The sequence below is a fragment of the Leisingera sp. F5 genome (assembly GCF_001593695.1).
The window spans coordinates 54,797-165,791 of sequence record NZ_LUKH01000011.1; the positions used below are offsets into that span (position 1 = coordinate 54,797).

General features: G+C 63.4%; 109 protein-coding genes, 4 tRNA genes, 1 pseudogene and 2 riboswitches (2 of these 116 cut by a window edge). Of the genes and pseudogenes, 72 read left to right on the plus strand and 42 right to left on the minus strand.

Going from position 1 to position 110,995, the window contains the following annotated elements; translation table 11 throughout:
- The 3 genes from A2I95_RS09400 to A2I95_RS09410 all read right to left on the minus strand — a co-directional run.
- Positions 1-176: the 5' portion of a sarcosine oxidase subunit delta gene (locus A2I95_RS09400; protein WP_291729511.1), read on the minus strand. 94 nt of this gene lie to the left of the window's left edge; only the first 176 of its 270 coding nucleotides appear in the window; its start codon is at positions 174-176; its stop codon lies beyond the left edge, outside the window.
- Positions 177-266: 90 nt separating this feature from the next.
- Positions 267-1,520 (minus strand): sarcosine oxidase subunit beta family protein, encoded by a 1,254-nt coding sequence (locus tag A2I95_RS09405; RefSeq protein ID WP_291729512.1) that lies wholly within the window; start codon positions 1,518-1,520, stop codon positions 267-269.
- A 268-nt stretch (positions 1,521-1,788) separates the two neighbouring features.
- The gene (locus A2I95_RS09410) at positions 1,789-3,219 is read right to left on the minus strand and encodes a Glu/Leu/Phe/Val dehydrogenase (RefSeq protein WP_291729513.1); all 1,431 of its coding nucleotides are present in this window, start codon (positions 3,217-3,219) and stop codon (positions 1,789-1,791) included.
- Between the two features lie 385 nt (positions 3,220-3,604).
- On the opposite strand from A2I95_RS09410, the gene A2I95_RS09415 reads away from it, so the two are divergent.
- From A2I95_RS09415 to A2I95_RS09425, 3 genes are read left to right on the plus strand one after another with little or no spacing between them, the layout of a single operon-like run.
- Positions 3,605-5,182 carry a TadE/TadG family type IV pilus assembly protein gene (locus A2I95_RS09415; RefSeq protein WP_291729514.1) on the plus strand — a complete coding sequence of 526 codons (1,578 nt, stop codon included), beginning with the start codon at positions 3,605-3,607 and terminating at the stop codon, positions 5,180-5,182.
- Positions 5,179-5,715: a TadE/TadG family type IV pilus assembly protein gene (locus tag A2I95_RS09420; protein WP_291729515.1), complete on the plus strand. Its 537-nt coding sequence runs from the start codon at positions 5,179-5,181 to the stop codon at positions 5,713-5,715. The genes A2I95_RS09415 and A2I95_RS09420 overlap by 4 nt, the downstream gene beginning before the upstream one ends.
- 3 nt (positions 5,716-5,718) lie before the next feature.
- Positions 5,719-6,345 carry a pilus assembly protein gene (locus tag A2I95_RS09425; protein ID WP_291729516.1) on the plus strand — a complete coding sequence of 209 codons (627 nt, stop codon included), beginning with the start codon at positions 5,719-5,721 and terminating at the stop codon, positions 6,343-6,345.
- 16 nt (positions 6,346-6,361) lie between these two features.
- Here the strand turns inward: A2I95_RS09425 and A2I95_RS09430 are convergent, their stop codons facing one another.
- Positions 6,362-6,835: a hypothetical protein gene (locus tag A2I95_RS09430; protein ID WP_291729517.1), complete on the minus strand. Its 474-nt coding sequence runs from the start codon at positions 6,833-6,835 to the stop codon at positions 6,362-6,364.
- Between the two features lie 104 nt (positions 6,836-6,939).
- Positions 6,940-7,896, minus strand: a complete 957-nt coding sequence (locus A2I95_RS09435; RefSeq protein WP_291729655.1) for an NAD(P)-dependent oxidoreductase — start codon at positions 7,894-7,896, stop codon at positions 6,940-6,942.
- 122 nt (positions 7,897-8,018) lie between these two features.
- Between A2I95_RS09435 and A2I95_RS09440 the strand changes: the two genes are divergently transcribed.
- Both A2I95_RS09440 and A2I95_RS09445 read left to right on the plus strand, forming a co-directional pair.
- Positions 8,019-8,894, plus strand: coding sequence for a LysR family transcriptional regulator (locus A2I95_RS09440; RefSeq protein ID WP_291729518.1), 876 nt, complete (start codon positions 8,019-8,021; stop codon positions 8,892-8,894).
- 47 nt (positions 8,895-8,941) lie between these two features.
- Entirely contained in the window at positions 8,942-10,114 is a 1,173-nt protein-coding gene (locus A2I95_RS09445; RefSeq protein WP_291729519.1) for a reductive dehalogenase, read from the plus strand.
- A gap of 30 nt (positions 10,115-10,144) precedes the next feature.
- Here the strand turns inward: A2I95_RS09445 and A2I95_RS09450 are convergent, their stop codons facing one another.
- Positions 10,145-11,341 (minus strand): adenylate/guanylate cyclase domain-containing protein, encoded by a 1,197-nt coding sequence (locus tag A2I95_RS09450; protein ID WP_291729520.1) that lies wholly within the window; start codon positions 11,339-11,341, stop codon positions 10,145-10,147.
- A gap of 216 nt (positions 11,342-11,557) precedes the next feature.
- Between A2I95_RS09450 and A2I95_RS09455 the strand changes: the two genes are divergently transcribed.
- Both A2I95_RS09455 and A2I95_RS09460 read left to right on the plus strand, forming a co-directional pair.
- Positions 11,558-12,469, plus strand: coding sequence for a pirin family protein (locus A2I95_RS09455; RefSeq protein WP_291729521.1), 912 nt, complete (start codon positions 11,558-11,560; stop codon positions 12,467-12,469).
- Between the two features lie 233 nt (positions 12,470-12,702).
- Positions 12,703-13,005, plus strand: coding sequence for an antibiotic biosynthesis monooxygenase (locus A2I95_RS09460; protein WP_291729522.1), 303 nt, complete (start codon positions 12,703-12,705; stop codon positions 13,003-13,005).
- A 16-nt stretch (positions 13,006-13,021) separates the two neighbouring features.
- Here A2I95_RS09460 and A2I95_RS09465 read toward each other — a convergent pair whose 3' ends face one another.
- Together A2I95_RS09465 and A2I95_RS09470 are read right to left on the minus strand one after the other, a co-directional pair.
- Complete coding sequence (locus A2I95_RS09465) at positions 13,022-13,501, minus strand: GNAT family N-acetyltransferase (protein WP_291729523.1); 480 nt, start codon at positions 13,499-13,501, stop codon at positions 13,022-13,024.
- Positions 13,498-14,085 carry a TetR/AcrR family transcriptional regulator gene (locus A2I95_RS09470; RefSeq protein ID WP_291729524.1) on the minus strand — a complete coding sequence of 196 codons (588 nt, stop codon included), beginning with the start codon at positions 14,083-14,085 and terminating at the stop codon, positions 13,498-13,500. The genes A2I95_RS09465 and A2I95_RS09470 overlap by 4 nt, the downstream gene beginning before the upstream one ends.
- A 177-nt stretch (positions 14,086-14,262) precedes the next feature.
- On the opposite strand from A2I95_RS09470, the gene A2I95_RS09475 reads away from it, so the two are divergent.
- From A2I95_RS09475 to A2I95_RS09500, 6 genes are all read left to right on the plus strand, one after another.
- Positions 14,263-14,517: a hypothetical protein gene (locus A2I95_RS09475; protein ID WP_291729525.1), complete on the plus strand. Its 255-nt coding sequence runs from the start codon at positions 14,263-14,265 to the stop codon at positions 14,515-14,517.
- 116 nt (positions 14,518-14,633) lie between these two features.
- Positions 14,634-15,920: a homoserine dehydrogenase gene (locus tag A2I95_RS09480; protein ID WP_291729526.1), complete on the plus strand. Its 1,287-nt coding sequence runs from the start codon at positions 14,634-14,636 to the stop codon at positions 15,918-15,920.
- A 156-nt stretch (positions 15,921-16,076) separates the two neighbouring features.
- On the plus strand, positions 16,077-17,063 hold the full coding sequence (glpX, locus tag A2I95_RS09485; RefSeq protein ID WP_291729527.1) for a class II fructose-bisphosphatase: 987 nt from the start codon (positions 16,077-16,079) through the stop codon (positions 17,061-17,063).
- Positions 17,064-17,170: 107 nt separating this feature from the next.
- Positions 17,171-18,910: a single-stranded-DNA-specific exonuclease RecJ gene (gene recJ, locus A2I95_RS09490; protein ID WP_291729528.1), complete on the plus strand. Its 1,740-nt coding sequence runs from the start codon at positions 17,171-17,173 to the stop codon at positions 18,908-18,910.
- Between the two features lie 104 nt (positions 18,911-19,014).
- A tRNA-Glu gene (locus A2I95_RS09495) sits at positions 19,015-19,089 on the plus strand.
- A 171-nt stretch (positions 19,090-19,260) separates the two neighbouring features.
- A tRNA-Glu gene (locus tag A2I95_RS09500) sits at positions 19,261-19,335 on the plus strand.
- Between the two features lie 436 nt (positions 19,336-19,771).
- Here the strand turns inward: A2I95_RS09500 and A2I95_RS09505 are convergent.
- The 5 genes from A2I95_RS09505 to A2I95_RS09525 form a co-directional block, all read right to left on the minus strand.
- Positions 19,772-20,821 carry a GGDEF domain-containing protein gene (locus A2I95_RS09505; protein WP_291729529.1) on the minus strand — a complete coding sequence of 350 codons (1,050 nt, stop codon included), beginning with the start codon at positions 20,819-20,821 and terminating at the stop codon, positions 19,772-19,774.
- On the minus strand, positions 20,818-21,405 hold the full coding sequence (locus A2I95_RS09510) for a heme NO-binding domain-containing protein (protein ID WP_027259723.1): 588 nt from the start codon (positions 21,403-21,405) through the stop codon (positions 20,818-20,820). Before A2I95_RS09510 ends, A2I95_RS09505 begins: the two co-directional genes overlap by 4 nt.
- Positions 21,406-21,837: 432 nt before the next feature.
- On the minus strand, positions 21,838-23,397 hold the full coding sequence (locus A2I95_RS09515; RefSeq protein WP_291729530.1) for a trimethylamine methyltransferase family protein: 1,560 nt from the start codon (positions 23,395-23,397) through the stop codon (positions 21,838-21,840).
- A gap of 235 nt (positions 23,398-23,632) precedes the next feature.
- Positions 23,633-24,322: an HAD family hydrolase gene (locus A2I95_RS09520; protein ID WP_291729531.1), complete on the minus strand. Its 690-nt coding sequence runs from the start codon at positions 24,320-24,322 to the stop codon at positions 23,633-23,635.
- Between the two features lie 57 nt (positions 24,323-24,379).
- Positions 24,380-24,664, minus strand: a complete 285-nt coding sequence (locus tag A2I95_RS09525) for a DUF3572 domain-containing protein (protein WP_291729532.1) — start codon at positions 24,662-24,664, stop codon at positions 24,380-24,382.
- A 115-nt stretch (positions 24,665-24,779) separates the two neighbouring features.
- On the opposite strand from A2I95_RS09525, the gene A2I95_RS09530 reads away from it, so the two are divergent.
- Positions 24,780-26,174, plus strand: a complete 1,395-nt coding sequence (locus A2I95_RS09530; RefSeq protein WP_291729533.1) for a diguanylate cyclase — start codon at positions 24,780-24,782, stop codon at positions 26,172-26,174.
- A gap of 87 nt (positions 26,175-26,261) precedes the next feature.
- Here A2I95_RS09530 and A2I95_RS09535 read toward each other — a convergent pair whose 3' ends face one another.
- From A2I95_RS09535 to A2I95_RS09550, 4 genes are all read right to left on the minus strand, one after another.
- On the minus strand, positions 26,262-26,729 hold the full coding sequence (locus A2I95_RS09535) for a periplasmic heavy metal sensor (RefSeq protein WP_291729534.1): 468 nt from the start codon (positions 26,727-26,729) through the stop codon (positions 26,262-26,264).
- A 20-nt stretch (positions 26,730-26,749) separates the two neighbouring features.
- Positions 26,750-27,127, minus strand: a complete 378-nt coding sequence (locus A2I95_RS09540) for a hypothetical protein (RefSeq protein ID WP_291729535.1) — start codon at positions 27,125-27,127, stop codon at positions 26,750-26,752.
- A complete protein-coding gene (locus A2I95_RS09545; protein WP_291729536.1) occupies positions 27,117-27,698 on the minus strand; it encodes an RNA polymerase sigma factor in 582 nt (193 codons plus the stop codon). Before A2I95_RS09545 ends, A2I95_RS09540 begins: the two co-directional genes overlap by 11 nt.
- A gap of 67 nt (positions 27,699-27,765) precedes the next feature.
- Positions 27,766-28,236 (minus strand): EF-hand domain-containing protein, encoded by a 471-nt coding sequence (locus A2I95_RS09550; RefSeq protein ID WP_291729537.1) that lies wholly within the window; start codon positions 28,234-28,236, stop codon positions 27,766-27,768.
- Positions 28,237-28,435: 199 nt separating this feature from the next.
- Between A2I95_RS09550 and A2I95_RS09555 the strand changes: the two genes are divergently transcribed.
- Together A2I95_RS09555 and A2I95_RS09560 are read left to right on the plus strand one after the other, a co-directional pair.
- Positions 28,436-28,858 (plus strand): DUF983 domain-containing protein, encoded by a 423-nt coding sequence (locus A2I95_RS09555; protein WP_291729538.1) that lies wholly within the window; start codon positions 28,436-28,438, stop codon positions 28,856-28,858.
- A 4-nt stretch (positions 28,859-28,862) separates the two neighbouring features.
- Positions 28,863-29,594, plus strand: coding sequence for an NUDIX hydrolase (locus A2I95_RS09560; RefSeq protein WP_291729539.1), 732 nt, complete (start codon positions 28,863-28,865; stop codon positions 29,592-29,594).
- A gap of 93 nt (positions 29,595-29,687) precedes the next feature.
- On the opposite strand, the gene A2I95_RS09565 is transcribed toward A2I95_RS09560, so the two are convergent.
- Genes A2I95_RS09565 through A2I95_RS09575 form a run of 3 tightly spaced genes read right to left on the minus strand, consistent with a single transcriptional unit; the run spans position 29,688 to position 31,722 of the window.
- Positions 29,688-30,590 (minus strand): EamA family transporter, encoded by a 903-nt coding sequence (locus A2I95_RS09565; RefSeq protein WP_291729540.1) that lies wholly within the window; start codon positions 30,588-30,590, stop codon positions 29,688-29,690.
- A gap of 18 nt (positions 30,591-30,608) precedes the next feature.
- Positions 30,609-31,523 carry a fatty acid desaturase gene (locus tag A2I95_RS09570; RefSeq protein WP_291729541.1) on the minus strand — a complete coding sequence of 305 codons (915 nt, stop codon included), beginning with the start codon at positions 31,521-31,523 and terminating at the stop codon, positions 30,609-30,611.
- The gene (locus A2I95_RS09575) at positions 31,516-31,722 is read right to left on the minus strand and encodes a DUF2061 domain-containing protein (protein ID WP_291729542.1); all 207 of its coding nucleotides are present in this window, start codon (positions 31,720-31,722) and stop codon (positions 31,516-31,518) included. The genes A2I95_RS09570 and A2I95_RS09575 overlap by 8 nt, the downstream gene beginning before the upstream one ends.
- A gap of 114 nt (positions 31,723-31,836) precedes the next feature.
- Between A2I95_RS09575 and A2I95_RS09580 the strand changes: the two genes are divergently transcribed.
- The gene (locus tag A2I95_RS09580) at positions 31,837-32,700 is read left to right on the plus strand and encodes a helix-turn-helix transcriptional regulator (protein WP_291729543.1); all 864 of its coding nucleotides are present in this window, start codon (positions 31,837-31,839) and stop codon (positions 32,698-32,700) included.
- 193 nt (positions 32,701-32,893) lie between these two features.
- Here the strand turns inward: A2I95_RS09580 and A2I95_RS09585 are convergent, their stop codons facing one another.
- The 3 genes from A2I95_RS09585 to A2I95_RS09595 all read right to left on the minus strand — a co-directional run bounded on the left by A2I95_RS09585 (position 32,894) and on the right by A2I95_RS09595 (position 36,160).
- Entirely contained in the window at positions 32,894-33,667 is a 774-nt protein-coding gene (locus A2I95_RS09585; RefSeq protein WP_291729544.1) for an SDR family oxidoreductase, read from the minus strand.
- Positions 33,664-35,136, minus strand: a complete 1,473-nt coding sequence (locus A2I95_RS09590; RefSeq protein WP_291729545.1) for a carnitine 3-dehydrogenase — start codon at positions 35,134-35,136, stop codon at positions 33,664-33,666. Before A2I95_RS09590 ends, A2I95_RS09585 begins: the two co-directional genes overlap by 4 nt.
- 106 nt (positions 35,137-35,242) lie before the next feature.
- On the minus strand, positions 35,243-36,160 hold the full coding sequence (locus A2I95_RS09595; RefSeq protein ID WP_291729546.1) for a 3-keto-5-aminohexanoate cleavage protein: 918 nt from the start codon (positions 36,158-36,160) through the stop codon (positions 35,243-35,245).
- 133 nt (positions 36,161-36,293) lie between these two features.
- Here A2I95_RS09595 and A2I95_RS09600 point away from each other — a divergent pair, with 133 nt between their 5' ends.
- Complete coding sequence (locus A2I95_RS09600; RefSeq protein WP_291729656.1) at positions 36,294-37,277, plus strand: GlxA family transcriptional regulator; 984 nt, start codon at positions 36,294-36,296, stop codon at positions 37,275-37,277.
- A gap of 229 nt (positions 37,278-37,506) precedes the next feature.
- On the opposite strand, the gene A2I95_RS09605 is transcribed toward A2I95_RS09600, so the two are convergent.
- Positions 37,507-38,550, minus strand: coding sequence for an aldo/keto reductase (locus A2I95_RS09605; protein ID WP_291729547.1), 1,044 nt, complete (start codon positions 38,548-38,550; stop codon positions 37,507-37,509).
- A gap of 122 nt (positions 38,551-38,672) precedes the next feature.
- Between A2I95_RS09605 and A2I95_RS09610 the strand changes: the two genes are divergently transcribed.
- From A2I95_RS09610 to glpD, 17 genes are all read left to right on the plus strand, one after another.
- A complete protein-coding gene (locus A2I95_RS09610) occupies positions 38,673-39,074 on the plus strand; it encodes a rhodanese-like domain-containing protein (protein WP_291729548.1) in 402 nt (133 codons plus the stop codon).
- Between the two features lie 20 nt (positions 39,075-39,094).
- Positions 39,095-39,889: an alpha/beta hydrolase gene (locus A2I95_RS09615; protein ID WP_291729549.1), complete on the plus strand. Its 795-nt coding sequence runs from the start codon at positions 39,095-39,097 to the stop codon at positions 39,887-39,889.
- Positions 39,890-39,988: 99 nt separating this feature from the next.
- Positions 39,989-40,453 (plus strand): hypothetical protein, encoded by a 465-nt coding sequence (locus A2I95_RS09620; protein WP_291729550.1) that lies wholly within the window; start codon positions 39,989-39,991, stop codon positions 40,451-40,453.
- A 200-nt stretch (positions 40,454-40,653) separates the two neighbouring features.
- A complete protein-coding gene (locus tag A2I95_RS09625; protein WP_291729551.1) occupies positions 40,654-41,259 on the plus strand; it encodes a YceI family protein in 606 nt (201 codons plus the stop codon).
- A 108-nt stretch (positions 41,260-41,367) separates the two neighbouring features.
- Entirely contained in the window at positions 41,368-42,591 is a 1,224-nt protein-coding gene (locus A2I95_RS09630; protein ID WP_291729552.1) for an MFS transporter, read from the plus strand.
- Between the two features lie 260 nt (positions 42,592-42,851).
- Positions 42,852-44,570, plus strand: a complete 1,719-nt coding sequence (metG, locus tag A2I95_RS09635) for a methionine--tRNA ligase (protein WP_291729553.1) — start codon at positions 42,852-42,854, stop codon at positions 44,568-44,570.
- 369 nt (positions 44,571-44,939) lie between these two features.
- The gene (gene hemP, locus A2I95_RS09640) at positions 44,940-45,110 is read left to right on the plus strand and encodes a hemin uptake protein HemP (protein WP_024089159.1); all 171 of its coding nucleotides are present in this window, start codon (positions 44,940-44,942) and stop codon (positions 45,108-45,110) included.
- A 10-nt stretch (positions 45,111-45,120) separates the two neighbouring features.
- Positions 45,121-45,600, plus strand: a complete 480-nt coding sequence (locus A2I95_RS09645) for a hypothetical protein (RefSeq protein ID WP_291729554.1) — start codon at positions 45,121-45,123, stop codon at positions 45,598-45,600.
- Between the two features lie 28 nt (positions 45,601-45,628).
- Complete coding sequence (locus tag A2I95_RS09650; protein ID WP_291729555.1) at positions 45,629-46,897, plus strand: imelysin family protein; 1,269 nt, start codon at positions 45,629-45,631, stop codon at positions 46,895-46,897.
- A gap of 92 nt (positions 46,898-46,989) precedes the next feature.
- Positions 46,990-48,003, plus strand: coding sequence for a porin (locus A2I95_RS09655; RefSeq protein WP_291729556.1), 1,014 nt, complete (start codon positions 46,990-46,992; stop codon positions 48,001-48,003).
- 204 nt (positions 48,004-48,207) lie between these two features.
- Positions 48,208-48,501 (plus strand): bacterioferritin-associated ferredoxin, encoded by a 294-nt coding sequence (locus tag A2I95_RS09660; protein WP_291729557.1) that lies wholly within the window; start codon positions 48,208-48,210, stop codon positions 48,499-48,501.
- Entirely contained in the window at positions 48,449-48,937 is a 489-nt protein-coding gene (bfr, locus tag A2I95_RS09665; protein WP_027259753.1) for a bacterioferritin, read from the plus strand. Before A2I95_RS09660 ends, bfr begins: the two co-directional genes overlap by 53 nt.
- Positions 48,894-50,456 carry a di-heme oxidoredictase family protein gene (locus tag A2I95_RS09670; RefSeq protein ID WP_291729558.1) on the plus strand — a complete coding sequence of 521 codons (1,563 nt, stop codon included), beginning with the start codon at positions 48,894-48,896 and terminating at the stop codon, positions 50,454-50,456. The genes bfr and A2I95_RS09670 overlap by 44 nt, the downstream gene beginning before the upstream one ends.
- Positions 50,456-51,463: an imelysin family protein gene (locus tag A2I95_RS09675; RefSeq protein WP_291729559.1), complete on the plus strand. Its 1,008-nt coding sequence runs from the start codon at positions 50,456-50,458 to the stop codon at positions 51,461-51,463. Before A2I95_RS09670 ends, A2I95_RS09675 begins: the two co-directional genes overlap by 1 nt.
- 1 nt (position 51,464) lies before the next feature.
- Positions 51,465-52,544: a DUF1513 domain-containing protein gene (locus tag A2I95_RS09680; protein ID WP_291729560.1), complete on the plus strand. Its 1,080-nt coding sequence runs from the start codon at positions 51,465-51,467 to the stop codon at positions 52,542-52,544.
- Positions 52,545-52,682: 138 nt separating this feature from the next.
- Complete coding sequence (locus tag A2I95_RS09685; RefSeq protein ID WP_291729561.1) at positions 52,683-53,468, plus strand: DeoR/GlpR family DNA-binding transcription regulator; 786 nt, start codon at positions 52,683-52,685, stop codon at positions 53,466-53,468.
- Positions 53,461-55,038: a glycerol-3-phosphate dehydrogenase gene (gene glpD / locus A2I95_RS09690; protein ID WP_291729562.1), complete on the plus strand. Its 1,578-nt coding sequence runs from the start codon at positions 53,461-53,463 to the stop codon at positions 55,036-55,038. Before A2I95_RS09685 ends, glpD begins: the two co-directional genes overlap by 8 nt.
- A 121-nt stretch (positions 55,039-55,159) precedes the next feature.
- On the opposite strand, the gene cobO is transcribed toward glpD, so the two are convergent.
- Positions 55,160-55,795 (minus strand): cob(I)yrinic acid a,c-diamide adenosyltransferase, encoded by a 636-nt coding sequence (gene cobO, locus A2I95_RS09695; protein ID WP_291729563.1) that lies wholly within the window; start codon positions 55,793-55,795, stop codon positions 55,160-55,162.
- A 51-nt stretch (positions 55,796-55,846) separates the two neighbouring features.
- Positions 55,847-56,062: riboswitch (cobalamin riboswitch) on the plus strand.
- A gap of 96 nt (positions 56,063-56,158) precedes the next feature.
- Between cobO and A2I95_RS09700 the strand changes: the two genes are divergently transcribed.
- From A2I95_RS09700 to cobJ, 7 genes and pseudogenes are all read left to right on the plus strand, one after another.
- Positions 56,159-56,569, plus strand: coding sequence for a DUF1636 domain-containing protein (locus tag A2I95_RS09700; RefSeq protein ID WP_291729564.1), 411 nt, complete (start codon positions 56,159-56,161; stop codon positions 56,567-56,569).
- A 26-nt stretch (positions 56,570-56,595) separates the two neighbouring features.
- Positions 56,596-57,606: pseudogene (gene cobW, locus A2I95_RS09705) on the plus strand (cobalamin biosynthesis protein CobW); the annotation flags it as partial.
- 191 nt (positions 57,607-57,797) lie between these two features.
- Positions 57,798-61,043 (plus strand): cobaltochelatase subunit CobN, encoded by a 3,246-nt coding sequence (cobN, locus tag A2I95_RS09710; protein ID WP_291729566.1) that lies wholly within the window; start codon positions 57,798-57,800, stop codon positions 61,041-61,043.
- A complete protein-coding gene (gene cobG, locus A2I95_RS09715; protein WP_291729567.1) occupies positions 61,040-62,203 on the plus strand; it encodes a precorrin-3B synthase in 1,164 nt (387 codons plus the stop codon). Before cobN ends, cobG begins: the two co-directional genes overlap by 4 nt.
- 1 nt (position 62,204) lies before the next feature.
- Complete coding sequence (locus A2I95_RS09720) at positions 62,205-62,834, plus strand: precorrin-8X methylmutase (protein WP_291729568.1); 630 nt, start codon at positions 62,205-62,207, stop codon at positions 62,832-62,834.
- 2 nt (positions 62,835-62,836) lie between these two features.
- On the plus strand, positions 62,837-63,553 hold the full coding sequence (locus A2I95_RS09725; protein WP_291729569.1) for a precorrin-2 C(20)-methyltransferase: 717 nt from the start codon (positions 62,837-62,839) through the stop codon (positions 63,551-63,553).
- Positions 63,550-64,314: a precorrin-3B C(17)-methyltransferase gene (cobJ, locus tag A2I95_RS09730; RefSeq protein ID WP_291729570.1), complete on the plus strand. Its 765-nt coding sequence runs from the start codon at positions 63,550-63,552 to the stop codon at positions 64,312-64,314. Before A2I95_RS09725 ends, cobJ begins: the two co-directional genes overlap by 4 nt.
- Positions 64,315-64,317: 3 nt before the next feature.
- Here cobJ and A2I95_RS09735 read toward each other — a convergent pair whose 3' ends face one another.
- Positions 64,318-65,070: a cobalt-precorrin-6A reductase gene (locus A2I95_RS09735; protein WP_291729571.1), complete on the minus strand. Its 753-nt coding sequence runs from the start codon at positions 65,068-65,070 to the stop codon at positions 64,318-64,320.
- On the opposite strand from A2I95_RS09735, the gene cbiE reads away from it, so the two are divergent.
- The 10 genes from cbiE (at position 65,069) to cobF (ending at position 72,376) form a co-directional block, all read left to right on the plus strand.
- Complete coding sequence (cbiE, locus tag A2I95_RS09740) at positions 65,069-66,253, plus strand: precorrin-6y C5,15-methyltransferase (decarboxylating) subunit CbiE (protein WP_291729572.1); 1,185 nt, start codon at positions 65,069-65,071, stop codon at positions 66,251-66,253. The genes A2I95_RS09735 and cbiE overlap by 2 nt on opposite strands.
- Positions 66,250-66,627 (plus strand): cobalamin biosynthesis protein, encoded by a 378-nt coding sequence (locus tag A2I95_RS09745; RefSeq protein WP_291729573.1) that lies wholly within the window; start codon positions 66,250-66,252, stop codon positions 66,625-66,627. Before cbiE ends, A2I95_RS09745 begins: the two co-directional genes overlap by 4 nt.
- Complete coding sequence (gene cobM, locus A2I95_RS09750) at positions 66,624-67,418, plus strand: precorrin-4 C(11)-methyltransferase (protein ID WP_291729574.1); 795 nt, start codon at positions 66,624-66,626, stop codon at positions 67,416-67,418. The genes A2I95_RS09745 and cobM overlap by 4 nt, the downstream gene beginning before the upstream one ends.
- Entirely contained in the window at positions 67,411-68,730 is a 1,320-nt protein-coding gene (locus A2I95_RS09755; RefSeq protein ID WP_291729575.1) for a cobyrinate a,c-diamide synthase, read from the plus strand. Before cobM ends, A2I95_RS09755 begins: the two co-directional genes overlap by 8 nt.
- The gene (cobA, locus tag A2I95_RS09760) at positions 68,727-69,461 is read left to right on the plus strand and encodes a uroporphyrinogen-III C-methyltransferase (protein ID WP_291729576.1); all 735 of its coding nucleotides are present in this window, start codon (positions 68,727-68,729) and stop codon (positions 69,459-69,461) included. Before A2I95_RS09755 ends, cobA begins: the two co-directional genes overlap by 4 nt.
- Complete coding sequence (locus A2I95_RS09765; RefSeq protein ID WP_291729577.1) at positions 69,458-69,793, plus strand: DUF1636 family protein; 336 nt, start codon at positions 69,458-69,460, stop codon at positions 69,791-69,793. The genes cobA and A2I95_RS09765 overlap by 4 nt, the downstream gene beginning before the upstream one ends.
- 71 nt (positions 69,794-69,864) lie before the next feature.
- Positions 69,865-70,078, plus strand: a riboswitch (cobalamin riboswitch).
- A gap of 34 nt (positions 70,079-70,112) precedes the next feature.
- Positions 70,113-70,283, plus strand: a complete 171-nt coding sequence (locus tag A2I95_RS09770; protein ID WP_291729578.1) for a CbtB domain-containing protein — start codon at positions 70,113-70,115, stop codon at positions 70,281-70,283.
- Positions 70,284-70,287: 4 nt separating this feature from the next.
- Positions 70,288-70,980 (plus strand): CbtA family protein, encoded by a 693-nt coding sequence (locus A2I95_RS09775; RefSeq protein ID WP_291729579.1) that lies wholly within the window; start codon positions 70,288-70,290, stop codon positions 70,978-70,980.
- Between the two features lie 66 nt (positions 70,981-71,046).
- Positions 71,047-71,550: a hypothetical protein gene (locus A2I95_RS09780; RefSeq protein ID WP_291729580.1), complete on the plus strand. Its 504-nt coding sequence runs from the start codon at positions 71,047-71,049 to the stop codon at positions 71,548-71,550.
- Between the two features lie 73 nt (positions 71,551-71,623).
- On the plus strand, positions 71,624-72,376 hold the full coding sequence (gene cobF, locus A2I95_RS09785) for a precorrin-6A synthase (deacetylating) (protein ID WP_291729581.1): 753 nt from the start codon (positions 71,624-71,626) through the stop codon (positions 72,374-72,376).
- A 122-nt stretch (positions 72,377-72,498) separates the two neighbouring features.
- Here the strand turns inward: cobF and A2I95_RS09790 are convergent, their stop codons facing one another.
- Positions 72,499-72,855: a glycoside hydrolase family protein gene (locus A2I95_RS09790; protein WP_291729582.1), complete on the minus strand. Its 357-nt coding sequence runs from the start codon at positions 72,853-72,855 to the stop codon at positions 72,499-72,501.
- A 17-nt stretch (positions 72,856-72,872) separates the two neighbouring features.
- Between A2I95_RS09790 and A2I95_RS09795 the strand changes: the two genes are divergently transcribed.
- Complete coding sequence (locus tag A2I95_RS09795) at positions 72,873-73,109, plus strand: hypothetical protein (protein WP_291729583.1); 237 nt, start codon at positions 72,873-72,875, stop codon at positions 73,107-73,109.
- 509 nt (positions 73,110-73,618) lie between these two features.
- Here the strand turns inward: A2I95_RS09795 and A2I95_RS09800 are convergent.
- Positions 73,619-73,708, minus strand: a tRNA-Ser gene (locus A2I95_RS09800).
- Between the two features lie 241 nt (positions 73,709-73,949).
- On the opposite strand from A2I95_RS09800, the gene A2I95_RS09805 reads away from it, so the two are divergent.
- The 7 genes from A2I95_RS09805 (at position 73,950) to A2I95_RS09835 (ending at position 80,564) form a co-directional block, all read left to right on the plus strand.
- Positions 73,950-74,873: an SPOR domain-containing protein gene (locus A2I95_RS09805; protein WP_291729584.1), complete on the plus strand. Its 924-nt coding sequence runs from the start codon at positions 73,950-73,952 to the stop codon at positions 74,871-74,873.
- On the plus strand, positions 74,857-76,071 hold the full coding sequence (locus tag A2I95_RS09810) for a D-alanyl-D-alanine carboxypeptidase family protein (RefSeq protein ID WP_291729585.1): 1,215 nt from the start codon (positions 74,857-74,859) through the stop codon (positions 76,069-76,071). Before A2I95_RS09805 ends, A2I95_RS09810 begins: the two co-directional genes overlap by 17 nt.
- Complete coding sequence (tmk, locus tag A2I95_RS09815) at positions 76,068-76,715, plus strand: dTMP kinase (protein ID WP_291729586.1); 648 nt, start codon at positions 76,068-76,070, stop codon at positions 76,713-76,715. The genes A2I95_RS09810 and tmk overlap by 4 nt, the downstream gene beginning before the upstream one ends.
- Positions 76,712-77,830 (plus strand): DNA polymerase III subunit delta', encoded by a 1,119-nt coding sequence (locus A2I95_RS09820; RefSeq protein WP_291729587.1) that lies wholly within the window; start codon positions 76,712-76,714, stop codon positions 77,828-77,830. Before tmk ends, A2I95_RS09820 begins: the two co-directional genes overlap by 4 nt.
- Positions 77,831-77,871: 41 nt before the next feature.
- The gene (locus tag A2I95_RS09825; protein ID WP_291729588.1) at positions 77,872-78,681 is read left to right on the plus strand and encodes a TatD family hydrolase; all 810 of its coding nucleotides are present in this window, start codon (positions 77,872-77,874) and stop codon (positions 78,679-78,681) included.
- Positions 78,681-79,478 (plus strand): MBL fold metallo-hydrolase, encoded by a 798-nt coding sequence (locus A2I95_RS09830; protein ID WP_291729589.1) that lies wholly within the window; start codon positions 78,681-78,683, stop codon positions 79,476-79,478. The genes A2I95_RS09825 and A2I95_RS09830 overlap by 1 nt, the downstream gene beginning before the upstream one ends.
- A gap of 153 nt (positions 79,479-79,631) precedes the next feature.
- Positions 79,632-80,564, plus strand: coding sequence for an AEC family transporter (locus A2I95_RS09835; protein WP_291729590.1), 933 nt, complete (start codon positions 79,632-79,634; stop codon positions 80,562-80,564).
- Between the two features lie 87 nt (positions 80,565-80,651).
- On the opposite strand, the gene A2I95_RS09840 is transcribed toward A2I95_RS09835, so the two are convergent.
- The 3 genes from A2I95_RS09840 to A2I95_RS09850 form a co-directional block, all read right to left on the minus strand.
- Positions 80,652-81,386, minus strand: coding sequence for an aspartate/glutamate racemase family protein (locus tag A2I95_RS09840; protein WP_291729591.1), 735 nt, complete (start codon positions 81,384-81,386; stop codon positions 80,652-80,654).
- 9 nt (positions 81,387-81,395) lie between these two features.
- Positions 81,396-82,088 (minus strand): GntR family transcriptional regulator, encoded by a 693-nt coding sequence (locus A2I95_RS09845; protein WP_291729592.1) that lies wholly within the window; start codon positions 82,086-82,088, stop codon positions 81,396-81,398.
- A 234-nt stretch (positions 82,089-82,322) separates the two neighbouring features.
- The gene (locus A2I95_RS09850) at positions 82,323-83,216 is read right to left on the minus strand and encodes a LysR family transcriptional regulator (protein WP_291729593.1); all 894 of its coding nucleotides are present in this window, start codon (positions 83,214-83,216) and stop codon (positions 82,323-82,325) included.
- A gap of 103 nt (positions 83,217-83,319) precedes the next feature.
- On the opposite strand from A2I95_RS09850, the gene A2I95_RS09855 reads away from it, so the two are divergent.
- The 6 genes from A2I95_RS09855 (at position 83,320) to A2I95_RS09880 (ending at position 89,587) form a co-directional block, all read left to right on the plus strand.
- Positions 83,320-84,447 (plus strand): enolase C-terminal domain-like protein, encoded by a 1,128-nt coding sequence (locus A2I95_RS09855; RefSeq protein WP_291729594.1) that lies wholly within the window; start codon positions 83,320-83,322, stop codon positions 84,445-84,447.
- On the plus strand, positions 84,444-85,697 hold the full coding sequence (locus A2I95_RS09860; RefSeq protein WP_291729595.1) for an FAD-binding oxidoreductase: 1,254 nt from the start codon (positions 84,444-84,446) through the stop codon (positions 85,695-85,697). The genes A2I95_RS09855 and A2I95_RS09860 overlap by 4 nt, the downstream gene beginning before the upstream one ends.
- 49 nt (positions 85,698-85,746) lie before the next feature.
- The gene (locus tag A2I95_RS09865) at positions 85,747-86,721 is read left to right on the plus strand and encodes a TRAP transporter substrate-binding protein (protein WP_291729596.1); all 975 of its coding nucleotides are present in this window, start codon (positions 85,747-85,749) and stop codon (positions 86,719-86,721) included.
- A gap of 73 nt (positions 86,722-86,794) precedes the next feature.
- Positions 86,795-87,328, plus strand: coding sequence for a TRAP transporter small permease (locus A2I95_RS09870; protein ID WP_291729597.1), 534 nt, complete (start codon positions 86,795-86,797; stop codon positions 87,326-87,328).
- A 5-nt stretch (positions 87,329-87,333) separates the two neighbouring features.
- A complete protein-coding gene (locus tag A2I95_RS09875; protein WP_291729598.1) occupies positions 87,334-88,644 on the plus strand; it encodes a TRAP transporter large permease subunit in 1,311 nt (436 codons plus the stop codon).
- A 4-nt stretch (positions 88,645-88,648) separates the two neighbouring features.
- The gene (locus A2I95_RS09880) at positions 88,649-89,587 is read left to right on the plus strand and encodes a hypothetical protein (RefSeq protein ID WP_291729599.1); all 939 of its coding nucleotides are present in this window, start codon (positions 88,649-88,651) and stop codon (positions 89,585-89,587) included.
- Here A2I95_RS09880 and A2I95_RS09885 read toward each other — a convergent pair.
- The 7 genes from A2I95_RS09885 to A2I95_RS09915 form a co-directional block, all read right to left on the minus strand.
- Positions 89,571-90,473 (minus strand): hypothetical protein, encoded by a 903-nt coding sequence (locus tag A2I95_RS09885; protein ID WP_291729600.1) that lies wholly within the window; start codon positions 90,471-90,473, stop codon positions 89,571-89,573. The two genes, A2I95_RS09880 and A2I95_RS09885, sit on opposite strands and share 17 nt — an antisense overlap.
- A 72-nt stretch (positions 90,474-90,545) precedes the next feature.
- Positions 90,546-91,919 carry a hypothetical protein gene (locus A2I95_RS09890; RefSeq protein WP_291729601.1) on the minus strand — a complete coding sequence of 458 codons (1,374 nt, stop codon included), beginning with the start codon at positions 91,917-91,919 and terminating at the stop codon, positions 90,546-90,548.
- Positions 91,920-92,059: 140 nt separating this feature from the next.
- On the minus strand, positions 92,060-93,628 hold the full coding sequence (locus A2I95_RS09895; protein ID WP_291729602.1) for a class I SAM-dependent methyltransferase: 1,569 nt from the start codon (positions 93,626-93,628) through the stop codon (positions 92,060-92,062).
- 109 nt (positions 93,629-93,737) lie between these two features.
- Positions 93,738-96,005 (minus strand): glycosyltransferase family 2 protein, encoded by a 2,268-nt coding sequence (locus tag A2I95_RS09900; protein WP_291729603.1) that lies wholly within the window; start codon positions 96,003-96,005, stop codon positions 93,738-93,740.
- 245 nt (positions 96,006-96,250) lie between these two features.
- Positions 96,251-96,337 (minus strand) — tRNA-Leu (locus A2I95_RS09905).
- Between the two features lie 172 nt (positions 96,338-96,509).
- On the minus strand, positions 96,510-98,114 hold the full coding sequence (locus A2I95_RS09910; protein ID WP_291729604.1) for a caspase family protein: 1,605 nt from the start codon (positions 98,112-98,114) through the stop codon (positions 96,510-96,512).
- Between the two features lie 207 nt (positions 98,115-98,321).
- Complete coding sequence (locus tag A2I95_RS09915) at positions 98,322-99,932, minus strand: peptidoglycan-binding domain-containing protein (RefSeq protein WP_291729605.1); 1,611 nt, start codon at positions 99,930-99,932, stop codon at positions 98,322-98,324.
- Positions 99,933-100,059: 127 nt separating this feature from the next.
- Between A2I95_RS09915 and lipB the strand changes: the two genes are divergently transcribed.
- Positions 100,060-100,710 (plus strand): lipoyl(octanoyl) transferase LipB, encoded by a 651-nt coding sequence (gene lipB, locus A2I95_RS09920; RefSeq protein ID WP_291729606.1) that lies wholly within the window; start codon positions 100,060-100,062, stop codon positions 100,708-100,710.
- Here the strand turns inward: lipB and A2I95_RS09925 are convergent.
- Both A2I95_RS09925 and A2I95_RS09930 read right to left on the minus strand, forming a co-directional pair.
- Positions 100,707-102,401 (minus strand): alpha/beta hydrolase, encoded by a 1,695-nt coding sequence (locus A2I95_RS09925; protein WP_291729607.1) that lies wholly within the window; start codon positions 102,399-102,401, stop codon positions 100,707-100,709. The genes lipB and A2I95_RS09925 overlap by 4 nt on opposite strands.
- Positions 102,402-102,753: 352 nt before the next feature.
- The gene (locus tag A2I95_RS09930) at positions 102,754-103,179 is read right to left on the minus strand and encodes an HIT family protein (protein WP_291729608.1); all 426 of its coding nucleotides are present in this window, start codon (positions 103,177-103,179) and stop codon (positions 102,754-102,756) included.
- 234 nt (positions 103,180-103,413) lie between these two features.
- Between A2I95_RS09930 and A2I95_RS09935 the strand changes: the two genes are divergently transcribed.
- Together A2I95_RS09935 and A2I95_RS09940 are read left to right on the plus strand one after the other, a co-directional pair.
- Positions 103,414-105,087, plus strand: a complete 1,674-nt coding sequence (locus A2I95_RS09935; RefSeq protein WP_291729609.1) for a cytochrome c oxidase subunit 1 — start codon at positions 103,414-103,416, stop codon at positions 105,085-105,087.
- A gap of 155 nt (positions 105,088-105,242) precedes the next feature.
- Positions 105,243-105,725, plus strand: a complete 483-nt coding sequence (locus A2I95_RS09940; RefSeq protein WP_291729610.1) for a DUF2244 domain-containing protein — start codon at positions 105,243-105,245, stop codon at positions 105,723-105,725.
- Between the two features lie 94 nt (positions 105,726-105,819).
- On the opposite strand, the gene A2I95_RS09945 is transcribed toward A2I95_RS09940, so the two are convergent.
- On the minus strand, positions 105,820-106,293 hold the full coding sequence (locus A2I95_RS09945) for a GatB/YqeY domain-containing protein (protein ID WP_291729611.1): 474 nt from the start codon (positions 106,291-106,293) through the stop codon (positions 105,820-105,822).
- Between the two features lie 179 nt (positions 106,294-106,472).
- Between A2I95_RS09945 and carA the strand changes: the two genes are divergently transcribed.
- On the plus strand, positions 106,473-107,633 hold the full coding sequence (gene carA, locus A2I95_RS09950) for a glutamine-hydrolyzing carbamoyl-phosphate synthase small subunit (RefSeq protein WP_291729612.1): 1,161 nt from the start codon (positions 106,473-106,475) through the stop codon (positions 107,631-107,633).
- Between the two features lie 109 nt (positions 107,634-107,742).
- Positions 107,743-109,728 (plus strand): glycosyltransferase, encoded by a 1,986-nt coding sequence (locus A2I95_RS09955; RefSeq protein WP_291729613.1) that lies wholly within the window; start codon positions 107,743-107,745, stop codon positions 109,726-109,728.
- On the opposite strand, the gene A2I95_RS09960 is transcribed toward A2I95_RS09955, so the two are convergent.
- Complete coding sequence (locus tag A2I95_RS09960) at positions 109,688-110,332, minus strand: GntR family transcriptional regulator (RefSeq protein WP_027259808.1); 645 nt, start codon at positions 110,330-110,332, stop codon at positions 109,688-109,690. The genes A2I95_RS09955 and A2I95_RS09960 overlap by 41 nt on opposite strands.
- Positions 110,333-110,474: 142 nt before the next feature.
- On the opposite strand from A2I95_RS09960, the gene A2I95_RS09965 reads away from it, so the two are divergent.
- Positions 110,475-110,995, plus strand: the 5' portion of a protein-coding gene (locus A2I95_RS09965; protein WP_291729614.1) for a pyrimidine 5'-nucleotidase. Its footprint extends 124 nt past the window's final position; 521 of the gene's 645 nt are visible here — the first part of the coding sequence; its start codon is at positions 110,475-110,477; the stop codon falls past the right edge of the window.

Sequence of the window (110,995 nt, forward strand, 5' to 3'; positions counted from 1 at the left end):
CAGCCCATTTCGTGATACCACAGCTCATCCAGCGGCCCCGCCGGGTTCTCGCGCAGGTTCACATAGCCGTGCCAATCGTTCAGACCGGCGCCCTCAGACGGGCGCTCCAGCGCGGCCCCTTTATAATAGAATTCGCGGCGGTCCCTTTCACCGCAGAGCGGACAGGTAATTCTCATGACCGGCGCTCCTTCATCTTTTCAAAAATACTCCGGGGGTGAGGCCGCAAGGCCGAGGGGGCAGCGCCCCCTGCCACGGCAGAGGCAAACTCAATGCAGGTTATGCTGCGCACCGGTCCCCTCCTCATCCATCAGGCCATGACCGCTGCGGAAGCGATCCAGCTTCAGTTTCGTGGCTGCCCCGTGCGGGCGGTCCGTGGCAATCAGATGCGCATAAACATGGCCCGAACCCGGCGTCGCTTTGAAGCCGCCGTAGCACCAGCCGCAATTCAGATAGAGGCCGTCAATCGGCGAATGGTCGATGATGGGCGAGCCATCCGGCGTCATGTCCATGATGCCACCCCAGCTGCGCAAGAGCCGCGCCTTGCTGACCGCGGGCACCATCGCCACAAAGCTTTCCATCGTGTGCTCGACCATCGGCAGATTCCCCCGCGCGGCATAAGAGCTGTAGAAATCCAGATAGCTGCCAAAGACCAATCCGCCCTTGTCCGACTGGCTGATGTAGAGATGCCCCTCGGCAAAGGTGATTACATGATCCACAATGGGCTTCAGCCCTTCCGAGACAAAGGCCTGCAGCACGTGGCTTTCGATCGGCAGCGTCAGGCCCGCCATCGCCGCTACCTGGCCAGAGCGGCCTGCAGCCGCAAGCGCCACTTTCTTGGCACGGATTGGCCCGCGCGCGGTCTGCACGCCGACAACCTTGCCGCCTTCCAGGTCGATGCCGGTGACTTCGCAGTTCTGGATCAGGTCCACGCCGCGCATGTCGGCACCGCGGGCATAGCCCCAGGCCACCGCGTCATGGCGTGCAGTCCCTGCCCGGCGCTGCATCAGCCCGCCCATGATCGGGAAACGGTTATTGTCGAAATTCAGGAACGGCGCCAGCTCGCGCACCTGCGCGCGGCTCAGAAGCACCGCGTCGTCTCCCTGATTGATTATCGAGTTGCCCCGCCGCACTGCGGCATCGCGTTGGCCGTCATTGTGGTAAAGGTTGAGGATACCGCGCTGGGACATCATCGCGTTGTAGTTCAGATCCTGCTCCATCCCTTCCCACAGTTTCAGCGAGTGGGAATAGAACTCGGAATTGCCCGGCAAGTAGTAGTTGGCGCGCACGATGGTGGTGTTGCGCCCCACGTTGCCGCCGCCGAGATAGCCCTTTTCAAGCACCGCGACATTGGTGATGCCGTGTTCTTTGGCCAGGTAGTAGGCGGTAGCCAAACCGTGGCCGCCGCCGCCGATAATCACCACGTCATATTCGGACTTGGGCTCGGGGTCGCGCCAGTGCGGCGTCCAGCCCTTGTTTCCGGTGAGCCCCTCTTTGAGCACACGCCATCCCGAAAACCGCATGTCATCCCTCCCCGTCAAATCACTTCCGATGCCCGGAAAAAGGCGGCCCGGACCCTGGCGGCATTGCTACCCGCTTTCGCCTGCTGCTCCTAGCCCCAAGGATCAATTTGCGGCAGTTCAGCACGGCTTTGCCGCAAATCACACAAACTAATCACTTGTGTCTAGTGGTAATTGCGACAGGCCGTGCCGTATTCCGGATCACTTACAAAAAACGGGACGGAGAGCTTCCCCTCCGTCCCGGCCCTAGTCTTAAGCGCCTGCAGGCTGGTCAGAGGCCCTTGGCGTGATAGCTCTTGGCGACCTTGTCGATCGACACCAGATAGGCGGCGGTGCGCAGGTCGGTCACGTCATCGCGGCTGTGCCAGACCTCGCGCATCGACTGGTAGGCAACCCGCATGGTGTCATCCAGGCCCGAGCGCACCAGTTCCAGCTCGCCCGCGCCCTTCAAGTACTTGTCCTTGAAGTTCGGCGACATCGACCATGTGGTCCCCATCACATCATCCAGACGCTGCAGCTCGTCGATCACCAGCTGGTGGCGCGCTTCTTCCTGGCGGCGCTGCATCCGTCCGAAACGGATGTGGGACAGATTCTTCACCCACTCAAAGTAGGACACCGTCACACCGCCCGCGTTGGCATACATGTCGGGAATGATCACGCAGCCCTTCTTGCGCAGGATGTCGTCCGCACCGGCAGTCACCGGGCCGTTTGCAGCCTCGATGATCAGCGGCGCCTTCACGCGCTCGGCATTGGAGAGGTTGATCACCCCTTCCAGCGCCGCCGGGATCAGGATGTCGCATTCCTCTTCCAGCAGCAGTGCGCCGTCTTCCACATACTGGGCATCCGGGTAGCCGGACACGCCGCCATGCTTAACTATCCAGTTGCGCACACCCTCAACGTCCAGGCCGTCGGGGTTCGACAGCCCGCCGTCCCGCTCGATGATGCCAGTGATCCGCGACCCATCTTCCTCGGACAGGAATTTGGCCGCGTGATACCCCACATTGCCAAGCCCCTGAACAATGATCCGCTTGCCATCCAGCTTGCCGGTGAGGCCTGCCGCCGCCTTGTCTTCCTCGTAACGGAAGAATTCCTGCAGCGCATATTGCACGCCGCGGCCCGTGGCCTCGACCCGGCCCGAGATACCGCCGGCGTTCAGCGGCTTGCCGGTGACACAGGCCTTGGCATTGATGTCTGTGGTGTTCATGCGGGCGTACTGGTCAGCGATCCAGGCCATCTCGCGCTCGCCGGTGCCCATGTCGGGCGCAGGCACGTTCTGCGACGGGTGGATCAGGTCGCGCTTGGCCAGCTCATAGGCAAAGCGGCGGGTGATCAATTCCAGCTCGTGTTCTTCATATTCGCGGGGGTCAATGCAAAGCCCGCCCTTGGAGCCGCCGAACGGCGCCTCCACCAGGGCGCATTTATAGGTCATCAGCGCCGCCAGCGCCTCGACCTCGTCCTGGTTTACGCCGGTGGCATAGCGGATGCCGCCCTTGACGGGCTCCATATGTTCGGAATGGACCGAGCGGTAGCCGGTGAATGTGTGCATGGCGCCGCGCAGGCGCACCCCGAACCGCACCGTATAGGTCGCATTGCAGACCCGGATCTTTTCCTCCAGCCCCGGCGGCAGATCCATCAGGGACACGGCCCGGTTAAACATCAGGTCCACGCTCTCGCGGAAGCTCGGCTCTGTGCGGCTGCTCATCTAAAATCTTCTCCGTGCTCAAACATCGACTCGATGCCGATGATGCCTTCACTCTATGCAGAGAAGATTAAGGAGTGCGACCTTTTTGACCATTCCCTGCCAAAAAGATTCGCATTTTAGCCAAAGCTTCACGATTCGCCGTTTACCCCGGACCATTGTCGCCCAGGCCGCGACAACCCCGCAGAATGCGCGGCAATTGGAAACTTAAATCATTACAATCGCATGTTTTTCGGCGCAAACCCGCCCCAATTCCGCCACGTTCAGCGACCATTAATTATGTGTAAATTCCACGTCTAGAGCCGGGCTGATCTATCCAAGAGCCGGCGGGGGGGGTGTTCAAATGCGTAGACGTCACAAGGGTTCAACAGCGCTGAGCAGCCCGCTCATGCGACGCTGCCTGGCCAAGGCAAAAGCCTTCCTTCGGGACGAGGACGGTGTGCTGGCCGAACCAACATGTTTTACTGTTGTCTCCATGGTCGCAGTCGGCGCCATTGGAATTGATCTGATGCGGCTTGAGCGTGATCGCGCCAATCTGCAATACACGCTGGACCGGGCCGTGCTGGCAGCAGCAGATCTTGATCAAACCCTGGATGCCGATGTAGTCGTATTGGATTATCTGACTAAAGCGGGACTTGAACAATACTATTCTGCCCCCATCGAAAATTCGGGCCTCGGATACAAGAGCGTCGAAGCGACGATAAACACCAGTTTCGACACACACTGGCTGGATATGATGGCTTTCAGGATAGCCGAAAGCCCTGAAGGTATAGACATTCCAATCACCGCCACCTCCCGCGCTGAAGAGAGCATCGACGGTCTGGAAATCTCGCTGGTGCTGGACGTATCCGGTTCGATGACCCGCAACAGCCGCCTGACCAATCTGCAGGCTGCGGCCAAGGATTTCATCGACACCATGGTGGCAAACACCACCGATGGAAAAATGTCGATCTCAATCGTGCCCTACGCTACGCAGGTTTCAGTCGAGAAAAATCTGATCGAACAATACAATTTGGACAAAGTGCACGACCATTCGTACTGCGTGAACTTCGACGGCCCCGATTTCAATACGACCAGTCTGTCCACCGGTGAACCGTTGGAGCAAACGATGCATTTCTCGCCCTGGTCCAGCTATGACCGGCGCGACAACAATTCGCAGCTTGTCGATTCGCCTGTATGTGTTGAAGCCAGCGATACTTCCCGCGCAATCCTGCCGTTTCAAAAGGATGCAGCGACACTCAAGACCTTCATCGACAATCTGTGGGGCGGTGGCAATACTTCTATCGATATCGGAATGAAATGGGGCACCACGCTGCTGGATCCCTCAGCACGGCCGGCAATCAGCGCACTGACTGCAGGCTCGACCGCCTCTATCCCGAACGATTTTTCAGCCCGTCCGTCGGCCTACACCGATCCCGACACAATAAAAGTCATCGTACTGATGACTGATGGCCAGAACACTTCACAGTATTATGTTGAAAGCGATCACCGCGAGGGTGTCTCTGATGTCTGGTATCACGCCGGAGAAGACCGCTATTCAAGCTACTATCCGCCTTATAACCAGTACCGCTGGCAAGGATACAGCGGCTGGAAGAACACCCCTTACAAAGGCGACGAGTCTGTGAGGCTCGGTTATCCTGATCTTCTGGCTGATACCCCGCTGAAATACTTGTATAAAAACATCTACAACTGGATGAGTTCGGCCAAATCCACCTGGTACTACGGCGTTTACCACTCCTACGGCAACTCAGAAAAAAACACCCGCACCCGCAGTATCTGCGAGGCGGCTAAGGATCAGGGCATTATTGTCTACACCATCGGCTTCGAGGCGCCCAGCAACGGGGTGGCGGTGCTGCAGGACTGCGCCAGCTCAGACTCCCACTACTTCGACGTGCAGGGCCTGGAGATCGCCGATGCCTTCTCCTCCATCGCAACCTCAATCCGCCAACTGAGGCTGACCCAATGATCCGCTGCGTCACACAAAAACTGCGCCGGTTCAGGGCACACGACGATGGCAACGCCTCTGTTGAATTCGCTGTCGTTATCCCCGCTTTTTTACTGGTACTGATGTCGACGGTGGAACTGGGGCTGATAAACCTGCGTCATTCACAGCTGGAACGCGCCTTAGATCAAACTGTACGCGACATTCGTCTGAACACTGGCGCCAACAAGGACCACGCGCAAATTCGCGACGAAATTTGCGAGCTTTCCGGGTTCATTGACGATTGCGCGTCATCGCTGAAGCTTGAAATGGTGCGAGCCGACCCGTTCAATTGGGCAGGGATTGATCCAGATCCCGATTGCATCAACCGGATCGAAGAAGTGAACCCAGACGTAACTTTTGAACACGGTCAATCCAACGAATTGATGCTCGTCCGTGCCTGCATGAAATTCAATCCTATCCTGCCCACTTGGGGCCTGGGTGCAAGCCTGCACAAGGACGGTGACGGCCGGATCAGCCTGATCGCAACATCTGCATTTGTTCAGGAACCGAGGTGAGCCATGCTGACAGCCTTGATACAGAAAACCCCGTGCATTGCGCAGCCCAGAAATCTGCGCGCATTCCGGCGCGGAACCGAGGGCAACGTATCGGTGGAATTCGCCATTTATGCACCGTTGCTGCTCGCGATGTTTGCTTCCATCTACACCTTCTTTGACGCTTTCCGCCGCGACAGCGTCAATCTCAAAGCTGCCTACACCATCTCAGACCTGATCTCACGCGAGACAACCGCGATCAACGACGACTACCTCGACAGCATGTATGAAATGGCCAAGCTGCTTATCCGGCAGGATTCGCAGCTTGGCCTGCGGGTATCAGTGGTGCGCTGGGACGATGATGACGCGAAATACTATGTAGACTGGTCTGAAGTCCGCGGCACGTCCGATACCACATGGACTGACGCCACCATCAACACTGTCTCCGGCAAACTTCCGGACATGCCGGATCAGGAACGGGTCATTCTGGTGGAAACCTTCAACGAGATGGCGCCTGCGTTCGATGTCGGCCTGCCGACGCTGAATCTGGACAATTTCATCTTCACCCGCCCGCGTTTTGCCCCGCTTGTCGTCTTCGAAGGCAGCGCCACGGGTTCCGGCAGCCACAATGACGGCGGTGAAGGCACCGATTAAAGCGCCCGGCGCGGCCTCAGTGGCCGCGCTGCGCCAGCATTGCCGCCAGGATTTCCGACATCGCCTTGCCTTGCGACCCGGGCGTCACACCACCGATACCGATCCGGCGGCCCGACCGCCACCACAGCCCGGGCATCCAAATTCTGGAGCCGTGCGCGCCGGTCCGGATCAAAAACCCATTGGACGGCTTAAAAGCAAAAAAGCCGCGGTCAATGGCCTCGATATCTTCAACCCTGGCAATCAGCTGGCCATTTGAACAGCGCAGTTCCTCTGCCGTCAGCTCGATCCGGTGCACAGTTGCCTGCCACATCCGGGCCGCCAGCCACAGTGCCGCTGCGCCAATCGCCAGCAGGAACACCAGCCATGCAGGCGACGGCGGCGCCGCAAATGCCACATACAGCAGCAGGCAGCCGGTCAATCCCAGCATCGCCGTGCCCATGATCCGCCGTCCGCCGGAGGCTTCAATTGTGGCCAGGATCTCGTTGTTCATCCGCTGCTCCCCTTGCTGCTGCGCCGGGCATAAACCGGATCTGGCAAAGAAAACAGCCCCCGCCGAAGCGGGGGGCTGGATGCGGCCGTGCAGTTCAGGGAAACTTATTCCGCTGCAGCGCGGTGCACGACAACCTCGTAGCCCGGCTCTTCCGGTTCATCGTCCACCATTTCCGGCGGGAAGCCCGGCGCCCGGATGTCCAGACCGGTGGCATCTTCCAGACGGCGGATGATATTGGGCGACAGCTCGCGGTCGCCATAGCGGGTGATGCCATCCTCAAAGATCTTCACCATCAGCGGGCTGACCTCCAGCGGCACATTTGCCCGGTCGGCCACCTCCTGGAACAGGCCCACATCCTTTTTCACCAGATCCATGGTAAAGGAAATATCCCGGCTGCCGTTCAGGATCACCTGGCTTTCGGTGACATGCGAGAACGAATTGCCCGAGCTGATCTTGATCGCCTCATAAGCCACGTTCAGATCCATGCCCGCCGCCTTGGCGGTGACCAGCGCCTCGGCATTTGCGACCAGATGCACGGTGGCCAGATAGTTGGTCACCACTTTCAGCACTGAGGCCGAGCCCAGATCGCCGGTGTGCAGGATGCGGCGGCCCATGGTGGTCAGCAGCGGCAGGATGGTGTCAAAGGTATCGCGGTCGCAGCCCGCAAAGATCGAAATATTGCCGGTGCCGGCCCGGTGGCAGCCGCCGGAAACCGGGCAATCAACTGCGCGGCCTCCCTGTTCGATCACCATCGCGCCCAGGCGCTTTGCCTCGGCTTCATCGGTGGTGGACATTTCCATCCAGATCTTGCCTTCGGTGACTTCCGGCAGCATCTGCATCATCACCGCGTCCGACGCCGCCGGCGATGGCAGGCAGGTGATCACCGCATCGCAGTCACGCATCAGCTGTGCCGGGCTTTCCCCCTGCTTGGCCCCCTTATCCACAAAGCTCTGCACCAGATCCGCGTTCAGATCGAGCACAGTCAGGTCCACGCCGTTGCGCAGCAGGCTGCCGGACAGTTTGCCGCCAACGTTGCCAAGGCCGATAAAGCCGACTTTCAAAGTGGTTGCCATTTCGAGTTTCTCCTCCCGGGGCTAATCTTCTGCGATATGGCTAGCTTGACCTCCGCTAAAACAAAAACGAATAATAGCGCGGTCTGCCCCTAAGAATTTTTGCAACGCTAATGTCCGATCTACCCAATCTCGTCTGGCTGCGCGCGTTTGAGGCCGCCGCCCGCCTGCAAAGCTTCACCGCCGCGGCGGAAGAGCTGCGGCTGACCCAGGCCGCCGTCAGCCATCAAGTGCGCAGCCTCGAGAAAAGCTTTGGCATCACTTTGTTTATCCGCCGGTCGCGTCACCTGGAGCTGACAGAGCTGGGCCACGCCTATTACCCGTCGGTCGCGCAGGCGCTAACGGATATCGCTTACTCCACCCGCGGCCTCCTGGGGCATGCACAGACCCGCACGGTGACGATACGGGCACCGGTCTCGACTGCCGTCCTGTGGGTGGCGCCGCGGCTGGGGGCGTTCCACGCCGCCAATCCGCACATCCGCATCCGGCTGATCTCTGCCGTCTGGGCTGACAGCACCCAGGACGAGGACGTGGATATCGACCTGCGGCTCGGGCCATCCGGCTGGTTCGGCCGCCGCGCGCATCTGCTCTCGACTGAGACCGTGATCCCTGTGGCGCAGCCGCTGCTGGCCAAGCGGCTGCAGTCGGTGGATCAGCTGTTCGACCAAACGCTGATCCATATCCACGGCTATCAGGACCACTGGCTGCGGCTGTCGGAGCAGGAGGGCGTGCCGCTGAAGGACCGCAGCGCGCCGCTCTATGTGGACACGTCGCTGGCGGCGATTGAGATGGCCGCCTCCGGTGCCGGCACCGCCATGCTGATGCGCCGTTATGCAGAACTCCCGCTGTCGCAGGGCCGGCTCGCCCCGGTGCTGGGCGCGGAGATCCCGATGGGTCAGGGCCACTACCTGATGCCCGCCGCCGGAGAGGCCCCGAACAGCGCCGAAGTCACCATGACGCGGGACTGGATTGTATCCCTGTTCAGCTGATCGCCCCTCCTCTTGCCGGCGCCGGAATTGCCGGATAGCGTCTGCCCATGCCCTGGCCACAGAACACCCCGCCCCAGCGCGACGGCGATGCAGCCGCAGGGATCGAAGTCACCGATGATTTCGAGCGGTTCTCGCAGCGCAACGACATCTTCACCCGCGCGTTCTGGGACAAGCGGGTGAAATCCAAACACACGATGAAATTCTTCTCCTCTTACCGGATGGAAGCCGCCCCGCGGCGCGGGGACGGCTTCAGCCAGCGCGACTTTGCGCTGCGCAACGCCGCCTGGCTGATCTCCGACATAGTCTCGGACCGCCGCGCGCATGAAGGCATCCGCGAGGGCTTTCAGGCCGCCATCCGCCCCGACACGCCGGTGGCCAAGGACGCGCTGGAGGTTGATGATCCGGCCAAAATGTCCGCCGAAGTCAAACGCATCGCAAAATTCTTCGGCGCCGATCTCTGCGGCATCACCGACCTGGACGAGCGCTGGCTATACACCGCCCGCGTCGATGCCCGCGACATGTCGGAGGCGCCGCATGACCTGCCCGAAGGCCTGACCAGCGTAATCGTTCTGGGCCATGAGATGGACAAGGAACTGGTCGCCACCTACCCCTCGGCGCTGGCGGGGGCCGCGACGGGCCGGGAATACAGCCACGAGGCCTCCATCGTGATGCAGCTTGCCGCCTATATCCGCAACCTGGGGTATGAGGCAGTGCCGTCAATGAATGATACTGGTCTGGTGATCCCCTACGCAGTGAAAGCAGGTCTGGGTGAGTACGCCCGCAACCAGATGGTAATCACCCCGGAATTCGGGCCGCGCCTCAGGTTCTCCAAGATCCTCACCAACCTGCCACTGGCGCATGACGAGCCGCAACGGCGCGGGGTAAGAGCTTTCTGCGACATTTGCACCAAATGCGCCGACGCCTGCCCGGTCAAGGCGCTGCCCTATGGATCGCCTTCTACGGAGACTGCAAATATCTCTGCCATCAAAGGTGTGAAGAAATGGACTTCTGATGCCGAGAAGTGCTTCTCCTTCTGGGCAAAAATGGCTTCGGACTGCGCCATCTGCATGCGGGTCTGCCCGTTTAACCGCGACTTTTCCAAACGGCGCAACCGGCTGTGGCTGAAGCTGGCGCTCAGTCCGCTGCGCAAGCTGGCGCTGCGGCTGGCTGCGAAGCATGGGCAACGTCGGAAACCGGCAGAATGGTGGGGCAAGGCTTAAACCCCACCCCCGCCCCGCCCCGGACAGGCCTCAAGGACCCTCCGCCAAAGACACCGCAAATACCTCTTCCCGCGATTGCAGCCCCTTCAGGCTCTGTTCTCCCAAAGACCTGCCTTCCAGCCCCGCCTTCTGCCTGAATTCCGAGGACACCAGCAGCGGCTCATTCCTTGCACCGCACAGTCCGGCCACCCGCGCCGCCAGATTCACGTCGCGTCCGATCACTGTATAATCAAGCCGCATTCCCGACCCCACATTGCCAAACGCCACCTCGCCGAAGTGCAGCGCTGTGCCAATATCGAACTGCGGCTGCTCCGTCCTGGCCGCAACCCGCGCCAGCCCGCCGCGCGATGCCTTGAGCGCCCGTAAACAAGCCTCTGCGCCGTCTTCCCCGGCCCGGAATACCGCCAGGACGCCGTCGCCGATGAATTTCAGCACTTCGCCGCCTGCGCCCTCGATGGGCGGCACGATGCAGTCATAGTAGGCGTTCAAGAGGCCGGTGGCCTGTTCCGCACTCATGCCGGCCGTCAATTCGGTGAACCGGCGCATGTCGGCGAACAGGATGGCGGACCGGATATGCATCACTTCGCCCCGATGCACATCGCCCGACAGGATTCGCTTCTGCGGCTCGTGACCGACATAAATCCGCATCACCTCCTGCATGGCGCGGGCGGTGGCAAGAATCTCCTGACAGGCGGACAACGCCGGGAAAACCGCGCGCAAAAAGGCGATGTCATCCTGCGAGAACCCCTCCGGCGCCCGGGTGGCAAAGCTGAAGGTGCCCGCCATGCCGCTGCGCATGAAGACCGGCGCCATGATGTAGTGGGTATAGCTGTCCGCTTTCAGTTCCGGCACAATGCCGTAACGCTCATCCGGGGTGTCCGGCAGCCAGAGGATCACCCAGGCGCCGGACTTGTGAACATCCGCGGCCGGGGAGTGGGCATAACCTTTGCCGCTTTCCTCGTTGAACGGAAACAGATAGCTGCGGGCACCCTTGCCGCGCTCCCAGAAGCGGGCGCTGGCCACCGCCTCGGCATGCAGCAGCGGCACGATGGAGGTGGCCCGGTCCAGCGGCACGCCGCCTGCGCGGATCAGCTCTGACATGCGCGTCAGCACCTCATCCGCATCGGTGGCGTCCCGCGCCCCGCCCAGCATGTAGGAGATCAGACGCAACGCCCCATCCAGACGGCTTGCCGGCAAATGCTGCAGAGGATCATCGGTTTGCGTCATCTGTTCAGGCTAACCCGTCCGGCGTGCCCCCGGCAATGGGCGCGCTCCCGCCCGCCCTTGGCGCCTGCGGCGCCGCGTCCCGTTGGGCCGGGCAGCCCTGCGGGCTGCAGGGCGGTCCGTTCACACGCGCACAGAGAGCGTGTTTTCAAGCCCGTTTCCCAGCAGCATCGCACAGACTATCTTGTCGTCAGCCCGTGAAACACAGGAGACAGGCATATGTCCCTCAGACCCATACTCGAAACCCGTCCGGCGCAGCCCCACACCGAGGGCGCCGGCGTGAAACTGCACCGCGCCTTCGGTTTTCAGGATCCGTCGGAGCTGGACCCGTTCCTGCTGTTCGACGATTTCCGCAACGAAAACCCCGAAGACTATCTGCGCGGCTTCCCCTGGCACCCGCACCGGGGCATCGAGACCATAACTTACGTGCTGTCCGGCTCGGTTGAACATGGCGATTCACTGGGCAATGCGGGCACCCTGGGTGCAGGTGACGTGCAATGGATGACCGCCGGGTCCGGCATTCTGCATCAGGAGATGCCGTCGGGCAATGCGCAAGGCCAGATGCATGGTTTCCAGCTTTGGGGCAACCTGCCTGCCAGCGAGAAGATGACCGCGCCGCGTTATCAGGATGTGAGCGGCACCGAGATCCCTGAAATCATCGACGACGACGGCACACGGGTGAAAGTGATTGTCGGAGATTTCTGGGGCAAGCGCGGCCCGGTGGACGGGATTGCCGCCGATCCGCAGTATCTGGATGTGTTCATCCCGGCGGGCGTCAGAAAGACCCTGCCGGTCGACACCTACCGCCGCGCCTTCGCCTATGTTTTCGAAGGCCAGGCGGCCTTTGCCGATGCGTCCGCGCCGCAAGGGGTATTGCTGGAAAAAGAAGTGGCGGGCGAAGAGGTCAACATCCGCGACCTGTCCGGCGACCGTACGCTGATCCGCTTTGGCTCCGGTGATGAGATCACCGTGCAGGCGGGGTCGGAGGGCGTGCGTTTCCTGCTGATCTCCGGCGCGCCGATCCAGGAGCCGGTGGCCTGGCACGGACCCATTGTGATGAATACCCAGGCAGAACTGCACCAGGCCTTCCGCGACCTGCGCAACGGGACATTTATTAAGCCCGCGCACTGACCGGGAAAACCGGTGCCCGCTTTTCCCTATGCACGGCGCTGGCCCGCGCACTGACCGGGAAAACCGGTGCCCACTTTTCCCTGTGCACGGCGCTGGCCCGCGCACTGACCGGGAAAACCGGTGCCCGCTTTTCCCGGTGCACGGCGTTGGTTCTCGCGCGCTGACAAACCGCGTCCGCCAAAACGGGCGCGGTATGTTATACTTGCCCCGCCAATAAGCGTTGGGGGGGAGTGATGATTATCCGGGTGTTCCGTGCCACCGTCCGCGAGGACAGAATCCAGGACTTCAAGGTCTTTCTGACTGACAGCGCCATTCCGCATGTGCGCCGTCAGCCGGGGCTGGTTTCGGTCACCGCCGGGCTGCCGCGGCCGGACTCGCCTGCCACCTTCTGCGTCGTCATGGTTTGGGAGAGCGTGGCCGCGTTGCAGGCCTTTGCCGGCCAGGATTGGGAACAGCCGCATGTGCTGCCGGAGGAAGACCCGATGGTGCTGAGCCGTCAGATCGATCATTATGACATGATCGGGCTGATCAGCTGAACCGCATACGCAAGCGTCAGCCGTCTGCGCGCCAGCTGTAAACGGTTTCGCCCTGCGCAGCCTCCAGCGTGAAGCCCGCCTTTTCCAGCACCCGGGCCGAGGCCGCGTTTTCCTGCATGACGCCTCCGCTCAGCGTTACCCCGCTGCCGCTGAAATGCACCTGCAAACCGGCAATCAACTCGCTTGCCAGACCCTGGCCCCAGGCTCTTTCGGCCAGGAGATATCCCAGATTGCGGGTGCGGCTGCCCTCCTCCGGATATGATAGGATCAACAGCCCGATGCCCTTTCCTTCGGCAAGCCGCAAGGCAACGACGTCCGCCTGCTGCGACACAACCGCCAGGAAATCCCGGCGCGCCTGATCGCTGCCTTGCGTCTGAAACCCGGCAGGCAGCCATTGCACCACCTTTGGCGCAAACAGATCCGCCAGTTCCGGCTCCGCCAGATCCTGCCAGTGCCCGGCGCTCAGCCGCTTGGTTTGCAAGGTCAAAAGACTCATGCGCTGACCGCTTTTTGCACCATGCCCCAATGGACCTTCTCCACCTCATCCAGCGTCAGGCGCCCTTCGGAACGGTACCATGTGTTAACCCCGTTCAGCATCGCAATCACGGCAAGCGTGGCGATCTTTGTGTCCGGAATGCAGAAGGCGCCCTGTGCGACACCGTCCTTGAGAATAGCTTCCAGCCCGTTCTCATAGTTGCGGCGCAGCGATTCGATGACGGTGAAATTCTCCTCGGTCAGATTGCGCAGCTCCATATAGGCGATGAACACCGCATCCGGGCGTTCCAGGTGAAAGCGGATGTGAAAGCCGGTAAAGGCCCGCAGCCGCTCCAGCGCCGCTGCGGCGGGCGGCGCCGCTTCCCAGGCCGCCTGAAGCTCAACCATATGGCCTTCCATCAGGTTGAACAGCAGGCTCTGCTTGTCCGGCGTGTAGTTGTACAATGCCCCGGCCTGCACCCCGACCTCCTTGGCAATCTGGCGCATGGAGACTGCGGCATAGCCCTGCTGCGCAAACAGCCGCAGGGCGGCTTCGCGGATCCTGGGGCCGGTGATATCGGAATGAGAACCTTGGGTACGTGCCATGCGGCCGACAATAACTGAACGTACGTTCAGAAAAAAGAGCGAATGCCGCTCCCTTTTTCTGTATCTGCACTGCATCCGCCCAGCACCGCAAGACCAGCGGGCGATTGTACGGGAAATCAATTGTACCGGCCCGCTGAACGCCGTAAAACCCGCGCAGCGGAACATGAGGTTTCTAGAATGCAGACTTGGGTGCGGATCACTTTCCTTCTGGCATTGGCGGCGGCCGCCGCCTGCACCCGCGTGCCCGAGCTTGAGGACCGGCTGACCCCGGACCTGCGCGGCGCGGGTTACCCGAAACTGTTGCCGCTGGATGACGCGCTGGAGCCGCTCGACCCGCCGCAGCAGGCCAGCTCAGACCTGCAGGATGAGCTTGACGCCCGCAGCGCCCGGCTGAAACGCCGCGCCGAGGCCGTGAAAAACGCCGAATTTTAGGCCGTTCCCGGCTTTCCCTTCCGCATGTGCCGCACACAGGCGGCAGCAGCGTTGCACGCCCGCGCCGAACCCGCTAAGGCGGGGCCTGAGCATTTCGGAACAAAGGACCTCCAGCTATGACAGAACCGCTTCGTCTTGGGATTGCAGGTTTGGGCACGGTTGGCATCGGCGTGGTGAAGATCATCCGCCGCCATGCTGCGCTGCTGGAGGCACGGACCGGACGCCCCGTTGTGATCACGGCGGTGTCTGCCCGCGACGCCAATAAGGACCGTGGTGTCTCGCTGAAAGACTACGCCTGGGAAACCGACCCGGTGGCGCTGGCCGTGCGCGACGACGTGGATGTATTTGTCGAGCTGATGGGCGGCCATGAAGGTGCCGCCAAAGCGGCAACCGAGGCCGCACTTGCCGCGGGCAAGGATGTGGTCACCGCCAACAAGGCGCTGCTCGCGATCCATGGCCAGGCGCTGGCCGAACAGGCCGAGACCGCAGGCCGCGTAATCCGGTTTGAAGCCGCTGTTGCCGGTGGCATCCCGGTGATCAAATCGCTGACCGAAGGTCTGGCCGGCAATGAAATCACCCGCGTCATGGGCGTGATGAACGGCACCTGCAACTTTATCCTTACCCAGATGCAGGCCACCGGCCAGGGCTACAATGCCCTGTTTGAGGAATGCGGCCGCCTCGGCTATCTGGAGGCCGACCCGAACCTGGACGTGGGCGGCATCGACGCGGGCCACAAGCTGGCGCTGCTGTCCTCGATCGCATTTGGCACCAAACCGGCGTTTGACGACGTGCAATTGGAAGGCATCCAGCGCATCCAGCTGGAAGACATCAATGCTGCCGCTGATATGGGTTACCGCATCAAACTGCTGGGTGTGGCGCAACGCACTGCCCGCGGGCTGGAGCAGCGCATGTCGCCCTGCCTGGTGCCCGCGAATTCCCCGCTCGGCCAGCTGGAAGGCGGCACCAATATGGTGGTGATTGAGGGCGACTCGATCGAACAAGTGGTGCTGCGCGGCCCCGGTGCCGGCGAAGGCCCGACTGCCAGCGCGGTAATGGGCGATGTGCTGGACCTGGCCCGCGGCCTGCGGATTGCAACTTTCGGCCAGCCCGCCGGCACCCTGCAAGAGGTGCCCGCAGCGCAAACCGGCCTGCCCGCGCCCTTCTACCTGCGTATGGGACTGCTGGACAAACCCGGCGCATTGGCCAAAGTTGCCGCCGTGCTGGGCGATGCCGGCGTCTCCATCGACCGGATGCGCCAGTACGGCCATTCCGAACCGACCGCACCGGTGCTGATCGTCACCCACAAATGCACCCGTGCCACTTTGGATGCCGCGCTGGAAGGCCTCGCCGCCACCGATGTGGTTGACGGCACTCCGGTTGCGCTGCGCATTGAAGAGGTTTGAGCCTCGCGATACGCCGAAAATCGGCGGTTTTGGTCACTGCGGCTGGATTTTCCTGCCGCGGTGAACGCTATCGCCCCTTGCGAGCCTGCCCTGCCCCGCGCTATTCGGCTTTAAACGCCCAATTCACATCTGACCCGTTGAGACAGGATTTCCGGTATGACATCGAACACTACTGACGCGCCTTTTCATGACCGCATGCTGTCGCTGGGCCTGGCCCGCGTTGCCGAGCAGGCCGCACTGGCCTCTGCCTCGCTGATCGGCCGCGGTGACGAGAAAGCCGCCGACCAGGCAGCCGTGAACGCGATGCGCGAGCAGCTGAACCTGCTGGACATTGCCGGCGTCGTGGTAATCGGCGAAGGCGAACGCGACGAGGCACCGATGCTGTACATCGGCGAAGAAGTGGGCTCCGGCAACGGCCCCGGCGTCGACATCGCGCTGGACCCGCTGGAAGGCACCACGCTGACCGCCAAGGACATGCCGAACGCGCTGACCGTGATCGCTATGGGCCCGCGCGGATCGATGCTGCACGCGCCGGACACCTATATGGACAAACTGGCAATCGGCCCGGGTTATGAAGACGGCGTTGTGTCGCTGGACATGGCCCCGCGCGAACGTGTCGAAGCCCTGGCCGCGGCCAAAGGCTGCGCGCCCTCCGACATCACCGTCTGCATCCTGGAACGCCCGCGCCATGAGGCGATGATCGCCGAAGTGCGCGAAACCGGCGCTTCGATCCGCCTGATCACCGACGGCGACGTGGCCGGCGTCATGCATTGCGCTGAATCTGAGATTACCGGCATCGACATGTATATGGGCCAGGGCGGCGCGCCTGAAGGTGTGCTGGCAGCCGCTGCATTGAAATGCATGGGCGGACAGATTTTCGGCCGCCTCCTGTTCCGCAACGACGACGAAAAAGGCCGTGCCGCCAAGGCGGGCATCACCGACCTGGACCGCGTCTATACCCGCGATGAGATGGTCACCCAGGACGTGATCTTTGCCGCCACCGGTGTCACCGGCGGCTCGCTGCTGCCCAGCATCAAGCGCACACCGGGCTGGGTTGAGACCACCACCCTGCTGATGCGCTCGAAAACCGGTTCGGTGCGGCGCATGTCCTACCGCACGCCGCTGGCGCCGCATCAGGGCTGAGCGTTCTGCCGGAAAGCGGCTTGCGCCGTTGCCTCCGGCGGGGATATTTGAAGCCAGAAGAAGGGCCGGGTCCGTTTGGGTCCGGCCTTTGCACATGGGGGAAACGCATGAGCTTTTTGGGTGTTGAGCAGTCCTTGACCGGGCGGCGCTGGGTCGGACCCGGTGTGGAGATCGACCGCGCCTCCGAGATGATGGCACAGCAGACCGGCCTGCCCCGTTCTGTCTGCCAGGTGCTGGCCCGGCGCGATGTGCCTGCAATGGAGGCCAAGGGTTTCCTGGAGCCGAAGCTGAAAGAGCTGCTGCCGGACCCGCGCGAGATGAAGGACATGGAAACCGCCGCCGTGCGGTTCCTGGAAGCGGTGCGGCGCAGGCAGCGGATTGCCGTTTTTGCCGACTACGACGTCGATGGCGGCAGCTCGGCAGCGCTGCTCCTGGTCTGGCTGCGGCAGATGGGGCTGCAGGCCACGCTTTATATCCCGGACCGCATTGACGAGGGCTATGGCCCCAATGTGCCCGCGATGCAGGCGCTGGCCGCCGCCCATGACCTGATCATCTGCGTGGATTGCGGCACCCTCAGCCACGAGCCGATTGCCGCTGCCAAGGGCGCCGATGTGATTGTGCTGGACCACCACCTGGGTGGTGAGACACTGCCGGACTGCGTTGCGGTGGTGAATCCCAACCGGCAGGACGAAAGCGGCGACCTGGGGTATTTCTGCGCTGCCGGGGTGGTGTTCCTGATGCTGGTCGAGGCCGGGCGGCAGCTGCGCGAAGCAGGTGCCAAGGGGCCGGACCTGATGGCCATGCTGGATCTGGTGGCATTGGCCACCGTTGCCGATGTGGCGCCGCTGATCGGCGCCAACCGGGCGCTGGTGCGCCAGGGGCTGAAGGTGATGGGCGCGCGCAAACGCCCCGGTCTGGTGGCGCTGTCGGATGTCAGCCGCATGGATTCGGCGCCCTCCGCCTATCACCTCGGCTTTTTGCTGGGACCGCGGGTCAATGCCGGCGGCCGGATCGGCAAGGCGGACCTCGGCGCGCGGCTGCTGTCGACCGACAATCCGCATGAGGCCGCCGCCCTGGCCGAACGGCTGGATGAGCTGAACACCGAGCGGCGCGACATTGAAAATGCCGTGCGCGCCGCTGCCTTGGAACAGGCTGAGCAACGCGGGTTTGAGGCACCGCTGGTCTGGGCCGCTGGCGAGGGCTGGCATCCGGGGGTGGTTGGGATCGTCGCCTCGCGCCTGAAAGAAGCCGCCAACCGCCCCGCCGTTGTGATCGGTTTTGACGGGGAGGAAGGCAAGGGGTCTGGCCGGTCCGTGTCCGGCGTCGACCTGGGCGCCTCGATCCAGCGGCTGGCAGCAGAGGGGCTGCTGGTCAAGGGCGGCGGCCACAAGATGGCGGCCGGCCTCACCGTCATGCGGGACAAGCTGGAGCCAGCGATGGCGCGGCTGTCGGAGCTGTTGGAAAGACAAGGCGCAGGACAAGGCGGCCCGGCCGATCTGAAGCTGGACGGCGCCCTGATGCCCGGCGCCGCGACGGTAGACCTGATCGAACAGATCGAACAGGCAGGCCCCTTTGGCGCAGGCGCCCCTGCCCCGCGCTATGCGCTGCCGGATCTGCAGGTGCGTTTTGCCAAGAAGGTGGGGGAAAGCCATCTGAAGATTTCTCTCAGTGACGGTATGGGCGGCGGTGTGGACGGGATCTGCTTTGGCGCCTTTGACACTGCGCTTGGTCCCCGCCTGCTGGAACACGGCGGCGCCCGCTTCCACTTTGCCGGACGGCTGGAGGTCAACAGTTGGGGCGGTCGTCAAAGCCCGCAACTGCGCCTGGAAGACGCCGCCGAAGCCTGACTTTTCAAAGACTTACCCCCTGTGGATAAGAAACTTTACTGTGGTCCGTTTTTTCCCTTGCGGGATTCGGCTGTTGCGACTAAACACCCGCTCACGCATAGAGTGGCCCGTTCGTCTATCGGTTAGGACGCCAGGTTTTCAACCTGGAAAGAGGGGTTCGATTCCCCTACGGGCTGCCACTTTCTCCACATATGAGTGACGCATCTCCCCAGCCGCCGCGGCGTGGTTTTGTCGTTTTTTTTCATCCGCTTAACTACTGAACACGGGATATGGAAAAACTTCGCACCTCCGCAATAAAACCTCTTGCGCCCGGCCATGGCAATCAGTAAACACCGCTTCACAGACAGCGTGGCCCGTTCGTCTATCGGTTAGGACGCCAGGTTTTCAACCTGGAAAGAGGGGTTCGATTCCCCTACGGGCTGCCACTTCTTCCTGACATATCGTGCCGATCTGAACACGCGCCGCATCCAAGAGATCAATGCAGGAATGCTTAGCTGTTTTATGGTTCAAGCAGCAGTCCTGGGCCCGGAAAACACTATGTGCATCACCCTTGCAGCTGATCACGCCATGGGTTTCGCAGTCTTGCGCATCCGGGGCACTTTCGGCACCAGCGCTTGATCTTATGCGGGTGTTCTCATGCTGGAATCCAGCACGGCTCGAAACCTTTCACAGGGAAAATGGCATTGCAGTTCTCAGCGTAGCGCTTGCCATCGCACATCCCGAAGCGCACAAGACGCGGTCGCTAAGCGCACCCGCCCAGCTGAAATCCAGGACAATTGCTCTCCTCCCAGGCCCTGAGATCAAAAGCCGGTGCGGACAGCCGCTGCGCCGCCTGCTCACAGTCTCACAAACCGGAAGCCTTCAGGCTGCCGGGCCCCGTGCCGCTGTTTGCGGCTGAGCAGCCTCGCCGGTGCTGCATGCATCTTCTTTCTCCATGCCTTCGCGATAAAAGAAGTGCTGCGCCCGTCCGGCGCGCTTGGCCGCATACAGCGCCAAATCCGCTTGGTTCAGCAGTTGATGAGCATCCGGAACTTTTTGCCAGGTGGACAGCGTTGTGCCTGCACTGGCGGAAATCCGGCACGTCAAGGCGCCAAACGGAACCGGCTCTTCCAGCCGCTGGATCAGCCGTTTGGCAATGGCAGCCAGCCTGGCGGTGTCCAGAACACCCTCGAGGATCATAACAAATTCATCGCCGCCGACGCGGGCGACGGTATCGGACTGGCGGGTGCATTCCACCATGATCCGTGCCGCCTGCTGCAACACGGCATCACCAGCCGCGTGGCCCATCGTGTCATTGACCTGCTTGAAATAGTCCAGGTCCAAATGCATCAGCGCAAACTCGCGGCCGCTGTTGATCAGCCGGCCCAGCACATGATCCATCGCCCGGCGGTTCTTTAACCCGGTCAGCGTGTCGGTAAAGGCTTGTTCCTCGGCTGCGATCTTGGCCCCCTGCAGCCGCGTGTTCAACTGGCGCGACGCCTCCATCGCGGCCGATTTTGCCTCCACCAGATAGAGCATTTCGATGGTCAGATCAGTTGGCGAAAAATCAGCGCTGGTCAGATCATAGTCGCGTACTGCCTCCAGCACGGAGATCCCGAAGGACAGATTGATGAAGGCGCCCTGACCATCCGGCAGCGGCGTGCAAACGCCTTTCAGGCCGGTTTGCGGCCCGTCCCGGAACTGCAGATGCAGCTTGCTCCCAGAGGTCCTCACCAGATCCTCAATCGACCGCACAGAACGCGGCCGCGACAGATCGAACACCCGGAAGAAGCGCCGCCCTTCCCAGTTCAGGTGCGGGCGCAGTTTTTTCAGGGTCGGCCCGGCAGAAACGATCCGCCCCTTGGCATCAGCAATCACGTACATAGGGCAGACCACGCCGGCCATCTGTGTCAGCTGCTCGAGAGTCATCATAACGAATGCGCCCCCAGATCAAATTCACGCCCGGCGGCGAACTTGGTTTCAACAAGAGTTATCGCAATCACCTCCGCCCCGTCCTGAGTGCCGCTGTGGTCCAGGAAGACAAGATCACCGTAATCATCTGCCATCGCCCGCAGAACCCCCATCAGAACATAGGCATAGCCAGGCAGCCCAGGCTGGCAAACCAGCTCGAACTGTTCCGGCGCCTGTTCCAGCAGCTCCAGCCCCGGCAGGTGCAAATCCGACACTGCCAGCCGGGCCCGGTCCGGCAAGTCGTCCAGCGAATGCAAAAATTCAACGTAATTCACCCCACCGAAACGCAGCAGCCGCCGCAGCGCCTCCACTTGCGGATTGGACACCAGAAACGTGCCCATATCCTCCAGCATTTCCGGCAGCGGGCGCGCCAGAACCTTTTCCATCGCCGTCAGCATCTGGCTCGATTGCTCTTCAGAATAGAACAGCATCGCTTCGAACTCGGTAAACCCAAGCCCGGCCTCTTCCATAACCTCTTCCCAGCGGTCCGCCCCGTAGGTACTGGTCACAAAAGCCTGAATCGCCCTATTGATCAGACCGTGCATACAATGGCCCCTCTTTGCCTTTGCCACAGTCTTGACGCCTGCAGGTTAAGAAAGGACCAACAAAGCGGATTTGCGTGATTAGGCGCGCGCGTTTCTTGTGTAATTTTCAGCTCTTGCACGAACCTTGCACCCTCAGCAGCAGAAACCGGCTATGTGCGCAGCGCGGCCATGGTCTGGCAGCCGGCCCTGCAGCCAGCCGCATCTGATACCTACTTCAAATTGCACGCACCGGCACTCCCGCATTGGACCGTTCAGGCGCCCCTCCCTACTGGACCGGCTGACGCCAGGAGGCAAGCCTGCTGCGCGGCATCCGCGCCAAACCGGCGGCTTCCAACCTGCCGCCGGCACGCTGTGTGTGAAACCTGCAACCCGCGCGCAAAAAAAAGCGGAGGGGCTGCCTCCGCTTTTCCTGCTGGTGATAGGCCCTGTGCCTCAGAAATCTGTCGGCGCACCGCCCTCGGCCTTGCGGCGGGCGACGAAATCCGCCAGTTCGTCGCGAACCGCTGCATCCATTGGCGGCTCCTCGAAATCGGCGATGATCTCCTTGAACAGCTTATGGGCGCGCTCGGCTGTCCAAGTCGCACCCGCTGCCTCCCAGGCCTCGTAATTGCGCCAGTCGCTCAGGAACGGCTGATAGAAGGCCTCGGAATAGCGGTCCTGGGTGTGCTGAATGCCGAAGAAATGCCCGTCGTTCCCCACTTCCTTGATCGCATCGAGGGCAATCTCTTCCGGGCCGGTGGCCGAGATCTGCGGCTGCATATAGCGTTCGATCTGCTGCAGGATCTCGCAGTCCATAATGAATTTTTCCGGGCTGGCGATCAGCCCCCCCTCCAGCCAGCCGGCCGCGTGATACACCATATTGGTGCCCGACTGCACCGCCGCCCACAGCGAATTGGACGTCTCCCAGATTGCCTGCCCGTCCGGCACGTTGGCGGCGCAAACGCCCGAGGAGCGCATCGGCAAACCATAAAAACGCGCCATTTGCCCGGTCATCTGGGTCGAGCGCATGTATTCCGGCGTGCCGAATGCCGGCGCGCCCGATTTCATGTCCACATTCGACGTAAAGGTGCCGATCACGCAGGGCGTGCCCGGGCGCACATATTGGAACAGCGCAATGGCACACAGGCTCTCGGCAATCGACTGCGCCACAGCGCCCGCCATGGTCACCGGCGCCATCGCGCCCGCCAGGGTAAACGGCGAGACGACGATGGCTTGCCCCCGCCGCGCCAGCCGCAGGCAGCCGTCGATCATCGGAAAGTCATGCTTCAGCGGCGAGGTGGAGTTGATGTTGGTGTACATATGCGGCTTGGCGTCGAACTCCTCGTGGCTAAGCCCGCCTGCAATCCGCACCATCTCCATCACATCCTCGACACGCTCCTTGCCAAGGGAGTAGGCGTGCATCGCCTTGTCGGTCAGGGTCAGCTTGTCATAGACCACATCCAGGTGCCGGACTGAGGCATGGATGTCCACCGGCTCCACCGGATAGCCGCCGGCAAAATGGATGCAGTTGAAATACTGCGTCAGTTTCAAGAGGTTCCGGCATTGCTCGCGGTTGCCGGCGACCTTTTTGTTCAGCTCCATATCCCAGTAATTCGGCGGCGATGACACATTGCCGAACAGGATGTGGTTGCCGCCCAGCGGAATGGTCCGGTCCTTGTTGCGCGGAGTGATCGAAAACTCGCGGGGCGCCTTGCCCACCATCTCCATCACAAAATCCCGGTCCATCTTGACCAGTTCACCCTCGACCTTGACGCCGGCCTGTTTGAAGATCTCCAGCGCTTCCGGGTTCAGGAACACCACGCCGATCTCCTCCAAGATGCGCATGGCGCCCTCGTGGATCGCCTGCACGCCCTCCTCGCTCAGCGGCTCGGTCGGCCGGTCGATGTTGACCGGGATCTGCCAGGGCATCTGCTCCAGCGCAGCACTGCCGCGCCGGGCTGCTGCGCCTGCCCTGCCTCCGCCCCGCCTCTTGCGCGCGCCTGTGTCTGCCATACCGGTCTCCCCTGGATCCGAATTTCAAAAATGCCGATAGCCACCCACTGTGCCAATCCCGGCCGCCGGAAACAGTCCAAACCCGACTATCGCTGTCGTTTTTGCTGTCCGATCCGGCGGTTCAGGATATTTCTGTACACTTGTGCCCAGTTTGCTGCAGCAAAAGCCGGCGCACAAGGCTGCGCGCCGGCAAAAACAGGCGCCCCCGTTTCAAAACGCGGGAATCAGTGGTTGCTCAGCGGTCCATCCAAGCCGGGATATGGCCGATATCGGGCAGCACTATATCGGCGTGCGGCGCCAGCTCATCGCGCAGGGCCATGCCGGTCAGGACGCCGATCCGCTGCATACCCGCAGCCGCACCCGCTTCCAGGTCATGGCGGCTGTCGCCCACCATTGCCGTCCGGCCGGGAGAGACGCCCGCAGCCTTGCAAAAGGCCAAGAGCGGATCCGGCGCCGGTTTGGCCCCATGGCCGCTGTCGCATCCCGCGACAAAGGCAAAACGGTCCAGCACGCCTGCCCGCTTCAACTGGCTCTTGGCAGAGCTCTCAGCATCGTTGGTCATCACCCCCAGCACCTTGCCGCGCGCCAGCAGACTGTCGAGAAACGCCGCCAGCGGCACTGCCGGCGTCAGCTCTGCCCCGGCAGCGCTTTCCGCCAGGTAATCCGTCAGCTCGGCAAGGTCCATATGCGCAACATAAGGCGCAAGGGCTTCTGCCACTTCATCATTGGAGCAGGCAATCACCAGACTGTCCGGATTGAAGGCCTCACGCTCCAAGTCATAGCTGATCGCTTTGGCCATTGCCTGTTTGGCGCTCTGATCGCCCTTGGACAGGGCTTCCAGCAGGTCTGCAGCCCAGCCGTCCCAGGTCGCAGCAAAGTCAAACAAGGTCCCGTCTTTATCAAACAGTAGAGCATCAACAGGCATGGCGGGTCCTTTTTCCGCTGGATTCTGGCCGGACCCTAGGCACAGGACCCGTCATTCTCAAGTCCAGTTCACCTGTTCACCGCCCGGAAGCGACATCCGTGCCTGCAGCGGCGCCTCATAGGCCAGCCCCTCGCCATCGCAGAACTGCATCACCCAATTGTCGTCCATCGTTAAGAAATCGAGCACCGAGCCAAGGAACTCCGGCTCCGCCGCCCGTGCGCGCACATCCGCTTCGCTGGCGCCGGTTGCACCCAGAAACACCGGCAGCAACTCATCATTTCCGGCCAGCCAGGCCAAAGCCTTCAGCGCCAGGGTCTCTGCTTGATCGGCGGAAATCCGCATGTTCTCCACACTCCTGCCGCATTGCGGCCAATTTAGTAAAAATCCGAAAGGGTTTCTTAACCAGTCTCAGCAAAACTTCCAGTCATAGGATTTGCAAGGGGCGAAAGGATACCGCGTGCAAGGCACTATCCTGGTCATCGACGGCGTCTCCACCAACCGCATCATGCTGAAGGTGCAGCTGGCGGCTGCCTATTACGATGTGGTTCAGGCCGGCAGCGTCGCTGAAGTGCTGCAGGCCGCCCGCCGCCACCGTCCCGATCTGGTGCTTTGCGCGATGTCGCTGCCCGATGGCACCGCTGCGGATGTGAAACGCGAATTGGCCGGGGATGAAACACTGGGCGATCTGCCAGTGATCGCGGTCTCCGACTGGGAAGGCTCCAAAGCCCGGCTGCAGGCACTGGCCGCCGGCATCGACGATGTGCTGCAGCAGCCGGTCGACGACGTGATCCTGCAGGCCCGCATCCGCAGCCTGCTGCGCGCCCGCAGCAGCACCGAGGAGCTGAACCTGCAGCGCGATGCCTCGCACGGGTTCATCCTGCCGCTCAGCGACCGTACATGCGCCGAGGATCTGCGCAATGCCTCCGTTGCTCTGGTGGCGCAGGATCCCCGCACCGCAATGGCCTGGCGCGACCGGCTTGCCACCCGCCTGCCCTATGACCTGCGCACCCATTCCATCAGCGACATCCAAGGATTGATGCAGGCGCCGGTGGCCGATGCCATCATCATCGAACTGACAGAGGCCTCGGCCGGTCCCGGCCTGCGCCTGCTGGCGGACCTGCGCGCCCGCTCTGCCACCCGCAAATCGGTGGTGATTGCGGTGCCCAACCCGGCGGATCCGCATATCGCCGCCGAGGCCCTGGACCGCGGCGCCCATGACGTGCTGCAATCCGGCTTTGATGTTGAGGAGCTGCAGCTGCGCCTCACCGCCCAGCTGCAGCAGAAGGCCCGCAAGGACCGGCTGCGCGACAGCGTCCGCAACGGGTTGCGCGCGGCTGTGCTGGACCCGATGACAGGTCTTTACAACCGCCGCTATGCCAAGCCGTTCCTGGACCGGGTCGCCCATTCTGCCACCGCAACTGGCGAAAAGTTTGCCGTCATGCTGGCCGATCTCGATCACTTCAAGCGGATCAACGACCTTTATGGCCACCCGGCCGGCGACGCCGTGCTGATCGAGGCCGCCCGCCGGATGCAGGCGGTGCTGCGCCCGGCGGACCTGCTGGCCCGCGTCGGCGGCGAAGAATTCATGGCGGTGCTGCCCGGCGCCACCGAGGCCGAGGCCGGCCTGGCCGCCATCGCCCTGTGCAATGCCATCAACAGCACCCCGTTCCAAGTGCCCGGCGCCGCCGATCCGGTCAGGATCACCATCAGCATCGGCGCCGTCATGGGCGGCGGCGGCAATGAAGACAGCACCGCCGCGCTGGTCGAGAAAGCCGATCAGGCGCTCTACAACGCCAAGGATGCGGGCCGCAATCAGGTGACCTTGTCGCCGGATTGCATCCAGGCCGCTTAAGCCCGGCCCTCAACGCACATAGAAAAGATCAGCCGCAACCGGCTGCCTGCAGGTGAATGGACGTCCGGAAACCAGTGTCAGGGCTGCCTAACCGCGCCCGTCCCGCCGCTCATGCCAGCGTTCGCGGCGCCGTTCCATACGCTCTTCCAGACGATCGGCGAATTCCGCGCGCTCTTGCGGAGACATTTCTGCCACCTTGTTCACCCATGTCTCCTGCACCTTGGTGTGGAATGCATGACGTGCTTCCGCCTGCCCTTTCAGCACGGTCAGCAAGGCCCCCGCGTCAAAATCATCGCTGCGCAGCGCTTCGATCACCGTTTTGCCCTCCGCATGACGGCGCTTGGCATAGCTGCCGTGGCCGCCGCCGGCTTCCTGCCGCAGCGCCTTGCGCGTCTCCCGGTCCAAATCGCGGAAGATGATCGCGCCGATCTCCGGCGGCCGCTTCCAATGTTTCTCCTTGCCGGAGTACCGCCAGGCCACTCCCGTCGCGATGCCGATCACTGCCAGGTTCAGCGCCAGCGATCCCGCCAGCAGCAGTTTCAGCCAAAGCTTCATTCCAGGCTTACCCTCCGCAGTCATTGCAGGTCCTCGCTCAGCACCACCGCCATGTCATAGCTGTCATAGGGGACCGCGGTGCTGCTGTCCTCATATCCTGCAAGCGCCACCGGATCCGGCACAAAGGAGGGCGGCGCAATGCCGATCCACAGCCCCGCCGCGCTGGCCGCGGCCAGCCCGCCCAGCGCGGGCCAGCCGCCCAGCGCCTCGATCAGCTGCCGCCACAGGGGTTGCCGGGGGGCCTGCGCTGGCGCCGCAGCCTGAAAGCCCGCCTGCGCCCGCGCCGCATCTGCCAGGATAGCCGCGTTCAGACGGTCCGGCAGCGCCGGCGGCTCACTGCGTGCCGCGGCAAACAGATCGTCCAGCTCCTGCAGTGCTTTATCCGTGTCAGCCATCATTATACCCCAACTCTTCGCGCCGCCCGGCCAATGCCGCGGCCAGCGCCCGTTTGCCCCGGGCGGTCAGACTTTCCACCGCCTCGACGCTGATGTCCATGATCCCGGCGATTTCCGGGTTGGACAGTTCTTCCAGATGCCGCAGCACCACTGCCTGCCGCTGCCGTTCCGGCAATTGCATCAGGGCCGCCTGCAGCGCATCCTGCCGCGCGCCCTCTTGCAGCGCCTCGGCGGCCGTGCGGGCCGGGTCCGGCGGCTCGGGCACCGCATCCAGATCTACATAGCCGCCGCGGGCACGCCGTTTGCGGTCAATGCACAGGTTCATTGCCACCCGGTACAGCCAGGTCGAGACCTGCGCCTCCCCCGGCCGCCACTCCGGCGCCATCTTCCATAAGCGAAGCATTGCCTCCTGGGTCACATCTTCAGCCTCGGCGCGGATCCCCATCACCCGCATCGCTACGCCAAAGACCCGCGGCCCCAGCCGTGCAGTCAGCTCCGCCGCGGCCCGGCTGTCACCATTGGCAAACAGCACAAGCAGCGCATCGTCGGAGACATCCTCCGCCGGTGCGTTCATGGCAGCCGGACCCGCAACAGGGGTCCGGCGCCGCGATATTTCCGCGTTTTGCAGCACGCTTCAGCGATCAGTTCTGCTCCGTTTCATCCCCCTGGCCATGCCAACGCTTGCCGCCGTGCCGAGACCGGGCCTCTTCGAATTCCTCTTTCGAAATCCCGCCGCTGCCATCGGCATCCATCCGGTCGAACATTCTGCCAGCCCGGCGCGGTTGCGGCATCTCATCCTTACTCAACGCGCCATCGCCATCCTTGTCAAAGCGTTCCAGCATCCGGGCGGCGCGCTCATTGGCCCGGGCCTGCGCATGCGCCTGCATTTCCTCCAGCGTCAGCTTGCCGTCGCCATCGGCATCCGCCTTGCTGAAACGGGCTTCTTTCAGGGCCTGGATTTCCGCCTTGGTGACTTCGCCATTGCCGTCAGCGTCGATTTCCTCAAAGGACATCTTCGGCCCGTGGTGGCCATAGCCCTTGGCCAGGGCCGCGCCGCCTGCTGCCATACCGGCCACAGCAACAATCGCGGCGATGAACGTGACGTGTTTCATATCGTCTTTCCTTTGTTCTGCGGCAGCCTCTTGCTGCCCGATGCACAGGAAAAACGCCCCGGACCCGCGCTTCCGTCGCAGAAACGCAAAAAAGTTTTTACCGCCGTCCCGTTGCGGCAAACCGGCGCAGAAATCGGGCTTTCCCCTTTCGCCCTCTCCCGATGCGCGCAAAGATATGCCCAGCACACAGGATTTTGCCATGACCGAGTCCCCGGCCGCGACGGCCTCCGGCACCGAACCAGACCGCCCGACCATGCCCGCCCTGGCCAAGGGCTGGCGCTGCAAATGCCCGCAGTGCGGCGAGGGCAAGCTGCTGCATTCCTATCTCAAGGTGAATAACAGCTGCAGCCATTGCGGTCTGGACCTGACCCACGCGCGCGCCGATGACGGGCCGGCCTATCTCACCATCCTGATCGTCGGCCACATCATGGCGCCCTTGATGCATGTGGTCTATTTCTCCTGGCGCCCCGAACCCTTGGTGATGTTCACGGTTTTCACGATTGGCTGCGTTGCCTCTTCCCTCTATCTTCTGCCGCGGATGAAGGGGATCGTCATTGCCTATCAATGGGCCAGGCGGATGCACGGCTTCGACAAGGATTCCCCAGCAGGACAAGGGCAGTAAAACGATGAGCGACACATTCCTCTGCGGTGAGACCACCACCGACAAGACCGCAATCCGCAATGCGGCCACGGTGATTGCCATGCGCGGCCGGATGTCCGATGACCCGCAGGTGCTGATGGGCCAGCGCGGCGCCAAGGCGGCCTTCATGCCGAACAAATTCGTCTTCCCCGGCGGTGCCGTGGACGTGGAGGACGCGCAAATCCCTCTGGCCTCGCCAATCCCGCCCGTCTGTCAGGAACGCCTCGCAGACAAGGCGCCCGCAGGGGTGCATCATGCTCTCAGCGTCGCCGCGGTGCGCGAGCTGTGGGAGGAAACCGGCCTGATCCTGGGGGAACCAGGTAAGTGGCAGGGAGACATTCCCGAAGACTGGCAGGAGTTCGCCGCCACTGGCCATGTGCCTTCAGCCAGGGCGATGCAATTCGTGTTCCGCGCCCTGACCCCGCCGGGCCGCCCGCGCCGGTTTGATGCGCGTTTCTTTCTGATTGATGCCGATCAGATCACCGGCGATCTTGATGACTTCTCCCGCGCCGCGGATGAGCTGTCGCATCTGCAGTGGATCCCGCTCAGCCAGGTGCGCAGCTTTGATCTGCCCTTCATCACCGAGGTGGTCCTGGCCGAAGTCACCGCCCGCGTCCGGGACGCCGAGCCGCCGCAGAGCGTGCCCTATTTCCACAACAACGACGAAGCCAGCCTGTTCCTGCGCCTTAAGGGCTACCCGATGCCCGCCGACGGCTAACGTTTCCCGGCGCGGGAAACGTCCCGGAAAACGCGTGTTTTCCGAGCCGGAATTATTGCATAATTCCGGCTTCCCTGCCGCAGGCCCAGCCGTTCAGATCGCCAGTACCAAAACCAGGATCGACACCACCAGCAGCGCCATGCCCGCCAATTCTCGGGCGGTAACCTTCTCCTTGAAGAACAGCACCGAGGCCAGCAGCGACAGCAGCAGTTCCACCTGCCCCACCGCCTTTACATAGGCAGCGTTCTGCAGCGTGAAGGCCCAGAACCAGCAGAACGACCCGCCCATGCTGGTCAGCCCCACCCAGACCGCCACCCGGCGGGCGGCCCAGACCCGGGCAATCTCGCCCCTGTCCCGCAGGCCCAGCCAGACAGCCATAAACAGCGTCTGCAAGCTGACCACCGCCGCCAGTGTCACCCCAGCGCGGAACATGGGCTCCAGATCCCCCAGCTGCAGCGACGCGCCCCGGTAGCTGACTGCGGAAAAGGCAAACAGCACCCCCGACCCCAGCCCCAGCTTCGAGGCGCGGTTGGTCAGATGCCGCCACCAGGGGCCGGCTGCGTCCGGTGTCCTGGACAAGACCAGCACCGCCGTCAGCCCGATCAGGATCGCCGCCCAGCCGCCAAGGCTGACCGGATCGCCCAGCACCGCCAGCCCGACGATGGCGGTCTGGATAACCTCTGTCTTCTTGAAGGTGATCCCCACCGCGAAATTGCGCTGCTTGAACAGCGCCACCACGCAAACCGTTGCCAGGATCTGCGCGGTGCCGCCGATGGCGGCAAACATCCAGAACTTCGGTCCCAGCTCAGGCAGTGCTCTCCCGGTGACTGCCAGATACACCGCCAGTCCAGCCAGAATGAACGGTGCGGAATAGACAAACCGGGCGAAGGTGGCTCCGCCCGGCGACAGCGTCACGCTGCTCAGAACTTTCTGCAGCATGAACCGCACGGTCTGAAATGCGGCGGCGGCAATCGATACGGGAATCCAGGCTAACATGCTCCCGCTTATGCGCCTTTACTCTCCCTGCTGCCAGAGCGGATGCGGCACCGGGTCCTTGGCCCGCAGCAGATAGTTGCGGAAAACCTGCATATAGTTGCGATAGAAGTAGCCATCGTTGGCCGCCAGGAAGGCCTGCTTACGGGCCTGATACAGCTGCGGCAGCGCATACCAGGGCACGCCTGGATGCATATGGTGCACCGCATGCAGGTTGTTGTTCAGGAACAGCAACGCCAAAGGCCCCTTGTCCTCGATGACCACAGTACGGCCTTTGGCGGCGTCGTGCGCCCGGTGCTCCAGAAAGGTGCGGATCTTCAAGAGCCCCAGTCCCAGATAGGCACCCAGCACCGCCGCCCACAGCGGCGCCGGCGACTGCAGCACCACCCAGATCACCGGTACCAGGCCCAGAACATGCAAAGCCCAGTCCCGCGCGATGCCCGACGCGCCCTTGCGCGCCCGTTTCCAATCGCCCGCCATGAAGCAGACCTGCCCCATCAGCGGCCCCAGCACCACCCGGCCCAACAGTGTGTTGTTGATCCGCAGCAGCCCCTTGCGCCAGCCCGGCAGCTTGGCCCAGACCGCCGGGTCCTGGAAATTACTCTCCGGATCATCATAGGGATCGGTCAGCCGCTCATCTTCGTGATGCGCCAGATGGGTATCGCGGAACCGGCCATAGGGGATCGCCAGGCTCAGCGGAAAAAACATCAGCGCCTCGTTCAGCCAGCGGCTGCGGAAGGGGTGGCCATGCAGCGCCTCATGGGTCAGCGAGGAATGCAGCGCCGCCATCACACCCAGCGCCAGCACGGTCAGCAGCAGACTGGCCGATGGCAGCAGCCACAGCGCCGCCAGCCAGCCGCCATGGCAGGCCAGGATCAGCCCCAGCGTGCCCCATTCCACACCCCGCGGCATGTATTCCCTGCACCCTTCAGACATGGCTGCGCCCCCATTGGACTTTCGACCAGACGCGCTCGTAGACCAGATAGACCGTGAAGCCGATGCCAGTATTGACCAGCGCCATCATTCCGCCCGCCTTGACCGAGCCGGTGGCGATCAGCCCAACCAGCGTCATCGAGGCCAGCCCAAGGATGTTCCAGATCACCGCCTTCACAATTGAACGCCTGCGCGTTTCCATCTTGCCTCCTGATTGTTTTTGCTAAGTGCTTGTTTCCAAACTACCGCAGCCGCGCCCTGTTCAGAATTCCGAATGCAGTTAACAAAACCCAGCAGATGTGATAATTTTTAACACATGATGGAAAATATTGACAAGCGGGTCCGGGCTGAGCAGTTCCGGCAAAGACTGAACCGGGCGCTGCGCGACAGCGGCCTCAGCCAAAGCGCCCTGGCCCGCGCCGTCAGCGTCGACCGCTCCACCATCTCGCAGCTCTTGACGGACGAGGGCGCGCGCCTGCCCAACGCCCATGTGGTCGGCGCCTGCGCCGGCGCCTTGGGCGTCTCCGCCGACTGGCTCCTCAGCCTCTCCGACCGCCCCGAAAGCGCGGCAGAACTGCTGGCCTCCAGCCTCACCCTCTCTGAGGCGCCCCGCGCCCTGGTGGATAAGCGGATCTTTGACTGGCACCAGGAGGCTGAAGGCTACAAGATCCGTCACGTCCCAGCCGCGCTGCCCGACATGCTGAAAACCCGCGCGCTGCTGGAGTGGGAGTATTCACCGCATCTGGGCCGCACCGCCGACCAGGCCATCGGCGCCTCCGAGGACCGCCTCACCTGGATGCGCCAGTCGCCCTCGGACTATGAAATCGCCATGCCGCTCTATGAACTCGACAGCTTCGCCCATGGCGTGGGATACTACGAAGGCCTGCCGTTGCAGATCCGGCTGGAACAACTCACCCAGTTCGAGCGCCTTTGCGAGCAGCTCTACCCCCGTCTGCGCATCTACCTGTTTGATGCCAAACGGCTTTATTCTTCACCGATCACCATCTTTGGTCCGCTGCTCTGCGTGTTCTATGCCGGCACGCATTATCTGGCCTTCCGCGACAAAGAGCGGATCGCCACATTTACCAGCCATTTCGACAATCTGGTGCGCGAGGCCGACATCACCGCCCGGCAGCTGCCTGGACGGCTCAGGGCGCTCAGGGCAGCGATCAGCAGCTAAGCCTGTTTCGCCCGGCCGATAGGCCGGGCTGCGCCTGCCTGCCCCCGGCAGGCGCATTCGCGCCAGCCCAGGCAGGTTCCGCCCTCTGCGATCCATCACGTGGGCTGGGCAATTCCGCCCCCCCATAATTCCTGCATAGGGCTTCGCCCGTTCGGCACTGAAACCGTCCCCCGGACGGTTTCCAAGACATGCCTCACACCTTCGGGTCCGGGTTCTCCGTATGCCCGTCCACGGCAATCACCTGACCGGACACCAGCCGCGCTGCGTCTGATCCCAAAAACACCGCCATATTGGCAATATCGCCGGCCTCGACAAACCGCCCCATAGAGGTGCCCGCGGCATAACCTGCATAGACCTCATCCCGCGTCATGCCCTTGGCCGCCGCCTCACGCTCCAAGACGCCCTCCATCCGCGGCCCTTCCACCGCGCCGGGGCAGATGACATTGGCACGGATGCCAAAGGGACCAAGCTCCATCGCCAGCGTTTTCATCAGCCCGATCACCGCCCATTTCGCCGAAGCATAAGGCGCCCGGTTCGGATAACCGTACTGCCCCGCGGTCGAGGACGTCACGATGATCGACCCGGCCATTGCCGCCTTCATCATAGGTGCCGCGTATTTCGCGGCCAGAAAGCAGCCCTCCAGGTTGACGCTCACGCATTTGCGCCAGTCCTCCAGCGCGATGTCCTCAATCAGCGCGGTCGGCCCGGCGACGCCTGCATTGGCACAGAGCACATCCACACCGCCCCAGACTTCAGCGATCTCGGCAAACAGCGCCTTGACCCCGGCCTCATCGGTGGCATCCACCGCCGTGGTGCGCCAACCCTCCGGCACGTCTGCCAGCGCCACCGCGCTGACATCCGTCACCCAGACCTGATACCCGGCGGCGGCAAAGCCCTCCGCCATGGCGCGGCCAATGCCGGAACCGCCGGCAGTGACCAGAACCCGGCTCTCTTGGAAGGCACTCATCGCGGCGCTCCGATCGCACGGCCCAGCCCCTCAGGTGCAGCCAGCCCCGCATGCGCTTCGGCCAGCTTCACCAGATTGGCCTCGATATGCGGCGCAGGCGGGGCGGAGCGGCGGGTCGCAAGATCCACATGCAGAAGCATGTGCTCCCCTGTCGCCAGCAGCCGCTCGCCACAGAACATCTCGTGCCACAGATGCATCTTCTTGCCCGCGCCCATGATCACCCGGGTCCGCACCTGGATCGGGTCGCCTGCATGCACTTCGTCGATGTGGCGGATGTGGGTTTCGGCGGTGAAGTAGCTGCCACCGTTGGCAATGTATTCCGCATCGCAGCCGATGATTATCATCAGCCGGTCGGTGGACTGGGCAAAGGCATCCAGATACCGGCTTTCGGTCATATGGCCGTTGTAATCGGTCCAATCCAGCGGCACCACGCGGCTCTGGGTCAGCACCGGCTGGCTCAGGTCCGCCAGATCGTCAACCGAGCTTACCAGCCCGGCTTCGCCCTCACGCCCCTTGTCATGGGCATTCTGCAGCGCACCCGCACCCCAGTCATTGTTGCCCAGCGCCCGCATCATGCCAACCAGATTGTCGTCGCGGATCTGCTCCATCTTGCGGATCGGCAGATGGCCGGACTGCGCATCCGACTGGCCTGCAATCAGATCGACCAGCTCGTCGTTGAACTCCGGCACATCCATCAGCTTGGTCCAGGGCCACGACAGGCAAGGGCCGAACTGCGCCATGAAATGCTTCATGCCCGCTTCGCCGCCCGCGACCCGATAGGTGTCAAACAGCCCCATCTGCGCCCAGCGGATGCCAAAGCCATAGCGGATCGCGTTGTCGATCTCCTCGGTGGTGGCTATGCCGTCCTTGACCAGCCACAAGGCCTCGCGCCAGACCGCCTCCAGAAAGCGGTCGGCCACATGGGCGTCAATCTCCTTTTTCAGGTGCAAGGGATACATGCCCAGCCCCGAGATGATTTCCTTGGCCCGGTCGATGACGCCTGCCGGGTTGGCCGCCGTTGTGACCAGCTCCACCAGCGGCAGCAGGTAGACCGGGTTGAAGGGATGCGTGACCACAATCTGACCGGGGTTCTCCCGCCCGTCCTGCAATTGCGACGGCTTGAAGCCCGAGGTCGAAGACCCGATCACCGCATCCGGCGCGCAATGGGCCTGCAACTCCGCATAGACCTTCTGCTTCAGATCCAGCCGCTCCGGCACGCTCTCCTGAACCCACTCCGCGCCGTCCACGGCGCCGGCAATGGTCTCGTGGAACGTCAGGCTGCCTTCCGCTGGCAGCGCCACATTGCCCAGACCGGGCAAGGAGCGCCGCGCATTGCCCAGCACTTCGCTGATCTTGCGCTCTGCTTCCGGGTCCGGGTCAAAGACCCGCACATCCCAGCCGTTCAGAAGGAACCGCGCGGCCCAGCCGCCGCCAATAACCCCGCCGCCAATGATTGCTGCTGTTTTCATCTGCTTCCCTTTGAGAACCGCCCGGCTCTTCTTCTGGCCCAAAATATCCTGGGGCTTGGGGGCTAACCCCCAATTCCTTCAATTCAACGAAACCGCTGATCGCCGCTTACTGCGCCGCCGGCGCGCGCTTGGTCAGCCCCAGCTTTTCGCGCACCTCCGCCGGTCCCATCAGCTTGCCGCCCATGTTCTCGATGATGGTGCCAGCCCGCTCCACCAGCTGCCAGTTCTCCGCCAGCTGACCCTTGCCGAGCCACAGATTGTCCTCCAGCCCGACCCGCACATTGCCGCCGGCCAGCACAGACGCCGCCACATAGGCCATCTGATCCCGGCCCAGCGAGAACGCCGACCAGTTCCAATCGCTGGGCACATTGTTGACCATCGCCATAAAGGTATTAAGGTCGTTCGGCGCGCCCCAGGGTACCCCCATGCACAGCTGCACCAGGGCGGGGCTGTCGAGAATGCCCTCTTTCACCAGTTGCTTGGCAAACCACAGATGGCCGGTGTCGAACGCCTCGATCTCCGGCTTCACACCCAGATCGGTCATCATCTGCCCCATCGCCCGCAGCGCGCCGGGGGTGTTGGTCATCACGTAATCGGCCTCGGCAAAGTTCATGGTGCCGCAATCCAGCGTGCAGATCTCCGGCAGGCACTCGGCAATGTGCGCCACCCGCTCAGAGGCACCGATCATGTCGGTCGCTGCCTCATTCACCGGAAACGGGCTCTCGACCCCGCCAAAGACGATATCGCCGCCCATGCCCGCGGTCAGGTTCAGAACCACGTCGACCTCTGCGTCGCGGATCCGGTCGGTCACCTCTCGGTAATAGTCCAGTCGGCGCGACGGCACCCCGGTCTCCGGATCACGCACATGGCAGTGCACCACGGCGGCGCCGGCCTTGGCCGCCGCAATGGCGCTGTCGGCAATTTCCTTGGGCGAACGCGGCACATGCGGGCTGCGGTCCTGGGTGCCGCCAGAGCCGGTCACGGCACAGGTGATAAAGACGTCCCGGTTCATTTCCAGAGGCATTTTGATTTTCCCTTCGATGTACAGGGTTTTGCCTTGGGTTATCCCCAGGCTCTTCCCCAGATTCTGATTTGCGCTAAGGCCGACTCTGCCGCAGCCTTTTACGGCACAGTTTACACCAGGCGAATCGAAGTTGATAAAATCCGCAAAAAACATCCTGCAGCCCGAGCATCAGCCGCTGAAAACCGCGGTTCTGGTGCTGGATGAATGCAACACGCTGTCCTTTGCGGCTGCCGTTGACCCGATGCGCGCCGCCAACCGGCTGGCCGGACGGGCAGCGTTTGACTGGGACTATGTCAGCGCCACAAACGAGCCGCCGATGCTGACCAGCGGCCTCACCGTGCCCAGCTTTCCGCTGGCCCGGCTGCAGGGCTGCGAGCTGCTGATTGTCTTGGCCGGCTTCCAGCTGGCGCGGCATGCCACTCCCAGCCTGCTAGCGGGCCTGCGCCGCATCGCCGCCACCGGCGCCACCATTGCAGGCATCGACGGCGGCCCCTGGCTGATGGCCGAGGCCGGGCTGCTGGACGGCCATCCGGCGACCAACCACTGGGAGGATCTGGAAAACTTCGCCAGCCGCTTCCCCGAGGTTGACGTCCGCAACGACCGCTTCACCGTCTCCGATGGCCGCCTGACCTCCGGCGGTGCCACCCCGGCGATCGAGATGATGCTGCATATCATCAGCGCCCGCCACGGCGCCGGCTTTGCCGCCCGCGTGGCCGGGCTGTTCCTGTATGACGGCCCCGCCGCAGAACCGCGACCGCAAAGCCGCCTGGGCGGTCACAAGCACAATGCGCTCACTGCCAAGGCCAATGCCCTGATGGAGGCCGCTCTGGACGAGCCGCTGCCGCTCAGCGCGCTGGCCGAAACCCTCGGCACCAGCCCGCGCAGCCTGCAGCAGCAGTTCCGCCTGCGGCTCAACACCACGCCGCAGGATCATTATCTGCAACTGCGCCTGGCCGAGGCCCGCCGCCTGGTCACCGACACCGACCTGCCGCTGATGGAGGTGGCCATCGCCACCGGCTTCACCTCGCAATCCAGCTTTGCCCGCGCCTTCCGCACCGCGCATGGCACCTCTGCCCGCGACCTGCGCCAGGAGCAGGCCCGCCCGACGGCACACTGACCGGCAGCCCGGCCTCGTGGGTCAAGGGCTGCGCAGCGGCGGTGCGCAGCACCGTTGCCCCTTGACGCGCAACCCGGAATACAATTGCCAAGGCGTTTCAGGGCAAACCTGCCCCTGAAGCGCCTCTCAGAAAAACCTTCACGCTGCGCAGCAGCGCCCGGCCCAACCGGCCAAGGGCATTTCAATGCCCGCAGACCGGGCGGGAGTTCCCCGCCTGCCAGGTCTCCCTTCAATACGGCATCGGATGCGCCCGGTGCGCGGCATTGATTTCGTCCAGCACCTCCCGGCTCAGCTCCAGCTCCACTGATTTCAGCACATGCTCCAGCTGCGGCATATGGGTGGCACCAAAGATCGCCGAGGTCATGAACGGCCGGGTCCGGCACCAGGCCAGAGCCATATGCACCGGATCCAGCCCGTGCCGCTTGGCAATCTCCAGATAGGCCGCCACCGCATCGTATACCCGCGGCGAATGGCGCCCGCCCAGCTCCGGGTTGATGGCCTTGCGCGAACCCTCCGGCACCGCCCCGTCCTGATACTTGCCGGTCAAAAGCCCGGTGCCCAGCGGCGAAAACGCCAGCAAGCCCACATCCTCATTCACGCTCAGCTCGGCCAGATCGGTGTCGTACATCCGGCAGACCAGAGAATATTCGTTCTGGATCGATGCCACCCGCGGCCCGCCGCGCGCCTCAGCAATCCGCAGCCATTGCGCGGTGCCCCAGGCGCTCTCATTGGACAGGCCAAAGGCGCGGATGGTGCCGCGCGCCACCTCGCGCTGCAGCGCCTCCAGGCAGTCCTCCATATTGGCCAGCGTCTCTTCCCGGTTCTGGCTCGAGGGGTCATAGCTCCAGTTCTGCCGGAACATGTAACTGCCCCGGTTCGGCCAATGGAACTGGTAAAGGTCGATGTAATCCGTCTTGAGCCGCTTCAGCGAGGCCTCGATCGTGGGCGCGATGGTCCTGGAGGAAATCGGCGCCCCGTCGCGCACATGCTGCATCCCCGCGCCGGAATGCTTGGTCGCCAGGATGTACTCGCCCCGCCGCCCTGTCTGCGCATTCCAATTGCCGATGATCCGCTCGCTGTTGCCCAGGGTCTCCGCACTCACCGGATTGACCGGATACATCTCGGCGGTATCAACAAAGTTCACGCCGCCCTCCAGCGCCCGGCCGATCTGCGCATGAGCCTCGGTCTCAGGCGTCTGGGTGCCGAATGTCATCGTGCCCAGGCACAGTTCAGACACCATCATGCCGGTGCGTCCCAATGGGTTCAGTTTCATGCCGCGCGCTCCCCTGTTCCGGATTTGCCTGCGACCCTAAGGCCCCGCCCGGGAAGTGCAAGCCGCTTGCACATGCGCGGCAAACCCGCCAGCCTCTGCACAATTCAAGGAAAGGAGATCCGATGCCGCAAACCATCACCAAAGGTGTCAAGGCGCTGCTGGCCGAGGCGGGCAGCTTGGTGGAAACCATGCCGGTCGCGGAGGCAAAACAGAAGGTTCTGGATGAGGACTACGTCTTCATCGACCTGCGCGATATCCGCGAGCTGCAGCGCACCGGTATAATCCCCGGCGCGTTTTCCTGCCCGCGCGGCATGCTGGAATTCTGGATCGACCCCGAAAGCCCCTATCACAAGCCGGTGTTCAACCAGGACAAAACCTATGTGTTTTACTGCGCCAGCGCCTGGCGCTCAGCCCTCAGCGCCAAGGCCGCGATTGAGATGGGCCTGAAACCGGTTGTGCATCTGGAGGGCGGCTTTAGCGAATGGGCCAAACAGGGCGGCCCGGTTGTGCCGCGCGAAGGCTGAACCCGCCGGAGTTTCACAGGATGCAACCGGTCTCCCGCACCACCCGGCGGCACGGCGCCCCGCCCTTCACGGCTGCCGTGCTGCATGGCGGCCCCGGTGCAGCCGGGGAAATGGCGCCTGTGGCGCAGGAACTGGCGGCCCGCGGGCACGGCGTGCTGGAACTGCTGCAAACGGAAGCATCCATTGCCGGACAGATTTCCGAATTGCGGCAGCAGCTGGAGACAGCCTGTGCCGGTCCGGCGGTTCTGATCGGCTTTTCCTGGGGTGCCTGGCTGGCCTGCCTGCTGGCGGCCCGGCATCCGGCGCGGGTCTCGAAACTGGTGCTGGCGGGCTGCCCGCCGTTTACCGCCGGGCATACCGCAGGAATCGAAACCGCGCGTCAGGCCCGTTTGCAGCCTGCAGAATGGCAGGAATTGAACGCATTGCTGCACGGTTCCGGCATGGAGACGGCGGCGGGACTGGCGCAGGCTTTGCGCCTTCTGGAGAAATCGGAAGCTTGCAAACCGCTGCCGGATCTTCCCCGCCCTGCCATTTCCTTTGACCGGGAGATTTTCAACCGCGTCTGGCCAGAGGCTGCCGGCTTGCGCCGGTCCGGCGCTTTGCTGCGCGAGGCGGCCAGGATCCGCTGCCCGGTAACGGCGCTTCATGGTGATCACGATCCCCACCCGGCAAATGGCGTGGAGCTGCCGTTGCGCAAGATCCTACCGGATTTCAGCTTCCACCTGCTGCAGCGCTGCGGCCACAAGCCCTGGATTGAGGACCATGCGAGAGCTGTTTTCTTCCAGACGCTTGAGGACAAGCTTGCCCGGGTCTGACGGAATTTGCCAGCCCCACCCGGGTCCTGTTCGTGCAGGCCCCCCGGACGGAGGATCAGCTTTGGGCCATGGAGGAAGCCTTGCGCAGCGGCGCTGGTGGTGACCGAACCGGCTGAGCCGCCCGCCATCACCCCGGTGCGGCGGCTGCATCTGGCGGCAGAGCGTGGCGGGCGTTTCGGCCCGGCGCCGCTGGGCCTGCTGCTGCCCCCCGGCACAGGCGGCGCCCAGGGCATCGAAAACCGCTGGCACCTGGCGCGTGCCCATACCTCTTTCCCTCATGATCTTGTGCCCCATGACCTGCCTGAACATAGCCCCCCGCCCGGCCCGGCCGGGGATGGCGCTGCAAAGACCCGGAAGTGCTGGACCTTGCAGCGCCTGCGCGCCCGTACCCTGCCGCCTTGCAGCTGGCAAATCGCCCAGGCCGCTGGCAGCAGCCTGCTCCGGCCTGCTTCGTGCCGTCCTGCCATCCGCACAGCAGCCCCGCACGCCCAAGACGGGCCCCAGCACCAAGACGATGCCCTCCCGCGCCCGCAGGCGGTGCTGGCTGCGCCAGCACATCCTTAGCGGCCTTGGGCCCGGCACCGGGCATAGCCCGGTGCCGGGCCCAACAGGCAGAAGCTTTTGCCAGAAAGCTGAAGCCTGGCGGGAGCACACCGGCGCTTCACAGGCGCACCCGCGAAAGTGAACAGCCTGCAGCGGAAAACCCGGATAAGCTCAGAGCGCAGCATGGATAGCTGCGTGGAAAGCAGAGTAGAAAACCCCGCATGAGCCAACCCTGGATGCACCGGCGGACCCTGATCGCCTGCCTGACCGCAGGCCTGCTGGCCCCATACAGGCTGCAGGCCGCGGCACTGCCTTACCGGTTGATGCCAGATGCCACCGAGGTGCGCTTCACCTTCCGGCTCAGCGGCCAGCCGCAGCATGGAAGGATCCCGGTGCGTACCGCCCGCATCCGGATTGATCCGCAGAATCTGGCCCGCAGCCAGGCCGATATCACGCTTGACGCAAGCCGGGCCCGGACCGGGCTGATCTTTGCCACCGAAGCACTGAAAAGCCCCAGCGTGCTCAACACTGCGCGCTTTCCGGAGATCCGCTTCCGCTCGACCCGCGTCCGCCTCGGGCCTGATGGGCGGCTTTCCGGCGGCGCGCAGATCGGCGGCGAACTGACCCTGCGCGGAACCACCCGGCCGCTGACCTTGCAATCCGCGCTCTACCGCCGGCCCGGCACCGCAGCGAATGACTTGCGGGAACTGGACGTGCATCTCAGCGGCAGCCTCAGCCGTGCGGCCTTTGGCGCCAGCGGCTATCCTGATCTTGTCGCTGATCAGGTAACACTCGCCATCAAGGCCCGCATCCGCCAGGCAGGCTAAACCCTGGTCCGCGCCCGGTGCCGAAAAACACCGGCTCGCAAGAATACGACACCGCAATGACGGAAACCGGCTGGCAATGCCGCCGCAGCCTGTCATGGTCGGGCCGTTATGCGCCTGATCATCTCCTTTGCCGCCCTGTTCCTTTCCGTCATCCTGCTGCAGCTCTCAACCGGAGGCGTCGGCCCGCTTGATGCCATCTCGGGCCTGACGCTGAACTTCACCAAAGAGCAGATCGGCCTCCTCGGCTCGGCGCATTTCTTAGGCTTCTTCATCGGCTGCTGGTGGGCACCGCGGCTGATGGGCAATGTCGGCCATTCCCGCGCCTTTGCGGTCTGCACAGCCCTTGGGGCGATGGGGCTGCTGGGCCATACGCTCACCGAAAACCCCTATGCCTGGGCGGCGATGCGGATTGCCTCGGGCCTCTGCGTGGCCGGCGCCTATACGGTGATCGAGGCCTGGCTCAACGCCAAGGTCACCAATGAAAACCGCGGCCGCGCCATGGGCACCTACCGGATTGCCGATATGAGCGCCTCCCTGGCGGCGCAGCTGATCATCGCGGTGCTGCCGCCTGCAGTCTATATCTCCTACAACCTGCTGGCCGTGATTTGCTGCGCCGCACTGCTGCCCCTGACCCTGACCAAGGCCAGCCAGCCGGAAACCCCCGATGCGCCGCGGCTGCGCCCCAAACTGGCCTGGCGCTGTTCGCCGCTGGCGGTGGCGGGCGTGATTGTGGCCGCGCTCAGCTCCGCCTCGTTCCGGATGGTCGGCCCGGTCTATGGCCAGGAAGTCGGGCTGGAGATCGGCCAGATCGCCTTTTTCCTGGCCTCCTTCGTGCTGGGCGGCGCGCTGGCGCAATACCCGATGGGCTGGCTGGCCGACAAATACGACCGCCGATGGGTGCTGATCTGGCTTTCCGTGGCTGCCATCTTCAGCTGCGCTGTCACCATGGCTGCCAGCGGCACCGGCACCCTAGGGGTGATGCTGGCGGCGGGGTTCTTCGGGTTCACCACCTTCCCGATCTTCTCGGTCTCTGCAGCCCATGCCAACGATTTTGCGACATCGGAAGAGCGGGTGGAGCTGGCCGCAGCGCTGATGTTCTTCTTTGCTTTGGGCGCCATCGCCAGCCCCTATGTCTCCTCAACGCTGATCAGCCTGTACGGACCGCCTGCCCTGTTTGCCTATGTGGCCTGCGGCCATGTGCTGCTGATCGCCTTCGGTCTCAGCCGGATGAAAGTCCGCGCCACCCCGGAAGAGCGCACCAGCTATGTCTATGCGCCGCGCACCTCCTTCACCATCGGCCGCCTGCTGAAGCGCACGCGCGAACGGCGGTAAAACAGGTCAGCATCTCTGTCCGATTGTTTCGCGCGCGAAACAATCGGACAGCAGCTCTTACCCTTTAAGGATATGTTTACAAACAGCATTCCTTCCCGAAAATCTCAACGCCGGGGGCAGTGGGCAAAATGCCACCCTGCGCAGGGCGAGCAATTTGCCTGCCTCTCCGCCAGCTGTGTCCCGCCCGGCGCACACCAGGGGTTTCCGCCGCCTGCGCCATGCGGTAGACGGGCCTTTGACGCATTACCTGGATGGATAGCATGGCACGCATTCTGATCACTTCCGCGATCCCCTACATCAACGGGATCAAGCATCTGGGCAACCTGGTGGGCTCGCAGCTGCCGGCCGACCTGTACGCCCGGTTCCAGCGTGGACGCGGCAACGAGGTGATGTTCCTCTGCGCCACCGACGAGCACGGAACCCCGGCTGAGCTGGCCGCCGCCAAGGCGGATAAGCCGGTGGCGGAATACTGCGCCGAAATGCACGCCGTCCAGTCGGAGATCGCCAAGGGGTTTGCGCTGTCATTCGACCATTTCGGCCGTTCTTCCAGCCTGCAGAACCACGCGCTGACCCAGCATTTCGCCGGCAAGCTGGCCGAAGCGGGCCTGATCCGCGAAGTGACCGAAAAGCAGGTCTATTCCAATACTGACGGCCGCTTCCTGCCCGACCGCTATATCGAGGGCACCTGTCCCAACTGCGGCTATGAACGCGCCCGCGGCGACCAGTGCGAGGAATGCACCAAGCAGCTGGATCCGACCGACCTGATCAACCCGCGCTCTGCCGTTTCCGGCTCCACCGATCTGGAAGTGCGCGAGACCAAGCACCTGTACCTGTGCCAGTCGCAGCTGAAGGACCAGCTGGACGCCTGGATCGACAGCAAGAACGACTGGCCCATCCTGACCACCTCGATCGCCAAGAAATGGCTGCATGACGGCGACGGCCTGCAGGACCGCGGCATCACCCGTGATCTGGACTGGGGCGTGCCGGTCAAGAAGGGCGGCGCGGACTGGCCCGGCATGGAGGGCAAGGTCTTCTACGTCTGGTTCGACGCGCCGATCGAATACATTGCCTGCGCCGCCGAATGGGCCGAGGCCAATGGCAAATCAGACGCCGACTGGCAGCGCTGGTGGCGCACCGACAAAGGCGCCGGGGATGTGAAATACGTTCAGTTCATGGGCAAGGACAACGTGCCCTTCCACACCCTGTCGTTCCCGGCCACCATTCTGGGCTCCGGCGAGCCGTGGAAGATGGTCGACCACCTGAAGTCCTTCAACTACCTGAACTATGACGGCGGCCAGTTCTCGACCAGCCAGGGGCGCGGTGTGTTCATGGATCAGGCGCTGGAGATCCTGCCGGCGGATTACTGGCGCTGGTGGCTGCTGTCCCACGCGCCGGAAAGCAGCGATTCCGAGTTCACCTGGGAGAACTTCCAGCAATCCGTGAACAAGGATCTGGCCGACGTGCTGGGCAACTTCGTTTCCCGCATCACCAAATTCTGCCGCTCCAAGTTCGGCGAGGAAGTTCCGGCAGCCGGGGAATACGGCGAACAGGAACAGGCGCTGATTGCAGAACTCACCACCCGCATCCGCGCCTATGAAGGCCACATGGAAGCGATGGAAGTCCGCAAATCGGCGCAGGAGCTGCGGGCGATCTGGGTCGCGGGCAACGAATACCTGCAGTCCGCCGCGCCCTGGTCGGTGTTCAAAACCGACCCCGGCCGCGCCGCCGCACAGGTGCGTCTGGGGCTGAACCTGATCCGCCTTTACGCGGTGCTGTCGGCCCCCTTCATCCCGCAGGCTTCGGACACGTTGATGACGGCGATGAATTCAGACGACCGCAACTGGCCCGAAGATGCGGCAGCTGCCCTGTCAACCCTGCCCGCAGGCCACAGCTTCACCGTGCCCGAGGTGCTTTTTGCCAAGATCACCGACGAGCAGCGCGAGGAGTGGCAGGCACGTTTTTCCGGCACCCGCGCCTAATTCTTTGCCTATAGAATTCTGAAAGGCCGCCCATTGGGCGGCCTTTTCTGTTTCCCCTATCCCCTTCTGGCATCGCAGAAATTATTCCCTACTAAAAAACTCAGATTGACATACCTGAGTGAATAATTCAGGTATACAGCATTCCAGCCAGCCTGACTCGGATCAGGCGAGCCCGAGCGACGTGTAATCAACCGAGATCGCCCCCATGCCGACCAGAGACAGCCGCCACCGCGGCCCGCAGACAACTGAGCTGGAGCCCGAAGACATGCGCCAATTGTGGCCGCAGGTCTTTGCGCCGTCCGGCGCTCTGTCCGGTTTTTGTCTGGAATGGCTTCTGGACAGGGCGGAATTCAGCAATGGGCGGAAGATATGAACCAGATTGCCTCCAAGCCGGTGCCGACCACCGCAACCACCGAAGTGTTCCCCACCTACCACGCCGAAGACCTGACCCGCGGCGGCGCGCAGGCCCGTATTCTGCTGAACGGGCAGATCTATTCGCTGCGCATCACCCGCGCAGGCAAACTGATCCTGACCAAGTGAGCGGGCGGCCATGAGCACTGCGCACTCCTCTCCCCGCGGCGGCGTGACCGTCGGCACCCTGTCCGAGCTGCCGCCGCTGGAAGCCGGCGCGGTGATCTACCTGCGCCACTGGTTTTCCGGCGCCGAGACCCGCGACCAGATGCGCCGCGACTTCGAGGTGAACTTCGGCCCGGAAATGGCCACGGCCGCGTTTGAGGCCTTTGGCTATCTTTGCAACTTCTGCGCCGCCCATGGCCGCCGCCCGCTGGTGCGCCACGGCATGACCTGCAAATGCCTGGGCGCGGATGAGAACTGTTTTGCCAACCTCCTGGCCTGTGCTGCCGAGGGCCAGCAGGACGACGCGCATATCCTTGCCTCGCTGATCGTCACCCCGCGCAAAGCGTCTGAGCTGACGCAGCTGGCGTCTGACTGCGGCTTGCTGATGCAACAGATCATGGCGCCGCGCCCGCCGCTGCAACCGGCCCGGCCCGCCACGGCCACTCTCCACTGAATTTGACACAGACTTAAGGACTTAGCTGATGAAATCTCTGTTTCTCACGGGCACTGCCCTTGCCGGTCTCGCCTTTGGCGCCACCACAGCCGTTGCGGCAGACAAGGCAGCAGTGCTGACCAACTACGCCAACATCGCCGAGGCCAAATACCAGGACAGCCTGGCCACCGCCAAAGGGCTGAAAGCCGCCGTTGACGCGCTGGTCGCACATCCGTCAGCTGAGAACCTGGAGGCTGCCCGCACCGCCTGGATCGCCGCCCGCGTGCCGTATCAGCAGTCCGAAGTCTTCCGCTTCGGCAACGCCATTGTCGACGACTGGGAAGGCAAGGTGAACGCCTGGCCGCTGGACGAAGGCCTGATCGACTATGTGGACGCCTCTTATGGCGGCCCGACCGACGAGAACACCCTGGCGGCACTGAACATCATCGCCAATCCCAGCTTTGAGCTGTCGGGCAAGGCCATCGACGCCGCCAAGATAACGCCGGAGCTGCTGGAAGGCGCCCTGCATGAGGCAGACGGCGTCGAGGCCAACGTCGCCACCGGCTACCACGCCATCGAATTCCTGCTGTGGGGGCAGGATCTGAAAGGCACCGGACATGGCGCCGGCGACCGCCCCTGGACCGACTATGCCCAAGGCGACGCCTGCACCAACGGCAACTGCGACCGCCGCGGCGAATACTTGCAAGCGGCGACCGAGCTGCTGATCACCGACCTGGAGTGGATCGCCGCACAGTGGGGCGCCAAGGGTGAAGCCCGCACCACGCTGCTGGCGGATGAAAACGCCGGCATCACCGCGATGCTGACCGGCATGGGCTCGCTGTCTTACGGCGAACAGGCGGGCGAACGGATGCGCCTTGGCCTGATGCTGAACGACCCCGAGGAAGAGCACGATTGCTTCTCCGACAACACCCACAACAGCCACTATTACGATGGTTTGGGCGTGCAGAACGTCTATCTGGGCGAATATGTGCGCGTGAACGGCGCGCTGGTCTCCGGCGCATCGCTGGCGGATCTGGTTGCCGCCAAGGACGCGGACCTGGACGCCGAAATGCGCAGCAAGCTGGCAGGCACAATGCAGGCGCTTGGCCGCATCAAAACCGCAGCCGAAGCAGGCCTCTCCTATGACCAGATGCTGGCGCAGGGCAACAAAGCCGGCGAAGCGCTGGTGATGGGCGGCGTTAACGGGCTGATCGACCAGACCCGCTCGATCGAGCGCGTTGTGACCACCCTGGATCTGAGCGGCGTTGCCATCGAAGGCTCCGACAGCCTTGACAATCCCTCGGCAGTCTTCGAATAAGGCTCGGCACGTAATAACATAACAAAATCTAAAGTTAGAGGAGCCCGGCCGGCGCCAGCAGCCTGGCTCCTCACCAGAAAGAAATATTCCCAATGAAAATCAAAACATCCGCGGCGCTGGCCCTCAGCGCCCCTGTCTTCCTGTGCGCAAACGCCGCCCTGGCCCAGGGCTTCAGCTGGGAAGGCGAGATCGAGATCGCCAATGAAAGCGTCGTCTCCTCCGATGACGCCGCAAGCGAGATCCGCGACACCTTTGCCGTGATCACCGCTTCCGGCGCCTATACATTCAGCAACGGTGTGGAGCTTTTCGCCACCGTCACCGCCGAGTCGCTGACCGATGCAACCGATGACCGCACCTTTGACGACATGGGCGTCTACATTGAGGAACTCGGCGTCTCCTTCGGCATTGGCGATGCCACCACCGTTTCAGTTGGTAAACTGCACCCGGTGTTCGGCACCGCCTGGGACGACGCCGCAGGCTATTTCGGCAGCTCCATCGCCGAAGATTATGAGCTGGTCGAGCAGATCGGCATCCTGGCGGACGTAGAGCTGAACGGCGCGGGCACCCTGTCCTTTGGTGTGTTCTACGCCGATGATTCCGGCCTCAGCCGCTCCATCGGCTATGATCGCGGCCGCACTGCCACCGCAGACGGCGGCGCAGGCAACACCGGCGAGCTGGACAACTTTGCCGTTCAGTGGACGCAAGAGGCAGGCAGCACCCGTTACCACATCGGCGCCCGCCACTTGAGCGCCGGCGCCGGCGACACGGATGACGAACAGGGCTTTGTCGCAGGCCTCGCCCATTCCTTCGACGGCGGTTTCGACCTCTACGGCGAGGTCGCCTCCTTCTCGAACGCAGGCGGCTCGGCGGATGACGCGCTCTATGCCACCCTGACCGGCGCCTACACCATCGGCAGCGTGACCCTGTCCGGCGGTCTTGTGCACCGGGATCTGGACAGCGCGGGCGAAACCGATCTGATCACCATCGGTGCCGACTATGAGTTCGAAAACGGCGCCACCATCGGCGGCGGCCTGGCCCGTGTGGATGAGGCCGGCAGCAAAAGCACCGTCTTCGGCGTGAACCTGATCATCCCGCTGGGTGCCTGAGACTTCCCTCGGTGACGTTTGGCATCCCCTGAACAGAACCTGACTTGGGGCCGCTTATTGCGGCCCCATTTTTTTGAGCCTTCCCCAAAACATATTCCCAAGCCTTTTACTCTGGATACCCCTTGAATCCCCAGTAATTCTGTCGGATATATTTCCCAACGGAATCACTTGGCCTTTGCGCCACCGGGCAAGGACGCGAGCAGCATGATCGTTTGCCACTGCACACAGATCTCGGACCACGACATCCGCGCAGCCATCGACTGGATGCGAAATGCCGATCCCGAAACGATAATCACCCCTGGCAAGATCTATCACGCCCTGGGGAAAACCGCTGATTGCGGCGGATGCATGCCGCTTTTCCTCGACACCATGCGCGCGAATGCTAATCTGGAAGTCCCTGCGCAGCTTCAGAATTTAGGCGCAGGCCGAATTCAGGAGAGTGAATATGCAGGGCGACGCCAAGGTCATCGACTATCTCAACAAAGCGCTGCGCCATGAGCTGACAGCGGTCAGCCAGTACTGGCTGCATTACCGGCTGCAGGACGATTGGGGCCTGGGCAGCATGGCCAAGAAAAGCCGCGAAGAATCCATCGAAGAGATGGAGCATGCGGACAAATTGATTGAAAGGATTCTGTTTCTGGGCGGCCACCCGAACCTGCAGAAGCTTGACCCGCTGCGGATCGGCCAGACCCCGAAAGAAACCCTCGAATGCGACCTTGCCGCCGAAGTGGACGCCCGCGCGCTCTACAAGGAAGCCCGCGATGCCTGCAACAAGGCGGGCGACTACGTCACGCAAAAGCTGTTTGAAGACTTGATGGCGGATGAAGAAGGCCACATTGATTTCCTCGAAACGCAGCTTGAACTGCATGACCGGATCGGCGCCGAAAACTATGCCCAGCTCAACGCCACCAAGATGGCAGAGATCGAAGACTAACCTGTTTCTGGCTGCCGCTTTTGCGGCGGCCGGCCCCGTTGCGGCGCTGGACCTGGCCAGCCAATACCATACAGAGCCGCATCTCTCCCCCCTCCCCCGTACCGACGCCGAACGCGCCCGGATTGACGCCGTGGCAGCGCCTGCAACCGATTTCTCTGCACCCGAACAATTCGAGGATCTGCCCGCCGGTGCGGCCACCGTGCGGGCACGCACGGATGACGAGGCGTTTTCCCAGCACTCTGCCAATCTCAGCTTCGAGCAGGAATTGGAGTTCAAGCTTGGCAACGGGCTATTCAAGAAGATCTGGGTGTTTTCGCCTGCGTCCACCTTGGCCTCCGACGGGCTTGGCCCGCTCTACAACGCCCGCTCCTGCCAGCGCTGCCACCTGAAGGACGGCCGCGGCCATGTGCCGGATCAGCCGGATTACGCCTCCGCCACCATGTTCCTGCGGGTTTCCACCCCCGGCCCGGTGCCGCCCGAACTGCAGGAGATTCATGACTACATCGGCACCGCGCCCGATCCGAACTATGGCACCCAGTTGCAGGACTTCTCAGCCCCCGGCATCGCCCCGGAATACAAGCTGCAGGTGGCCTATGAGGAGTTCGAGATCGCCCTGAACGGCGATGAGACCGCCACCCTGCGCCGCCCCAGCTACAGTGCTGCAAATCTCGGCTATGGCCCGCTGGCCGAGGGCGCCATGCTGTCGCCCCGCGTCGCGCCCCCAATGATCGGCCTTGGCCTCTTGGAGGCGATCCCCGCCGCCGACATCTTCGCCCACGCCGATGAGGAAGATGCGGATGGCGACGGCATCTCCGGCCGCGCCAATCTGGTCTGGTCGCATGAATTCAACCGGATCATGCTGGGCCGCTTTGGCCTGAAGGCCGGCGCCCCCACGGTGCATCAGCAGTCCGCAGGGGCATTTTCCGGCGACATCGGCATCTCCACTCCGCTGTTCCCGGCCCACGCGGGCGAATGCACCGATCTGCAAACCGCCTGCCAATCCGCCCCGCATGGCGGCGGTGATTCCCGTGAAACCGAAATCGACCAGCCGAACATGGATCTGGTCACCTTCTACAGCCGCAACCTCGGCGTTCCCGCACGGCGCAACACCGGCGACGCCCAGGTGCTGCACGGCAAACAGGTGTTTTATGACACCGGCTGCGCATCCTGCCACGTGCCGAAATACGTGACCCACCGGCTGCAGGACCGGCCCGAGCAAAGCTTCCAGCTGATCTGGCCCTACAGCGACCTGTTGCTGCACGACATGGGCGAAGGCCTGGCCGACAACCGCCCCGAAGCCCGCGCGACGGGCCGCGAATGGCGCACGCCGCCGCTGTGGGGGATTGGCCTGACGCAGCAGGTCTCCCCCCGCGCCACCTTCCTGCACGACGGCCGCGCCCGCACCCTGCTGGAGGCCGTTCTATGGCACGGCGGCGAGGCAGAGGCAGCCAAATCCCGCGTGATGGAGCTGCCGCCAGAGGACCGCGCCGCCCTGATCTCATTCCTGGAGAGCCTCTGATGCGCGCCCTTGCTCAGCCCCTCGCCCTGACCCTAGCCTTGGCCGCAGCCCCTGCCGCGGCGTCGGAGCTGTCCAGCACGATCACCGATCAACTGATCCTCCCGGCGTTCCAAGAGCTGGCAGCAGACAGCCAGGCATTGAACACCGCAGCACAGGAGGATTGCCATCCGCAATCAGAAACCCTGCGCGCGGCTTATGCCGATGCGTTCGACGCCTGGATCGCCGCCAGCTCCTACCGTTTCGGGCCGACGGAAACTGACAGCCGCGCCTTTGCGCTGGCTTTCTGGCCCGACAGCCGCAGTAAAACGCCCAAGGCGCTGGCCAACCTGATCCGCAGCGAAGACCCAGGCATCTCTGATCCGATGCAATTCGCCAGCTACTCGATCGCGGCCCGCGGCTTTTATGCGCTGGAGTACCTGCTCTTTGATCCTCAGCTCTCCACCGAAGGCAGCGACAAATACCGCTGCGCCCTGACCCGCGCCATCAGCACCGACATCGCGGCCACATCCCAATCCATCAAAACGGACTGGGAACAGAACTACGCCGCCGAAATGCGCAGCCCCGCCAATCGCTACCAAAGCGACGAGGAGATCACCCAGGAGCTGCTCAAGGCGCTCACCACCGGGCTGCAAGTGCTGGACGACATGCGCCTGGGCCGGCCGCTTGGCACCTTTGACCGCCCGCGTCCCAACCGCGCCGAGGCCCGCCGTTCGGGCCGCAGCCTGCGCCATGTGCTGGTGTCGCTGAACGCGCTGGAACCGCTGGCCGTGGCGCTGGCAGACAACCGCACGGACCTGCAAGCCAAGATCACTGCCGGTTTTGCCAAGGCCCGCGAAAAGGCAGAGACTCTGAACGACCCGGTCTTTGCAGGCGTGGCGGTTCCCGCCAGCCGGTTCCGCATCGAATCCCTGCAGCAGGAGATCAAGGACCTGCGCAGGCTGGTGGCCGGGGAACTGGGCCCGGCCCTGGGGGTTGAGGCAGGTTTCAACGCTTTGGACGGCGATTAATATGGCCTCCCGCCGCGGCTTTTTGGCCGGCCTTCTGGCCGCAGGCCTCGCCCCGCAGGCCAGTTGGGCCAGCGCCGGCAGCCCCGCTTTCCTGTCTGCCGGCAAGGACGCCGGCGGCGCCTTCCTGCTTGCGGGCCTCACAGAAGACGGCGAGGTTCTGTTCCGCCACCCGTTGCCCGCCCGCGGCCACGCGGCGGCAGCGCACCCCTCCCGCCCCGAAGCGGTTGCCTTTGCTCGCCGTCCCGGCCGCTTTGCCGATGTGATCGACTGCCGCAGCGGCGCGGCCATCGCCCGGCTGGAGCCACCCGCAGGCCAGCACTTCTATGGCCACGGCGTCTTTTCTCCCGATGGCAGCCGCCTGTTCACCACCGAAAACGATTATGAAAACGCCCGCGGTGTGATCGGCGTCTGGGACGCATCCGGCGGCTACAAACGCATTGCCGCCTTTGCCTCCGGCGGCATTGGTCCGCACGATATGCTTCTGCGCCGGGACGCGCCGGGGCTGGCGGTGGCCAATGGCGGCATTGAAACCCACCCGGACAGCGGCCGCACCAAGCTGAACCTTCCTGATATGCGCCCGAACCTCAGCTACCTGAGCTTGGACGGGACACTGGAAGAACAGATGGAACTGCCGCAAGAGCTGCATCTGAACTCAATCCGCCATCTGGCCGTGCGGGCAGACGGCACCGTCGGCTTTGCCATGCAATGGCAGGGCGATCCGGGCGAGCAGGTCCCCACCGCCGGCCTGCACCATCCCGGCAGAGCTGCGCGTCTGCTGGCCGAAGATGACCCCCGGGTTCCGAACATGAACGGCTACGGCGGCTCCATCGCCTTTTCTGCTGATGGCAGCCAGATCGGCGTCACCTCCCCGCGCGGCGGGGTGCTGCAGGTGCTGGGCACTGTCTCCGGTGCACTGCTGAACGAGCACAGGATGCGCGACGTCTGCGGCCTTGCCGCCTTTCCCGGAGGCTTCATCGCCAGCACCGGAACCGGCCGGTTTTTCGCGATTTCGGACACCGGCCAGCACCGGCTGCACCGCGCGGACCTCGCTTGGGACAACCACCTGATCCCGCTCAGCTGAGCCAGCCGGAACAGAGTTCAGTCCAGGTGCGCCGCACGCGGCGCGCCTTTTCGTTTTGCCGTTCACGAAATCAAAACGAAAACACCGGGTGACTTTTCTCACGTCTTCCACTAAAGAATCGCAGCGAAAGGAAAGCAAATGGATGCCACAGGCCGTCAGAACGAAATCATCGCCCTGCTGAACCAGCGGGACCGGGTAGACGTCGACGACCTGTCCCAGCGCTTTGGCGTGTCCTTGCAAACGGTCCGTGCGGACCTGCGCGACCTCTCTGCGCGCGGCGCCTTGTCACGTGTGCATGGCGGCGCCGTTCGGGTCAGCTCTGCCGCCAGCCAGGGGTATGAAGACCGCCGCAAGCTGAACGCCGGCAACAAGCTGGCCATGGCCGCCCTCGCCGCCGAGCTGATCCCTGACAATTGCTCCCTCACGCTCAACATCGGCACCTCCACCGAACAGGTGGCAAGGGCGCTGTCGGGCCACAGCGGCCTGACGGTGATTTCCAACAATATCAACATTATCAACCTGATGATGGGCGGCCAGGCCAAGGAGTTGATCCTGGCCGGCGGCACTGTGCGGCAAAGCGACGGTGCCATTGTCGGCGAGGACGCGGTGGAGTTCCTGTCCCGCTACAAGGTGGATTTCGCTGTCATCGGCGCCTCGGCGCTGGATGCGGACGGTGCGGTGATGGATCACGACGCCCGCGAGGTGTCCGTCGCCCGCGCAATCCTGAAAAACGCCCGCCAGCGCGTTCTGGTCTGCGACGGCAGCAAGTTCACCCGCTCTGCCCCGGTGCGGATCTGCGACGTGGCAGAGCTGGACGTGGTGATCACCGACCGCCCTGTCCCCCCTGAATTTGCCGAGGCGGCGCAGGCCGCTGGCACCCGGATCCTGACCGCAGGACAAAACGAAAGCAGCGAAAATGACTGACACGCCCGTAACGGACCTTTTCATCATCGGCGGCGGCATCAACGGCTGCGGCATCGCCCGCGACGCCGCCGGGCGCGGCCTCTCCGTCACCCTGGCCGAGATGAATGACCTCGCCTCCGCCACATCCTCCGCCTCGACCAAACTGTTTCACGGCGGTTTGCGCTACCTGGAATACTTTGAGTTCCGCCTCGTCCGTGAGGCGCTGATCGAGCGTGAAGTGCTGCTGAAAGCGATGCCGCATATCTCCTGGCCGATGCGGTTCGTGCTGCCATTTCACAAGGACATGCGGTTCGACAGCGAGACACCAACCTCCAAGCTGCTGACCACTTTCATACCCTGGATGAAGGGCCGCCGCCCGGCCTGGCTGATCCGCCTGGGCCTGTTCCTGTACGACTCCTTGGGAAAACGCGGCATCCTGCCCGGCACCGCCAAGCTGGACCTGGCCGCCGATCCGGCGGGTCGGCCGCTGAAGGACAAATTCAAAACCGCTTTTGAGTATTCCGACTGCTGGATCGAAGACGCCCGGCTGGTGGTGCTGAACGCGCGCGACGCACAGTCCCGCGGCGCAGAAATCCTGACCCGGACCGAGGTTCTCTCCGCCCAGCGCCATGCAGACCACTGGGTGATCCGCACCAAGAACCACACCACCGGCGCCGAACACGAGCACCGCGCCAGGATGCTGGTCAACGCAGGCGGGCCGTGGGTGGCCGATGTGCTGCACCAGAAGCTGGGCCAGAACAGCCGCGAAAACGTGCGTCTGGTGCGCGGCAGCCATATTGTGGTGCCGAAACTGTTCGATCACGGCCGCTGCTATTTCTTTCAAGGATCAGACGGGCGAATCATCTTTGCCATCCCCTATGAGCAGGATTTCACCCTGATCGGCACCACCGACGCCGACCATCCGGACCCGGACACAAAACCGCAGTGCACCGAGGCGGAGCAGGACTATCTTGTTGATTTCGCCTCGCAATACTTCGAGCAGCCGCTGAGCCGCGAAGATGTTGTCTGGACCTATTCCGGCGTCCGCCCGCTCTATGATGACGGCGCCAGTTCCGCCACCGCGGCCACTCGCGAATACGTGCTGACACTGGACCAGGCGCAGGCGCCGCTCTTGAATGTCTTTGGCGGCAAGATCACCACCTACCGCAAACTGGCGGAGGCTGCGCTGACCAAGATCGGCGAAGCCTTTCCGCAGTTGCCCCCCGACTGGACCGCAGGCGTGGCCTTGCCCGGCGGCGATTTCCCGGTGGAGGATGTGAAAAAACTGCAAGACAAACTGGCCGCGGACTACCCGTTCCTCACGCCCTATTGGGCGGGCCGGATGATCCGCGCCTATGGAACCGAGGCCTGGGAGGTGCTTGGAGATACCAAAACAGCCGGTGATCTGGGACAGGACTTTGGTGCGACAATCACGGCACAGGAGCTTGACTGGGCGATCGCCCGTGAATGGGTGCGGTCAGGCGACGACTACCTGTGGCGGCGCACCAAGCTGGGCCTGCGGCTGGATGAGGCTCAGCGCGCGGCGGTGGGTGCCTACATTCAAGGAAAAGCGGGACAGCTCGCGGCTTAGCTCTTAGAGACGCGCCCGAGCCTGGGTGGGTGCGAAAGTGCCCTCCCGTTTTGCCGGAGGCAAACCTTCGGTTTGACGGGAGGGTCGAGCGCAGCCCGGCCGGTCGGCCGGGCCAAACATCTCAGAATTCCACGCCCTTCTGCGCCTTCACCCCGGCGCGGAACGGGTGCTTGATCTGGCCCATTTCGGTCACCAGGTCAGCGATCTCGATCAGCTCTTCCTTGGCGTTACGGCCGGTCAGAACCACATGGGTCATCGGCGGCTTCTGCTCCACCAGGAACTCCAGCACCTCTTCCAGGTCCAGATATTCATAGCGCAGCGCGATGTTGATCTCATCGAGCAGCACCATGGTGTTGCGCTCATCCAGGATCATCTCCTTGGCCTTCTCCCAGCCTTTTTGCGCGGCGGCGATATCGCGGGCTTTGTCCTGGGTCTCCCAGGTAAAGCCTTCGCCCATCGCGTAGAACTGGCACAGACCGCTGAAATTTTCTTCGATCAGCGTGCGCTCGCCGGTCTGCCAGGCGCCCTTGATGAACTGCACCACCGCCGACGGCATCCCATGCGCAATGCAGCGCATGATCATCCCGAACCCTGACGAGGATTTACCCTTGCCCGGCCCGGTGTGGACGATGATCAGGCCCTTCTCGCCCTCCTTGGTCTTCATCATCCGGTCGCGCGCGGCCTTCTTCTTGGCCATCTTGGACGCGTGACGGGCGGCTTCTTCCTCTGAGATGCCGGTTTCAGACTTTTCACTCATGGGGGGCTCTCCAGCTGTTTGACCCATGTCTTGACAAAGAAGGGCACGATAGCGCAAGGGGGTTCAGCTGGTTCCTGTGAAAACAGGCGAAGAGGGAATGTGAAGGCCTCCATATCCGATGGGAGCTCAAGCACAGCCGCCCCCGCGACCGTGACCGGATGAGGCCGCCATGCCACTGGGACAATCCCCGGGAAGGCAGGATGGCCGGCAAGGCGCGCGCCTTGGCATCCGCAAGCCGGGAGACCTGCCAGCGTGAGAGAGTTCAACGGGCAGACGGGGTGTTCTGCGACCGGTTGAGGGGCAGGCACAGAAATGCCCCTTTTTCGGCCATCCCGCATGCCTGCCGCGACAGGAGACGCGCTGATGGCTGACGATCAGGCGGGCACCCCCGCCAGCACCCCGGAACCGGTCACGCTGACCGTGTGCCTCACCTGCCGCCGCGACGGCGCCGACCCGGAGGCCGCCCGCCCCGGCGCCATCCTGCACGCCGCGCTGGAAGAGGCCGGGATGCCCGAGGGCGTCCGTCTGCGCGGTGTCGAATGCCTGTCGTCGTGCAAGCGCGGCTGCGCCGTTGCCCTGATCGGCGGCGCGGAACGCTGGACCTATGTTTATGGCGACCTCGACCCGGACCAGCATGTCCCCGAAATCCTGGAAGGCGCTGCGGCTTACGCCGGCACCGCCGATGGCGTTGTGCCCTGGCGCCAGCGTCCGCAGACCTTCCGCAAGCAATCCGTTGCCCGCATCCCGCCGGCCAAGTTCTTCTCCGAGGAGTAATCATGAGCGATCTCAACAAGATCCCCGTCACCGTTATCACCGGCTTTCTGGGCGCTGGCAAAACCACGCTGATCCGCCACCTGATGCAGAACCCGCAGGGCAAGCGTCTGGCCGTGGTGGTGAACGAATTCGGCACCGCCGGTGTGGACGGCGACATCCTGAAATCCTGCGCCGATGACAATTGCCCGGCCGAGAACATCATGGAGCTGGCCAACGGCTGCATCTGCTGCACCGTGGCGGATGACTTCATCCCCACCATCGAACAGCTGATGGCCCTGCCCGAAAAACCCGACCATATCGTGATTGAGACCTCCGGCCTGGCCCTGCCCAAGCCGCTGCTGAAGGCGTTTGACTGGCCCGCAATCCGCTCCCGCATCACCGTCGACGGGGTGATTGCCCTGGCGGACGCCGAAGCCGTGGCCAAAGGCCAGTTCGCCCCCGATCTGGACGCCGTGCAGGCCCAACGCGAGGCGGACGACAGCATCGACCATGAAACGCCCCTGTCCGAAGTGTTCGAAGACCAGATCTCCTGCGCTGACATCGTTCTGCTGTCCAAGGCCGATCTGGCCGGCGACGAAGGCGTCGAAAAAGCCCGCGCGGTGATCGAGGCCGAAGCGCCCCGCAAGCTGCCGATCCTGCCGATGAGCGAAGGCGTCATCGACCCGCGCATCATCCTGGGCCTGGGCGCCGCTGCCGAAGACGATCTGGACGCCCGCCCCAGCCACCACGACGGCCACCACGACCACGAGCATGACGATTTTGAAAGCATCGTTGTCGAAATGGGCGAAGTAACCGACCCCGAAGCGCTGCAGAATGCCATCGTGAAACTCGCCCGCGAGCGCAACATCCTGCGCGTCAAGGGCTATGTCGCGGTGGAAGGAAAACCGATGCGGATGCTGGTTCAGGCCGTGGGCGAGCGTCTGCGCGCCCAGTACGACCAACCCTGGGGGACGCAGCCGCGCAAGACCGCCCTGGTGGTCATCGCCGAGCATGACGACATCGACGAACAGGCCATCCGCGCCGAACTGGGGGCGTAAGCAAGTGAAAACGAAGCGTCAGAATTTGAACGGTCCAGCCCGGCGGCACGCCGGGCAGCGCCCGTCCCGCCCCCGTCAAACCAAAGGTTTGCCTTCGGCAAAACGGGGCGGGCGCTTCGCTTCCTGCCCCGCCGTGCCGGGCGCTGCCCTCTCCGCTATCAAACGACCTTCCAGGCAGGGAGCCTGAGCCCATGCACGTCGTCTTCCGCGAAAGCCACGGCCTTGACGAGACCGATACCCCGCAGGACCTGGGACAAACCCCTGCGGACCTTGTGGTGCTGTCCTTCTCCGACAGCGACCTCGGTGCCTTTGCGGCAGGCTGGCACCGGGCGGAGGGCAAGCTGCCCAGCCTCCGGGTCGCCAATCTGGTGGCGCTCAAGCACCCGCTCTCGGTCGACGTTTACGCGGAACAGACACTGGAGGGTGCCAAGGGCGTCCTCGTCCGCCTCATAGGCGGCGAAAGCTACTGGTCCTACGGCCTTGCCACCCTGCAGGACCTCGCCCGCCGCAAGGGCATTGCCCTGGCCATCCTGCCCGCAGACGGCCGCGAAGATGCGCGCTTGGATGAGCTGTCCACCCTGCCCGTCTCCACCTTGCGCCGCCTCCAAGCCTTGTGCGACGCCGGCGGCGCCGTCGCAGCCCAGGCCGCCCTCGCCCAGCTCTCGCTCGCCGCCGGCCTTTATGCAGGCCCGGTGCTTGGCCTCAAGACCATGCCGCAGCATGGCTTCTACGACCCCGCCAAGGGCGTGCTCGCCGATCTGCCCCAGCAGGACAAACCGCTGGTGCTGGTCAGCTTCTACCGCTCCTACCTTACTGCCGCCGATACCGCGCCGGTGGATGCGCTGATCACAGACCTCCGCGCCCGCGGCTACGCCGCCTACGGCATCTTTGCCGCCAGCCTCAAGGCCGCCGCCGCCGCAGAATGGCTGCGCAGAAAACTCCCTGAACTGAACCCGGCTGCGATCATCAATGCCACCGCGTTTTCGGCGCAGGGCACCGACGGCAGCGCCTCGCCGCTTTCCGCCACCGGCTGCCCGGTGTTCCAGGTCGCCCTCTCCACCGCCCGCCGCAAAGACTGGGCCGAGGCCGACCGCGGCCTCTCGCCTGCCGACCTCGCCATGCATGTGGTGCTGCCGGAGGTCGACGGCCGTATCTTCGCAGGCGTCGTCAGCTTCAAGTCGCCGGGCAAAAAAGACCCGGACCTGCAATATTCCCGCTTTGCCCACCGCGCCGATACGGACCGCATCAAGGCGGCCGTCGACCGTGTCGAGGGCTGGCTGCGCCTCGCCAAGCTGCCGAATGCGGACAAGCGCCTCGCCCTGATCCTCTCCACCTACCCCGGCCGCGACCACAACCTCGCCCATGCCGTCGGCCTCGACGCGCTGGCGTCCTGCGACGAGATCCTGCGCACGCTCTGGGACCAGGGCTATACAGTTGAGCCGCAGGAAAACACCGGCCTGCGGCTGATGGAAGAGACGCTGTGCGTCCCCCTCTCTGATTACAAATCCGCCCTCGCCACCCTGCCGCAAGACCTGCAGAACACCTTGACCGCCGCCTGGGGCGTCCCGGAAGATGACCAAGATTGCCGCGATGGCGCCTTTCATTTCAAGGCCTTGCGCGCAGGCAAAGCCCTGATCGCGCTGCAGCCCGAACGCGGTGAGGTGAAAAACCGCGTCGATGATTACCACGACCTCGACCGCACGCCGCGCCATGCCTATGTGGCCTTTTACCTGTGGCTGCGCGCCCAAACCGACGCGCTCATCCACATCGGCGCCCACGGCACCCTGGAATGGCTTCCGGGCAAGGCGGTGGCGCTGTCCGGCGCCTGCTGGCCAGAGGTGCTGACCGGCCCGCTGCCCGTCGCCTACCCGTTCATCGTCAACGACCCGGGCGAGGCCGCCCAGGCCAAGCGCCGCATCGGCGCCGTCACCCTCGGCCACCTGCCGCCCCCCTTGGCCCAGACCAACCTGCCCGAGGGCATGGCGCGGCTCGAAAGCCTGCTGGATGAATACTCCACCGCCGACGGCCTCGACCCCGCCCGCCGCGACCGGCTGATCGGTGACATCCGCGCCGAAGCCCAAGGCACCGGCGTCGAGGCTGACCTGGGCCTGACGCCCAACACTTCGCCCGCTGAAGCGATCACCCGGATTGACGCCTTTGTCTGCGACATCAAGGAAAGCCAGTACGGCGAGGGGCTGCACATCTTCGGCACCGGCCAATGCGGGCCTGAGGAACGCGCCGGGCTGATTGCCGCGCTGGACGGCAAAATCGTCCCCCCCGGCCCCTCCGGCTCGCCCTTCCGCGGCCGCGCCGATGTGATCCCGACGGGCCGCAACCTCTTTACCACCGACCCGCGGGCGGTGCCGTCGCGGGCGGCGCATGCCCAAGGGGTCAAGCTGGCGGAAGAGCTGCTGCGCCGCCACCTTCAGGACCACGGCGACTGGCCCAAGGGGCTGGTGATCGACCTCTGGGGCTCCGCCACCATGCGCACCGCCGGTGAAGAATTCGCGATGGCCTTGCATCTCGCAGGCCTGGCACCGCAATGGGACGAAGGCTCCGAGCGCGTCTCCGGCTTCGAAGTCCTCCCCCTTTCGATGCTGAACCGCCCCCGCATCGACGTGACCCTGCGGGTCTCCGGTCTGTTCCGCGATGTCTTCCCGGGCCTTGCCCAGATGTTCGAAAGTGCCGCTGCTGCCCTCGCCCAGCGCGAAGAAACTCAAACGGACAACCCCTACCTCACCGAAACCCCACGCGTCTTCGGCCCCAAGCCCGGCCAGTACGGGTTGTCGATGAACCCGCATCTGGACGATTACACCGACGACGTCCGCCAGGCCGCAGGCGAAGCCTGGCTCAACGCCTCTTCGCACGCCATCGACGCCAAGGGCGCGATCACCGACGCCCGCGAGGCGCTGGAGACCCGCCTGCAGGGTGCCGACAGCTTTGTGCACCTGCAGGACCTGCCGGAAACCGACCTTCTGGTCGCCTCGGACTATGCCGCGCATGAAGCGGGCTTTGCCGCCGCCATGGCCCGCATAGGCCAGGCCGCACCGGCGCTCTACCACATGGACGCCACCCGCCCGGACAAGCCGCAGGCACGCAGCTTGGGCGAGGAAATCGCCCGCGTCACCCGCGCCCGCGCCGCCAACCCGGACTGGGCCACCTCGATGATGAACCACGGTTTCCGCGGCGCCGCCGAGATCGCCGCCACCCTCGACCACATGGCCGCCTTTGCGCATCTGGCGCAGGTGGTGCAGCCGCATCTGTTCGATCTCTATTTCGAGGCCACCCTGGGCCGCGACGATCTGGTGGCATTCATGGAACGCGACAACCCCGCCGCCCTGCAAGCCATGCGCGACCGCTTCCGCGCCCTGTTCGATGCAGGCCTCTGGAGCACGCGGCGCAACTCGATCATGGCCGATCTGGAGGGGGCCGCATGAGTGCCGCCGCTGAACCCAAGGTCTACGGCTGGTGCCCCGGCGCCCTGCGTCCCATGATGTCCGGCGACGGTCTGGTGGTGCGGGTGCGCGCACCGCTTGGTAAACTTTCCGTAACCCAGGCGCGCGGTGTGGCAAGACTTTCTGAAGAGTTCGGCAACGGCCTCCTCGACATCTCCGCCCGCGCCAACCTGCAGATGCGCGGCATCCGCGAAGACGCGCATAAACAGCTGATCGCGGGTCTGCGCGGCCTTGGCCTGATCGACCCGGATGCGCAGGCCGAAGCCCGCCGCAATGTCCTCCTCGCCCCCTTCTGGGCAGAGGGCGATGACACCCACGCCATCGCCACAGAGCTCAGCGCCGCGCTGACGGCGGCAACGGACCTCACCCTGCCCGGGAAGTTCGGTTTTGCCGTCGACTGCGGCGAGACGCCGGTTCTGCAGGACACCGCCGCCGACATCCGCATCGAACGCGCAGGCGGAACCCTGATCCTGCGCGCCGACGGGTCGGAAACCGGCAAACCCGTCACACGTGAATCCGCGGTTCCCGAGGCCCTCGCACTGGCGCGCTGGTTCCTTGCCCAAGGCGGCGCGCCCGAAGGCCGTGGCAGGATGCACCGTCTCATCGCGCGCCGCGGGCCGCCGGCGGCACATGCCGCACCCCGGGCAAAGGCAAGCTTCCGTGCAAAACCGGGCGCTGTCCCCGCAGGGACACTTGCCGCTTTGGAGTTCGGGCAGATGCCTGCCGCAACGCTTGCGCAACTGGCGGACTACGGAGACATCCGCCTCACCCCCTGGCGCGCGCTGCTGGTGGAAGGCGCCGAAACCCTCCCGCCCTTGCCCGGCCTGATCCTCGATGCCACGGATCCGCGCCTGCATGTGGTCGCCTGCACCGGCGCACCCGGCTGCCTGCAGGCGCTTTCCTCCACCCGCGATCTGGCACGGGACTTATCCCCGCATGTCCCCGCGGGGACAAAGCTGCATATCTCCGGCTGCGCCAAGGGCTGCGCCTGCCCCGGAACCGCGCCGCTCACCCTGACCGCAACGGGTGAAAACGAATTCTCCTTGATCCGCAATGGCACCGCCGCGGATCAGCCGCTAAAGACCCGCCTGAGCGCCGCTGATTTGCGCGCCGCTCCCGAACTTCTGAAAGAGGGCAGCTGACATGCTCCACACCTATGAGACCAACGGCGCCGCGATCTATGCCGAGAGCTTTGCCACCATCCGCCGCGAAGCCGATCTGGCCCGCTTCAACAAGGACGAGGAAAGCGTCGTCGTGCGCATGATCCACGCCGCCGGCATGGTTGGGCTGGAAGAGCATGTGCGCTTCTCCGACGGGATGGCGGAATCCGCCCGCGCCGCCCTTGCCAAAGGCGCGCCGATCCTGTGTGACGCCTATATGGTTTCCGAAGGCATCACCCGCCCGCGCCTGCCCGCGGACAACGAGGTGATCTGCACCCTGCGCGACCCCAAGGTGCCGGAGATGGCCAAGGAAATGTCCAACACCCGCTCAGCCGCTGCCCTCGAACTGTGGCGCCCGAAACTGGACGGCGCCGTGGTCGCCATCGGCAACGCCCCGACCGCGCTGTTCCACCTTTTGAACATGCTGCAGGACCCGTCCTGCCCCCGCCCTGCTGCCATCATCGGCTGCCCGGTGGGCTTTGTCGGCGCGATGGAATCAAAAGAGGCTCTGATGGAAGACCTGCCGGTGCCCTCGATGATCGTCAAAGGCCGCCTGGGCGGTTCCGCCATTACCGTCGCCGCCGTCAACGCGCTGGCGAGCTGGAAAGAGTAATCATGGGCAAAGTCATCTGCGCCGGGCTTGGCCCCGGGGATCCCGATCTGATGAGCGTCCGCTCGCACCGGATGATCTCCGGCGCGCGCCATATCGCCTATTTCCGCAAGGCCGGCCGTCAAGGCCAGGCCCGCGCCATCGTCGAAGGCATGCTGGCAGAGGGCGTCACCGAGCACGCGATGGAATATCCGGTCACCACCGAAATCCATTTCTCGGACCCCGAGTACAACCGGGTGCTGGCGGAGTTCTATGACCAATGGGCCAATACCCTGGCCGAGATTGCGCAGGACGAAGACGTGGTTGTGCTGTGCGAGGGCGACCCGTTCCTCTATGGCTCCTACATGCATCTCTACACCCGGCTGCAGGGCCGCGCCGAGCAGGAGATCGTGCCCGGCATCACCGGCATGTCCGGCTGCTGGACCGCCTCCGGCCAGCCGATTACCTGGGGGGACGATGTGCTGACCGTGGCGATGGCCACCCTCAGCGAGGATGAACTGGCCAAACGCGCCGCCGAGACGGACGCGCTGGTGGTGATGAAGATCGGCCGCAATCTGCCCAAGCTGCGCCGCGCGCTGGAGCGTGCGGGCCGTGCGGGTGACGCCTGGCTGGTCGAACGCGGCACCATGCCGGGGCAGACCGTGCAGAAGCTCTCGGAGATCCGCGGCGAGGTGCCCTATTTCTCCATCGTACTGGTTCACGGACAGGGGCGCCGGCCATGAAACTATCGCAAAACGGCTGGGTGGTGATTGCGGGCCTTGGCCCCGGCAACGAGGCGCTGGTGACGCAGGAAGTGCGCGACGTTATCAGTGAGGCAACTGATATTGTTGGCTATATTCCTTATGTGAAACGCGTTGAGCCGCGCGAGGGGCTGACCCTGCATGCCACCGACAACCGCGTTGAGGTCGACCGCGCCACCCATGCGCTGGAGATGGCCGCAGAGGGTAAGCGCGTTGTTGTGGTTTCCTCCGGCGATCCGGGCGTCTTTGCCATGGCCTCTGCCGTGTTCGAAGCGCTGGAAAACTGTGCCGAAGCCAACCCCGCTTGGCTGGATCTGGAAATCAAGGTGCTGCCCGGCATCACCGCGATGCTGGCAGCGGCAGCGGCCATTGGCGCGCCTTTGGGGCATGATTTCGCGGCCATCAACCTTTCCGACAACCTGAAACCCTGGAGCCTCATTGAAAAGCGCCTGCAGCTGGTGGGTGAGGCCGGTCTGGCAATGGCGTTCTACAACCCGCGCTCCAAGTCGCGGCCGCATCAGTTTGCCCGCGCGCTGGAGATCCTGCGCGAAGCCTGCGGACAGGATACGCTGATTAGCTTTGCGCGCGACGTGACCAAGCCGGGACAGGAGCTGCTGACCGTGCCGCTGAAGGACGCAACACCTGAGATGGCCGACATGCGCACCGTGGTGATCGTCGGCAACCGCGACACGCGGCGCATTGGCAATTACGTCTATACCCCCCGCTATGCGGCCGAGACCTAGGGGTTAGCCAGCGGGATGCGACAGCCAGGCCATAACCTCTGCCACGCTGCCCAGGATGGGGCGCTGCCCTGCTTTGGCGGGCACCTCGGGTCTGCCGATCATGATGACCGGCAGGCCAAGGCCGCGAGCGGCAGTGAGTTTGGCTGCGGCGCCCGCGCCGCCCGCGTTTTTGGCAACCACATGGGTGATGCCATGGCGCTGCATCAGCGCGGTGTCGCCCGCCGCATCAAACGGGCCGCGGGCGATCTCGACCGTGGTGTGCGGCAGCGGCAAAGGCGCCTCCGGTTCATCGACCAGCCGCAGCAGGTAGTGATGCTGGGGTTTGGCTGCGAATTGGGTGAGGTTCTGTTTACCGATCGCCAGAAACACCCGCGCCGCGGCCTCGGGCAGAGCATTGACGGCTTCATCAATAGTCCCGACGTGAACCCAAGTGTCGCCCTTGCCCGCCTGCCAGGCCGGGCGTTCAAAGGCGCAGAGGTTCACGCCCGCCGTTTTGCAGGCTTGTACCGCATTGGTGCTCATTTGCGCTGCGAACGGGTGGGTTGCATCGACGGCATGGGTGATGGCTTCGGCTTTCAGATAGGCTGCAAGCCCGTCCACGCCGCCAAAGCCGCCAACACGGGTGGGCAGCGGTTGGCTGACCGGCTTGGCCGTGCGGCCGGCGTAGGAGAACACCGCATCCGCGCCTGCCTCAGCCAGGGTTTTGGCGAGCGCCGAGGCCTCGGTGGTGCCGCCCAGAAGAAGGATGCGTGTCATGTCTGATCCATGGCTTACGATAATCGGTCTGGGCGAAAATGGACTGGAAGGCTTGGGCGATGCAAGCCGGAAGGCGCTGGCGGAAGCCGAAGTGATTATCGGCGGCCCACGGCATCTGGAGCTGGCTGGCGCGGGAAGCAAAGGGCAGCCCTGGCCGGTGCCCTTTTCCACTGAACCCGTGCTGGCTGCACGCGGACGGCGCGTTGCCGTGCTGGCCTCGGGCGATCCGTTCTGGCATGGCGCTGGTGGCTCGCTGATGCGGGATCTGGAGGCGGGTGAATGGGTGTCGCACCCGGCGCCATCGTGTTTTGCGCTGGCGGCAAACCGGCTGGGCTGGAAGCTGGAAGAGGTGCTGTGCCTTGGACTGCACGCGGCGCCTTACGCGCGGCTGCTGCCGCTCTTGGGCCGGGGGGGGCGGGTGATCTGCACCCTGCGGGACGGGGCGGCGCCTGGGGAACTGGCGGAGTGGCTGGTTGCGCATGGTCAGCCCGATGCCCGGCTCTGCGTGATGGAGCGGCTTGGCGGCCCCAAGGAACGGATGTTCCGTACCACTGCCGGGGAGTGGGATGTGCCGCCGGGGGGGGCTCCGGTCCTTATGGCCATCGAGGCCATGCGGCCCGGGCTGCCGCAGGCGGCGGGGCTGGCGGATGACCTCTTTGCCAGCGATGGGCAAATCACCAAACGCCCCGTCCGGGCGCTGACGCTGTCAGCGCTGGCGCCGCGCGCGGGTGAACTGCTGTGGGACATCGGCGGCGGTTCCGGATCGGTCTCGGTGGAGTGGTGTTTGGCGGCGCCTGGCGCGCGGGCGATTACTTTTGAGCCGCGCGACAACCGTCTGGCGAACATCCGCGCCAATACGGCGGCGTTTGGGCTGGACCACCGGATGACGGCGGTTCTGGGCAAGGCACCGGATGTGCTGGACGGCCAGCCCCTGCCCGACTGCGTGTTCATTGGCGGCGGCGGGTCGCAGGCTTTGCTGGACCACCTGTGGGAAATTCTGCCGGAAGGCACCCGGCTGGTGGCCAATGGTGTCACACTGGAAACGGAAACGCTGCTGATGCAGGCCCATGCCGCGCGCGGCGGGCAGTTGTTGAAAGCTGAAATCGCCGAGGCGGGCCCGCTGGGGTCGATGCGCGACTGGCGGCGGGCGCGGCCTGTCATTCAGTGGAGCGTCACGCGATGAAAGTGGCGGGGATCGGGTTTCGCAGTGCTGCCACAGCGGCGGATTTGCAGGCAGCGCTGGCGCTGACCGGGGAACGTGTGGATGCGCTGGCCTCAGTCGCGGAGAAGGCCGCGGCGTCTGCCATGCAAGAGTTTGCGCAAAGCATCGGCCTGCCGGTGATTGCGCTGCAGGCGAGGGATATTAGCGGGGAGCAGACCTTGACCTGCTCACCCCGGATCAAGGCGCGGTTCGGCACCGGGTCGCTGGCGGAAGCCGCGGCGCTGGCGGGCGCGCGCCATGGGGCACCGGAGGCGCGGGCGCGCCTCCTGGCCCCCAGAGTTGTCACCGCGGATGGGCTTGCCACCGCGGCCATAGCAGAAAGACTTGAGCCATGACCGTTCACTTCATTGGCGCCGGACCGGGCGCTGCCGACCTTTTGACCCTGCGCGGGCGCGACATCCTCGCCGCCTGCCCGGTGTGCCTTTATGCGGGCTCGCTAGTGCCGGAGGAAATCCTGAGCCACTGCCCCGCGGACGCGAAGATCGTGAACACCGCGGCGATGGACCTGGAGGCCATCGTGGCAGAGATCAAGGCCGCGCATGAGGCCGGTCAGGATGTGGCGCGTCTGCACTCTGGCGATCTGTCGGTTTGGTCCGCGATGGGTGAGCAGATCCGCCGCCTGAAAGCCGAGGGCATTCCCGTGTCAGTCACCCCTGGTGTGCCGTCCTTTGCCGCAGCGGCTGCGGCACTGGGAACCGAACTCACCCTGCCCGGCCTTGGCCAGTCGGTAGTGCTGACGCGCACGCCAGGGCGCGCGTCCTCGATGCCTGCGGGCGAGTCGCTGGAGAACTTTGCCAAGACCGGCACCACGCTGGCGATCCACCTTTCGATCGGCAATCTGGATCATGTGGTGGAGAGCCTCACGCCCCATTACGGTGCCGGTTGCCCGGTGGCCGTGGTCTACCGCGCCAGCTGGCCGGATCAGCAGATCATCCGGGCGACGCTGGAGACACTGAAAGGGTCCTTGGACGAAAAGATCTCCCGTACTGCGCTGATCCTGGTGGGGCCGGTGCTGAAGGGCGAAGGGTTTGACGAGAGCTGCCTCTATTCCACCGAATACGACCGCCGCTACCGACCGCAAAGCGCGGACAGCCCGTGGTCAAGCTGGAGCCATGGCGATGACTGATATGAACCCTCCCGGACTGATGATCTCGGCGCCCTCCTCGGGCACCGGCAAGACCACGGTGATGCTGGGCCTGCTGCGCGCGCTGGCCGAAGACGGCCTCGTGGTGCAGCCCTACAAGAGCGGGCCGGACTATATTGACCCGGCGTTCCATCTGGCGGCTGCCAAACGGCCAAGCTTCAACCTCGACACCTGGGCGATGGACGCGGGCCTGCTGGATGCGGTCACCAGCCAGGCCGCAGGTGCAGAAATCTGTATCGGCGAGGGCTCGATGGGGCTGTATGACGGGGTGGCGACGCGGGGCCAGTCGGGTTTTGGCTCCTCAGCCGAGACCGCCAAGCGCATGGGCTGGCCGGTGGTGCTGGTGGTAGATGTCGGCGGCCAGGCGCAATCCGCTGCCGCCACGGCGCTGGGGTTCAAGAACTATGACACCGATGTGCCCTTTGCCGGAGTGATCCTTAACCGGGTGGCAAGCCCGCGGCATGAACGGCTGACCCGTCTGGGGATGGAAAAGGCCGGTATCACGGTGCTTGGCTCCCTGCCCCGGCGCGGTGATCTGGCGCTGCCGGAACGGCATCTGGGACTGATCCAAGCGGTGGAGCATCCCGATCTGGAAGCGGCCATTGCAGGCTATGCGGCGTTCCTGCGTGAGAATGTCGATCTGGAGGCGATCAAATCGGCGGCACTGGCGGGGGCGGCCCCGGCGGCGGCGGCACTGCCCCTGCCCCCAGCCCAGCGGATTGCGCTGGCGCGGGATGCGGCGTTTTCCTTTACCTATCCGCATCTGCTGACCGGATGGCGTGCAGCCGGGGCAGAGATCCTGCCATTCTCGCCACTGGCGGATGAGGCGCCCGCGGCGGACGCCGATCTGATCTGGCTTCCCGGCGGCTATCCTGAGCTGCACGGCGGCACGCTGGCGGCGGCAGAAAACTTCCGCACCGGGCTGCGCAAACATGCCGAAACCAAGCCGGTGCATGGTGAATGCGGCGGCTACATGGCCCTGGGCGAGGCGCTGATCGACAAGGAAGGCAACCGGCATCAGATGGCCGGGCTTCTGGGTCTTGTGACCTCATACGAGAAGCGCAAATTCCACCTTGGCTATCGCCGGGCCGTGCTTCAGGCCGGCATGCCGGGTTTTGCTGCTGGCACTGCGCTGCGCGGCCATGAATTCCACTATTCCACCATTCTGGATGAACCCGATGCGCCGCTGGCCAATGTCATGGACGCGGACGGCAACCCGGTGCCGGAAACCGGATCGGTCAAGGGCCATGTCACCGGCACCTTCTTCCACCTGATCACCGGAGAACAGGCATGAGCGGGTTTGTCAGCTTTGTCTCTTCCGGCCCCGGCGATCCGGAGCTGCTGACCGTCAAAGCGGTCAAACGGCTGGAAGCCGCGGATGCGGTGCTGTTTGACGATCTGTCCTCGGGGCCGATCCTGAGCCATGCCCGGAGTGACGCCGATCTGGTCGGCGTCGGTAAACGCGCAGGCCGCCCCTCGCCGAAGCAGGATCATGTCAGCCGGCTTTTGGTGGATTATGCCTCTTCCGGCCTCAATGTGGTGCGGCTTAAGTCCGGGGATTCCGGCGTTTTCGGACGGCTGGAAGAAGAGATCGCCGCGCTGCGCGAAGCAGGCATCGCGTTTGAGATCGTGCCCGGTGTGACCGCAGCCTCGGCTGCGGCAGCGGCGGCAAACATCCCGCTCACCCGGCGCAAGACCGCGCGGCGGCTGCAATTCATCACCGGCCACGATGTGACCGGCGGCCTGCCGGACGATCTGAACATGGCGGCGCTGGCCGACGCCGAGGCCACCACCGTGGTCTATATGGGCAAACGCACCTTTGCAGCGCTTGCGGAAAAGCTGATGGAAGCGGGCCTGCCGGCAGAAACCGATGCGCTGGTTGCGCTTGGTGTCTCCACGCCCGAACAATCGCTGCACCGCCACAAGGTGGGCGAGCTGCCTGACATGCTGCGGGCGATGGAAACCACTGCGCCGGTGCTGATCCTCTATGGCCCGCTGGCCGACCAGGACCTGGCCGAGGGATGAACGCGCCGATCCTCACTCTGTGCCGTACCTGCCGCGACGCGGACCCTGCCCTGCCCGGGCAGGCCGCCGCAGTGCTGGAGGCGGCGGGGGTGAAGGTCAAGCTGCAGCAGGTGGACTGCATGTCCGGCTGCAAACGCCCGCAGACGCTGGCTGTGCGGCAGAGCGGCAAGACCGCCTATCTGTTCGGAGAGATCACTGCAAAAGACCTGCCGGACATCCTGACCTTCCTGCGGATGTATGGTGAAAGCGCCGACGGCAATTTTGCCGACGCCCGTCCGCTGGGCAATTTGCGTTTCAAGGCGATTGCCCGCATCCCGGCCGAAACCGCCTGAATAGCTGTGCTGCGTGACGCTGAAAGGCTGCAAACTGGCGGAATCATTCTTGACCCGGCGGCGCCCCGCGGGGCAGAACAATCCGACACGGTGTCTGATAGTGCCTAAGCACTGGGACTGAAACGGGAATGAGGACGGTGGACCAAATCGCGGCACCGAAGCCTCAACCGCCCCCGCGACTGTGAGCGGCGAGCGGCCTTCCAATATCCACTGGCGCAAGCCGGGAAGGAGGAAGGCAGCTGCGACCCGCGAGTCAGGAGACCGGCCGTGTAAGGACGCAACAATCTGCCGTCGGGTGTGACGGCGAGGAGGACTAGAAATGACGACCAAAACGCTCAAGGCATCTGCCGCCGGCACGACCTTCATCCCGGCACTGTTTGCCGTGGTTCTGGGCCTGGGGATCATCACCCTGACCGGCCATGTTCAGGCATCCGCTTTGCATGACGCCGCTCACGATGTGCGCCACGCAACCGGCTTCCCCTGCCACTGAGACCATGTTCAGTCGTATTCTGATCAGCGGCTTGTTCGCTGGTGCTGCAGCAGGGTTGATTACCGCCCTGCTGCAGCTTTATTTCGTGCAGCCTGTGCTGCTGCACGCCGAGCTCTATGAATCCGGTGAGCTGGTGCATTTCGGCGCTGACGCTGTTTCAGCGCATCCCGAACTGCCCGGCTTTGATGCTGTGCGCGATGGTCTCAGCATTGTCTTCACCATGCTGACCTACACCGGCTATGCGCTGGTGCTGGTGGCGCTGATGTCGATGGCCGAGCGCCAGGGGCATGAGGTGACCGCACGCAACGGCCTGATGTGGGGCCTGGCTGGCTTCATCGCCTTCCACTTTGCGCCCGGCATGTCGCTGGCGCCGGAAGTGCCCGGGGTGGCAGCTGCCGACGTCGGCGTGCGCCAGATCTGGTGGACCATCACCGTGGCGGCAGCTGGTGTCGCGATGTGGCTGATCGCCTTTGGCGGCAATCTGGTGAGCTATCTGGTTGCAGCCCTGCTGCTGATGGCGCCGCATGTTGTCGGCGCACCTGAGCCGGAGACGTTCTCAGGTCCGGTTCCGACCGAGATCGGCGCCCTGTTTGCCGCTCGTGCCTTTGGCATCGGCATGGCCGCCTGGGCATTGCTGGGCAGCTTTGCCGGCTACTTCTGGCAGGCTGAAGGCAAGCGCGCGGACGCCGCTGCCTGATCCCGCCCCTCTTGCTCCCCGCCGGCCCGGAACCGGCGGGGCATTCTTTTTTTCGAGGATGACAAAATGTCCCGCTCTCTCGCTCTTTTTGCTATCGGCCTGGTGTTCGGCGGCGGCGCCGGTTTTGTGACGGCTGCCGGCAATGGCATCACCTTTGACGGTCATGATCATGGCGATCCTGCGCATCATGGCGGCAGCAATGCCGAAATGGCAGCCCATGACCATTCCCAGGCCGTCAGCCTGGCGGCGGGCCCGGATGCGCCCGGTGTTGCGGTCCAGCTGCATAAGGACCCGATGGCCGGCTGGAACCTGCAGGTCACACCGCAGAACTTCCGCTTTGCGCCCCAGAACGCCTCTGCCGCGGATGCAGACGGCGAAGGCCATGCGCATGTCTATATCAATGGCGAAAAACTCGCCCGCCTGTACGCCGGCTGGATGCATATTGCATCTCTGCCCGCAGGCGCCGAGGTGAAAGTTTCGCTGAACACCAACAGCCACAGCCCGCTGATGATCGACGGCGTGCCGGTCGAAGCCAAGGTGACCGCCCCGGCCGACAGCGAAGGCTCCTGACCGCAACTGCAGGCTTGCAGACAACAGCGCGCGGCCCCATAGGGGGTCATGTTTTCATGCTAGAGGCCCCGTGATGATTGAGCTTTCCCTGATCGGCATCGGCACCGGCAACCCGCAGCACATGACGCTGCAGGCGATCGACGCATTGAATGCGCAAGACCTGATCCTGATCCCCAACAAGGGCGCGGGCAAGGATGATCTGGCGGGGCTCAGGCGGGAGATCTGCACCCGGGCCATCGAGGGCGGCGGGCCGAAGATCGTCGAATTCGCCCTGCCGATGCGCGACGAGGCCACCAAAAGCTACCACCGGCGGGTGGATGACTGGCATGACGCCATCGCGGAAATCTGGTGGCAAAACATCACCGCGAACCTGCGCGAAGGCGGCAAGGCGGGCTTTCTGGTCTGGGGCGATCCATCGCTTTATGACAGCACCATGCGGATTGCTGAGCGGCTGAAGACGCTGGCGGACATCAAACTGACAGTGATCCCCGGCATCACCTCGATCCAGGCACTGACCGCGGCGCACGCGATTCCCGTGAACGAGATCGGCGCCCCCTTCACCATCACCACCGGGCGGCAATTGCGCGAAAACGGCTGGCCGGACAGCGCTGATACGTTGGTGATCATGCTGGACGGGGAATGTTCGTTCCAGTCCATTGATGCGCAAGAGGCAGAGATCTTCTGGACCGCTTACGCGGGCATGGAAAACCAGATTTCCGTGGCAGGCCCGCTGGCGGAGGTTGCCGGCCAGATCATTGAAACCCGCGCCAAGGCACGGGCCGAACATGGCTGGATCATGGATATCTACCTGCTGCGACGGCGGTAACTGCCGCTGTCAGAGGCGAAACAGCGCTTTGAACCCCGCCTGTATTTCCGCAGCGCAGCAGGTCTGGAGTTGTTCCGTTGCCAGGGTGCGCTGGCTCAGTTGTTGCTGATGATGCAGTGCAATCAACCCGCCGGTGCATGGAATAGACTTGCGGGGTCTCCCCCGGCCATGACCCATCGCAGCAGTTCATTGCAGGCCGACACATAGTCGCCCGCATTGGCCTTTCGCATCATCTTTGACCGGCACACCGAACCGGATCCGACATTGAAGGCCAGCTCGAGCATGGATGCCTGCACGCCGACAGGAATGCGCTTGTTCGTCATGCAGCCTGAGATTTCCGCATAGAGCGTTTGAACGTCCTCTTCGAGACGATCCACGCATTCCGCCATGGTCGCCTTATCGCCAATCTGCACACCATGGGTATCGCCAAAACAGATGGTCGCCACGTCCACAATGTCGCGGTACGCTTCCAGCCGCACCTGGGGGCGTCACCGCCTTGATCGGCGCACTTCAGCTGACGTTTGATTTCAGTGGGCGGGCACGCACTCACCAAATGCTTCAGCACGACTACTACCAAGCGCTGGCCAATTTTCAGAGAATTACCGATCCGACCGAGAGCGACGTCGCAGAGGCGAATTCGCAGCTCACCACAATCATGGCTCATGAGCCGCCCGTGATGCGGGCCGTCGATGCCAAAGCACACAATGACGCTATAGATGCCACGGGCTTTTAAGAGCAAGACCAGAGGCTCAAGGTGCCGTTGTGGCACCACTTGCTCCGGAACTTCATTGGCTTTGAAGGCAAGAACTACCCAACCTTCAATGAAGTCGAAATCCTCAAACACAAGGCTCTCGAAGCCAAGAAAGGAAAAACACCTAATGCAACGACGCAATAACAGTTCATTCGGCGGCAAGCTGATAAATAATGGCTGGGGAGCCAGACAGCCACAGAAGCCAACGAAAGACGGCGGAAGCTCCAAGGAGAAATAGCAATCAACCCTCCTCACGCCGCCTGCTCCATCGCCTGCACCGATCAGCAGATCGCGGCGATCACCGGCCACAAGAGCCTGTCCATGGTCCAGAAATATTCGAAAGGCGCGTGTCAAAAGCGCCTGGCAAAAGAGGCTCAAGACCTTCGGGAACGGAACAAAAACAGATCATGAACGTGGGGAATTTTTTGGGGAAACCCAAAATCACCCCTTCGGGGCGGTCGATCAAGGTGGCAGCTAACTAGTTGATTTTGTGGCGGGGAGACAGGGATTCGAACCCTGGGAACGCTCTCACGTTCAACGGTTTTCAAGACCGCCGCATTCGACCACTCTGCCACCTCCCCGGTCCGATCAGCGGTTTAGGACGCAAAACCGGGTGAGGCAAGGGGAAATCTGCAGTGCAAGGGAAAAGCCCGGACCTCCGCCCGCCGCGCGGATTCATGCCGCCCTTGCGGGTTTCCTTTGTGCCGCGGCCCGTCAGGGTTTTCATGGCCGTATGCGCAGGCTATCATGCCGCCAAATCAAGAAGACCGGGCATTCCGGCGAGGGCGCAAAAGCGCCGCGGGCACAGGCAAGGATGAGAGCATGAAAGACACCATGTCGACAGCAAAGACGGCCCCGCGGATTGCCGCGGCGGTCTTGGGCCTGCTGCTGATGGCAGGCTGTGAAGACGGGCCGAAACTGGCCTTTTTGCAACCCAAAGCCAAAGCCGAAGGGGAGGTTCAGGCCTCCAGCAGCACCAGGCTGGTCGAGCGCGACGTGGAAGCCCCCGAAGTGTTCCAAGTGACCGAAGCGGGGCTTTGGGACGGGCGCCCGTCGATCGGCGGAGTCTGGGTGGCGCATCCCGACACCAAGGACCCGGAGCGGGTGATCATCCGTAACAATGCCAATGGCCAGTTTGTGATCGGCGCCCTGTTCCGGCGCGAGCGGGAAATCCCGGGTCCGCGGCTGCAGGTGTCCTCCGACGCCGCGGCAGCGCTGGGAATGCTGGCAGGCGCCCCGGCTGAGCTGAACGTCACCGCCCTGCGGCGTGAAGAAGTCAGCAATGAAAGCCCGGCTGAGGATCAGACAGCTGAGCTGCCCGGGGCAGATGCTGCCGAAGTGCTGGCCTCAGCGGCCGGGCAGGAAATCTCGGAAACGCCACTGGATCCGATTGCCGGCGCCGCCGCTGCGATTGAAGCTTCCGCCCCGGCTGCTCCGCCCGTGCCGGCGCAAACAGCGCCTGCACAGGCAGAGCCTGCTGCCGCACCGGCGGCCAAAGCGCAGAAATCCGCCCTGGGCAAACCCTACATCCAGATCGGAATCTTCAGTGTTGAAGCCAATGCCAAACGGACGGCCAACATGATGCGCAGCGCCGGCATGGTGCCGGTGGTGCGCGAGCAAGCCTCTAGCGGCAAAGCGTTCTGGCGGGTGCTGGTTGGCCCGGCGCAGAACAAGTCTGAACGCAGCCAGCTGTTGAAAAGCGTAAAGGAAACCGGATTTGCGGATGCCTATGCAGTCACCAATTAATCCCGGCGCCACGCGCCTGGGGCGCACTCTGATCTCTTCGCTGCAGCTGGCTTTGGCGGCGGGCCTGGCGGTCAGCCTGCAGGCGCTGCCGGCCGCCGCCTTTGATACCAAGGCAAAGGCGGCCTATGTACTGGACGCAGGCACCGATACGGTGCTGCTTTCAAAGAACGCCGATGTGCCGCTGCCGCCTGCCTCGATGTCCAAGCTGATGACGCTTTATGTGGCGTTTGAAGCTTTGCGCGACGGGCGGCTGACGCTGGACGAGACGCTGCCGGTCAGCGAGCACGCGATGAGCTACAAAGGCTCCACCATGTTCCTGGACACCCAGGACCGGGTGCGGGTTGAGGACTTGTTGCGCGGCATCATCGTACTGTCCGGCAATGACGCCTGCGTGGTGATCGCCGAGGCGCTGAGCCCGGACGGAACCGAGGCCGGTTTTGCCCGCTACATGACCAAGCGCGGCCAGGATCTGGGCATGACCGCCTCGACCTTTGCCAATTCCAACGGCTGGCCTGCTGCCGGGCACCGGATGTCGGTGCATGATTTGGCAATTCTGGCCGAGCGGATGATTGAAGACTTCCCGGAATATTATCCGCTGTTTGCCGAAACCAAGTTCGAATTCGATGGACGTGCGCCGTCCAACATCCGCAACCGCAATCCGCTGCTGAAGCTGGGCATCGGCGCGGATGGTTTGAAGACAGGCCATACCGAAGAAGCGGGCTATGGCCTGGTCGGCTCTGCCCAGCAGGGCGACCGGCGGGTGATCTTTGTGGTCTCTGGTCTCGACAGCGAGCGCGGGCGCGCAGAGGAGGCGGAAGCCCTCGTTAACTGGTCGTTTCGCCAATTTACCAAGAAAACCGTCGCCCAGGAGGGCGTCGCCATCGCCGAAGCCGAAATTTGGCGCGGGGCCGAGCAATCGGTAGGGTTGGTGCCGGCCAAGGATCTGGAGATCCTGCTGCCGTCGCTGTCAGCCAAGACCATTCAAGGCGAAGTTGTCTATAACGGCCCGATCGAGGCCCCGGTCGCGAAGGGCCAGCGCCTGGCGGAACTGGTGCTGCAGCCCGAGGAGCTGCCGGAGGTCCGGCTCCCATTGGTGGCCGAGGCTGACGTGCCCGCCGGCGGTTTTGTGGTCCGTGTGAAGACCGCGGCGCTGGTGCTGATCAAGCAGTTTCTGACCGGTCCCGAGGGGGCGCTGTGACGGCTGGCGCAGGGCGCGGCCTGTTCATTACCTTCGAAGGCATCGACGGGTCCGGGAAATCAACACAATGCCGCCTGCTGGCGGAGGCCCTGCAGGACGCAGGCCGTGATGTGGTGCTGACGCGCGAGCCGGGCGGCTCCCCCGGAGCTGAGGAAATCCGCCGTCTGGTGCTGGAAGGCGACCCCGACCGCTGGTCGGCAGAGACCGAGCTGCTGCTGTTCATGGCCGCCCGGCGCGACCATCTGGAACGCACCATTGAGCCTGCCCTGACGGCGGGCAAGGTAGTGATCTGCGACCGTTTTGCCGACAGCACCCGGATGTATCAGGGGGTGTCCCGCGGCGATCTGCGCCCCGCAGTGGACCAGATGCACAAACTGATGATCGGGCGCGAGCCGGACCTGACCCTGCTGATCGACATGGACCCGGCCACAGGGCTTGCACGTGCCAAGGGGCGGCAGGGCAAGGAAGAACGCTTCGAGGACTTCGGCATCGGGCTGCAGGAAAAGATGCGCGCAGGCTTCCTGGCGCTGGCGCAGGAGTTTGCGGACCGCTTCCGGGTGGTCGATGGCGCCCGCCCGCTGGAAGAGGTCGCCGCGGATGTGCGCCGGCTGGCGGATGAGGCCCTGGAAGGACCCGGCTCATGAGAACGGACGACGATCTGCCGCGCGCAGACCAGGCCGAGGGCGTCCCGCATCCGCGTGAAACCCAGCGGCTGATCGGCCAGGATGCGGCAGAACAGGATTTCCTGACCGCCTATAACTCCGACAGGTTGCACCACGGCTGGCTGCTGACCGGCCCGCAAGGCGTGGGCAAGGCCACGCTGGCCTGGCGGATAACCCGTTTCCTGCTGGCCACCCCCCCGGCGGAGGAAGGCCTGTTCGGTGCCCCGCCCCCACCCCGGAACCTGGACATTGATCCCGAACACCCGGTCTCGCACCGCATTCAGGCGCTGGCGGAGCCGGGGCTGGCGCCGATCACCCGCTCTTACGACGACAAGGGCAAGCTGCGCAGCCAGATCGTGGTGGATGACATCCGAAAGCTCAATCGCTTCTTCGGCCTGTCGGCCACTGACGGCGGGCGAAGGGTGGTGATTGTGGATGCTGCCGACGACATGAACGTGAGTGCGGCCAACGCGCTGCTGAAAATGCTGGAAGAACCGCCGGCCCGCACCACGATTCTGCTGATTTCGCACCAGCCTTCGCGTCTGTTGCCGACGATCCGGTCGCGCTGCCGCACCCTGCGGCTGGGTCCGCTGTCTGCACCGGACATGGAGGCGGCATTGGCGCAATCCGGGGTGGAACTGCCTGGGAACATGGAACACCTCGCCGCTTTGGCGGGAGGCTCCGTGGGCGCGGCACTGCGGCTGATCAATCTCGGCGGGCTCAGGATCTATGCCGAACTGGTGCAGATCCTTGCAACGATGCCGCGGCTGGACCGCCAGCGCGCCATGGCCCTGGCCGAGGCCGCCGCCCAGCGCGGTGCATCCGAGCGTTTTGAACTGCTGTTGTCGCTGACCGAGATGGCGCTGGCCCGGCTCGCACGCACGGGCGCAACCGGCGCGCCGCCAGCGCCAGAAGCGGCACCGCAGGAGGCGGCGATGCTGTCGCGGCTGTCGCCTGACCCGCGCAAGGCGCGCGCCTGGGCTGACCTCGCAGCAGAAGTGACTGCCCGCGCCCGCCACGGGCAGGCGGTGAACCTTGACCCTGCCGCGCTTGTCCTAGATACGGTTTTCAAGATGCAGGAAACCGCGTCGCGCTGAGGCCGGGAAGGCCCCGCGGCACTTACGGCGGCAGAGGATAGATGACCCAGACGACTCCCCAGATTACGGACAGCCATTGCCACCTGGACTTCCCCGATTTCGAGGGGCGGCTGGATGAGGTGATTGCCAGCGCGGCTGAGGCCGGCGTCACCCGGATGGTGACGATCTGCACCAAGATGAAAAATGAGCCGTCTGTGCGCGCGATTGCCGAGGCGCATGCGCCGGTGTTTTATGCCGCGGGCACCCACCCGATGAGTGCGGCGGATGAGCCGATGGTCCCGGTTGAGGAGCTGGTGGCCCTGGCGAAACATCCGAAATTTGTCGGCATCGGTGAAACGGGCCTTGATTACCACTACACCGCCGACAGCAAGGACGTGCAGCAGGAAAGTTTGCGCATTCATATTGCCGCCGCCCGCGAAACCGGCCTGCCGCTGATCATCCATGCCCGCGCCGCCGATGACGACATGGCGCGTATCCTGGGCGAGGAGATGAAGAACGGCACCTATACTTGCGTGATGCACTGCTTCTCCTCCTCGGCAGAGCTGGCGCGTGCCGCGCTGGATCTGGGGTTTTACCTGTCGATGTCCGGCATCGCCGCCTTTCCCAAAAGCCAGGAGCTGCGCGATATCTTTGCCGCCGCCCCGGTGGAACGCATTCTGGTCGAGACCGACGCCCCCTATCTGGCACCGCCGCCCTACCGCGGCAAACGCAACCAGCCTGCTTATACCGCCTTTACTGCCAAGGCCGGCGCGGAGGTGTTCGGCATGGACTACGCGGATTTTGCGGCGCAAACCCAGGCGAATTTCGACCGGCTGTTCTGGAAGGCTGCCCAGTATGAGGCCGCCGCCTGATGGCTGAGATGCGGTTCACCATCCTCGGCTCGGGATCCTCGGGCGGGGTGCCGCGGATTGGCGGCCATTGGGGCGACTGCGACCCCAAGAACCCCAAGAACCGGCGCCAGCGATGTTCGATGCTGGTGGAGCGTGTTGATGAGGGCGGCACGACATCCGTGCTGATCGACACCACCCCGGACATGCGCAACCAGCTGCTGGATGCTGAGGTCAGCCGCTTGGACGCCGTTGTCTATACCCATTCTCACGCCGACCACCTGCACGGCATAGACGACCTGCGCATGGTCTATTTCAACATGCGCCAGCGCATCCCTGTCTATGCCGATGGCGCCACTCAGAACGACCTTCTGAACCGGTTCGGTTATGCGTTTGCGCAGCCGGACGGATCGCCCTATCCGCCGATCCTGGACCTGAAGACCATTGGCGGGCCGTTCACAATAGAGGGCTCCGGAGGCGGGATCACATTCCGCCCTTTCGAGGTCAGCCATGGCTCGATCGACGCGCTGGGGTTCCGGATCGGCGGACTGGCCTATCTGCCGGATGTGTCCAGAATTCCGGACGCCGCCCTGCCGGAGCTGGAGGGGCTGGATATTTGGATCCTGGACGGGCTTCGGCGCACCCCGCACCCGACCCATTTCAGCTACACCGAAGCGCTGGAATGGTTTGAAAAGATGGCGCCCAAACGCGGCATTATCACCAACATGCATATCGACATGGATTACGCCAAGGTCGAGGGTGAAACCCCGGACCATATCACGCCAGCCTATGACGGCATGGTGATCCGGGTTGAGCTATAGCGCAATGCCGAGGTCTGTCGCCGCGCGCCCAGGCCCGTTGGGCAGACCGCAGACTTCATCTTTGCACAAATACTCCCGCCGGAGGCATCTGCGGTCAGAAGCCAGACGCTGCCCCCTGAACGGCAGCATCCCTTGCCTGCAAGGGGCAGGCTGATGTTTCAAAGCCTGATTGACGTCATCCTGCCGGTCTTCCTGGTTGTCGGCGCAGGCTACGCGGCGACCGCCAGGGACGTGCTGACCCAGGCGCATATCGAAGGCGTGATGAAATTTGCTCAAGGCTTTGCCATTCCCTGCCTGTTGTTCAAGGCGATGGCGGAGCTGGATCTATCCTCCAGCTTTGACCCGCGGCTGCTGGCGAGCTTTTACACCGGCGCTTTCACCTGTTTTCTGATCGGCGTGTTCGGCGCGCGTGTGCTGTTCAAGCGGGAGTGGGAGGACTGCATCGCCATTGGCTTTTGCTGCCTGTTTTCCAACTCGGTGCTGTTGGGCCTGCCGATCACCGAACGCGCCTTTGGACCGGAGAACCTGACCGGAAACTACGCAATTATCGCCTTCCATTCGCCGTTCTGTTACGGCGTCGGCATCACCGTGATGGAGATCGTGCGCAACCGCGGCGCGGGCGGGGTTAAAACCGTCTCGGCGGTGCTGAATGCAATGTTCCGCAATGTGCTGATCCTGGGAATTGCCCTGGGGTTTGCGGTGAATCTTTCCGGGCTCAACATTCCGCTGGTGGTGGATGAGGCACTGTCGCTGATCATCCGGGCCGCCCTGCCCTGCGCGCTGTTTGCGCTTGGCGGTGTGCTGGTGAAGTACCGCCCGGAGGGTGATCTGCGCGCAATCCTGTTTGTCTGCTTCACATCGCTGATGATCCATCCGGCGATTGTCTGGGTGCTGGGCTCAGCGCTGGCGTTGCCGCAGGATCTGTTCCGTTCGGGCGTTTTGAACGCGGCGATGGCGACCGGGTTCAACGGTTACATCTTTGCCAATATGTACGGGCGGGCAAGACGGGTGGCGGCCTCCTCGGTGCTGATCGCCACGGGGGCGAGCATCCTGACCGTATGGTTCTGGCTTCTGGTGCTGAGCTGACCGGTGCAGTGCAGCAGCGTCCCGCCCGGCATCAGCCGGGCAGCGCCCGCCGTCACAGTGTCGGCGGGCGCTCGCGCCGGTGACAGGTCACCAGCGCGGGTCGTCCAATTCCAGCGGGAAGCGCTTGGGCAGCAGGCCGGCCTGGAACCAGTTCACAAAGGAGTGGATAGAGAACACCGGCAACCCGGTGGCTTTGCGCACGTCGCGGGCATAAGGCACCATATTGGTGCATTCCAGCACAATGGCGCCGAGGTCCGGGATATCGGCCACCATTGCCCGGGCCGCGTCGATCATGTCCAGGCGGCAGGCAGCAAAGTCGATTTCCGGCGCGTCGCTCAGGATGTCGCGGGTAAAGGCCCGGCCGCCGTCGGTTCCGGCAATGGGCGTGTCCAGCGGCACGCCTGCGGCAACAAGGTGCGCCGGGGTCAACGTCGCCTTGGAAATCGTCAGGATACCGCAGCGCTTGCCTGCCGGCAGAAGGGTCTGCACCATCGGAACCTGCATCAACGAGGACGTCGCCACCGGCACCCCCAGCGCCTGTTTCACCTCGTCCTGGATCAGCGCCAGAAAGCCGCAGTTGGTGGTGATGCCGTCGGCGCCCATGGCGACCAGATCGCGGCCTGCATCCACAAAAAGCTCCACCAGTTCCCTGGGATTGCCACGCACCACGTTTTCGGGATTGGCGCCGCGCACTACCTTGTAATGCACCGGAAAGTCCCAGGTCATTGCATTGCCCATATCGCCATGGATACGGGGAAAGCGCGTTTCCAGCATCAGGATGCCAACCGCGGCCCCAAAAACCGTCTTGCCGCCGTGTTCCATGAGGATCCCCTATTCGTCCGGCACGTAGAGCTGGGAGAATGCGATGCGGACAGCTTCCGTCGCCTCTTCCCGGCGTTTTTCGATATGGCTGCGCATGGCCGATACGGCGGCCTCCGTGTTGCGGGCGGCGATGCCCTCTACAATCTGGCGGTGGGCCGAGATATCGCCCGGCGCCTTGCCCCCGGCCCGGTCGCGCATCCGCTTGAGGTCAATGAGGCGGATATAACGGATCCGGCCATTAAGGTTGTTGAGGATCCGCCGCAGTTCGCTGTTGCCGGAAAGCTGCGCCAACCGGGCGTGGAAGCTTTCGTCCATCGCCAGAAGTTCTCCCGGATCGGTGGCGCTTTCATACTCCGGTTCCATCCGGTTGAGGTAATCCGCCAGCGCCGCGATGTCCGCGTCCGGGGCACGGCTGCAGGCCAGCCGGGTGGCCTCGCATTCCACGCCCACCCGGGCCTCATAGAGGTCCATGATGTAGTTGGGGGTCAGCGGACGGCAGAAAAAGCCGCGGTTGTTCTGGAAGGTGAGGAACCCTTCGGCCACCAGCCGGTTCAGCGCCTCGCGCAGCGGCGTGCGGCTGGCGCCCAGCACCTCGGACAGCGCGCTTTCGTTGATCCGCTGGTCGGGCTTAAAGGCAAAATCCGCCGCCATCCGGCGCAATGCCTCGTAAACCCTGTCCACATTGCTTTCGCGCTTGGCCATTGTTCCGCCATTCCTTCACTCTGCGGTGCAGACTAGGCGGGACTTCAGATTTGCGCAACATTGAATTCTTAATTGCATACAATTTCTCGGCACAAAAGGACAGCTCTTCAGCCCCCTCTCCTTTGACTAGGTTGCTCCCAAGATACAGTGGGCTGCGCCTGGACCTGGGTGGGCGCACAAGCGCCCTCCCGTGGCGAGGGCCGGGCAAAGGTTTTCAGAAAAGAGCCAGTCTTCTTATGCTGTATACGGCGCCAGTTCCCGTTTCAGCAGCGCCAGAAACTCTTGCCCCACCGCCGACAACGGCCGGGACTTGGAGGTGATCACCGCCATTTCCATCATGATCCGCGGCCGGAACGGGCGGGAGACAAAGCCGCCGCCGGCCTCGAAGTCCAGCACAAAGGGATCAAGAACCGAGACGCCCATCCCCTCCTGCACAAAGCTGAGAAGGTTCTTGAACAGATGCGAATGCACCCGGGTCTTCAGAGGGATACCAGCCTGCTGGAACACCTCGCGGGTGCGGCGGTGGGTCATGTGCTCCGGCCCCATCACGATGAAGGGCACGCCGTCCAGCAGTTCGGGAGTCAGCACCTCATGTTCCGCCAGCGGGCTGTCCGCCGGAATTGCCAGCCGGGTTTCGACAGTGATCGGATGCACCTCCAGCCCGTCGTGGATCAGCGGCATCTCGCAGACGCCGATTTCGAACAGGCCTGCGATGACCCATTCCTGGATCTTCAAAGAATACTGCGCCTGAAAGGAGATCGACAGGTCCGGCCGGTCGCGGGCAAAGCGAGCGATCAGCGCAGGCATGAAACCGAAGGACATGGAGTGTTGCGACGCGACCTGCAATTGACCTGCTTGCTTGTTCTGCAGGTCCGTGACCGCCTGCGCCACGTGGTCGAGACCGCGCACCACGGTGTCGACCTCCTGAAACAGAACGCCTGCTTCGGGTGTTGGGATCAGGCGGCCTTTGCTGCGTTCGAACAGTTTCAAGCGGGTCTGGCGCTCCAGCTGGTAGAGCAGGTTTGAAATGCCGGGCTGGGAAATGCCCAGCTGCTCGGCGGCGCCGGTGACAGTGCCGGTTTCAACAATCGCGTGGAACGCCTGCAGCTGGCGGAAGCGGAGGGACATCTAAAGAAACATCATTTTTCATGATACCTTGGCCAATTCTTTGTATTGGTAATGATGATTTAGTCAAGGCAGACTTTGCCAAGCTTCTGGGAGGAAGAGCAAAGTGCTGGAACAAAAGATTGCCGGGATGGATTTGTGGCATCTCGCGCTGCCTGTGATGTCGCGCCGCGACCATGGGATCGGGTCTGTTGAGGGCTCCTGTGAGGTTATTATCCTGCGCCTGCGCAGTGAAAGCGGGGCTGAGGGCTATGGCGAGGCCTCGACCTGGTCGGTGTTCACCGGTACGCCGGAGGCCAGCCTGGCCGCATTGGACCGCTATATCCGCCCGCTGGTGGTTGGCCGCCGGGTGGCGGACCGCGCCGCGATCATGGAGGATGCCGCCAAGGCAGTCGCTCATTGCACCGAGGCCAAGGCGGCGCTGGATAGCGCCCTGCTGGACCTGACCGGACGGATCACCGGGTCGCCGGCCTGGGCGCTGCTGGGAGGCAAGTGCCGGGATACCATCCCGCTCAGCTGTTCGATTGCTGATCCGGACTTTGACAAGGACATCGACCTGCTGCACCGGCTGCGCGCCGATCAGGTCGGGCTGATCAAGCTGAAGACCGGCTTCAAGGATCATGCCTTTGATATCATGCGTCTGGAGCGGATCGCCAAGGACTTCCCGGAATTCCGGGTGCGGGTGGATTACAATCAGGGCCTGAGCATCGAGGACGCGCCAGATCAGGTCCGCGATGTGGCAGAGTTCAAGCCGGATTTCATCGAACAGCCGGTGCGGTTCCATCATTTTGGCATGATGGCCAAATTGCGCGGGATGATTGACGTGCCGCTTTTGGCGGATGAAAGCGTCTTTGGCCCCGAGGATATGGTGCGGGCCGCGCGGGACGGCATCTGCGACGGGGTGTCGGTCAAGATCATGAAATCGGGCGGCCTCACCCGCGGCCAGACGGTGGCCCGGATTGCGGCAGCGAACGGGCTGTCGGCCTATGGCGGCGACATGTTTGAGGCCGGGCTGGCGCATCTGGCGGGCACCCACATGATTGCGGCGACGCCCGAGATCAAGCTGGGCTGCGAGTTTTATCAGGCGAGTTACTTCCTGAAGGAAGATATTCTGGAGACGCCTTTCCAGATTGCGGATGGCCAGGTGGTGGTGCCGGACGGCCCAGGCCTGGGCATCAAGCCTGATGTCGGGAAGCTGGACCGTTACGCGGTCTCCAAGAAGGTTGCGGCATGAGCAAGGCCAAGAAAACCGTTGCCATTGTCGGCGCCGGTATTGTCGGCGTCTCGGCGGCAATCGAGCTGCAGCGCGACGGGCATCAGGTGATCCTGATCGACGGCAAGGGGCCAGGTGAAGGCACCAGCCATGGCAATGGCGGCATCCTGGCGTCCTGTTCGATTGTGCCGGTGACGGGTCCCGGGCTCTGGAAGAAGGCGCCGAAGATGCTGCTGGACCCGGGCCAGCCCCTGTTCATGCGCTGGGGCTATCTGCCCAAGCTGGCGCCCTGGCTGATGAAATACATGGGCCATGCCAATGCCGAGGATACCGCCCGCATTGCTGCGGCGCTCGCGCCGGTGGTGGGAGATTCGCTGGCGGATCACCAGGCGCTGGCGGCGGGCACTGCAGCGGAGCGGCATCTAAAGCCCTCGGACTATCTGTTTATCTACAACGACCGGGCGCATTTCGGCGAGGATGCCTTTGGCTGGGGCCTGCGCAGGAAACACGGCTTTGAATGGGATGAGCTGGAGGACGCGGATTTCCGGACCTATGACGATATCTATGCGCAGGAATTCGGCTTTGCCGCGCGGCTGAAGAATCACGGGATCATTTCCGATCCGGGCCTGTATGTGAAGGATCTGGCCGCGCATGTAGTGGCCAATGGCGGCCAGTTGATCCAGGCCTTTATCGAGGATGTGGCCCGCGAGAGTGGGCAAGTGACCGGCGTGCAGGCGAGCGGCGAGACTATTCCTTGCGACGCCGTTGTCGTGGCCACCGGTGTGTGGTCCAAGCCGCTGGCAGAGAAACTGGGAATTTCCGTACCACTGGAAGCAGAACGCGGCTATCATCTTGAATTGTGGGAGCCTTCGGCGATGCCAAAGGCGCCTGTCATGGTGGCAGCGGCCAAATGCGTGGTGACCCCGATGCAGGGACGGATCCGGATTGCGGGCATTGTGGAATTCGGCGGGCTGGAGGCCGGGCCGTCGAAAGGCCCGCTGGAACTGCTGCGCAAAAACGCGCGGCGCATCCTGCCCGGTGTCACCTGGAAGCATGAAGAGGAATGGCTGGGCTACCGGCCGGCGCCTGCGGACTCGATCCCGGTGATTGGCGAAGTTCCCGGCCTGTCCGGCGCCTATGTCGGCTTTGGCCACCATCACATCGGCCTGACTGGCGGGCCGAAGACAGGCCGCCTGCTGGCGCAGATGATTTCGGGCCGCACCCCGAACATGGACATGAGCGCCTATGACCCGGCGCGCTATGCGATTTGAAACCAACCAGCGCCCCATAAGGGGCCAAGACTGAAACAGGGAGAAGACCATGAAGAAACTGACCAGACTGCTGGCCGCCACCGCGCTGACTGCGACTGCCGCTCTGCCCGCCGCCGCCGAGACCTGGGACATGCCGATGGCCTATTCGGCCTCCAACTTCCACTCGGCCACCGGCGCGGAGTTCGCTCAATGCGTGACCACCGGCACCGGCGGCGAAGTTGAGATCAAAACCCACCCGTCGGGTTCGCTGTTCAAGGGCGCCGACATCAAGCGCGCGGTGCAGACAGGCCAGGCACCGATCGGCGAGCGGCTGCTGTCCGGCCACCAGAATGAAAACGCGCTGTTCGGTTTTGACTCGATCCCGTTCCTGGCAACCTCCTTTGATGACAGCGACAAACTGTGGAAGGCCGCCAAGCCGGCGATTGAAAACCTGCTGGCCGAGCAGAACCTGACCTTGCTTTATGCCGTTCCGTGGCCGCCGCAGGGGCTGTATTTCAAGAACGAAGTGAATTCAGTCGCCGAGATGAAGGGCATCAAGTTCCGCTCCTACAACAACGCCACGTCGCGGCTGGCGGAGCTGACCGGCATGCTGCCGGTGACGATTGAGGCGGCTGAAATCAGCCAGGCGTTTGCCACCGGCGTTGCGGACTCGATGGTGTCGTCGGGCTCCACCGGCTATGACCGCAAGGTCTGGGAAAGCCTGAGCTATTTCTACGAAGTGGATGCCTGGCTGCCGCGCAACTATGTGTTTGTGAACACCGAAATCTGGAACGGCACCTCGGAGGCCAGCCAGAACGTGATCAAGGGCTGCGCCAAGCTGGCGGAATACGCGGGCAACTGGCGCGCCAAGGAATACACCGGTTTCACCCTGCAGGGCCTGCGTGACGGCGGCATGAATGTGGGTCCGGCGTCCGAGCAAATGACCGGCGAGCTGAAGGAAATCGGCGTCACCATGACCAACGAATGGCTGGAAGCCGCGGGTGACGAGGGCAAGGCCATCGTCGACGCCTTCAACGCCGAATAATCAGACTGATTGATACGGGCGGCGCGGCAGGTGCCGCCCGTATTCTCATAATAATAGTGCCGATGGGGATGATATGACTGTGCTCAGGGGGCTGCGCTCCGGACTGGATTTTCTCTACCTTGCGGCAGGGGTGCTGGCCGCCCTCTGCCTGATTGCCATTCTGGGACTGATCGTTGTTCAGATGCTGGCCCGCTGGACCGGCGAGGTCTTCCCCGGCGCGCCGGATTATGCCGGCTACGCGATGGCGGCGGCCTCGTTCCTGGCTTTTGCCAACGCGCTGAACCGCGGCAGCCATATCCGGGTGTCGATCCTGCTGAATGCCGTGCCTGACCGCTTTCGCCGGGTTCTGGAGATCTGGTGCTTCGGCATCGGCACCGCGGTGATGTGGTATTTCACCTATTACGCCTACCGCTTTGTCTATTGGAGCTGGAAGTTCAACGACGTGAGCCAGGGCCAGGACCGCACGCCCTTGTGGATGCCACAAAGCGTAATGCTGTTTGGCGGGGTCGTTCTGGCCATCGCCCTTACCGATCACCTGATCCATGTGATTTTCCGCGGTGACCACCGCATCACTCGGGATCTGGAAGACCAGAGCCACGCGGAGTAAGCCCCATGGAAAATATCTCAGTCATCATTCTGTTTCTCTTCGTGCTGTTCACCCTTCTGGGCAGCGGCGTCTGGGTGGGCCTGGCGCTGATGGGCGTGGCCTGGGTCGGCATGGAGCTGTTCACCACCCGTCCCGTCGGCGACGTGATGCTGACCACGATCTGGTCGGCCTCCTCCAGCTGGACGCTGACCGCGCTGCCGATGTTCATCTGGATGGGTGAAATCCTCTATCGGACCCGACTGTCCGAGGACATGTTCAAGGGGCTTAGCCCTTGGATGGCCCCCCTGCCCGGCGGGCTGGTGCATACCAATATCGTCGGCTGCACAGTGTTTGCCGCGGTCTCCGGCTCCTCTGCCGCAACGCTGACCACCGTGGGCAAGATGTCGATCCCGGAACTGCGCAAGCGCAACTACCCGGAGAAGATGATTATCGGCACGCTCACAGGCGCGGCAACGCTGGGGCTGATGATCCCGCCGTCGCTGACGCTGATCGTCTATGGTGTCACCATCAATGAATCCATCACCAAGCTGTTCTTTGCCGGCATCCTGCCCGGTCTGGTGCTGGCGGCAATGTTCATGGGCTATGTGGCGATCTATTCCAAGGTGGGCAAAGACTGGCAGCCGAATACCGAAGCCAAGCTGACCTTTGCCGAAAAAATCCGCAACTCCCGCTTCCTGGCGCCGGTGATCGCGCTGATCGTCGTGGTGATCGGCTCCATGTACCTAGGGTTTGCCACCGCGACCGAGGCCGCGGCATTCGGGGTCATCGGTTCGCTGCTGCTGGCGCTAGGCCAGGGTTCGCTGAACTGGAAAACCTTCACCGAGAGCCTGATGGGCGCCACCCGCACCAGCGCGATGATTGCGCTGATCCTGGCGGGGGCGGCGTTCCTGTCGCTGTCGATGGGCTTTACCGGACTTCCGCGCGGGCTGGCGGACCTGATCGCGGGATGGGAGCTGTCGCGTATCGAACTCCTGATGGTGCTCCTGGTGTTCTACGTCGTGCTGGGCTGTTTCCTCGACGGTATCTCCTCGGTGGTGCTGACGATGGCGGTGGTGGAGCCGATGATCCGCCAGGCGGGCATTGATCTGATCTGGTTCGGCATTTTCATCGTTGTGGTTGTCGAGATGGCGCAGATCACCCCACCGATCGGCTTCAACCTGTTTGTGATGCAAGGCATGACCCACCACGAGATGAGCTATATCGCCCGCGCCGCGATCCCGATGTTCCTGATCATGGTGCTGATGGTGTTTGTGCTGATCGCCTTCCCGGAGCTGGCGACCTATCTGCCGAACAACCTCAGACCAGGACCAGTCTAGCCCCATGCTCGGCGCGCTCGCCTTTGCCGCCCGGCATGGGCGGGCCGCTTTGGTCCTGGGACTGTTGGCCGGGCTGCTGCTGCCCGGCCTCGCCGCAACGCTTCAGCCCTGGCTGCCGGAAATGGTGGCCGGGCTTTTGTTTTTGAACGCCTACCGGATCGGCTTGCGCAAGGCTGCCGGCGGGTTGGCGGACGGGATTGGCACCGTCAAAGCCATTGTACTGCTGCAAGTGGGGCTGCCACTGCTGGCGCTGGGAATTGCCTCTCTGATCGGCCTCGCGGAAACCCCTGCCGCAATAGCGCTGATCCTGATGCTGAGCGCGCCGTCCGTGACCGGCAGCCCCAATTTCACCGCGCTGATGGGGCACGCGCCGGAACCCGCCTTCCGCCTGCTGATCCTTGGCACCGCGCTGATGCCGCTGACAGTCATTCCTGTGTTTCTGCTGGCCCCCAGCCTGGGAGACCTTGGCGATGTGCTGCGCGCCGCAGGGCGGCTTATTGGCGCGATTGGCATCACCGTGGCCTTCGCCTTCCTGCTGCGCCGGCTGACCCTGCCGCAACTGCGTGAGGATCAGGCCAAGGCTATCGACGGGCTGACGGTGATTGCGCTGGCGGTCATCGTGGTCGGGCTTATGGCGGCGCTGGGACCGGCGCTGCGCGCAACACCTGTGCTGGTTGTGCAATGGCTGGGCTTTGCGCTGGCCGCCAACCTGGGCCTGCAGATGATGGCCTTTGCAATTTTGCGCCGCCGCGCGGGCAGTGGCGCCGTGCCTGTATCCGTGGTCGCCGGCAACCGGAACTTCGCTCTGTTCCTGATCGCCCTGCCCGCAGCCACCACCGATCCGCTGCTGATCTTTCTGGGCTGCTATCAGATTCCGATGTATTTGACCGCGATCCTGATGAAGCCGCTGTACGGGCGCCGCAGCCTCAGGACAGAAACGTGACGCCAGGCATCCGGCGGATCAGCTCTGCATCGGCCTGGTAGGTTTCGCTCATCTCATCCACCAGCGCCTGCGACCAGCCCGGCAGATCAATTTCCTCTTCGATCGCCTCTTCCGAATGGAAGTAGCTGAGGAACAGGGCGCGCACCCGCTCGCGCTGCGCTTCCGACAGGCCGGGGCGGTTTGCCAGATAGGCTTCCAGCCGCTCGTATCCCGCCTCCGAGATGATGCCGCGGGTAATGTCCAGTTCGCCGTCAAAACGAAAGCCGCCGCCCAGCCCCGTCACCTGCCCCAGGATATTGGGCCAGATCACCGGTGTTTCCTCGTTGCACCAGACTGTGATGCGGCAGCCGGGGTTGCTGTCCTGAATATCCGCAACCACATCCGACCAGCGCAGATTCAGGAAGTCCGTGCCTGCAGCAAACTGCTCCCAGCTCCGGTTGGACTGGGATTTGAACACCGGCCCGATCAGCGTGGCCGGATTGCGCAGGCCGAGGAAAAACTCGCACGGATTGCCCGGGAAGACTGTTCTCAGCGCCGCGGTATTGCTGCCCGCATTGCGGTAGAGCCGCCCGCCGCTGAGCATCCAGCCCGGCACTCCGAGAAATCCGGAGCTGGTCAGGATGATCCGCGAAACACTCTGGTCCTTGACCATGCCGGCCAGCAGCGCCGCGCGTTCCTGATCGGTGACGGAATCCTGGTTCTGCTTGCGCAGCATTTGATTGACAGCCGCCATATAGGTGCCCGGACGGCGGATCATCACGCGGTGTTCCAGCAGCCGCTGCGCATCCTTGCGCAGCGACCAGGTCAGCTGGCCGTTGTCGGTATTCGGCGCCCCGATGTGGAAAGCGAGGGTAATATCCCGCATGTCAGCGTTTGCCTGGTTCATCGTCCCGTCCGGCCGTTGCCCCTTTCCTGTTCCGTATCCGGTCCCGGCGCGCGGTCCGGCGGATTGCACAGATCATAACCGCGCCTTCATCTGGCGGAAGAACCGGTCATCCCGCTGGCGCAAAATATAGTCGCAGGCTTGTTTGGCAAGGCGTGGATGGCCGCGGTCCAGGGCCAGATTGGCCAGCTCCCGCTGAAACCGGGGGAATTCGTGGCGTTTGCGCAGCAGGCGGTGAAACTGGTGCGATGTCAGGTCGCCGGAGATGGCGCCGCAGGCAATCTCCTGCAGGACGCCCATCTGCTGCAGCGAGGAACCCAGCCGGTGGCCCAGCAGCGGACAGCGCCAGAAGGTGACATTTGCCCCGGAAAACCGCGCTGCATGGGCCGCATCCGGTGCCACGTATGGGTCGAACATGATATGCACGCCGCCTGCCGCCTGGCTGGCCAGGGAGGCATCCCCGAACGGCCCGGAAAAATCCCTGTCCCAGACTTTTTTGTAGCGCATCTCCCAAGGCACCAGCGTCTTGTCGAGGGTGGATTGCGGGCTGATTGCAAACACTGTCGATCCGGGCGCCGCCGCCGCAAAAGCCGCCGCTGCATAGCCGCCCATTGAGGCGCCATAGAACACCACCCGGGAAAACTGTTCAAAGAAACCGCTGTCGCGCAGCGCCTCGAACTTGGCGGTGACCTCCTGGTGGCGGAACCAGGTCCAGCCGTCGGCCATCACCCCCAGCATCGACCAGCCCTGCGCCTCGATGAAGCTGAACCCCCATGGCCGCCGGTCATCGCGCTTGGTCATGGCAATGTCGAGGTTGTCGAACGTCACGACCAGCGTGCCGCCACGCGGCATGAACAGGAAGGAATGCTCTTCCAGCTCGTCAAAGAACCCTTCCTTGCCGGCCAGCCGGCGGGCCACCTTGGACCATTCCCCCGAAGGCGGCAGCGCTTCCTGCGGCTCGGCGGAGAGAATTGCCAAGCCGTTCCTGCCTGCCTCCGGCTGCACCAGCGTGTTACAGCTGCCATAGGCCTTGAGGAACGGGTAACTGCCCGACCCTTTGCGGATTTCAATCACCAGCCGGCTGAGCGGATGCAGCGCGCGGTCCAGCATGGGTTTGGCGTTCTGGATTTTGTGCCGCGCACCAAAGCTGTTCAGAGCAAGGATCACGTCATAGCTGGCCAAATCACGCGACCGGCTTACAACCCGGATCGCGTTCCGGTCGACGCCGCCCTGTTCCAGCCGGGCCTGCCAGGATTGCAGCTGGGCCGGATCGGGGGGATTGGCCTGCCCCTTGCGGTCGCAGGAGACAAAATCAATGCTGCAGCCGTAGCGCTGATACAGAAGAATGCAAAGCTCCGGCGCCTGGCCGTTGATATCAGCCACCGTGAGAACGTCGTCGGCATCCAGTGCCGGCAGCACGCTTTTGAAATCAAACCCTTCACTCATCATGCGTCGTCAACTGCCCTTCAGGGAAACACCGGCACCGGGCTGCACCGGGCCGGTCATCATCTGTCCGCGGTACACACCGTAATACCGCAGCCCTCTTTTGCGTTGTGTTATCCGAAAAGGATTAAGGATCCGGTTACCGGTCACCGCTCCTGTCCGGCACGGGTCAGGACTGTGGAATATTTACCGTGCTTGGCCAGCACCGTGACGGTGCCAAAGCTTTTCATGGCGCCGATGCCGCCGGACCCCTTGCGAATATCCAGGACGATACCGCCGCCGGGTCTGATCTGGCTGCTGAATAAATCCTGATACGTGCCGACCGGATAGTGGAACCCGCAAGACGCCAGGCTGATCACCAGATCAAAGGCACCAAGCGCTGCGGTGTCTTCGGTCTTGGGGTTGATGGTGGTGATTTTTCCGGCCGGCACGCCGTTCTTTTCCAAAAACGCGCGGGCAGTTTCCAGGCTTGTAAAGCCCGCGCCCTCGCCCTGGAAACCAAAGTGACGGCCGTTGCCTTCTTCGATGTCGATCAGCGTGATATCGCAGCTGTAACGGCGGTGCAGAAGCAGGCTGGCAAAAGCATACCCGCAGCCGATATCCGCGGCCCGTTCCGGCGCAATGGGATCGGTGGCTTGCAGGAAAAAATCGCACTCCCGTTCCGCGATCCGGATCGATTCATGCAGGATGTGATCCCGCTGCGACCGAGCTTCTGCCAGCAGCAGCTCTTCGTCACCTGCCATCCAGTCCTTGATGGTTTGTCCTGAGCTTGCCAGTTCCGAGCGCTGCAACAGGATATTGGCGACGTCCTGGTCGCTGAACATCGAGAAGTCCAGCGCCGCCGGGTCGATTTTCTCCACGGGTATCTCTTCCGGTTCAGGGGCCGGTTGCAGCAGGTGGCGGGTTTTTTCCGCATCAATCCCATGCTGGGCCAGCAAGTCATGGACATAGCAGCCTTCGGCAGGCACGCCGCCGTATTTGGCCGCGATGTTGCGGAAGCGGCGGCCCCAGAAGTGGATCGACAGCGTGTCGCTGCGGATGTGGCTGCGTGCCTGGTTCGGCCGGTTCGGGTTCAGCACCACCCCGGCCCGCTTGAACGGTACAGGATAAATCACATGGCCGGGACGGGAATTCTTGACCTCGCCGGTTTCCTGCAGGAACCAGGTGAGCGCGTCCGGCCCCCAGACACCCCAGGGCAGCAGGGAGACATGCACCCCCTGCCCGCTGTCCTTCAGCGCCTGCAGTTCGGCCTGTTTTTCAGCGCTGTACCAGGGCGGGATGGGATACTCATCACTGGTAAAGCGCAGCATCGCTGCCAGGGTCTTGGACGTCTTGGGCAGCCGCAGAACCCCGTTGTTGACCATCGGCTTGTCGTCGGAAATCCAGCCATGGAAATGCTTGCCTTTGATATCCCAAGGCTGGCAGCAATAGGCATCGGTATCGGCCCAGATGTAGTTGGTCTTGCGCAGCAAATGCAGACGGAAGGCATCGGCATGATAGGCCGGGCTGCCGGTGCGGGCGTGGCGGATGATGCGGTCAGCGGGCAGGATCTCATTGGCGTCCGCCACCTGCACCCCGTCGGGCACGCCTTTGACCTCGTCATAGGTGAACAGCACCACCTCGTGGCCATGATCCACAAAGGATTGAAGGCAAAGCTGCTCCAGCCAGCTGAGTTCTGGGCCCACCCATAGTGACGCAATGGCCGGAAGTGCCATGATGACTGCCCCTCAAAAAACCAACTGATGCAGCTGTTTAACAGCGCTTTTTTGTTAACGGATTTTAACCTGCGCCCTCACGCCCTGTCAATGTACAGGGCGGCGGGGTTCAATGGTTGGTCTCGCCGCGCTCCACTGTGAACCAGAAATCGCTGCCGGGCTCATGTCCGGCGATCTTGTCCGGGATCACGCCGGGACCGCTAAGGAACACATTGGCGCCGAAATGCGCGTGCATCCGCGACAGTTTGCACAGTTTATCGCCCGTCAGCTCCTGGAACAGCGCCAGCATGTCATCCCGGGTCTTCAACTCCTCAATCTTCTCGCGGTGCTTGCGGCTGGCGTAGTCATGCGCAGCCGCGATATCCGGATCCGCCAGCAGCCGCGCCATCTCGGCTTCCAGTGCAGGGATCATGCGCTGGATCGAGCGTTCCTCCTCGGCGTTGTTGTTCATCCGGAACCAGTAGGACAGCCCCTGGTCGCGGTCCACATGGTTCACCCGGCCGCGGTCGCGCTTGACCAGAAAGCTCTCGGCGCTGCGCACGGCGTAATGATTGAGTTGCACCAGATCGTAGCCATAGGTATCCATCGACGAGCGCCAGCCGTTGCGGAACATCTCGCGCGGCATGTCCTGGCCGGAGCCGTTGACCCAGCGGATGTTCTCCCACAGCTGCGGCTTCAGCCCCTTGGGCCGGTGCACCCCCAGCTTCTTGAAGATACCAGTGTTGCGGAACAGGGTCTTGAAGCCCCAGGCCTGGTGCGGCTTGCGGGTCACTTCAAAGGCGCAGCGGGTGAATTCGCGCAGGATCAGATCGCCGGTGAAATCGCGCACGTCATTGTTGCCGAACAACCGCCAGGTCATTGCGATCATATTGGCGTCGCCCACGGCCTGAAACAGATCGGGCAGCCGGCCCTTGCCGCATTTGATGTTGATGAACTCATCCACATCCATGCAGACCAGCCAGTCGGCGTCCCGGATCACCGGCTCCTCCTCCGCCGCCTGCAAGGCCGCGTGCTGCGGTTTCAGATCGGTGCCCCGGAACGGGTTTTCGCGGTGCTGCACGATGCCTTTGTCCTGCAGCATCTGCAGCATCGTGTCGGTGCCATCGGTGCAGTCGTTGGTGTAGACCAGAAAGTCATCCACCCCGATTGCCCGGTGGTAGGCCAGCCATTCCAGAATGAACGGCCCTTCGTTTTTCATCGTGGTGACGATGGTGGTCTTGGGCTTGCCACGGCGCCGCTTGATCGCATCCTCCGGAGGGATACGCACGGGCTTGGCGTTGAAATAGCCCGTGGCCAGCGCCAGCAGCTCCGGTGTTTCAACCAGGCTGGTCTTCGGCACGATCTTGGACACCGTGTCGGTCGGATGCCGCAGGGCCATGCAGCGGTAGAACCGCAGATCCTCCGCCGGATCCGGCTCCGCTCCGACCACCCGGATCAGCCGCCAAATGCAGTTCCCGCCGGCTGTGGCCGGTGCCAGACACCAGCGCGGCCGCAGCCCGGTGGCATCAAACTGCGTGCAGATGTGGTCCGCAAAAGACGCTTGGTCGCCCTTGCGTACCCGCCATGGATAGGCCTGCACCCCGCCCAAACGCAAACAGCCCGTCGGCGCGGCGACGGCCCGGTCAAACACATTCGCCCCCTCGCCTGGGCCATCGTTTGCACCACCGTTCGGGGCCAGCAGATCAAACAGATCGATATTGGCCACCGCGCGGGCCCGCGCCAGAAAACGGGCACGCAGGATCTCATAGACCAGAAATTCGCCCAGCGGCGCCCGCCAGGGGTCGGCAGGCGGGATCTCCATCCGGTCCTTGCCAGGGGCGCCCGGCACGTTGAAAGGATGCGCCTCCTCCGGCAGGCCATCCTTGCCCAGGGGCAGTTTGGAATGCACCACCACAACCCGTTCAAGCCCCTGAATGGAGCCAGCAAGCGTTTGCAATTCCTCTATAAAACGGCGGCTGTCTTGCGGTTTCGCCCGGTCGAGAATGACAGCCCCCTGCAGACCATGCTGCGCCGCATGGAACCGCAGCCATTCGGCCGCCGTTCGGGCTGTTTCATCATTGCGGACAGCGGCCAATACATTGAGCCCCGCAAACAGGTCTGTTTCCTCCGGGTGGAGCGGAACATTGTAAAGCGCCCCCTCGGCAGAGACTGTGACAGCGCTGGTGCCGTCCGGAATCCCGGCCTCCAGAACCGGTGCGCCGCCATAATTGTGCAGAACTGTCTTGTCCGCCGGAGACGCAAGGCCAAGCCCCTCCCGCGAGGTTCCGGATTTGAAGAACAGGCGGGCAATTCGCCCGTTGGACGCACGCAGCGCCACGGCGTCCAGCAGGGTGTTTCCCGCCAGGGACAACGCGCTGAGTTCGCGTTCAAGGATCATGCCGTCGCAATTTCCGGGGTCTGAACTGGACATACTGCTGCATCACGTTTTGGCGTTGTTGGCTCCAAATGCGAGGCACAAGGAACGCGGCCGGTTATAGCCGACCCGCAGACCTGCCGGAACCGGGAAACGCCGCGAGCACCCGCCAAAGGATCCGGCAGCTGATATTCCCGCAACAGCCCAAAACACGCCAATACGGCCACTGCATGCGCATGTGCACCATCTGCCGAATTTTTCAGGAAAGTTGGTGCGGTCGAGAAGACTCGAACTTCCACTCCGGTTAAGGAACAGCGACCTCAACGCTGCGCGTCTACCAATTCCGCCACGACCGCACTGTCTTAGGCTTGGTGTCGAGGCATATAGACCAGCCCGGATGCGATGTGAAGCTGAAAATTATCTTTTTTAGGGCAGAATGAGCGCCCCGGCAGGTCACGCCGCATAAGCGTTGGAAAACAGCCGGGTACCCGGCTGCCTCCGGTCTCTCAATACGCCTTGGGAGCCGCCTCAGTTGCCCTGGGCTGCCAACTGGCGGCGCAGCACCATCTCGCCCGACATCTGGTCATAATAAGCCGGGAATTGATCGTGGTTCACAGTGGCAGCCAGATCCTGCACATCCCGGCGCACCTGTTTGGCCAGCTGGTGCAGCGTCATGCCCGGCTGGTTCAGGCGCGACAGCAGCGCGCGGGTGAACACCGAGTTCGGATTGGCGTCCTTGTCCGACAGCCGGTCCAGCGCGGTTTGCCCTGCCCCGGCCGAGTAGAGGATAAAGGCGCCCTCCGGCGGTTCCATCCGCACCAGACCGCGGGTGCCGCCGACCGAACGCTGGCCGTCCTTCGGGAAGGGATTGTTGCGGCAAGCGTCCAGGATCATGATGGTTGAACGCGCGCCTTTGCGCTGGAAAGTGCCAAGCACCCGATCAGCGGCAATGCTTTCCCCGGTCAGGAAGCTTTCATCGCCGAAATTCACCATCGGCACATCCGAGGGCAGCAAGTAATTGCGCCCGTCGACCTCAACCCCGTGACCGGCAAAGTAGAACAGGACTTCATCCCCCGGCTTGATCTGGTTGGCAAAGGTCGAGACCGCGCTGTTGATGTCACGGCGCCCCGCGTCATACAGCGTGGTCACCTCAAAACCGAGCGCGCCGAGCGTATTGCTGACCGCCAGGGCATCATTACGCGCCTTTTGCAAGGCGGTAAGGTTCTGGTAGCCGTCGACACCGATCACCAGTGCCCGGCGGCTGATCAGCGGGGCTGCCAAATCGTTCTGCTGCAACAGGACCGGGGTTGCCGCGGCGCCGCTGCCCTGGACAACCGCGCCGTTTTGAATCAGCGCCTGGCTCTGCGCGGCGGCCATCACCTGCCCCTGCTGCATGAACTGACCCTGTTGCGGCATCTGGCCTTGGGGCACAAATTGGCTCTGCACCTGAGATTGCGGCACGAACTGCCCTTGCTGGCCCTGAAAGCGGGGCTGCTGCGGGATGCCATAAGTCTGCGTAGTGGCTGCAAATCCCATCTGCTGCTGGCCGTATTGCTGCTGCGCACTCTGCCCGTACTGCTGAGGCACGCCATAGGTGCCGGTGCTGTTCCCGGCCATCGTGGCCTGGGGCAAGCCATAGGGCTGCGGCGGCTGAGGCTGCGGCGCCATCCGCTCGGCCAAGTAGATCTTTAGCAGCCCGCGCGGCCCGTCGGGATGTGCCATCGCCTGCTGGCTGGCGAGATAGCCGCTGGTTTGCGCCCGCTGAAAGGAATGGATCAGCAGATCCTTCTCGAAATCATTCAGCTGCCCGGTAACCGGATAGCCCAGGTAAGCCTGATAGGTGGAAACAGCCTCGCGCGTTTTACGGCCCAGCTGCCCGTCGACCGCACCCGCGGGGAACCCGAAGTAGTTCAGCGATTCCTGAATCTGGCGGCCTTCCTGAGTGGACGGCAGCCGGGAACGCCGGGGCGCTTTGACGCCCGAACGCCGCTGATTCTTGGACAGGGCGCCGCCGATGATGCCGCCAAGGATGGCACCGGCAGCAAAGTCGCCCGCATCAGCGGAAACACGGGCAGCCGGCGTCATTGCCAGCGCAGAACAGATAATGAATGTGGAAAGCAGCTTGAACCGCATAAACAACCCCTAAGACAATGCACTTTTTGATTGCATAAATTGCATTCAAGACTGCGAAGTGTCAAAGCCTGAAAACCGGCATTTTAAGAAAAAACCGTCCACAGCCTGCAGAACGCAGCAGGGTTCCGGCAGCAGAGGAATTCAGCGCAAAGAAAATGGCCGGCAGTTCTGCCGGCCACGTGTTTTAGCGGTGTAACAGTAAGGCGATCAATCAGAGGAGAAGGACGGCAGGGCCGTACTGCCGGAGGCCTGCACCGGCTGCACCCGGCCGCCTGCCAGCTTTGCCGAGGCCGTCTTGATCAGCTCTGCCCGCTCAGGCTGTCCAGGGGCAAAGACAGGTGCTGCGCCGCCTTCCAGCGAGATCACGGCCATGCCGTACCAGTCCTGCGCCCTTTCTGCCGTGACCGGCGCGCCAAAGCCGAGCGCCAGATGGTGGCCGATCAGCTCTGCATAGGGACGCTGGCCAGTGCCGGTCAGGATCAGCGCGGCACCCAGCGCCACGTCCATGTCATCGCGGCGGTAACCGGAGAACAGGCAAATCCCGGCAGTATTGGCCAGCTGCTCCAGCGACATGCCGGATTGCAGCACGAACTTCTGCACATCGCCCATCACCTCGCCGCTGCCCGCGGTTCCCAGCTTGGCCAGGAACGGCTGCACAGCCGGGCCGAAGGCATCGCACTGGCTGTCGATCTGTGCTTGCGAAACGCCCTGGACCTTGCCCGCCCGGGTCTCGCCCGCGTTGATGGCATAGGTACGGGCCAGACAGAATTGCTCGCCCAGCGCCAGTTCCGGATCGGTCATGCTTGCCGCCGTCATGAAGCCGCCGTTGGAGCTGGTCAGAAGGCTGACCTTGCTGCAATAGCTGGTGAGGGAGGCGCTTTGCGCCGGCGGGTCAAACAGGGTGATGCCGCCCAGAGAGGCGCTTTCCTGCCCGGCAAAGGCTGTCACTGTGCTGCGGTTCTGCTGCGCCGCTTGGACTGGAGCGGTTTCACCCGTGTCCGCCATACGGCAGGTGCCCTGGTGGCAGGCGAAACTGGCAGGGGTCACGCCGCGCGCCAGGAAGTCATTGCGCTGATATCCCTGCGGGGTAGAAGCAAACACCATAACCGAGCAGTTAGAGGCGCCGCACCAGAAGGAGCTGCCGGAGACCGAAGTGTCGAGCACATAATCGTTCCGGCCATCGCCGTTCAGGTCCGCCAGCTGCATGAAGCCGGTGCGCTGCAGCAGCTGCTCCCCGGTCGGCTCGGAGCTGGCGGCGATTTCATCCACCGCCTGGCTGACTTCGGACGGCAACCCGCCGTAGCCGCCGCCGCTGTAGCCGCTTCCTGCGGTCCTGACGCCCGCGGCCTCATCCCGCCAGCTATGCAGCAAACCCCGCACTCCGTTAGGGCCTTGCATGGCCTTGATCACCTGCGGGCCGCCGATTTGCGCCCGGCTGTAGGAACTGACCAGGAAATTACGTTCATACGGGGCCAGATAGCCGGTGGCCGGATAGCCCATGTGAACCTGATACTGGGAAACGGCCGCGCGGGACCGTCGCCCCAGCACCCCGTCCGGCGTGCCAGCATGAAAACCGAAATAGTTCAAGGCAACCTGGGTTTCACGGTTCTGCGCCCTGGTTGCGGAACTTGCCGGTGCGCGGCGGTAGGTTGTGGCACGGCGCTGGCGTTGCTTATTCCTGTGAACTTCATTAACGATAACCCCGCCAATCACCCCTCCGACAATTGCGGCGCCCAAATCACTCGCTGTCGCAGGGCTGGTGAATGACGTTGCCAGAAAAGCGGCCGTCAATGCCGGCTTAAGCGGCTTGGAAAGCATGATACTCGCCCCCTATGGATACTAACAATGGAATCAGGATACTCCACAGTCGGGGCTGGCACCTAGGGATTTTACGCCCCTTTACCGGCGGGCGCCCAAAGGATCACGGAAGGGGATAGCAAGAGCCATGGTTGAATGGATCGCATCTGACGGCCTTGTTGAGTATGATCAAGCGGTTGCCTTCATGGAACAGCGCGCGGCGGCGATCGCGGCGGGCACTGCGCAAGAATGCATCTGGCTGGTCGAACATCCGCCGCTTTACACTGCCGGCACCTCAGCCAAGCGCGAAGATCTGACCGACCCGGACCGTTTCCCGGTCCATGACAGCAAACGCGGCGGCCAGTATACCTATCACGGGCCGGGCCAGCGGGTGGTCTATGTGATGCTGAACGTGGGCCAGCGCGGCCACGACGTGCGCCGGTTCGTGCAGCAGCTGGAAAGCTGGGTGATCGCTGCACTGGATGAGTTCAACATCAAGGGACATATCCGCGACGGCCGGGTCGGCGTCTGGGTCGAACGCCCGGACAAGCCGCAAACCGTTGCGGGCGGCATGGCCGAGGACAAGATCGCCGCGATCGGTATCCGCCTGCGCAAATGGGTCAGCTTCCACGGCATCTCGATCAACGTGGAGCCGGAGCTGGAGCATTTCACCGGCATCGTACCCTGCGGTATCACCGAATACGGGGTGACCAGCCTAGTTGATCTAGGATTGCCGGTTACGATGGCGGATGTGGACGTCGCCCTCAGGCGCAGCTTTGAACATGTGTTTGGCGGCTAACCTTTGCCCTGCGCCGCCGAAACACAGTCCTGCAGCGCTGTCAGCACCAGTTCCGGAAGGCTGTAAAACAGCAGCGCGCCCGCCTCCTGGCTGACGCAGAGCTGAGCGTTTTTCTGACCGCCGAAAGTATCGCGGATATCGGACAGCGGCGCGACGTGATCCTCGCCGCCATGCACAAAAACCGCCTGCGTATGCCGTGTCAGCGCCATCTTCTGCGTCCCCTGCCGGATCATCTGCACATCTGCCAGAAAGCCGGCGCCGCCCTGCTGCCGGAACAGCAGCTGGCTTTGCTTAAGCAGCGGCAGCAGGTCCAGCTGATCCAGCAAGGCCCTTTCCCGGCTGTTGCGCGCAGTCTGGACTTTCAGCAGCGCCTTGTGCCCGTACCAGTGCAAGGCCCCTGACCAGGCCTTCATCAGCACGGGCAGCATCCAGCGGGCACGGGCAGCGGAAAAGGCAATCAGCCAGGCATAACCGCTGAGGCCGGAAAACTGCCGCGGCGAGGTGATTGAACAATTCGAGGCGACGGCCACCAGCCCGGAGATCCGGCTGTGCAGCCGGTTGGCCGCCGCGCAGCCGTACAACGCGCCGCCCCGGTGGCTGAGCAATACCGGTCTTTGCAGGTTTTCGCGGGCGATCAGCGCATCCAATTGCTGCACAAAGGCATCCGCCGGGTCCTGCCCGCGCGGCAGCGGCACCGAGCCTCCGTAGCCCGCGCGCATCGGCGCATAGACCCGGAAGCCCAGTGTCCTAAGCTGCGGCTGCAGGCGCTGCAGCGGCACGATCCCGTCCAGAATCCCGTGCACAAATATCACCGGCTGTCCGGTATCCGCGCCAAACCGGAAGAACTGGCTGCGCCGCCCGGTTCTGTCTTCAATTTCCTCAGCTGGCGGCAGCAGCTCGCCCCGGGCAATTTTCAAATCCCGCACATGCTCGTTGATCAGGAATGCGGCGAGCCGGATCAGCTCTGCCATTCCCGGCGCCCCGGCCCTGGCCGCAATCTGCTCCAGCTCCGCTGCCACCCGGCCGCCGGCGCCGCTCATCACCGCCTTCAACGGGTCAAGATCGGATTTCTGCAGTCCGAAGGCAGCAGCAACGGGGCCTGCTGCCTCTGCGCTCCATTCACAATCCAGCCGCTCTGCCATGACGGCTGCGACAGGTCCGCCTGGCCCTTCCAGCCGGACAGGGCGGCATAAAAACCGCTCGCCCGGGCGGCCAGTGCCAAGAAACAGAACATCCTGCCAGGCAAATTCCCCCTCGCGCACCTGTTCCAGAAAGATGCTCCACCGGTCTGTTGCGGCCCGCGTCAGCCCCATGGCTGCGGGAAGATCTCCGCCGCTGACAAGCTGGCGGGCAGCGCGCCGCGACGCATTCAGCAGGCGCCCCTCGGATCCGGCACCCGCCAACAGCCAGAACCGGCTGCAATCGCCTGAATATTCACCGGGATGCGGCCGCCCTGCCCGCTCCCACTGCTGTTCCTGGATCTGTGCGGCTCGTGAGAAATGCGCCTTGAGCGCCGGCACGGCCCTGGGCCGCGCGAACGCACCCCAGCGGCCAAGGCCCTCTCCGGCGTCCCGCCTGTCCGGCGGACCAGCAGAAAACCGGTCGAATTGCTCCGGCCGGATCATCGTTTCATAAATTGCGGCAACAACCTGGTCCTGCGACAAGGCCTGCGCACGGCACAAGAGCGTCACTCCGCTCCCTCCAATACTGCTTTCCGCGTCAATTAGACGGCGCGCCCTGCAAGCATACGTTCAGGCACGGGCGTTCACCCGCTTGTTTCAGGCTGTCAGCCTGGCAACTGAAAATTCCCGGCTGATGCCGCCCTAATCCGGGCTGGCATACCGTGCCGGACCACCCAATTCTTGGGTCCCCATACGCTTGGGCGCGGGCGCCCTCTTTGACCTACAACTAATTTGCGAAACAGCTATGATCAAATTCAACTAAAATTCAACATTTATTTCGAATGCACAAATTCGCATTGAAATCACCGCCTAATTCCAGCGGTGATTTCAGTTTCTCAAAAGTCCTGCCGCCAGGTCTGCATCAATGACCGGCGAGTGCTGCGCGGATCTGTTCCGCCTGCGCCTGAATCAGCGCCTGATCCCCCATCGTTCCCGGCGGGCGCAGCCGGTCGCCCTCCTTGCGCGGCAGCACATGCATATGCAGGTGAAAAACCTCCTGCCCGCCCGCAGCCTCGTTGAACTGCTGCACGGTCACCCCGTCCGCACCAAAGGCCCTGATCACCGCATGCGACAGTTTTTGCACCGTCTGCATCACCGCTGCCATTTGCGCGGGGCTGGCGTCCAGCAGGTTGCGGCACGGGGTCTTCGGGATCACCAGAAGATGCCCGTCGCTGCGCGGCATGATATCCATGAACGCCAGTGTATCGTCATCCTCATAGACACGGGCCGAGGGAATCTCGCCGCGCAAAAGCTTAGCGAAGATATTGTCGGGATCATAAACGGGCATGCGTCTGGCCTCCTGATTTTGGCATTGCAGCGGTTGTGCGCGTGCCTTGCATCCAGGTCAAGCACCCTGCGGCGCCGCAGCCTGCATGGCATTCAAGCCCCTGCGGCAATAAATCTTGATCCAGATCAAACTCCGCCATTGAAGGCCCCGGCACGCCATTCTAATACTCCAAGGAATCCAGGCCGCCCGGAGTCCGTCTCCGGGGGCCTTTCGTTATGCAGCAGGAGGCACATAATGGCAGACGCAGCCATTCATGGTCACGGCCACGAGGACGAGCGGGGCTTTTTTACCCGCTGGTTCATGAGCACGAACCATAAAGACATCGGCATTCTCTACCTCATCGTTTCGGCGTTTGCAGGTCTCATCTCTGTTATCTTCACCGTTTACATGCGGCTTGAGCTGATGGATCCCGGCGTTCAGTACATGTGCCTCGAGGGTGCGCGCATGTTCGCAGACACCTCGGCAGAATGTACCCCGAACGGCCATCTCTGGAACGTGATGATCACGGCCCACGGCATCCTGATGATGTTCTTCGTGGTGATTCCGGCGCTGTTCGGCGGTTTCGGCAACTATTTCATGCCGCTGCAGATCGGCGCGCCGGACATGGCGTTCCCGCGGATGAATAACCTCAGCTTCTGGATGTATGTCGCAGGCACCTCGCTGGCGGTCCTCTCGGTTGTCTCCCCGGGCGGCAATGACCAGCTGGGCTCCGGTGTCGGCTGGGTTCTCTACCCGCCGCTGTCGGTGAATGAGGGCGGCTACTCGATGGACCTGGCGATCTTTGCCGTGCACGTCTCGGGTGCCTCCTCGATCCTGGGTGCGATCAACATGATCACCACCTTCCTGAACATGCGCGCACCGGGTATGACCCTGTTCAAGGTGCCGCTGTTCTCTTGGTCGATCTTCGTCACCTCCTGGCTGATCCTGCTGTCCCTGCCGGTTCTGGCAGGCGCCATCACCATGCTGCTGATGGACCGCAACTTCGGCTTCACCTTCTTTGATGCGGCCGGCGGCGGCGACCCGATCCTGTACCAGCACATCCTGTGGTTCTTCGGCCACCCGGAAGTGTACATCGTGATCCTGCCGGGCTTTGGCATCATTTCGCACGTCATTGCGACCTTCGCGCGCAAACCGGTCTTCGGTTACCTGCCGATGGTCTGGGCGATCATCGCGATCGGCGTGCTGGGCTTTGTTGTCTGGGCGCACCACATGTACACTGTCGGCATGTCGCTGAACCAGCAGGCCTACTTCATGCTGGCCACCATGGTGATCGCGGTGCCGACCGGGGTAAAAGTGTTCTCTTGGATTGCCACCATGTGGGGCGGCTCGATCGAGTTCAAAGCACCAATGATGTTCGCTTTCGGCTTCCTGTTCCTGTTCACCGTCGGCGGTGTGACCGGCGTGGTGCTGTCGCAGGCGTCGGTAGACCGGGCCTATCACGACACCTACTATGTGGTTGCACACTTCCACTATGTGATGAGCTTGGGTGCCGTGTTCGCGATCTTCTCGGGCATCTACTTCTACTTCGGCAAGATGACCGGCCGTCAGTACAATGAGCTGGGCGCACAGATCCACTTCTGGATGTTCTTCATCGGCGCCAACCTGACCTTCTTCCCGCAGCACTTCCTGGGCCGTCAGGGCATGCCGCGCCGCTACATCGACTATCCGGAAGGCTTTGCTTACTGGAACAAGATCTCGTCCTACGGCGCGTTCCTGTCCTTTGCGTCCTTCCTGCTGTTCTTCGGCGTGGTGATCTATTCGCTGCTGCGCGGCGCGCGTATCACCCAGAACAACTACTGGAACGAATACGCGGATACGCTGGAGTGGACCCTGCCCTCTCCGCCGCCCGAGCATACCTTTGAAATCCTGCCCAAGCAGGAAGACTGGGACCGCTCGCATTCGCACTAAGCAGCTGAGACCCTGACATTAAAAAAAGGCCCCGGCGCAGAAGCACCGGGGCCTTTTTCATGCGCGCGCTCCGCGATAAAAACCCGCAGTGGAAATCCCGCATTTCCGGCACATCATTTAATAAGAACCCATTTTGATCAGCAGGCGTTGAACAGATGCCCTACAACTGGACCCGTCCGCAGCAAGACGCCGAGCGCGAGCTGCACCTCTGGCCGCATCAATCGCTGCCGCCGCAGGGCTATGTGCGGTTTTTGGGCCTTACCGCCGCACTGATCTGCGTGCCGCTGATACCCGTTCTGGGGTCTTTTCTGCTGTGGGGGCTGCTGCCCTTCCTGCTGCTGGCGCTATTCGGAATGAAATGGGCGCTGGACCGCAACCGCCGCGACCATCAGATCATTGAGGTGCTGACCATCGGGAAAGAAGAGGCCCATCTGGAGCGCATCAATCCTGATGGCGGCCGTCAAAACTGGCGCTGCAACCGCTACTGGACCCGTGTCGAGATGCACGACCATGACGGCCCGGTGCCGCACTATGTCACCCTGCAGGGCGGCGGCCGCGAAGTGGAGATCGGGGCCTTCCTGTCCGAAGACGAACGGGTCGCGCTTTACGGAGACCTCAAGTCCGCCTTTGCGCATTGACCGGAAAAAGAAAAGGCCCGCAATGCGGACCTGTCCATTTCATCTTTGCAAAAATACTCCCGCCGGAGGCAGCGCGCGCCAGCGCGCCTTGCTATCAGCAGCCGCCTTTGCTGCACAGCTGGTCCTTGACCAATGGCCCGGCTTTGCCGAAATCCATCTGGCCGGTGTATTTCGCCTTCAGCGCACCCATCACCTTGCCCATGTCGCGAATCGATTCGGCGCCGGTTTCCGCCACCGCCGCAGTGATCGCCTCTCCGACCTCCTCGTCGCTCAGCTGCTGCGGCAGGAACTCCTCGATGATGGAGATTTCGCCCAGTTCCCGCTCCGCCAGGTCCAGCCGCCCGCCTTCCTCATAGGCACGGGCGCTTTCGTTGCGCTGCTTGGTCATCTTACCCAGGATGGCAAGGATTTCCCCCTCGTCAATGCCGCCCTCTTCGCCATCGGCGCGGGCGGCGATTTCCCGGTCCTTGATCGCCGCGTTGATCAGCCGCAGCGTACACAGCCGCTCGGCCGCCTTGTCTTTCATCGCTTGCTTCAAGGCCTGATTGACCTGTGTGCGCGTATCCATCGTAATAAGCATCCCATGGTTGCCGGACACCGATGGTTATCCATTCTGGTGCTTCTGTGCAAGTTTACAGTAAAACTTCAATTTCGAACCCCGCGTCAGCCTGCCCGCTGCTGCAGGCTTGACCCGCTTGGGCGCTCCCCTTACAAGCCCATGAATTTCACCGCATGGAGACTCGCGCAATGGCCGCTTCCGCCCCGTCCAAGCCCACCGCATGCCTGGCGCTCGCAGATGGCACCGTCTTTTACGGCACCGGTTTCGGCGCCACCGGCGACACTGTGGCCGAGCTCTGCTTCAACACCGCAATGACCGGTTACCAGGAGATCATGACCGATCCATCCTACGCCGGCCAAATCGTCACCTTCACCTTCCCGCATATCGGCAACACCGGTGTGACACCCGAGGATGACGAGACCGGCGATCCCGTCGCGGCCGGCATGGTGGTGAAATGGGACCCGACCCTGGCCTCCAACTGGCGTGCCACGGAAGAGCTGAAATCCTGGCTGACCCGCACTGGCCGCATCGCCATCGGCGGCATCGACACCCGCCGCCTGACCCGCGCGATCCGCCAGCAGGGCGCGCCGCATGTGGCCCTGGCACATGACCCCGACGGCAACTTTGACGTTGAGGCGCTGGTTGCCAAGGCGCGCGACTGGTCCGGCCTGGTCGGCCTCGATCTGGCCAAGGATGTGTCCTGCGCCCAAAGCTACCGCTGGGACGAAATGCGTTGGGCCTGGCCGGACGGCTATGCCCGCCAGGAAGCGCCTGCGCACAAGGTTGTGGCCATAGACTATGGCGCCAAGCGCAACATCCTGCGCTGCCTCGCCTCGGCTGGCTGCGACGTTACTGTGCTGCCAGCGACAGCAACTGCCGAAGACGTTCTGGCCCATAATCCCGACGGGGTGTTCCTGTCCAACGGCCCTGGCGATCCGGCGGCCACCGGCGAATACGCGGTGCCGATGATCCAGGACGTCCTGAAAACCGAATTGCCCGTCTTCGGCATCTGCCTGGGCCATCAGATGCTGGCGCTGGCGCTTGGCGCCAAGACCGTCAAAATGAACCACGGCCACCACGGCGCCAACCACCCGGTCAAGGAGCATTCCACCGGCAAGGTTGAGATCACCTCGATGAACCACGGCTTTGCGGTGGACGCGCAGACCCTGCCGGAAGGCGTCGAGGAAACCCATGTCTCGCTGTTCGACGGCTCCAACTGCGGCATCCGGATTTCCGGCCGCCCGGTCTATTCGGTGCAGCACCACCCCGAGGCCAGCCCCGGCCCGCAGGACAGCTTCTACCTGTTCGAACGCTTTGCCGAGGCCATGGCTGCGCGCAAATCTGCGTAAAAAAGATATTAACCATGCCGCCCGCCGGCATGGTTAACGCTGCATTTACCAATTCTTAAACCCCCGCCGCCAGCCTGAAGCCCTCAGGTGTTTTTGGTATGGGGTGGCGATGGGTTTTGTGTCTCAGCCGCTGCGGCAGTTCCGGCCGCCGCAGCCCGCCGGGGAGCGATCTCCGGGGCTGCTGCCGCCGGTGAATGGCCGCAGCATGATGAAGGCGCTGGTGCTGCGCCAGCACCAGAAGGCCGCCCTTGGGCGGGTGCTGGTGGCCGAGGGGCTGGCCAATGAAGACCAGGTTCAGGACACCCTGGCCCGGCAATACCGGATGCAGCGGGCCGATCTCAGCGGCCAGGTCGCCAATCCCCGGCTGCTGGCCCGCAAGCCAGCCCAGTTCTGGCTCCGCCATTGCGCCATGCCTTGGATGCAGCTGGGCCAGACTGTGACCATTGCCATTGCCTGCCCCGACAGGTTCGAAGCCCTGAAGAAAGAATTGCAGGACAGTTTCAGCACCGTAACACCGGTTGTGGCCTGCGAGGCGCAGATCACTGCATTGCTGACCGCGCATTTCAGTCCTGTTCTGGTCCGCCAGGCCAGCTGCAGTGTAATCCCGCGGCAAAGCTGCCGCACGCTGCAGCCGCATAGGGGACGGGCCGTGCTGACAGCCTGCGCTCTGCCAGCACTCTATCTGGCCTTGACCGCCCCTGCAGCAGTGTTCACTGCCCTCAGCATGATGGCGCTGGTGTCAGTTCTATTGTTCACCGCCCTGAAACTGTGCGGCCTCGCATCATACTGGTCTGCCAGAACCCGCCGGAACCCGTCTGTGCCACGGCTGGCTCCCCATTCGCCCGGTCAGGTCGCGCAACCGGTGATTTCTGTCATGGTCCCGCTCTACCAAGAGGCCGAGATCAGCCGGGCACTGCTCACCCGTATCCGTAAGCTCAGCTATCCGCCGGCCCTGACCGATGTGATCCTGGTGCTGGAGGAACATGACACTGTCACCCGGGCCGCCCTTGCAGGCACCCGGCTGCCGCCTTGGATCCGGGTGGTGGAGGTTCCAGCCTTTGGCAGGCTGACCACCAAGCCGCGGGCGATGAACTATGCGCTGAACTTCTGCCGTGGCGACATCATCGGTGTCTGGGACGCCGAGGACGCGCCGCAGGCGGATCAGCTGGACCGGGTGGCGCAGGCCTTTGCCTGCGCGGACAGGAAGACGGCTTGTTTTCAGGGTGTTCTTGACTACTACAACCCCGCCACCAACTGGATCTCCCGCTGCTTCACGCTGGAATACGCCAGCTGGTTCCGCATCGTTCTGCACGGAATTTCCCGGCTTGGCCTGGTGGTGCCGCTGGGCGGCACGACAATGTTCATCCGCCGCAAGGTGCTGGAGGAACTGGGCGGCTGGGATGCCCATAACGTGACCGAGGATGCGGACTTGGGTGTCCGGCTCTACCGCGCCGGGTACCGCACCGGAATGCTGCCCAGCACCACATTTGAAGAGGCCAACTGCCGCCCCTGGCCCTGGGTCAAGCAGCGCTCGCGCTGGCTGAAAGGGTTCATGGTGACTTACCTGGTGCATATGCGCCAGCCGATGCGCTTGCTGACCGAGCTTGGCTGGAAACGGTTCCTAGGGTTTCAGGCGTTCTTTCTGGGCACCATCGGGCAGTTCCTGTTTGCGCCGGTTTTGTGGTCGTTCTGGCTGATTGCGCTTGGCCTGCCGCACCCCAGCGCCGGCACGGCTTCGCCGTTGCTGCTGTCGCTGGCGGCCGCGGCGCTGGTGTTCTTTGAACTGCTCGGCCTGGTCATCAGCGTCACCGCCGCCTTTGCCATGGGGCGGCCCTGGCTGGCCGCCTGGGCGCCGGCGATGATCCTATACTTTCCAATGGGGGCCGTTGCTGTCACCAAGGCCGCGCATGAGTTGCTCGTCCGTCCCTTTTTCTGGGACAAGACGGCACATGGCATCAAACCCGCTGCCAAACCCCGCTGCGGGCACCGGCCTGGTTTCTGGCCTGGTTTCTGGCCTGGTTTCTGGCCTGGTTTCTGGCCTGGGCTTTGGCGGATTATCCCCGCCCGCTGGCGTCCTGCTTCAGACGGGTCATGAAAGCGATAGAGATATGCTCCTTCAACGCCTCACCCGCCGCTGCCTCGTCACGGCGGCCGATCGCGTCAACAATACCCTTATGTTCGGACTGGGCAATCTCGCTGCGCCCTTCGGCGGCCAGCGAGGTCGTTGCCATCAGCGCCATGGTCCGGTGCACAAGGTCCAGCTGCTGCACCAGATATCGGTTGTGCGACGCCAAATGGATCTGTTCATGGAACCGGCGGTTGGCCTTGGACAGCGCCGACGGATCGCCGATCAGCTGGTCATCGGCCTCGACCATTTCCTTCAGCACCTTGATCTCTTCTTCGGTGGCATGGCGCGCCGCCAGCTGTGCCGCCAGCCCCTCCAGCTCGCGCCGGACCACATACAGCTCGGCCATCTGGTTGTGATCCAGCGAGGCGACAATCAGCGACCGCCCGTCGCGCTCCAGCAGCGATTGCGTCTCCAGCCGCTGCAGCGCTTCGCGGATCGGCGTGCGCGACACACCAAAGCGTTCGGCCAGATCACTCTCCACCAGCCGGTCGCCGGGCTTGTAAACACCGACGTCGATCGCTTCGAGGATCAGCGCATAGGCATCTTTCTGGTTGCTGCGGCTCTGGCTCATGGGTCTTCCTGTCTTTTCCGGTTTGCCAATCTCTACAGCGCAAAGGGCAGCAATCAACCCTGATGGCGCTAAAGCGCTGAAAACCCGTAGTCAAAATGCGCTTTTGATTGCAAAAGCGGCATCCGCCCCCTAATCCGGCACCATGCCCAAGCAATCCTTTTCCCATGTCACCCAATGGGTGTTCGATCTCGACAACACCCTGTATCCGCCGTCGGCACGCCTGTTTGACCAGATCGAGGTCAAGATGACGGCCTATGTGATGGAGGCCCTTGGCGTGGACAAGGCCAAGGCCGACCACCTGCGCAGCCATTACTGGCGCGAACACGGCACCACATTGGCCGGGCTGATGCGCGAGCATGATCTGGATCCGGAACCCTATCTGGTTGCGGTGCATGACATCTCGATGGAGCCTCTTGAAAAGGACGCTGCCCTGGCTGCGAACATCCGTAACCTGACAGGCGAGAAGATCGTCTATACCAACGGCTCGGCCCCCTATGCCGAGCGGGTGCTGGCGGCGCGCGGGCTGTCGGGATTGTTCGACGGCGTCTATGGTGTCGAACACGCCGATTACCACCCCAAGCCGGAACGGCGCGCCTTTGACCGGGTCTTTGCCCGCGCCGGCGTAATCCCGCAACAGGCGGCAATGTTCGAGGATGACGCACG

What these genes read in the sequence shown, in the direction of transcription:
- A2I95_RS09405 (WP_291729512.1), bottom strand. Translation starts at nt 1,520, where the DNA reads ATGCGGTTTTCGGGATGGCGTGTGCTCAAAGAGGGGCTCACCGGAAAC.
- A2I95_RS09410 (WP_291729513.1), bottom strand. Translation starts at nt 3,219, where the DNA reads ATGAGCAGCCGCACAGAGCCGAGCTTCCGCGAGAGCGTGGACCTGATG.
- A2I95_RS09415 (WP_291729514.1), top strand. Translation starts at nt 3,605, where the DNA reads ATGCGACGCTGCCTGGCCAAGGCAAAAGCCTTCCTTCGGGACGAGGAC.
- A2I95_RS09420 (WP_291729515.1), top strand. Translation starts at nt 5,179, where the DNA reads ATGATCCGCTGCGTCACACAAAAACTGCGCCGGTTCAGGGCACACGAC.
- A2I95_RS09425 (WP_291729516.1), top strand. Translation starts at nt 5,719, where the DNA reads ATGCTGACAGCCTTGATACAGAAAACCCCGTGCATTGCGCAGCCCAGA.
- A2I95_RS09430 (WP_291729517.1), bottom strand. Translation starts at nt 6,835, where the DNA reads ATGAACAACGAGATCCTGGCCACAATTGAAGCCTCCGGCGGACGGCGG.
- A2I95_RS09440 (WP_291729518.1), top strand. Translation starts at nt 8,019, where the DNA reads ATGTCCGATCTACCCAATCTCGTCTGGCTGCGCGCGTTTGAGGCCGCC.
- A2I95_RS09445 (WP_291729519.1), top strand. Translation starts at nt 8,942, where the DNA reads ATGCCCTGGCCACAGAACACCCCGCCCCAGCGCGACGGCGATGCAGCC.
- A2I95_RS09450 (WP_291729520.1), bottom strand. Translation starts at nt 11,341, where the DNA reads ATGACGCAAACCGATGATCCTCTGCAGCATTTGCCGGCAAGCCGTCTG.
- A2I95_RS09455 (WP_291729521.1), top strand. Translation starts at nt 11,558, where the DNA reads ATGTCCCTCAGACCCATACTCGAAACCCGTCCGGCGCAGCCCCACACC.
- A2I95_RS09460 (WP_291729522.1), top strand. Translation starts at nt 12,703, where the DNA reads ATGATTATCCGGGTGTTCCGTGCCACCGTCCGCGAGGACAGAATCCAG.
- A2I95_RS09465 (WP_291729523.1), bottom strand. Translation starts at nt 13,501, where the DNA reads ATGAGTCTTTTGACCTTGCAAACCAAGCGGCTGAGCGCCGGGCACTGG.
- A2I95_RS09470 (WP_291729524.1), bottom strand. Translation starts at nt 14,085, where the DNA reads ATGGCACGTACCCAAGGTTCTCATTCCGATATCACCGGCCCCAGGATC.
- A2I95_RS09475 (WP_291729525.1), top strand. Translation starts at nt 14,263, where the DNA reads ATGCAGACTTGGGTGCGGATCACTTTCCTTCTGGCATTGGCGGCGGCC.
- A2I95_RS09480 (WP_291729526.1), top strand. Translation starts at nt 14,634, where the DNA reads ATGACAGAACCGCTTCGTCTTGGGATTGCAGGTTTGGGCACGGTTGGC.
- glpX (WP_291729527.1), top strand. Translation starts at nt 16,077, where the DNA reads ATGACATCGAACACTACTGACGCGCCTTTTCATGACCGCATGCTGTCG.
- recJ (WP_291729528.1), top strand. Translation starts at nt 17,171, where the DNA reads ATGAGCTTTTTGGGTGTTGAGCAGTCCTTGACCGGGCGGCGCTGGGTC.
- A2I95_RS09505 (WP_291729529.1), bottom strand. Translation starts at nt 20,821, where the DNA reads ATGATGACTCTCGAGCAGCTGACACAGATGGCCGGCGTGGTCTGCCCT.
- A2I95_RS09510 (WP_027259723.1), bottom strand. Translation starts at nt 21,405, where the DNA reads ATGCACGGTCTGATCAATAGGGCGATTCAGGCTTTTGTGACCAGTACC.
- A2I95_RS09515 (WP_291729530.1), bottom strand. Translation starts at nt 23,397, where the DNA reads ATGGCAGACACAGGCGCGCGCAAGAGGCGGGGCGGAGGCAGGGCAGGC.
- A2I95_RS09520 (WP_291729531.1), bottom strand. Translation starts at nt 24,322, where the DNA reads ATGCCTGTTGATGCTCTACTGTTTGATAAAGACGGGACCTTGTTTGAC.
- A2I95_RS09525 (WP_291729532.1), bottom strand. Translation starts at nt 24,664, where the DNA reads ATGCGGATTTCCGCCGATCAAGCAGAGACCCTGGCGCTGAAGGCTTTG.
- A2I95_RS09535 (WP_291729534.1), bottom strand. Translation starts at nt 26,729, where the DNA reads ATGAAGCTTTGGCTGAAACTGCTGCTGGCGGGATCGCTGGCGCTGAAC.
- A2I95_RS09540 (WP_291729535.1), bottom strand. Translation starts at nt 27,127, where the DNA reads ATGATGGCTGACACGGATAAAGCACTGCAGGAGCTGGACGATCTGTTT.
- A2I95_RS09545 (WP_291729536.1), bottom strand. Translation starts at nt 27,698, where the DNA reads ATGAACGCACCGGCGGAGGATGTCTCCGACGATGCGCTGCTTGTGCTG.
- A2I95_RS09550 (WP_291729537.1), bottom strand. Translation starts at nt 28,236, where the DNA reads ATGAAACACGTCACGTTCATCGCCGCGATTGTTGCTGTGGCCGGTATG.
- A2I95_RS09555 (WP_291729538.1), top strand. Translation starts at nt 28,436, where the DNA reads ATGACCGAGTCCCCGGCCGCGACGGCCTCCGGCACCGAACCAGACCGC.
- A2I95_RS09560 (WP_291729539.1), top strand. Translation starts at nt 28,863, where the DNA reads ATGAGCGACACATTCCTCTGCGGTGAGACCACCACCGACAAGACCGCA.
- A2I95_RS09565 (WP_291729540.1), bottom strand. Translation starts at nt 30,590, where the DNA reads ATGTTAGCCTGGATTCCCGTATCGATTGCCGCCGCCGCATTTCAGACC.
- A2I95_RS09570 (WP_291729541.1), bottom strand. Translation starts at nt 31,523, where the DNA reads ATGTCTGAAGGGTGCAGGGAATACATGCCGCGGGGTGTGGAATGGGGC.
- A2I95_RS09575 (WP_291729542.1), bottom strand. Translation starts at nt 31,722, where the DNA reads ATGGAAACGCGCAGGCGTTCAATTGTGAAGGCGGTGATCTGGAACATC.
- A2I95_RS09580 (WP_291729543.1), top strand. Translation starts at nt 31,837, where the DNA reads ATGATGGAAAATATTGACAAGCGGGTCCGGGCTGAGCAGTTCCGGCAA.
- A2I95_RS09585 (WP_291729544.1), bottom strand. Translation starts at nt 33,667, where the DNA reads ATGAGTGCCTTCCAAGAGAGCCGGGTTCTGGTCACTGCCGGCGGTTCC.
- A2I95_RS09590 (WP_291729545.1), bottom strand. Translation starts at nt 35,136, where the DNA reads ATGAAAACAGCAGCAATCATTGGCGGCGGGGTTATTGGCGGCGGCTGG.
- A2I95_RS09595 (WP_291729546.1), bottom strand. Translation starts at nt 36,160, where the DNA reads ATGCCTCTGGAAATGAACCGGGACGTCTTTATCACCTGTGCCGTGACC.
- A2I95_RS09605 (WP_291729547.1), bottom strand. Translation starts at nt 38,550, where the DNA reads ATGAAACTGAACCCATTGGGACGCACCGGCATGATGGTGTCTGAACTG.
- A2I95_RS09610 (WP_291729548.1), top strand. Translation starts at nt 38,673, where the DNA reads ATGCCGCAAACCATCACCAAAGGTGTCAAGGCGCTGCTGGCCGAGGCG.
- A2I95_RS09615 (WP_291729549.1), top strand. Translation starts at nt 39,095, where the DNA reads ATGCAACCGGTCTCCCGCACCACCCGGCGGCACGGCGCCCCGCCCTTC.
- A2I95_RS09625 (WP_291729551.1), top strand. Translation starts at nt 40,654, where the DNA reads ATGAGCCAACCCTGGATGCACCGGCGGACCCTGATCGCCTGCCTGACC.
- A2I95_RS09630 (WP_291729552.1), top strand. Translation starts at nt 41,368, where the DNA reads ATGCGCCTGATCATCTCCTTTGCCGCCCTGTTCCTTTCCGTCATCCTG.
- metG (WP_291729553.1), top strand. Translation starts at nt 42,852, where the DNA reads ATGGCACGCATTCTGATCACTTCCGCGATCCCCTACATCAACGGGATC.
- hemP (WP_024089159.1), top strand. Translation starts at nt 44,940, where the DNA reads ATGAACCAGATTGCCTCCAAGCCGGTGCCGACCACCGCAACCACCGAA.
- A2I95_RS09645 (WP_291729554.1), top strand. Translation starts at nt 45,121, where the DNA reads ATGAGCACTGCGCACTCCTCTCCCCGCGGCGGCGTGACCGTCGGCACC.
- A2I95_RS09650 (WP_291729555.1), top strand. Translation starts at nt 45,629, where the DNA reads ATGAAATCTCTGTTTCTCACGGGCACTGCCCTTGCCGGTCTCGCCTTT.
- A2I95_RS09655 (WP_291729556.1), top strand. Translation starts at nt 46,990, where the DNA reads ATGAAAATCAAAACATCCGCGGCGCTGGCCCTCAGCGCCCCTGTCTTC.
- A2I95_RS09660 (WP_291729557.1), top strand. Translation starts at nt 48,208, where the DNA reads ATGATCGTTTGCCACTGCACACAGATCTCGGACCACGACATCCGCGCA.
- bfr (WP_027259753.1), top strand. Translation starts at nt 48,449, where the DNA reads ATGCAGGGCGACGCCAAGGTCATCGACTATCTCAACAAAGCGCTGCGC.
- A2I95_RS09670 (WP_291729558.1), top strand. Translation starts at nt 48,894, where the DNA reads ATGCCCAGCTCAACGCCACCAAGATGGCAGAGATCGAAGACTAACCTG.
- A2I95_RS09675 (WP_291729559.1), top strand. Translation starts at nt 50,456, where the DNA reads ATGCGCGCCCTTGCTCAGCCCCTCGCCCTGACCCTAGCCTTGGCCGCA.
- A2I95_RS09680 (WP_291729560.1), top strand. Translation starts at nt 51,465, where the DNA reads ATGGCCTCCCGCCGCGGCTTTTTGGCCGGCCTTCTGGCCGCAGGCCTC.
- A2I95_RS09685 (WP_291729561.1), top strand. Translation starts at nt 52,683, where the DNA reads ATGGATGCCACAGGCCGTCAGAACGAAATCATCGCCCTGCTGAACCAG.
- glpD (WP_291729562.1), top strand. Translation starts at nt 53,461, where the DNA reads ATGACTGACACGCCCGTAACGGACCTTTTCATCATCGGCGGCGGCATC.
- cobO (WP_291729563.1), bottom strand. Translation starts at nt 55,795, where the DNA reads ATGAGTGAAAAGTCTGAAACCGGCATCTCAGAGGAAGAAGCCGCCCGT.
- A2I95_RS09700 (WP_291729564.1), top strand. Translation starts at nt 56,159, where the DNA reads ATGGCTGACGATCAGGCGGGCACCCCCGCCAGCACCCCGGAACCGGTC.
- cobN (WP_291729566.1), top strand. Translation starts at nt 57,798, where the DNA reads ATGCACGTCGTCTTCCGCGAAAGCCACGGCCTTGACGAGACCGATACC.
- cobG (WP_291729567.1), top strand. Translation starts at nt 61,040, where the DNA reads ATGAGTGCCGCCGCTGAACCCAAGGTCTACGGCTGGTGCCCCGGCGCC.
- A2I95_RS09720 (WP_291729568.1), top strand. Translation starts at nt 62,205, where the DNA reads ATGCTCCACACCTATGAGACCAACGGCGCCGCGATCTATGCCGAGAGC.
- A2I95_RS09725 (WP_291729569.1), top strand. Translation starts at nt 62,837, where the DNA reads ATGGGCAAAGTCATCTGCGCCGGGCTTGGCCCCGGGGATCCCGATCTG.
- cobJ (WP_291729570.1), top strand. Translation starts at nt 63,550, where the DNA reads ATGAAACTATCGCAAAACGGCTGGGTGGTGATTGCGGGCCTTGGCCCC.
- cbiE (WP_291729572.1), top strand. Translation starts at nt 65,069, where the DNA reads ATGTCTGATCCATGGCTTACGATAATCGGTCTGGGCGAAAATGGACTG.
- A2I95_RS09735 (WP_291729571.1), bottom strand. Translation starts at nt 65,070, where the DNA reads ATGACACGCATCCTTCTTCTGGGCGGCACCACCGAGGCCTCGGCGCTC.
- A2I95_RS09745 (WP_291729573.1), top strand. Translation starts at nt 66,250, where the DNA reads ATGAAAGTGGCGGGGATCGGGTTTCGCAGTGCTGCCACAGCGGCGGAT.
- cobM (WP_291729574.1), top strand. Translation starts at nt 66,624, where the DNA reads ATGACCGTTCACTTCATTGGCGCCGGACCGGGCGCTGCCGACCTTTTG.
- A2I95_RS09755 (WP_291729575.1), top strand. Translation starts at nt 67,411, where the DNA reads ATGACTGATATGAACCCTCCCGGACTGATGATCTCGGCGCCCTCCTCG.
- cobA (WP_291729576.1), top strand. Translation starts at nt 68,727, where the DNA reads ATGAGCGGGTTTGTCAGCTTTGTCTCTTCCGGCCCCGGCGATCCGGAG.
- A2I95_RS09765 (WP_291729577.1), top strand. Translation starts at nt 69,458, where the DNA reads ATGAACGCGCCGATCCTCACTCTGTGCCGTACCTGCCGCGACGCGGAC.
- A2I95_RS09770 (WP_291729578.1), top strand. Translation starts at nt 70,113, where the DNA reads ATGACGACCAAAACGCTCAAGGCATCTGCCGCCGGCACGACCTTCATC.
- A2I95_RS09775 (WP_291729579.1), top strand. Translation starts at nt 70,288, where the DNA reads ATGTTCAGTCGTATTCTGATCAGCGGCTTGTTCGCTGGTGCTGCAGCA.
- A2I95_RS09780 (WP_291729580.1), top strand. Translation starts at nt 71,047, where the DNA reads ATGTCCCGCTCTCTCGCTCTTTTTGCTATCGGCCTGGTGTTCGGCGGC.
- cobF (WP_291729581.1), top strand. Translation starts at nt 71,624, where the DNA reads ATGATTGAGCTTTCCCTGATCGGCATCGGCACCGGCAACCCGCAGCAC.
- A2I95_RS09805 (WP_291729584.1), top strand. Translation starts at nt 73,950, where the DNA reads ATGAAAGACACCATGTCGACAGCAAAGACGGCCCCGCGGATTGCCGCG.
- A2I95_RS09810 (WP_291729585.1), top strand. Translation starts at nt 74,857, where the DNA reads ATGCAGTCACCAATTAATCCCGGCGCCACGCGCCTGGGGCGCACTCTG.
- A2I95_RS09820 (WP_291729587.1), top strand. Translation starts at nt 76,712, where the DNA reads ATGAGAACGGACGACGATCTGCCGCGCGCAGACCAGGCCGAGGGCGTC.
- A2I95_RS09825 (WP_291729588.1), top strand. Translation starts at nt 77,872, where the DNA reads ATGACCCAGACGACTCCCCAGATTACGGACAGCCATTGCCACCTGGAC.
- A2I95_RS09830 (WP_291729589.1), top strand. Translation starts at nt 78,681, where the DNA reads ATGGCTGAGATGCGGTTCACCATCCTCGGCTCGGGATCCTCGGGCGGG.
- A2I95_RS09835 (WP_291729590.1), top strand. Translation starts at nt 79,632, where the DNA reads ATGTTTCAAAGCCTGATTGACGTCATCCTGCCGGTCTTCCTGGTTGTC.
- A2I95_RS09840 (WP_291729591.1), bottom strand. Translation starts at nt 81,386, where the DNA reads ATGGAACACGGCGGCAAGACGGTTTTTGGGGCCGCGGTTGGCATCCTG.
- A2I95_RS09845 (WP_291729592.1), bottom strand. Translation starts at nt 82,088, where the DNA reads ATGGCCAAGCGCGAAAGCAATGTGGACAGGGTTTACGAGGCATTGCGC.
- A2I95_RS09850 (WP_291729593.1), bottom strand. Translation starts at nt 83,216, where the DNA reads ATGTCCCTCCGCTTCCGCCAGCTGCAGGCGTTCCACGCGATTGTTGAA.
- A2I95_RS09860 (WP_291729595.1), top strand. Translation starts at nt 84,444, where the DNA reads ATGAGCAAGGCCAAGAAAACCGTTGCCATTGTCGGCGCCGGTATTGTC.
- A2I95_RS09865 (WP_291729596.1), top strand. Translation starts at nt 85,747, where the DNA reads ATGAAGAAACTGACCAGACTGCTGGCCGCCACCGCGCTGACTGCGACT.
- A2I95_RS09870 (WP_291729597.1), top strand. Translation starts at nt 86,795, where the DNA reads ATGACTGTGCTCAGGGGGCTGCGCTCCGGACTGGATTTTCTCTACCTT.
- A2I95_RS09875 (WP_291729598.1), top strand. Translation starts at nt 87,334, where the DNA reads ATGGAAAATATCTCAGTCATCATTCTGTTTCTCTTCGTGCTGTTCACC.
- A2I95_RS09880 (WP_291729599.1), top strand. Translation starts at nt 88,649, where the DNA reads ATGCTCGGCGCGCTCGCCTTTGCCGCCCGGCATGGGCGGGCCGCTTTG.
- A2I95_RS09885 (WP_291729600.1), bottom strand. Translation starts at nt 90,473, where the DNA reads ATGAACCAGGCAAACGCTGACATGCGGGATATTACCCTCGCTTTCCAC.
- A2I95_RS09890 (WP_291729601.1), bottom strand. Translation starts at nt 91,919, where the DNA reads ATGATGAGTGAAGGGTTTGATTTCAAAAGCGTGCTGCCGGCACTGGAT.
- A2I95_RS09895 (WP_291729602.1), bottom strand. Translation starts at nt 93,628, where the DNA reads ATGGCACTTCCGGCCATTGCGTCACTATGGGTGGGCCCAGAACTCAGC.
- A2I95_RS09900 (WP_291729603.1), bottom strand. Translation starts at nt 96,005, where the DNA reads ATGATCCTTGAACGCGAACTCAGCGCGTTGTCCCTGGCGGGAAACACC.
- A2I95_RS09910 (WP_291729604.1), bottom strand. Translation starts at nt 98,114, where the DNA reads ATGCGGTTCAAGCTGCTTTCCACATTCATTATCTGTTCTGCGCTGGCA.
- A2I95_RS09915 (WP_291729605.1), bottom strand. Translation starts at nt 99,932, where the DNA reads ATGCTTTCCAAGCCGCTTAAGCCGGCATTGACGGCCGCTTTTCTGGCA.
- lipB (WP_291729606.1), top strand. Translation starts at nt 100,060, where the DNA reads ATGGTTGAATGGATCGCATCTGACGGCCTTGTTGAGTATGATCAAGCG.
- A2I95_RS09930 (WP_291729608.1), bottom strand. Translation starts at nt 103,179, where the DNA reads ATGCCCGTTTATGATCCCGACAATATCTTCGCTAAGCTTTTGCGCGGC.
- A2I95_RS09935 (WP_291729609.1), top strand. Translation starts at nt 103,414, where the DNA reads ATGGCAGACGCAGCCATTCATGGTCACGGCCACGAGGACGAGCGGGGC.
- A2I95_RS09940 (WP_291729610.1), top strand. Translation starts at nt 105,243, where the DNA reads ATGCCCTACAACTGGACCCGTCCGCAGCAAGACGCCGAGCGCGAGCTG.
- A2I95_RS09945 (WP_291729611.1), bottom strand. Translation starts at nt 106,293, where the DNA reads ATGGATACGCGCACACAGGTCAATCAGGCCTTGAAGCAAGCGATGAAA.
- carA (WP_291729612.1), top strand. Translation starts at nt 106,473, where the DNA reads ATGGCCGCTTCCGCCCCGTCCAAGCCCACCGCATGCCTGGCGCTCGCA.
- A2I95_RS09955 (WP_291729613.1), top strand. Translation starts at nt 107,743, where the DNA reads ATGGGTTTTGTGTCTCAGCCGCTGCGGCAGTTCCGGCCGCCGCAGCCC.
- A2I95_RS09960 (WP_027259808.1), bottom strand. Translation starts at nt 110,332, where the DNA reads ATGAGCCAGAGCCGCAGCAACCAGAAAGATGCCTATGCGCTGATCCTC.